At 64.9% G+C, this 110249-nt stretch carries 114 protein-coding genes (2 of these 114 running past the window's edge); 69 read left to right on the top strand and 45 right to left on the bottom strand.

Going from position 1 to position 110249, the window contains the following annotated elements; translation table 11 throughout:
- The 7 genes from ACODRW_RS08055 to ACODRW_RS08085 all read left to right on the top strand — a co-directional run.
- On the top strand, positions 1-433 hold the 3' end of the coding sequence (locus ACODRW_RS08055) for an aromatic ring-hydroxylating oxygenase subunit alpha (RefSeq protein ID WP_488905497.1). The gene continues 677 nt to the left of window position 1, outside the view; only the last 433 of its 1110 coding nucleotides appear in the window; its start codon lies beyond the left edge, outside the window; it ends in the stop codon at positions 431-433.
- 75 nt (positions 434-508) lie between these two features.
- A complete protein-coding gene (locus tag ACODRW_RS08060) occupies positions 509-1036 on the top strand; it encodes a hypothetical protein (protein WP_107801906.1) in 528 nt (175 codons plus the stop codon).
- Positions 1033-1923, top strand: a complete 891-nt coding sequence (locus tag ACODRW_RS08065; RefSeq protein ID WP_233246720.1) for a DMT family transporter — start codon at positions 1033-1035, stop codon at positions 1921-1923. Before ACODRW_RS08060 ends, ACODRW_RS08065 begins: the two co-directional genes overlap by 4 nt.
- A gap of 81 nt (positions 1924-2004) precedes the next feature.
- Positions 2005-2817 (top strand): DMT family transporter, encoded by an 813-nt coding sequence (locus tag ACODRW_RS08070; protein WP_107800092.1) that lies wholly within the window; start codon positions 2005-2007, stop codon positions 2815-2817.
- 51 nt (positions 2818-2868) lie between these two features.
- Complete coding sequence (locus tag ACODRW_RS08075) at positions 2869-3384, top strand: ClbS/DfsB family four-helix bundle protein (protein WP_488905498.1); 516 nt, start codon at positions 2869-2871, stop codon at positions 3382-3384.
- Positions 3385-3448: 64 nt separating this feature from the next.
- Positions 3449-3811 carry a SpoIIAA family protein gene (locus tag ACODRW_RS08080; RefSeq protein ID WP_048415463.1) on the top strand — a complete coding sequence of 121 codons (363 nt, stop codon included), beginning with the start codon at positions 3449-3451 and terminating at the stop codon, positions 3809-3811.
- 109 nt (positions 3812-3920) lie between these two features.
- Positions 3921-6233 (top strand): Tex family protein, encoded by a 2313-nt coding sequence (locus tag ACODRW_RS08085; protein ID WP_253313961.1) that lies wholly within the window; start codon positions 3921-3923, stop codon positions 6231-6233.
- A gap of 42 nt (positions 6234-6275) precedes the next feature.
- Here the strand turns inward: ACODRW_RS08085 and ACODRW_RS08090 are convergent, their stop codons facing one another.
- Positions 6276-6758, bottom strand: a complete 483-nt coding sequence (locus ACODRW_RS08090; protein ID WP_227104270.1) for an Lrp/AsnC family transcriptional regulator — start codon at positions 6756-6758, stop codon at positions 6276-6278.
- A 131-nt stretch (positions 6759-6889) separates the two neighbouring features.
- Here ACODRW_RS08090 and phhA point away from each other — a divergent pair, with 131 nt between their 5' ends.
- The 4 genes from phhA to ACODRW_RS08110 all read left to right on the top strand — a co-directional run bounded on the left by phhA (position 6890) and on the right by ACODRW_RS08110 (position 11877).
- On the top strand, positions 6890-7783 hold the full coding sequence (gene phhA, locus ACODRW_RS08095) for a phenylalanine 4-monooxygenase (RefSeq protein WP_488905499.1): 894 nt from the start codon (positions 6890-6892) through the stop codon (positions 7781-7783).
- 310 nt (positions 7784-8093) lie between these two features.
- Positions 8094-9086, top strand: coding sequence for an extracellular solute-binding protein (locus tag ACODRW_RS08100; protein ID WP_107800088.1), 993 nt, complete (start codon positions 8094-8096; stop codon positions 9084-9086).
- Positions 9087-9194: 108 nt separating this feature from the next.
- Entirely contained in the window at positions 9195-10805 is a 1611-nt protein-coding gene (locus ACODRW_RS08105) for an ABC transporter permease (protein WP_488905500.1), read from the top strand.
- Positions 10806-10815: 10 nt separating this feature from the next.
- Positions 10816-11877: an ABC transporter ATP-binding protein gene (locus ACODRW_RS08110; protein WP_488905501.1), complete on the top strand. Its 1062-nt coding sequence runs from the start codon at positions 10816-10818 to the stop codon at positions 11875-11877.
- 121 nt (positions 11878-11998) lie between these two features.
- Here ACODRW_RS08110 and ACODRW_RS08115 read toward each other — a convergent pair whose 3' ends face one another.
- The 10 genes from ACODRW_RS08115 to queC all read right to left on the bottom strand — a co-directional run bounded on the left by ACODRW_RS08115 (position 11999) and on the right by queC (position 19179).
- A complete protein-coding gene (locus tag ACODRW_RS08115; RefSeq protein WP_227104264.1) occupies positions 11999-12511 on the bottom strand; it encodes a hypothetical protein in 513 nt (170 codons plus the stop codon).
- Positions 12512-12536: 25 nt separating this feature from the next.
- Complete coding sequence (serB, locus tag ACODRW_RS08120; protein ID WP_235087465.1) at positions 12537-13385, bottom strand: phosphoserine phosphatase SerB; 849 nt, start codon at positions 13383-13385, stop codon at positions 12537-12539.
- Positions 13386-13445: 60 nt separating this feature from the next.
- Positions 13446-13916 carry a DoxX family membrane protein gene (locus ACODRW_RS08125; protein WP_488905502.1) on the bottom strand — a complete coding sequence of 157 codons (471 nt, stop codon included), beginning with the start codon at positions 13914-13916 and terminating at the stop codon, positions 13446-13448.
- Positions 13917-14037: 121 nt separating this feature from the next.
- On the bottom strand, positions 14038-14787 hold the full coding sequence (locus tag ACODRW_RS08130; RefSeq protein ID WP_488905503.1) for an HvfC/BufC family peptide modification chaperone: 750 nt from the start codon (positions 14785-14787) through the stop codon (positions 14038-14040).
- The gene (bufB, locus tag ACODRW_RS08135) at positions 14774-15601 is read right to left on the bottom strand and encodes an MNIO family bufferin maturase (RefSeq protein WP_488905504.1); all 828 of its coding nucleotides are present in this window, start codon (positions 15599-15601) and stop codon (positions 14774-14776) included. Before bufB ends, ACODRW_RS08130 begins: the two co-directional genes overlap by 14 nt.
- A 46-nt stretch (positions 15602-15647) precedes the next feature.
- Positions 15648-15923, bottom strand: a complete 276-nt coding sequence (locus ACODRW_RS08140; RefSeq protein WP_166452120.1) for a BufA1 family periplasmic bufferin-type metallophore — start codon at positions 15921-15923, stop codon at positions 15648-15650.
- Between the two features lie 163 nt (positions 15924-16086).
- Positions 16087-16347: a BufA1 family periplasmic bufferin-type metallophore gene (locus ACODRW_RS08145; RefSeq protein ID WP_107800082.1), complete on the bottom strand. Its 261-nt coding sequence runs from the start codon at positions 16345-16347 to the stop codon at positions 16087-16089.
- A gap of 292 nt (positions 16348-16639) precedes the next feature.
- Entirely contained in the window at positions 16640-17275 is a 636-nt protein-coding gene (gene queE, locus ACODRW_RS08150; protein ID WP_488905505.1) for a 7-carboxy-7-deazaguanine synthase, read from the bottom strand.
- Between the two features lie 184 nt (positions 17276-17459).
- The gene (locus tag ACODRW_RS08155; RefSeq protein WP_255701206.1) at positions 17460-18479 is read right to left on the bottom strand and encodes a 6-pyruvoyl trahydropterin synthase family protein; all 1020 of its coding nucleotides are present in this window, start codon (positions 18477-18479) and stop codon (positions 17460-17462) included.
- 1 nt (position 18480) lies between these two features.
- A complete protein-coding gene (queC, locus tag ACODRW_RS08160) occupies positions 18481-19179 on the bottom strand; it encodes a 7-cyano-7-deazaguanine synthase QueC (RefSeq protein WP_107800079.1) in 699 nt (232 codons plus the stop codon).
- 362 nt (positions 19180-19541) lie between these two features.
- Between queC and ACODRW_RS08165 the strand changes: the two genes are divergently transcribed.
- Positions 19542-20654, top strand: coding sequence for a M35 family metalloendopeptidase (locus tag ACODRW_RS08165; protein ID WP_488905506.1), 1113 nt, complete (start codon positions 19542-19544; stop codon positions 20652-20654).
- Positions 20655-20931: 277 nt separating this feature from the next.
- On the opposite strand, the gene dcuC is transcribed toward ACODRW_RS08165, so the two are convergent.
- The 7 genes from dcuC to ACODRW_RS08200 form a co-directional block, all read right to left on the bottom strand.
- A complete protein-coding gene (gene dcuC / locus ACODRW_RS08170) occupies positions 20932-22281 on the bottom strand; it encodes an anaerobic C4-dicarboxylate transporter DcuC (RefSeq protein WP_488905507.1) in 1350 nt (449 codons plus the stop codon).
- Between the two features lie 177 nt (positions 22282-22458).
- On the bottom strand, positions 22459-22980 hold the full coding sequence (locus ACODRW_RS08175; RefSeq protein WP_107800076.1) for a DUF5610 domain-containing protein: 522 nt from the start codon (positions 22978-22980) through the stop codon (positions 22459-22461).
- 153 nt (positions 22981-23133) lie between these two features.
- The gene (locus ACODRW_RS08180; RefSeq protein ID WP_227104251.1) at positions 23134-23772 is read right to left on the bottom strand and encodes a DUF5610 domain-containing protein; all 639 of its coding nucleotides are present in this window, start codon (positions 23770-23772) and stop codon (positions 23134-23136) included.
- A gap of 424 nt (positions 23773-24196) precedes the next feature.
- Positions 24197-25273, bottom strand: coding sequence for a glycerophosphodiester phosphodiesterase (gene glpQ / locus ACODRW_RS08185; protein ID WP_488905508.1), 1077 nt, complete (start codon positions 25271-25273; stop codon positions 24197-24199).
- Positions 25274-25543: 270 nt separating this feature from the next.
- Positions 25544-26560 carry a Gfo/Idh/MocA family oxidoreductase gene (locus ACODRW_RS08190; protein ID WP_235087481.1) on the bottom strand — a complete coding sequence of 339 codons (1017 nt, stop codon included), beginning with the start codon at positions 26558-26560 and terminating at the stop codon, positions 25544-25546.
- A gap of 161 nt (positions 26561-26721) precedes the next feature.
- Positions 26722-27720: an inositol 2-dehydrogenase gene (iolG, locus tag ACODRW_RS08195; RefSeq protein WP_253313954.1), complete on the bottom strand. Its 999-nt coding sequence runs from the start codon at positions 27718-27720 to the stop codon at positions 26722-26724.
- On the bottom strand, positions 27710-28576 hold the full coding sequence (locus tag ACODRW_RS08200) for a MurR/RpiR family transcriptional regulator (protein WP_231461297.1): 867 nt from the start codon (positions 28574-28576) through the stop codon (positions 27710-27712). The genes iolG and ACODRW_RS08200 overlap by 11 nt, the downstream gene beginning before the upstream one ends.
- A 205-nt stretch (positions 28577-28781) precedes the next feature.
- Between ACODRW_RS08200 and ACODRW_RS08205 the strand changes: the two genes are divergently transcribed.
- The 16 genes from ACODRW_RS08205 to ACODRW_RS08280 all read left to right on the top strand — a co-directional run bounded on the left by ACODRW_RS08205 (position 28782) and on the right by ACODRW_RS08280 (position 45981).
- Entirely contained in the window at positions 28782-29825 is a 1044-nt protein-coding gene (locus ACODRW_RS08205) for a sugar ABC transporter substrate-binding protein (protein WP_253313953.1), read from the top strand.
- A 63-nt stretch (positions 29826-29888) separates the two neighbouring features.
- Positions 29889-31034 carry an ABC transporter permease gene (locus ACODRW_RS08210; protein WP_082150805.1) on the top strand — a complete coding sequence of 382 codons (1146 nt, stop codon included), beginning with the start codon at positions 29889-29891 and terminating at the stop codon, positions 31032-31034.
- Positions 31031-31180 carry a hypothetical protein gene (locus tag ACODRW_RS08215; protein ID WP_488905509.1) on the top strand — a complete coding sequence of 50 codons (150 nt, stop codon included), beginning with the start codon at positions 31031-31033 and terminating at the stop codon, positions 31178-31180. Before ACODRW_RS08210 ends, ACODRW_RS08215 begins: the two co-directional genes overlap by 4 nt.
- Complete coding sequence (locus ACODRW_RS08220) at positions 31167-31961, top strand: ATP-binding cassette domain-containing protein (protein WP_231461293.1); 795 nt, start codon at positions 31167-31169, stop codon at positions 31959-31961. The genes ACODRW_RS08215 and ACODRW_RS08220 overlap by 14 nt, the downstream gene beginning before the upstream one ends.
- A gap of 14 nt (positions 31962-31975) precedes the next feature.
- Positions 31976-33934 carry a bifunctional 5-dehydro-2-deoxygluconokinase/5-dehydro-2-deoxyphosphogluconate aldolase gene (locus ACODRW_RS08225; protein WP_488905510.1) on the top strand — a complete coding sequence of 653 codons (1959 nt, stop codon included), beginning with the start codon at positions 31976-31978 and terminating at the stop codon, positions 33932-33934.
- Positions 33931-35787 carry a 3D-(3,5/4)-trihydroxycyclohexane-1,2-dione acylhydrolase (decyclizing) gene (gene iolD, locus ACODRW_RS08230; RefSeq protein ID WP_488905511.1) on the top strand — a complete coding sequence of 619 codons (1857 nt, stop codon included), beginning with the start codon at positions 33931-33933 and terminating at the stop codon, positions 35785-35787. The genes ACODRW_RS08225 and iolD overlap by 4 nt, the downstream gene beginning before the upstream one ends.
- A 14-nt stretch (positions 35788-35801) precedes the next feature.
- On the top strand, positions 35802-36722 hold the full coding sequence (gene iolE, locus ACODRW_RS08235) for a myo-inosose-2 dehydratase (protein WP_488905512.1): 921 nt from the start codon (positions 35802-35804) through the stop codon (positions 36720-36722).
- Positions 36719-37528 (top strand): 5-deoxy-glucuronate isomerase, encoded by an 810-nt coding sequence (iolB, locus tag ACODRW_RS08240; protein WP_488905513.1) that lies wholly within the window; start codon positions 36719-36721, stop codon positions 37526-37528. The genes iolE and iolB overlap by 4 nt, the downstream gene beginning before the upstream one ends.
- A gap of 87 nt (positions 37529-37615) precedes the next feature.
- Positions 37616-38911 (top strand): aminopeptidase P N-terminal domain-containing protein, encoded by a 1296-nt coding sequence (locus tag ACODRW_RS08245; RefSeq protein ID WP_488877430.1) that lies wholly within the window; start codon positions 37616-37618, stop codon positions 38909-38911.
- 40 nt (positions 38912-38951) lie between these two features.
- Positions 38952-40115, top strand: a complete 1164-nt coding sequence (locus ACODRW_RS08250; protein WP_488905514.1) for an FAD-dependent oxidoreductase — start codon at positions 38952-38954, stop codon at positions 40113-40115.
- An 11-nt stretch (positions 40116-40126) separates the two neighbouring features.
- Positions 40127-41278, top strand: a complete 1152-nt coding sequence (locus tag ACODRW_RS08255; RefSeq protein ID WP_488905515.1) for a UbiH/UbiF family hydroxylase — start codon at positions 40127-40129, stop codon at positions 41276-41278.
- 24 nt (positions 41279-41302) lie between these two features.
- Complete coding sequence (locus ACODRW_RS08260) at positions 41303-42037, top strand: thioredoxin fold domain-containing protein (RefSeq protein ID WP_107800060.1); 735 nt, start codon at positions 41303-41305, stop codon at positions 42035-42037.
- Positions 42038-42133: 96 nt separating this feature from the next.
- A complete protein-coding gene (locus ACODRW_RS08265) occupies positions 42134-42853 on the top strand; it encodes an energy transducer TonB (RefSeq protein WP_488905516.1) in 720 nt (239 codons plus the stop codon).
- A 341-nt stretch (positions 42854-43194) separates the two neighbouring features.
- Positions 43195-43455, top strand: a complete 261-nt coding sequence (locus ACODRW_RS08270; RefSeq protein ID WP_019101840.1) for an acyl-CoA-binding protein — start codon at positions 43195-43197, stop codon at positions 43453-43455.
- Between the two features lie 253 nt (positions 43456-43708).
- A complete protein-coding gene (locus ACODRW_RS08275) occupies positions 43709-44179 on the top strand; it encodes a putative pterin-binding protein (protein WP_158274250.1) in 471 nt (156 codons plus the stop codon).
- Entirely contained in the window at positions 44179-45981 is a 1803-nt protein-coding gene (locus tag ACODRW_RS08280; protein WP_227104219.1) for an ATP-binding response regulator, read from the top strand. Before ACODRW_RS08275 ends, ACODRW_RS08280 begins: the two co-directional genes overlap by 1 nt.
- 83 nt (positions 45982-46064) lie before the next feature.
- Here the strand turns inward: ACODRW_RS08280 and ACODRW_RS08285 are convergent, their stop codons facing one another.
- From ACODRW_RS08285 to ACODRW_RS08320, 8 genes are all read right to left on the bottom strand, one after another.
- Positions 46065-46928 (bottom strand): helix-turn-helix domain-containing protein, encoded by an 864-nt coding sequence (locus tag ACODRW_RS08285; protein ID WP_158274251.1) that lies wholly within the window; start codon positions 46926-46928, stop codon positions 46065-46067.
- A 474-nt stretch (positions 46929-47402) separates the two neighbouring features.
- The gene (locus tag ACODRW_RS08290; protein WP_488905517.1) at positions 47403-49493 is read right to left on the bottom strand and encodes a flagellar biosynthesis protein FlhA; all 2091 of its coding nucleotides are present in this window, start codon (positions 49491-49493) and stop codon (positions 47403-47405) included.
- On the bottom strand, positions 49490-50632 hold the full coding sequence (gene flhB, locus ACODRW_RS08295) for a flagellar type III secretion system protein FlhB (protein ID WP_107798655.1): 1143 nt from the start codon (positions 50630-50632) through the stop codon (positions 49490-49492). Before flhB ends, ACODRW_RS08290 begins: the two co-directional genes overlap by 4 nt.
- Positions 50625-51404: a flagellar biosynthetic protein FliR gene (gene fliR, locus ACODRW_RS08300; RefSeq protein WP_227104215.1), complete on the bottom strand. Its 780-nt coding sequence runs from the start codon at positions 51402-51404 to the stop codon at positions 50625-50627. The genes flhB and fliR overlap by 8 nt, the downstream gene beginning before the upstream one ends.
- 2 nt (positions 51405-51406) lie before the next feature.
- The gene (gene fliQ, locus ACODRW_RS08305) at positions 51407-51679 is read right to left on the bottom strand and encodes a flagellar biosynthesis protein FliQ (RefSeq protein ID WP_081545811.1); all 273 of its coding nucleotides are present in this window, start codon (positions 51677-51679) and stop codon (positions 51407-51409) included.
- Positions 51680-51704: 25 nt separating this feature from the next.
- Positions 51705-52469 carry a flagellar type III secretion system pore protein FliP gene (gene fliP / locus ACODRW_RS08310; RefSeq protein ID WP_233246655.1) on the bottom strand — a complete coding sequence of 255 codons (765 nt, stop codon included), beginning with the start codon at positions 52467-52469 and terminating at the stop codon, positions 51705-51707.
- Positions 52469-52831 (bottom strand): flagellar motor switch protein FliN, encoded by a 363-nt coding sequence (gene fliN, locus ACODRW_RS08315; protein ID WP_107798657.1) that lies wholly within the window; start codon positions 52829-52831, stop codon positions 52469-52471. The genes fliP and fliN overlap by 1 nt, the downstream gene beginning before the upstream one ends.
- A gap of 31 nt (positions 52832-52862) precedes the next feature.
- A complete protein-coding gene (locus tag ACODRW_RS08320) occupies positions 52863-53729 on the bottom strand; it encodes a FliM/FliN family flagellar motor switch protein (protein WP_488905518.1) in 867 nt (288 codons plus the stop codon).
- Positions 53730-54198: 469 nt separating this feature from the next.
- Between ACODRW_RS08320 and fliE the strand changes: the two genes are divergently transcribed.
- The 18 genes from fliE to ACODRW_RS08410 all read left to right on the top strand — a co-directional run bounded on the left by fliE (position 54199) and on the right by ACODRW_RS08410 (position 68427).
- A complete protein-coding gene (gene fliE, locus ACODRW_RS08325) occupies positions 54199-54540 on the top strand; it encodes a flagellar hook-basal body complex protein FliE (protein WP_107798659.1) in 342 nt (113 codons plus the stop codon).
- 12 nt (positions 54541-54552) lie between these two features.
- Complete coding sequence (gene fliF, locus ACODRW_RS08330; protein WP_107798660.1) at positions 54553-56256, top strand: flagellar basal-body MS-ring/collar protein FliF; 1704 nt, start codon at positions 54553-54555, stop codon at positions 56254-56256.
- The gene (locus ACODRW_RS08335; RefSeq protein ID WP_048415757.1) at positions 56240-57292 is read left to right on the top strand and encodes a flagellar motor switch protein FliG; all 1053 of its coding nucleotides are present in this window, start codon (positions 56240-56242) and stop codon (positions 57290-57292) included. Before fliF ends, ACODRW_RS08335 begins: the two co-directional genes overlap by 17 nt.
- Positions 57289-57996 (top strand): flagellar assembly protein FliH, encoded by a 708-nt coding sequence (gene fliH, locus ACODRW_RS08340; RefSeq protein WP_107798661.1) that lies wholly within the window; start codon positions 57289-57291, stop codon positions 57994-57996. Before ACODRW_RS08335 ends, fliH begins: the two co-directional genes overlap by 4 nt.
- Before the next feature lie 3 nt (positions 57997-57999).
- Positions 58000-59313, top strand: coding sequence for a flagellar protein export ATPase FliI (fliI, locus tag ACODRW_RS08345; RefSeq protein WP_227104207.1), 1314 nt, complete (start codon positions 58000-58002; stop codon positions 59311-59313).
- Complete coding sequence (fliJ, locus tag ACODRW_RS08350; RefSeq protein WP_043590291.1) at positions 59310-59744, top strand: flagellar export protein FliJ; 435 nt, start codon at positions 59310-59312, stop codon at positions 59742-59744. The genes fliI and fliJ overlap by 4 nt, the downstream gene beginning before the upstream one ends.
- Positions 59745-59875: 131 nt before the next feature.
- Positions 59876-61219 (top strand): flagellar filament capping protein FliD, encoded by a 1344-nt coding sequence (gene fliD, locus ACODRW_RS08355; RefSeq protein WP_227104205.1) that lies wholly within the window; start codon positions 59876-59878, stop codon positions 61217-61219.
- 85 nt (positions 61220-61304) lie between these two features.
- Positions 61305-61697 (top strand): flagellar export chaperone FliS, encoded by a 393-nt coding sequence (gene fliS / locus ACODRW_RS08360; RefSeq protein ID WP_048407819.1) that lies wholly within the window; start codon positions 61305-61307, stop codon positions 61695-61697.
- The gene (locus tag ACODRW_RS08365) at positions 61684-61971 is read left to right on the top strand and encodes an ABC transporter substrate-binding protein (RefSeq protein ID WP_235087531.1); all 288 of its coding nucleotides are present in this window, start codon (positions 61684-61686) and stop codon (positions 61969-61971) included. Before fliS ends, ACODRW_RS08365 begins: the two co-directional genes overlap by 14 nt.
- Positions 61968-62975 (top strand): flagellar hook-length control protein FliK, encoded by a 1008-nt coding sequence (locus ACODRW_RS08370; RefSeq protein WP_488905519.1) that lies wholly within the window; start codon positions 61968-61970, stop codon positions 62973-62975. The genes ACODRW_RS08365 and ACODRW_RS08370 overlap by 4 nt, the downstream gene beginning before the upstream one ends.
- 17 nt (positions 62976-62992) lie before the next feature.
- Positions 62993-63436, top strand: a complete 444-nt coding sequence (locus tag ACODRW_RS08375; protein ID WP_107799889.1) for a flagellar basal body-associated FliL family protein — start codon at positions 62993-62995, stop codon at positions 63434-63436.
- A gap of 6 nt (positions 63437-63442) precedes the next feature.
- Positions 63443-64135: an RNA polymerase sigma factor FliA gene (locus ACODRW_RS08380; RefSeq protein WP_107799888.1), complete on the top strand. Its 693-nt coding sequence runs from the start codon at positions 63443-63445 to the stop codon at positions 64133-64135.
- A 17-nt stretch (positions 64136-64152) separates the two neighbouring features.
- Positions 64153-65019, top strand: a complete 867-nt coding sequence (gene motA, locus ACODRW_RS08385; protein ID WP_107799887.1) for a flagellar motor stator protein MotA — start codon at positions 64153-64155, stop codon at positions 65017-65019.
- A 13-nt stretch (positions 65020-65032) separates the two neighbouring features.
- The gene (locus ACODRW_RS08390) at positions 65033-66016 is read left to right on the top strand and encodes a flagellar motor protein MotB (protein WP_227104202.1); all 984 of its coding nucleotides are present in this window, start codon (positions 65033-65035) and stop codon (positions 66014-66016) included.
- 223 nt (positions 66017-66239) lie between these two features.
- Entirely contained in the window at positions 66240-66932 is a 693-nt protein-coding gene (locus tag ACODRW_RS08395) for a Crp/Fnr family transcriptional regulator (RefSeq protein WP_107799885.1), read from the top strand.
- Positions 66933-67034: 102 nt separating this feature from the next.
- A complete protein-coding gene (gene flgM / locus ACODRW_RS08400; protein WP_048415766.1) occupies positions 67035-67304 on the top strand; it encodes a flagellar biosynthesis anti-sigma factor FlgM in 270 nt (89 codons plus the stop codon).
- Positions 67305-67730: a flagellar export chaperone FlgN gene (flgN, locus tag ACODRW_RS08405; RefSeq protein WP_107799884.1), complete on the top strand. Its 426-nt coding sequence runs from the start codon at positions 67305-67307 to the stop codon at positions 67728-67730.
- Positions 67711-68427 carry a glucosaminidase domain-containing protein gene (locus ACODRW_RS08410; protein ID WP_486635559.1) on the top strand — a complete coding sequence of 239 codons (717 nt, stop codon included), beginning with the start codon at positions 67711-67713 and terminating at the stop codon, positions 68425-68427. The genes flgN and ACODRW_RS08410 overlap by 20 nt, the downstream gene beginning before the upstream one ends.
- 495 nt (positions 68428-68922) lie before the next feature.
- On the opposite strand, the gene ACODRW_RS08415 is transcribed toward ACODRW_RS08410, so the two are convergent.
- The 3 genes from ACODRW_RS08415 to ACODRW_RS08425 form a co-directional block, all read right to left on the bottom strand.
- Positions 68923-69330: a VOC family protein gene (locus ACODRW_RS08415; RefSeq protein WP_488905520.1), complete on the bottom strand. Its 408-nt coding sequence runs from the start codon at positions 69328-69330 to the stop codon at positions 68923-68925.
- Positions 69331-69452: 122 nt separating this feature from the next.
- Positions 69453-70631 carry an MFS transporter gene (locus ACODRW_RS08420; RefSeq protein WP_488905521.1) on the bottom strand — a complete coding sequence of 393 codons (1179 nt, stop codon included), beginning with the start codon at positions 70629-70631 and terminating at the stop codon, positions 69453-69455.
- 15 nt (positions 70632-70646) lie between these two features.
- Complete coding sequence (locus ACODRW_RS08425) at positions 70647-71381, bottom strand: hypothetical protein (RefSeq protein WP_107799881.1); 735 nt, start codon at positions 71379-71381, stop codon at positions 70647-70649.
- Positions 71382-71822: 441 nt separating this feature from the next.
- Between ACODRW_RS08425 and ACODRW_RS08430 the strand changes: the two genes are divergently transcribed.
- The 3 genes from ACODRW_RS08430 (at position 71823) to ACODRW_RS08440 (ending at position 74373) form a co-directional block, all read left to right on the top strand.
- Positions 71823-72122 (top strand): hypothetical protein, encoded by a 300-nt coding sequence (locus ACODRW_RS08430; RefSeq protein ID WP_107799880.1) that lies wholly within the window; start codon positions 71823-71825, stop codon positions 72120-72122.
- A 188-nt stretch (positions 72123-72310) separates the two neighbouring features.
- Complete coding sequence (locus tag ACODRW_RS08435) at positions 72311-72862, top strand: GNAT family N-acetyltransferase (protein ID WP_486635558.1); 552 nt, start codon at positions 72311-72313, stop codon at positions 72860-72862.
- A gap of 185 nt (positions 72863-73047) precedes the next feature.
- Positions 73048-74373, top strand: a complete 1326-nt coding sequence (locus ACODRW_RS08440) for a methyl-accepting chemotaxis protein (RefSeq protein WP_488905522.1) — start codon at positions 73048-73050, stop codon at positions 74371-74373.
- A 223-nt stretch (positions 74374-74596) separates the two neighbouring features.
- On the opposite strand, the gene ACODRW_RS08445 is transcribed toward ACODRW_RS08440, so the two are convergent.
- The gene (locus ACODRW_RS08445) at positions 74597-76060 is read right to left on the bottom strand and encodes a hypothetical protein (protein WP_488905523.1); all 1464 of its coding nucleotides are present in this window, start codon (positions 76058-76060) and stop codon (positions 74597-74599) included.
- A gap of 295 nt (positions 76061-76355) precedes the next feature.
- Between ACODRW_RS08445 and ACODRW_RS08450 the strand changes: the two genes are divergently transcribed.
- Genes ACODRW_RS08450 through frdD form a run of 5 tightly spaced genes read left to right on the top strand, consistent with a single transcriptional unit; the run spans position 76356 to position 80991 of the window.
- Complete coding sequence (locus ACODRW_RS08450; RefSeq protein WP_488905524.1) at positions 76356-77681, top strand: anaerobic C4-dicarboxylate transporter; 1326 nt, start codon at positions 76356-76358, stop codon at positions 77679-77681.
- Between the two features lie 13 nt (positions 77682-77694).
- Positions 77695-79479 carry a fumarate reductase (quinol) flavoprotein subunit gene (frdA, locus tag ACODRW_RS08455; protein WP_488905525.1) on the top strand — a complete coding sequence of 595 codons (1785 nt, stop codon included), beginning with the start codon at positions 77695-77697 and terminating at the stop codon, positions 79477-79479.
- The gene (locus ACODRW_RS08460; RefSeq protein WP_488905526.1) at positions 79476-80237 is read left to right on the top strand and encodes a succinate dehydrogenase/fumarate reductase iron-sulfur subunit; all 762 of its coding nucleotides are present in this window, start codon (positions 79476-79478) and stop codon (positions 80235-80237) included. Before frdA ends, ACODRW_RS08460 begins: the two co-directional genes overlap by 4 nt.
- Positions 80234-80632 carry a fumarate reductase subunit C gene (locus ACODRW_RS08465; RefSeq protein ID WP_488905527.1) on the top strand — a complete coding sequence of 133 codons (399 nt, stop codon included), beginning with the start codon at positions 80234-80236 and terminating at the stop codon, positions 80630-80632. The genes ACODRW_RS08460 and ACODRW_RS08465 overlap by 4 nt, the downstream gene beginning before the upstream one ends.
- Positions 80629-80991 (top strand): fumarate reductase subunit FrdD, encoded by a 363-nt coding sequence (frdD, locus tag ACODRW_RS08470; protein WP_488905528.1) that lies wholly within the window; start codon positions 80629-80631, stop codon positions 80989-80991. The genes ACODRW_RS08465 and frdD overlap by 4 nt, the downstream gene beginning before the upstream one ends.
- Before the next feature lie 80 nt (positions 80992-81071).
- Here the strand turns inward: frdD and ACODRW_RS08475 are convergent, their stop codons facing one another.
- Together ACODRW_RS08475 and ACODRW_RS08480 are read right to left on the bottom strand one after the other, a co-directional pair.
- Positions 81072-81317 carry a hypothetical protein gene (locus ACODRW_RS08475; protein WP_081545763.1) on the bottom strand — a complete coding sequence of 82 codons (246 nt, stop codon included), beginning with the start codon at positions 81315-81317 and terminating at the stop codon, positions 81072-81074.
- Positions 81318-81448: 131 nt separating this feature from the next.
- Positions 81449-82351 (bottom strand): LysR family transcriptional regulator, encoded by a 903-nt coding sequence (locus ACODRW_RS08480; RefSeq protein WP_488905529.1) that lies wholly within the window; start codon positions 82349-82351, stop codon positions 81449-81451.
- Between the two features lie 109 nt (positions 82352-82460).
- Here ACODRW_RS08480 and ACODRW_RS08485 point away from each other — a divergent pair, with 109 nt between their 5' ends.
- Both ACODRW_RS08485 and ACODRW_RS08490 read left to right on the top strand, forming a co-directional pair.
- Positions 82461-83840 carry an MFS transporter gene (locus ACODRW_RS08485; protein WP_488905530.1) on the top strand — a complete coding sequence of 460 codons (1380 nt, stop codon included), beginning with the start codon at positions 82461-82463 and terminating at the stop codon, positions 83838-83840.
- Between the two features lie 15 nt (positions 83841-83855).
- Positions 83856-84254, top strand: a complete 399-nt coding sequence (locus ACODRW_RS08490) for a hypothetical protein (RefSeq protein ID WP_235087558.1) — start codon at positions 83856-83858, stop codon at positions 84252-84254.
- A gap of 24 nt (positions 84255-84278) precedes the next feature.
- Here the strand turns inward: ACODRW_RS08490 and ACODRW_RS08495 are convergent, their stop codons facing one another.
- A complete protein-coding gene (locus ACODRW_RS08495; protein ID WP_488905531.1) occupies positions 84279-85121 on the bottom strand; it encodes a LysR family transcriptional regulator in 843 nt (280 codons plus the stop codon).
- Between the two features lie 248 nt (positions 85122-85369).
- On the opposite strand from ACODRW_RS08495, the gene gloA reads away from it, so the two are divergent.
- Entirely contained in the window at positions 85370-85765 is a 396-nt protein-coding gene (gloA, locus tag ACODRW_RS08500) for a lactoylglutathione lyase (protein WP_488905532.1), read from the top strand.
- Between the two features lie 54 nt (positions 85766-85819).
- Here the strand turns inward: gloA and ACODRW_RS08505 are convergent, their stop codons facing one another.
- Both ACODRW_RS08505 and ACODRW_RS08510 read right to left on the bottom strand, forming a co-directional pair.
- Positions 85820-87448 (bottom strand): methyl-accepting chemotaxis protein, encoded by a 1629-nt coding sequence (locus tag ACODRW_RS08505; RefSeq protein ID WP_488905533.1) that lies wholly within the window; start codon positions 87446-87448, stop codon positions 85820-85822.
- A gap of 320 nt (positions 87449-87768) precedes the next feature.
- On the bottom strand, positions 87769-88950 hold the full coding sequence (locus tag ACODRW_RS08510) for an MFS transporter (protein ID WP_488905534.1): 1182 nt from the start codon (positions 88948-88950) through the stop codon (positions 87769-87771).
- A 206-nt stretch (positions 88951-89156) separates the two neighbouring features.
- Here ACODRW_RS08510 and ACODRW_RS08515 point away from each other — a divergent pair, with 206 nt between their 5' ends.
- From ACODRW_RS08515 to ACODRW_RS08525, 3 genes are all read left to right on the top strand, one after another.
- On the top strand, positions 89157-90530 hold the full coding sequence (locus tag ACODRW_RS08515) for an aminotransferase-like domain-containing protein (protein ID WP_488905535.1): 1374 nt from the start codon (positions 89157-89159) through the stop codon (positions 90528-90530).
- A gap of 390 nt (positions 90531-90920) precedes the next feature.
- Positions 90921-91580 (top strand): hypothetical protein, encoded by a 660-nt coding sequence (locus tag ACODRW_RS08520; protein WP_488905536.1) that lies wholly within the window; start codon positions 90921-90923, stop codon positions 91578-91580.
- Positions 91581-92209: 629 nt separating this feature from the next.
- Positions 92210-92488 (top strand): hypothetical protein, encoded by a 279-nt coding sequence (locus ACODRW_RS08525; protein ID WP_488905537.1) that lies wholly within the window; start codon positions 92210-92212, stop codon positions 92486-92488.
- Positions 92489-92759: 271 nt separating this feature from the next.
- On the opposite strand, the gene ACODRW_RS08530 is transcribed toward ACODRW_RS08525, so the two are convergent.
- The 4 genes from ACODRW_RS08530 to ACODRW_RS08545 all read right to left on the bottom strand — a co-directional run bounded on the left by ACODRW_RS08530 (position 92760) and on the right by ACODRW_RS08545 (position 95495).
- Positions 92760-93182, bottom strand: a complete 423-nt coding sequence (locus tag ACODRW_RS08530; protein WP_488905538.1) for a hypothetical protein — start codon at positions 93180-93182, stop codon at positions 92760-92762.
- 93 nt (positions 93183-93275) lie between these two features.
- Positions 93276-93707, bottom strand: a complete 432-nt coding sequence (locus ACODRW_RS08535; RefSeq protein ID WP_488905539.1) for a hypothetical protein — start codon at positions 93705-93707, stop codon at positions 93276-93278.
- A gap of 195 nt (positions 93708-93902) precedes the next feature.
- Complete coding sequence (locus ACODRW_RS08540; RefSeq protein ID WP_488905540.1) at positions 93903-94871, bottom strand: hypothetical protein; 969 nt, start codon at positions 94869-94871, stop codon at positions 93903-93905.
- Positions 94872-95096: 225 nt separating this feature from the next.
- Positions 95097-95495, bottom strand: coding sequence for a hypothetical protein (locus ACODRW_RS08545; protein ID WP_231465655.1), 399 nt, complete (start codon positions 95493-95495; stop codon positions 95097-95099).
- 461 nt (positions 95496-95956) lie between these two features.
- Between ACODRW_RS08545 and ACODRW_RS08550 the strand changes: the two genes are divergently transcribed.
- Positions 95957-96454, top strand: coding sequence for a hypothetical protein (locus ACODRW_RS08550; RefSeq protein WP_488905541.1), 498 nt, complete (start codon positions 95957-95959; stop codon positions 96452-96454).
- A 203-nt stretch (positions 96455-96657) separates the two neighbouring features.
- On the opposite strand, the gene ACODRW_RS08555 is transcribed toward ACODRW_RS08550, so the two are convergent.
- Positions 96658-96948 (bottom strand): putative quinol monooxygenase, encoded by a 291-nt coding sequence (locus tag ACODRW_RS08555; RefSeq protein ID WP_107799859.1) that lies wholly within the window; start codon positions 96946-96948, stop codon positions 96658-96660.
- Between the two features lie 384 nt (positions 96949-97332).
- Positions 97333-99117, bottom strand: coding sequence for an acyl-CoA dehydrogenase C-terminal domain-containing protein (locus ACODRW_RS08560; RefSeq protein ID WP_488905542.1), 1785 nt, complete (start codon positions 99115-99117; stop codon positions 97333-97335).
- A 196-nt stretch (positions 99118-99313) separates the two neighbouring features.
- On the opposite strand from ACODRW_RS08560, the gene ACODRW_RS08565 reads away from it, so the two are divergent.
- The 7 genes from ACODRW_RS08565 to folE all read left to right on the top strand — a co-directional run bounded on the left by ACODRW_RS08565 (position 99314) and on the right by folE (position 107037).
- Entirely contained in the window at positions 99314-99865 is a 552-nt protein-coding gene (locus ACODRW_RS08565; RefSeq protein ID WP_019100393.1) for a DUF2062 domain-containing protein, read from the top strand.
- 9 nt (positions 99866-99874) lie between these two features.
- Complete coding sequence (locus ACODRW_RS08570) at positions 99875-100432, top strand: NUDIX domain-containing protein (RefSeq protein WP_264372981.1); 558 nt, start codon at positions 99875-99877, stop codon at positions 100430-100432.
- The gene (locus ACODRW_RS08575; protein ID WP_081545720.1) at positions 100419-100736 is read left to right on the top strand and encodes a PilZ domain-containing protein; all 318 of its coding nucleotides are present in this window, start codon (positions 100419-100421) and stop codon (positions 100734-100736) included. The genes ACODRW_RS08570 and ACODRW_RS08575 overlap by 14 nt, the downstream gene beginning before the upstream one ends.
- A gap of 398 nt (positions 100737-101134) precedes the next feature.
- Positions 101135-103063 (top strand): PrkA family serine protein kinase, encoded by a 1929-nt coding sequence (locus ACODRW_RS08580; RefSeq protein ID WP_081545718.1) that lies wholly within the window; start codon positions 101135-101137, stop codon positions 103061-103063.
- A 150-nt stretch (positions 103064-103213) separates the two neighbouring features.
- On the top strand, positions 103214-104497 hold the full coding sequence (locus ACODRW_RS08585) for a YeaH/YhbH family protein (RefSeq protein ID WP_107799857.1): 1284 nt from the start codon (positions 103214-103216) through the stop codon (positions 104495-104497).
- Positions 104498-104655: 158 nt separating this feature from the next.
- Positions 104656-106170, top strand: coding sequence for a SpoVR family protein (locus ACODRW_RS08590; RefSeq protein ID WP_107799856.1), 1515 nt, complete (start codon positions 104656-104658; stop codon positions 106168-106170).
- Between the two features lie 228 nt (positions 106171-106398).
- A complete protein-coding gene (gene folE, locus ACODRW_RS08595; protein ID WP_107799855.1) occupies positions 106399-107037 on the top strand; it encodes a GTP cyclohydrolase I FolE in 639 nt (212 codons plus the stop codon).
- A 4-nt stretch (positions 107038-107041) separates the two neighbouring features.
- On the opposite strand, the gene ACODRW_RS08600 is transcribed toward folE, so the two are convergent.
- Genes ACODRW_RS08600 through ACODRW_RS08615 form a run of 4 tightly spaced genes read right to left on the bottom strand, consistent with a single transcriptional unit; the run spans position 107042 to position 109965 of the window.
- Positions 107042-107821 (bottom strand): ABC transporter ATP-binding protein, encoded by a 780-nt coding sequence (locus ACODRW_RS08600; RefSeq protein WP_488905543.1) that lies wholly within the window; start codon positions 107819-107821, stop codon positions 107042-107044.
- Positions 107814-108788, bottom strand: coding sequence for a FecCD family ABC transporter permease (locus tag ACODRW_RS08605; protein WP_107799853.1), 975 nt, complete (start codon positions 108786-108788; stop codon positions 107814-107816). Before ACODRW_RS08605 ends, ACODRW_RS08600 begins: the two co-directional genes overlap by 8 nt.
- Before the next feature lie 35 nt (positions 108789-108823).
- Positions 108824-109636: a 4-hydroxy-tetrahydrodipicolinate reductase gene (gene dapB, locus ACODRW_RS08610; protein WP_488905544.1), complete on the bottom strand. Its 813-nt coding sequence runs from the start codon at positions 109634-109636 to the stop codon at positions 108824-108826.
- Positions 109633-109965 carry an outer membrane protein assembly factor BamE gene (locus ACODRW_RS08615; protein ID WP_233246701.1) on the bottom strand — a complete coding sequence of 111 codons (333 nt, stop codon included), beginning with the start codon at positions 109963-109965 and terminating at the stop codon, positions 109633-109635. Before ACODRW_RS08615 ends, dapB begins: the two co-directional genes overlap by 4 nt.
- Before the next feature lie 144 nt (positions 109966-110109).
- Between ACODRW_RS08615 and fur the strand changes: the two genes are divergently transcribed.
- Positions 110110-110249, top strand: the 5' end (the start) of a protein-coding gene (gene fur / locus ACODRW_RS08620) for a ferric iron uptake transcriptional regulator (protein WP_019101530.1). Its footprint extends 286 nt past the window's final position; only the first 140 of its 426 coding nucleotides appear in the window; it begins with the start codon at positions 110110-110112; the stop codon falls past the right edge of the window.

The raw sequence follows: 110249 nt of genomic DNA on the forward strand, positions 1-110249 counted from the left end.
GGCCACTTCCGGTTCCCGCGCCTATGGCAAATGGCATGAGGAAGTCCGCCGGCGCTACGCCGATCAGCAGCCGGAGTTCGGCGCCATCTGGCTGACTTACTACCCCAACATCATGGTGGAGTGGTACCCGCACGTGCTGGTGGTCAGCGTGGTGATGCCGCGCGGGCCGGAGCAGTGCACGGTGTTGACCGAGTTCTACTACCCGGAGGACGTGGTGTGGTTCGAGCCGGAGTTCATCGAGGCGGAGCAGGCGGCCTACTTCGAAACCGCCAAGGAAGACGACGAAATCTGCTACCGCATGCACGAAGGCCGCTGCGCCTTGTGGCTGCGCGGCGAGAACGAGGTGGGGCCTTATCAATCTCCCACCGAGGAGGGCATGTTGCACTTCCACGAGTTCTACCGGCGCAAAATGGGCGCGGCGCTGGCTGGTTAAGCGGCGGCTTGCAGTGTCATAATGGAAAGGCGCGGACCCAGTCCGCGCCTTTCTTATTCTGGTTTGCCCGATTCCATGCTCAAAACGCTTTTCCGCTGTTTGCCCTTGTCGCTGGCGCTGCTGGCTCCGCTGGCCCAGGCCGCCGTCTATACCGACGCCGCCAGCCGGGTGCGTTTCAATGTGCCGCCGGGCTGGAAGGTCCGCCCCAGCGTGGTGGACGGTCAGCGCGTGCTGCGCGTGGTGCCGCCCAAGGCGGACCAGCGCGAGCGCGCCGCCATCGATGTGCAGGTCTTTGCGCGCAAGCCGGGGCGCGGCGACACCCTGGCCCGGCTGGCGCAGAAATACCGCCGCGAGGGCGATAACCGCGAAGCCGCCAATTTCGCCCGCGGCAACAGCCGCAGCGGCCGGCTGGTCACCGAATACCGCGACGGCCGTTTCGTCTCCAACCGCTTGTGGATCGTCCGGCATAATCTGCACGTGTTCCAGCTGGGGGACAAAAAGCGCATGGCGGAGGCGCGCTGCGCCGCCAACGCGTCGGAGTTCAAGACCTACCGCCGGCAGATGGAGGCCATCTGTCTGTCGCTGGAATTGTTGAAGCGATGACGCCGGCGCTGAGCGAGGGCGCGAGAACCCTGGGGCTGCGCTTGCGCCAGGGACGTTTGGGCTCCGGCTGGATGGTGGTGGCGGCCCTGTGCTTCGCCTTGATGAGCATGTTCGTCAAGCTGGGCGCCGACGCCTTCGGCTCCACCGAGCTGCTGTTCTGGCGCACTGCCATCGGCGCGCTGACCTTGGGCGCGGCGATGGCCTGGAAGCGCCAGTCGCCGCGGACGCCGCATTGGCGCGGCCACATCAAGCGCAGCTTCGTCGGCTATATGTCCATGGTGGCGCTGTTCTACGCGCTGACCCGGCTGCCCTTGTCCACCGCGGTGACGCTGAACTACACCTCCTCGCTGTTCTTCGCCTTATTGTGCGTGGTCAAACTGAAGGAGCGCCTGACGCCGCGCACCGGCCTGGCCTTGTTGCTGGGCTTCGTCGGCATCGTCATCCTGCTGCGGCCCACTTTCAGTTCGGCGCAGTGGCTGGCCGGCCTGATCGGACTCTTGTCCGGCGTCAGCGCCGGCTACGCGGTGTTTCAGGTGAGGGAGCTGGGCCGGATGGGCGAACCGTCCTGGAAGGTGGTGTTCTGGTTCTTCTCCGTTTCCAGCCTGTTCGGCGGCGTCTGGCTGATCCTGGGGCCGGGCTTCAGCGCGGTGACGGCGGACAATGTCTTGCCGCTGCTGGGCGTCGGCGTTTGCGGCATGCTGGGCCAGCTGGCGATGACTCGCGCCTACAAGGACGGGCGCAAATACCTGGTGGCCAGCTTTGCTTATCTGACGGTGCTGTTTTCCGTGCTGCTGGGCGTGGTGTTGTGGGGCGACCCGCTGAGCGGATGGTCGCTGGCGGCGATGGCCTTGATTGTGGGGTCCGGCCTGATGGCGGCCCTGCGTTGAAACAGAACTTGGATATTCAACAACAATGCATAAGGATAACGTGGTTTGACTAGCGGAAAGTGGCGCCTGGGTTCGGGCTGGATGGTGGTGGCGGCGGTGTTTTTCGGCCTGATGGGGGTGTTCGTCAAGCTGGGCGCCGAGTATTTCTCCTCCACCGAGCTGGTGTTCTGGCGCACGCTGATGGGCGTGGTCACCCTGGGCGCGGCGGCCTTGTGGCGGCGCGATCGCTTCGCCACCCCCTTGCTGCGCTATCACGTGCAGCGCGGCCTGATCGGCTACGTCTCGATGCTATTGTATTTCTACGCCATCGCCCATTTGCCGCTGTCCACGGCGGTCACGCTCAACTACACCTCGCCGATGTTCCTGGCGCTGTTGTCGGTGGTCCTGCTGCGCGAGCGCCTGCCCAAGCAGGCGCTGGCCGGCCTGGCGCTGGGCTTTGTCGGCGTGGTGCTGTTGCTGCGGCCCACCTTGTCCAGCGAGGCCTGGGTGGCCGGCCTGCTCGGCGTCGGCTCCGGCCTGCTGGCCGGCTGGTCCTATCTGCACGTGAGGGAACTGGGCCGCCAGGGCGAGCCGGAATGGAAGGTGGTGTTCTATTTCGCGCTGATCTCCACGCTGGGCGGCCTGCTGCTGATGTTGTTCGAAACCTGGCACCCGGTGACGCTGGAAAACGTCTGGCTGCTGCTGGGCCTGGGCGCCACCGCCACCATCGCCCAATTGGCGATGACCCGCGCGTATAAAGTGGGGCGCAAGCTCTTGGCCGCCAATCTGTCCTATCTGACCGTGGTGTTTTCCACCCTGTTGGGCGTGGGGCTGTGGGGCGACCCGCTCAGCGCCGCCGGCTTGGCGGCGATGGGTTTGATCATCGTCAGCGGCATGCTGGCCAGCCGGCGTTAAGCTGGAAGCGAAATCCGGCGCTGCGCCGGACCCGGCCTGGAGGGTGGGAGGATGGCGGTACCGGCGGACAAGGCGGCTTTGCTGGCGGCGATGAGGGACGAATACCGGCGCTTGCGCGCGGTGTTGGCGCGGGTGCCGCCGGAGCGCGCCTTCGTCCAGGAACTGGACGGCCACGCCAAGAACAGCCGGATGAGCGCGGCGGACCTGCTGGCCTATCTGCTGGGCTGGCAGGCGCTGGTGCAGAAGTGGCACCGGCTGGAGCGGGAAGGCCTGCCGATAGACTTTCCCGACGCCGGCTACCGCTGGAATCAACTGGGCCTGCTGGCGCAGAAGTTCTACCGCGATTACCAGGAGATAGGCGACTGGACGCGGCTATGCGCGATGCTGGACGACAGCCAGCGCCAGGTGGAGGCGCTGGTGGAGAGCTACTCCGACGAGGCGCTGTACGGCCGCGCCTGGTACGACAAATGGACGCGCGGGCGGATGATACAGTTCAACACCGCCTCGCCCTGCCGCAACGCCCGCGGGCGGCTCGTCGCTTGGCTCAAGACGCTGCTGGCCGCCTGAAAAAGCTTGCCGCGCCAATGCGGCCAGGCCTTAAAATGAAAGCGACACCGCAAAGGAGAAGCACATGATCTCGATACGCGAACAACACTACGGCCTGGACGTGGCGCTGTACAACGAATTCACGCTGGCGGACTTCAAGCTGCTGGAAGAGGCCTTGCTCAAGCGCCAGTCCGAGTGTGCCAAGCCCGACCTGCTGCTGGACCTGACCGAGTTGAAGGACTTCACGCTGGACATGGCGGTGGAAGAGGTCAAATTCATGCGCGCCCATGAAAACCACGTCGGCCGTGTGGCGCTGGTGGTCAGCGATGTCTGGATCAAGCTGGCCGCCCACATCGCCGGCCTGCTGTCCAATACCCGCACTCAGTATTTCGATACCGCGGAAGAGGCCCAGGCCTGGTTGGAAAGCCCGGTGGCGGCGGGCACCTGATTTGTCCGGTTGCGCTGATTTCGGGACGCCCGATGCGGCGTCCCGGTTGATTTTGTCGGCAATGGCGGTAGAGTAGCGGTTTTTGTTCAACTCGAAAGAATAAAAACCGATGTTGAAAAGCATTTCCCATCGTCTGGCGGCGGAACTCTCCGTCCGCGAGGCGCAAGTGGCCGCCACCATCGAACTGATAGACGGCGGCGCCACCGTTCCCTTCATCGCCCGTTACCGCAAGGAAGTCACCGGCGGTCTGGACGACACCCAGCTTCGCACCCTGGCCGAGCGCCTGGTGTATCTGCGCGAACTGGACGAGCGCCGCGTCAGCATCCTCGGCAGCATTTCCGAGCAAGGCAAGCTGAGCCCCGAACTGGAGGCCGCGCTCTACGCCGCCGACAACAAGACCACGCTGGAAGACCTTTACCTCCCCTACAAACCCAAGCGCCGCACCAAGGCGCAGATCGCGCGCGAAGCCGGGCTGGAGCCCTTGGCCGACGGCCTGCTGTCCGACCCTAGCCAGGACCCCAACGCCGCCGCGGCCGCCTATGTCAACGCCGAAGCCGGCGTGGCGGACGCCAAGGCGGCGCTGGACGGCGCGCGCGCCATCCTGATCGAGCGTTTCGCCGAGGACGCCGAACTCTTGGGGCGATTGCGCGAAAAACTGTGGAGCGAGGGCGAGCTGGCCGGCCAGGTGGTGGCCGGCAAGGAGCACGAGGGCGCCAAGTTCTCCGATTATTTCCAGCACCGCGAAGCCATCCGCGCCACGCCCTCGCACCGCGCGCTGGCGCTATTGCGCGGCCGCAATGAGGGCGTGCTCAGTCTGACGCTGAAGTATCAGCCGGACGAGACGCCGATCACCGAGCGCTCCGCCTACGAGCAGTTGATCGCCGCGCGCTTCGGCGTGAGCGACGCCGGCCGCCCGGCCGACAAATGGCTGCTGGACGGCGTGCGCCTGTGCTGGCGCGCCAAGATCTTCCTGTCGCTGGAACTGGAACTGGTGTCGCGGCTCAAGGACGCCGCCGACGCCGAGGCGATCAAGGTGTTCGCCGACAATCTGCACGACCTCTTGCTGGCGGCGCCGGCCGGCCGGCGCGCCACCCTGGGTCTGGACCCTGGCCTGCGCACCGGCTGCAAGGTGGCGGTGGTGGACGACACCGGCAAGCTGCTGGACACCGCCACCATCTATCCGCACGAGCCGCGCCGCGACTGGGACCGCTCGCTGGCGGTGCTGGGCGCCTTGTGCGCGCGTCACCGCGTGGATCTGATCGCCATCGGCAACGGCACCGCCAGCCGCGAAACCGACAAGCTGGCGCAGGAGCTGATCCGCGCCTATCCGCAGCTGGGCATGACCAAGATCGTGGTGTCCGAAGCCGGCGCCTCGGTGTACTCGGCCTCGGAACTGGCGGCGCGGGAATTCCCGGATCTGGACGTGTCGCTGCGCGGCGCGGTGTCCATCGCCCGCCGCTTGCAGGACCCGCTGGCGGAGCTGGTGAAGATCGATCCCAAGTCCATCGGCGTCGGCCAGTACCAGCACGACGTTAATCAGAGCCAGCTGGCGCGCGCGCTGGACGCGGTGGTGGAGGATTGCGTCAACGCCGTCGGCGTCGACGTCAACACCGCCTCGGCGCCGCTGCTGACCCGCATCTCCGGCCTCAACGCCACGCTGGCGGCCAATATCGTGTCCTACCGCGATCAGAACGGCGCCTTCCGCAACCGCAGGCAATTGCTGAAAGTGCCGCGGCTGGGCGACAAGACCTTCGAACAGGCGGCCGGCTTCCTGCGCATCCGCGACGGCGACAACCCGCTGGACGGCTCCGCCGTGCATCCGGAAGCCTATCCGGTGGTGGAGCGGATCGTGCTCAAAACCGGCCGCGAGATGAAATCGCTGCTCGGCGATTCCGGCTTCCTGAAAACGGTGAAGGCGGTGGACTACACCGACGAGCGCTTCGGTCTGCCCACGGTGATGGACATCCTGCGCGAGCTGGACAAGCCGGGCCGCGACCCGCGTCCGGAGTTCAAGACCGCCACCTTCCAGGACGGCGTCGAAGACATCAAGGACTTGCAGCCGGGCATGGTCTTGGAGGGGGTGGTCACCAATGTCGCCAACTTCGGCGCCTTCGTCGACATCGGCGTGCACCAGGACGGCCTGGTTCACATCTCGGCCTTGTCCAACAAGTTCGTCGACGACCCGCGCAAAGTGGTCAAGGCCGGCGACGTGGTCAAGGTCAAGGTGATGGAAGTGGACGCGGCGCGCAAGCGCATCGCGCTGACCATGCGGCTGGACGACGCGCCGGGCGCCGGCAACAGCCGCGGCCCGCGCAACGACGGCCCGCGTGCTCAGGACCGGCGCGGCGGCGACCGCCAGCGCGGCCAGCAGCCAGCCGGCGACACCGCGATGGCGGCGGCGTTCGCCAAGCTCAAGCGCTGAGGGGGCTGAAGTCAAAAACGGCGGGGATATTCCCGCCGTTTTTCATTCCGGCACCGAGGACAGCGGCAGCTTCATCGTCTGTTTGATCGCGTTCAAGGCGATGGTGGATTTGACGCTGCGCACCAGCGACAGCCGCATCAGCCGGTTCATCACGAAGGTGGACAGCGAGGGCAGGTCCGGCACCACGATGCGCAGCAGATAGTCCGCCTCGCCGGCGGCGGCGTAGCATTCCAGCACTTCCGGCAGCTCGTTGATGGCCTGGGCGAATTCCTGCAAGGCGCTTTCGCTGTGGCGCTCCAGGCTGACGTGGGCGAAAGCCATCACCGACAAGCCCACCTGTTCCGGCTTCAGCGCCACCTGATAGCCCTGGATCACGCCGCTTTCCTCCATGCGCTGGATGCGGCGGCCGATCTGGGACGCGGACAAAGCCACTTGCTGCGCCAGTTTCTGATGGGTGACGCGGGCGTCGTGCTGCAACGCGTCCAGGATCTGGTAATCGAAGCGGTCCAATTCAATTTTGCGCATAGTGAGCATTTCATGGCGGTTATATGCGGCAAGTGTGCAAAAAAAATCGCATACAGGCAAATTTTGCGGTCTTCCCGCATCGCTCCGGACCTAAACTAGAGTTATCCACCTAAATATCCGGACCCACCGCCATGAACGACCGAGCCGATTTCGTCGTGCCCGACATCACCACGCGCAAGAACGTCGGACTCAGCCACGACAGCGCGGACTTCACCCTGCCGCAACCGCTGGAGCGCTACACCGCCGCCGACCACGCCACCTGGGCCACGCTGTACCGCCGCCAGAGCGAGATGCTGCCGGGCCGCGCCTGCGACGAATTCCTGGAAGGCCTGGAGCGCCTGGGCGTGGACGCGGACCGGGTGCCGGACTTCGCCAAGCTGAATGAACAACTGATGGCCGCCACCGGCTGGAAAATCGTGGCGGTGCCGGGCCTGATTCCGGACGATGTGTTCTTCGAGCATCTGGCCAACCGCCGCTTCCCGGTCACCTGGTGGCTGCGCGAGCCGCATCAGCTGGACTATCTGCAAGAACCCGATGTGTTCCATGATTTGTTCGGCCATGTGCCGCTGTTGATCAATCCGGTGTTCGCCGACTACCTGGAGGCTTACGGCAAGGGCGGGATGAAGGCCAAGGCCTTGGGCGTCTTGCCGATGCTGGCGCGCTTGTACTGGTACACGGTGGAGTTCGGCCTGATCAACACGCCCAAGGGCATGCGCATCTACGGCGCGGGCATCGTGTCCAGCAAGGGCGAATCGGTGTACTGCCTGGACAGCGCCAGCCCCAACCGCGTCGGCTTCGATCTGGAACGCATCATGCGCACCCGCTACCGCATCGACACTTTCCAGAAAACCTATTTCGTCATCGACAGCTTCCAGCAGTTGTTCGACGCCACCGCGCCGGACTTCGCGCCCATCTACGCGCGGCTGGCGGCGGAACCGACGCTGGGCGCCGGCGACGTGGCCCCGGCAGACAAGGTGTTCAACATTGGCGACCGCAGCGGCTGGGGCGATTCCGAGGATGTGTGAAGCCTGGCCGTGATGGCTGGCAAGCTTGGGATAGACCCGCCGCGGCGGGTCTTTTTATTTGTTTCGATTAAAACGAAAGCAGGGGTGTTTACTAGATTGATAAGCATTCTCATTTTTGTTAGAGTCCGTTTACGATCTTGCGAGCTAGAGCGAGACAAGGCGAAAACGGCTGAGAAAGCGGAATGTACACACGGTACATGAGCATTTCGAAGCCGTTTTCAACGCCGTATCGCCGCAGCGCAGCAGATCGTAAACAGGCTCTTAGATTGAGGCTCTGATTCCTATCGCTCAACCCAACAGGGGACACACCTTGAAAACGCACCTGATGCTTGCCGCCGTCCTGGCGGGTTTCGCCGGCCACGCCATGGCGGAAGACGTAGTGGTTTACAGCGCTCGCGCCGAGCAACTGCTCAAGCCCATCATCGAGGTTTACAAGAAGGAAACCGGCGTCAACATCAAGCTGGTGTCGGACAAGGAAGGTCCGCTGATGGAGCGCCTGCGCGCCGAGGGCAGCAACAGCCCGGCCGATCTGCTGCTGACCGTGGACGCCGGCAATCTGTGGCAGGCCGCCAAGATGGGTCTGTTCAAGCCGGTGAAGTCGCCCTTGCTGGACGCCAACATTCCGTCCTATCTGCGCGATCCGGGCCATGAGTGGTACGGCCTGTCCATCCGCGCGCGCACCATTTTCTACAACACCCAGAAAGTGAAGCCGGGCCAGCTGTCCAGCTACGCCGACCTGGCCGACCCCAAGTGGAAGGGCAAGCTGTGCCTGCGCACGTCCAAGAAGGTCTACAACCAGTCGCTGGTGGCGATGATGTTGTCCGATCTGGGCCCGGTGAAGACCGAGAAAGTGGTCAAGGGCTGGGTGGATAATCTGGCCACCCGCGAATTCCCGGACGACACCAAGATGCTGGAGGCCATCGCCGCCGGCCAGTGCGAAGTGGGCATCGCCAACACCTATTACTACGGCCGCCTGATGGAAAAATCGCCCAATCTGCCGGTAGGCATCTTCTGGGCCGACCAGGCGGGCAAAGGCACCCATGTGAACGTTTCGGGCGCCGGCGTAGTCAAGTACGCCAAGAACGAAAAGGGCGCGCTGAAGTTCCTGGAATGGCTGTCCAGCGCCAAGGCGCAGAATATGTTTGCCGACGTGAACATGGAGTTCCCGGTCAACCCCAAGGTCAAGCCTGACGCGCGCGTGGCCGCCTGGGGCGACTTCAAGCACAGCTACATCAATGTCGCCAATGCCGGTTCGCGCCAGGCGGAAGCGGTGAAGCTGATGGACCGCGTCGGCTACAAATAAGCCGCGGCGGGCAGCCAGTCCGCATTTATTTACAGCCTGTCGGGCACCAAAGCCCCGGCAGGCTGTCTTTGCTTGTTTCCCTGCGTTTTTGACATGGTTTCTCCGCCGATGATCCGTTCTCTGTCGCCTTGGCGCGGCCTGGCCTTTGGCGTCAGCCTGCTGACCGTCGCGCCCTTGCTGGTGATTTTATGGTCGCTGCTGGCGCCGGATTGGGAGGTGTGGCGGCATTTGTACGATTACACGCTGCCGGAGCTGCTGCTCAACACCGTGTATCTGATAGGCGGCGTCGGCGCCGGCGTGCTGCTGCTGGGCGTGCCGCTGGCCTGGCTGACCGCGGTGCACGATTTCCCCGGCCGCCGTTTCTTCCACTGGGCGCTGATGCTGCCGCTGGCGATGCCGGCCTATGTGCTGGCGTTTTCGCAATTGGGCCTGTTCGATTTCACCGGGCCTTTGCAGACTTGGCTGCGCGAGCGTTTCGGCGATTCGTCCTGGGTGCCCAATATCCGTTCCACGCCGGGCGTGATCCTGGTGATGTCGCTGGCCTTCTACCCCTATGTCTATCTGTTGGCGCGCAACGCCTTCGCCACCATGGGCCGGCGCGCGCTGGAGGTGGGGCAGTCGCTGGGCCTGTCGCGCTGGCAGGGCTTCCGCCGCGTGGCGCTGCCGATGGCGCGGCCGTGGATCGCCGGCGGCCTGATGCTGGCGCTGATGGAAACGCTGGCGGATTTCGGCACCGTGGCCATTTTCAATTTCGACGCCTTCACCTCGGCCATCTACAAGGCCTGGTTCAGCCTGTTCTCCTTGCCGGCGGCCAAGCAACTGGCGTCCTTGCTGGTGTTGATGGTGCTGCTGCTGCTGTGGCTGGAGCAGCGTTCGCGCGGCCGCCGCGCCTATACCCAGGCCGGCAAGGCGGCGCCGCAGCCGCGCTTGCGGCTGGAAGGCGCGGCCGGCTGGCTGGCCGCCGCCGCCTGCTCGCTGGTGCTGGCGCTGGCCTTCGTCTTGCCCTTCGGCCAGCTGCTGGTCTGGGCCGGCGCCCACCTGGCCGAGGACCTGGACGCGGATTTCCTCGGCCACGTGGTCAACTCGCTGCTGCTGGCCTCGCTGGCCGCCGTTCTGGTGGCCATGATCGCCTTATTGCTCAGTTACGCGGCGCGGCGCGATCCGACGCGCTGGACCCGTTTGTGGAGCCGGCTGGCGACCCTGGGCTACGCGGTGCCGGGCACGGTGCTGGCGGTAGGGGTGTTCGTGCCGGTGGCCTGGTTCGACAATCTGTTGCTGGACTGGCTGCGCCCCTGGCTGGCGGCGGACGCCAGCGCGGTGATCAAGGGCACGTTGCTGGTGCTGATGCTGGCCTATGTGGCGCGCTTCCTGGCCGTGGGGCATTCCGCGGTGGACGCGGCCATGCACCGCATCAGCCGCAGCCAGGAGGAGGCGGCGCGCAATATGGGCTACAGCGGCTTGCGCCTGCTGGCGCACCTGCATCTGCCGCTGCTGCGCGGCGGCCTGTTCACCGCGGCGCTGATGGTGTTCGTCGACGTGATGAAGGAGATGCCGATCACGCTGATGACCCGGCCTTACGGCTGGGACACGCTGGCGGTGAGAATTTTCAATTTGACCACCGAGGGCGAATGGGAGCGCGCGGCCTTGCCGGCGGTGGCCATCGTGCTGGCCGGCCTGTTGCCGGTATGGGTGCTGTCGCGGCAGAAGGATGCGGCCTGAGATGAAGCGTATGGATAGGCAAGCTTTGCTGGAGTTCGACCTGGTCAGCCAGAAGTACGGCGAGACCCGCGTGGTCGACAATATGAGTTTCGAATTGCGGGCGGGCGAAATCGCCTGCCTGTTGGGCAGTTCCGGCTGCGGCAAAACCACGGTGCTGCGCTGCATTGCCGGTTTCGAGGGCTTGCTGGGCGGCGAGATCCGCCTCAACGGCCAGGTGATCAGCTCCATCCGCGAGCAGGTGCCGGCGCATCAACGCCGCATCGGCATGGTGTTTCAGGACTACGCCTTGTTCCCGCATCTGACCGTGGCCGGCAACGTCGGCTTCGGCCTGGACGCCTTGCCCAAGGCCCAGCGCGCGGCGCGGGTGCTGGAGGTGCTGGAGGTGGTGGGCCTGGCGGAGTGGGCGCGGCGTTACCCGCACGAGCTGTCCGGCGGCCAGCAGCAGCGGGTGGCGCTGGCGCGGGCTCTGGCGCCCAGCCCCAGCCTGCTGCTGCTGGACGAGCCCTTTTCCAATCTGGACGTGGACCTGCGCGAGCGCTTGTCGCGCGAGGTGCGCGACATCCTGAAAAGCCAGGGCGCCACCGCCATCATGGTGACCCATGATCAGCACGAGGCCTTCGCCATCGCCGACCGCGTCGGGGTGATGCAGCAGGGCCGGCTATTGCAGTGGGACACGCCGTACCGGCTGTACCACGAGCCGGCCACCCGCTACGTCGCCGACTTCATCGGCCAGGGCGTGTTCCTGGCCGGCAAGGTGACCGGGCCGCGTTGCGTGGCGTTGGAGATAGGCGAGTTCTGCGGCATCGTGCCCTTGCAGTTCGAGACCGGGGACGAGGTGGACGTGCTGGTGCGGCCCGACGATGTGCAGCACGACGACGCCAGTCCGACGCGGGCCCTGGTCTGCGCCAAGGTGTTCCGCGGCGCGGAGTTCCATTACACGCTGGCGCTGCCTTCCGGCCAGCGGGTGCTGGCCCAGGTGCCCAGCCATCACGACCACGCGGTGGGGGAGGCGATAGGCATCCGGCTGGAGCTGGATCATTTGATCGCCTTTCCGCGCGAGGGCAAGGCTTAGGCAAGGCTGATTCGCCACGGAAATACGTAGCAGAACGCAGGATCAGAGCGCAGGCCGTGTCCGCGTGTTTCAGCGTGTTTCCTTGGCGATGGGGGATTTTCCGGTGCTTGGATTCTCGGGTTCAGCGCTCGAGGATGGCCTTGCGATGGCGGCGGAACACCCATTTCTCCCACAGCAGGCGAGTGGTTTCGTCGAAGGCGCCGGCGATGTCGGCGCGAATCAGATAGTTGCCGTTTTCGCCCGGCGTCACCGTGTTGATGCGGGCGGCGAGGAAGAGCAGCAGCGCAGAATCGGGATTGGGGCATAGCGCCACCAGCACCGGCTCGCTGCCGTGGTTGGCGTGGTCGGAGATCCAGGCAATGCTGTCCAGGCCCAGCCGGCACGGCGTCAGCGGCGGGCGCTCCGGGTGGCGGGACAGCAGCGACACTTCCAGCGCCAGGTCCAGCTTGGCCTCCAGCCTGACCAGCATCGGATCGGCCTCGGGCAGGGTTTCGGTGGGCGCGGCCAGCACCCGCAGCGCCAGCCGGGTTTCGCGTTCCTGGCGCGCCGGGCAGATCCCGCCCGGCAAGGGCTGGACCGAGAACGGCAGTTCGGCGTCGAAACTGGCGCTGCCCAGTTCGGGAAATAAGCTCATCGGTCGGCTCCCGCGGCGTGGCCGTTCAGTGATACAGGTTCAGGATGCGGTCCAGGCCGCCGTGGTTGACGGCGATGTCGGCCTGGGCGCGCACCACCGGCTTGGCGTGCACGGCGATGCCGACGCCGGCTTCGGCCAGCATCTGCAAGTCGTTGGCGCCGTCGCCCATCGCCAGCACCTGCTCCGGCTTCAGTCCCAGCGCCTCGCGCTGCTGGATCAGCAAGCGCTTCTTGGCGGCGGCGTCGACGATGGGGCCGCGCACCCGGCCGGTCAAGGCGCCGTTTTCCACTTCCAACTGATTGGCGAAGGCGAAGTCCAGGCCCAGCTCCGCTTTCAGTCTGTCGGTGAAGAAGGTGAAGCCGCCGGACACCAGCATGAATTTGACGCCGTGGCGTTTGCAGGCGGCCAGCAAGGCCTCGGCGCCCGGCATCAGCCTGACTCTTTCACGATAGACCTGTTCCAGCGCGCTTTCCGGCAGCCCGCGCAGCAGCGCCACCCGCTCCGTCAGCGAGGCGGCGAAGTCCAGTTCGCCATGCATCGAGCGCTCGGTGATGGCCGCCACCTGAGGCTTGAGGCCGTTCATGTCGGCGATTTCGTCTATGCATTCGATGGTGATCAGCGTGGAGTCCATATCCGACACCAGCAGGCCGAAATCGGCGAAGCTGCGGCCGGCTTCGACATAGGCGCCGTCGTAGCCCCATTGCTCGCACAAGGCCAGCGCCGCGGTCCGTTGCGCCGGCGCCGCGCCGCGCAGGCGCGCCACGTTTGGACTGGGGTGGTCCATATGGGTGGCCTCGGCTAGGTGGGCCAGTTCATGCAGATGATGCGGGTCCAGCGCGTCGGCTTGGATCACCAGGGTGTAGGCGAGGCTCATGGCGTGGCGGGTCAATGCGTGTCGGAACGGGCATTATGCCACGCCGCGCCGGCCGCCGGTTCAGTCCCGCGCCGCATGGCACCGGCTCCAGCGCCGCAGCGGCGCGTCCAGGGACAGCAGGCCGGGGCCGAAGGCGAACACGGCGGCGATCAGCATGCCCCAGTAGTAATGGAATTCGCGGGTGGCCTCGGTCAGCCCCGGATAACTGATCACCGCCACCGCGTTGAGGATGAACAGGCCGGCGGCGGCGAAGCGCGCGCCCAGGCCCAGCGCCAGCAGCGCGGACAGGCCCAGTTCGCCGGCCGTGGCCAAGGCCGCGGCGACGGCGGGCGGCAGCAGCGGCACGTGGTATTCCTCGGTGAACAGCAGGAGGGTGGTGTCCCAGTCGTCTATCTTGGTCAGGCCGGATTTGAAGAACACATTGGCGATCCACAGCCGGAACAGCAGCAAGAGCAGCGGTTGCAGCAGATCGCCGCCGTGGATCAGCCAGCGGTAGGGTGTGTTGAGGCGGGAGCAGGTCAAGGGGTTCATGGCGGGTGTCTCCTGTGTGTTGAGTATGGTTCAGCGGCGGCGCATGGCAAACCGCGGGCGTGCGTTCCCCCTCCATGCCCGCAAGCTTGGATGAGATTCCGCACTCAGGGTTTAAGCGTGTTTACAGCGTGACGTCTTGGATCAGGCGTTGCTGGAACAGCCGCAGCAGGCCGGCCTGCAGGTCGAAGTCCGCTTCGGCGGCCAGCGCCTGTTCCACCGCGGTTTCCAGCGTCGCGCCGTCGAGGAAGGCTTGCAGCAGCGCGGCCAGGCCGGGGCCGACGATGTCGACCTGAACCCGGCCCTGGAGGCGGTAGACCAGCGTCGCCTCCGGCTGCCGGTGCAGATCCACGTCCAGCGCCACCGGCTGGCGTTGGTGGGCCAGCCAGATCGACGCGGCCGGCCAGGGGCTGAGCAGGGTGGCGACGTCGGGCAGCGGCCGCAGCCTGAGTTCGCCCCAGCGTTGCTGCGGGAAGGCGGCCAGCGCGGCGCTGTCGGCCGGCGCGGCGTCGGCGGCGTAGTAGGCGCGGTGGACCCGCCATTCCAGCCGCGCGACGTCCGCCAGATAGGGTAGTTCGCGCGCGTGTTCGAAGCCGGCGACGAAGTCGCCGAAACCGGCGCCGTACAGGTGCAGATTGCCGCTGAGCGACGGGTGGCCGCCGATGAAGACGCGGGCCAGGCCGGTGAAGAAGTCCTCGCCCACCAGTTGGCGGCAGACCGGGTAGATGAAGGCCAGGGTGTCGATCAGCCCCACCCGGTAATTGTTGCGGTAGACCGCGAGGCCGGCCGGGTTCAGCGCCAGCGCCGCTTCCGCCGCGCGGGCCGGATCGGCGATCTGTTCCAGCAGTTCCGCCTGCCAATCAAACCCGTTCATACGCGGCCTCCAGGATGGCCTGGGCCTTGGCGGCCTCGCCGCGCAAGGTGGCCAGCGGCGGAATCTCCAGGTCCCATTCGATCAAGGTGGGCCGCGGGCCCAGCCGGGCGATGGCTTCGCGGTACAGCTGCCAGACGCCGTCGTGCACCGGCTGGCTGTGGGTGTCCACCAGCATGCCCTCGCGTTCGCTGTAGCCGGCCAGGTGGATCTCGCCTATCGCCTCCGGCGGCAGCGCGTCCAGCACCGCGTCGGTGTCCACGCCCAGATTGACGCGGTTGACGTAGAGATTGTTGATGTCCAGCAGGATGCCGCAGCCGGTGCGGCGCACCAGTTCGGCCAGGAACTCGCCCTCGTGCATCTCGTTGCCGGGGAACTCCAGATAGCTGGACAGGTTTTCCAGCAGAATGACTCGGCCCAGCGCGTCCTGGGTTTCCGCGACGTGGCCGGCGATCACCGCCAGCGATTCGCGGGTATAGGGAATGGGCAGCAGATCGTTGACGAAACGACGTTCGGAATGGTTGAAGGACAGGTGTTCCGACACCGCGGCCGGCTGTACGGCGTCCACCAGCCGCTTGAGCGAGGCCAGATGGGCCGGGTCCGGGCACGCGGCCGAGCCCAGGCCCAGGCCGACGCCGTGCAGCGATAGCGGCCAACAGGCGGCCACCTCATGCAGCATGCTCCAGGGCATGCCGCCGTCGAAGAAGTTCTCGCTGTGTACTTCCACCCAGCCCAGGTCCGGGCGGCTGTCCAGCGCTTCGCGGTAATGTGGGGCGCGCAGGCCGATGCCGCAGACCGCGGGAAGCTTGGTTTCCATCATCATTCACCTCGGGTCGCCCGTCCGGGCGGGCCCGGCGGCGCGATTAGGATTGCTTCGGCGGCGGCGTGGTGCGGCCGCCCAGGCCCTCGCATGTGCCCTTGGGCACGTTGTGCCACTCGTTGGGATCGTTGTCCACCTTGGCTTCGCCGGCGCAGTAGTGGGCGCCGTCGGCGGACGCGCAGTCGTTCTTGCCGGCCGGGGTGACGCCGTAGCATTTTTCCTTGGGCTGAGGCGCGTCTTCGGCCTGAGCCGAGGCGGCGACGCCCAGCGCGATGACGGCGCCGACGGCGGAAGCGAGCAGTTTGCGAGCGGTGTTCATGTCAGTCTCCTGTGAGGTGGGTGCGGGCCGGTTTGTGAGCGGACTCCAAGACCGGCGTTTGGCAAACCTCGCTGAGACTACATGGATTTGAAATTCGTTCTTTCAGATTTCGTTCAGATTCCGGCCGGCGCGCGACAAGGGCCGCGCTCCGGCCGGGTCCGGCTTACTTCTTGGGAGCGGTGCTGCCGCCCATTTTCTCGCAGCTGCCCTTGGCCACGTATTTCCAGTCGCCCGGGTCCTTGTCCGTCTTGGCCTGGCCGGCGCAGGAGTGGGCGCCGGTGGCGGACGCGCAGTCGTTCTTGCCTGCCTGGGCGATGCCGTAGCACTTTTCCTTGTCGGCGGCGGCCGCCGGAGCGGATGCCAGCGCGCCGATGGCGACGACGGCGCCGAGAGCGGATGCGATCAGGGTTTTGCTGGTACTCATGGTGGTTCTCCTGTTTAACGGCCTGTGGCCGAAACTTGATGGTGCGGATTATAAACGAGCCCGCGTTTCCCGCCCTTGCTTTCACCGGGTCGGACATGGATTGAGTCGGGGGCCTTGCCGGCTTCTTACACTGTAGATGCGATTTTTTGATTCACCGCGCCGCCTGGCCGCCCTTCTTGCCGGTAAGTCGGCGTCAAGGCGGTTCCATTACGGCGGAACGCGATTTTTTTGCGGGGGGAGCGAGGGGGCGAGGGAGGCGGATAAGGATTGGGCCCCGAAGGGCCCGGCAAGTTCAGCGGATATTGGTAACTTTATGTGTCTGCACCGACAGCCGCCAGTGCGGATGGGCCATGCAGTAGGCGATGGCGGCGCGGGTGTTGGCGGCGAGGTTCGGGCCGTCCATCGGTTGCAGATAGAAGGTGTCGAAGTCCAGCTGTTCGACGCTTTCCGGCGTCTGCGTCGCCTGCGGATAGACCAGCTTCAGTTCGTCGCCGCTTTGCAGCAGCAGTTCCGCGCCGGCCTTGGGGCTGACGCAGATCCAGTCCAGCCCCGGCGGCGCGGCCACGGTGCCGTTGGTTTCCACCGCCACCTCGAAGCCGAGCCGGTGCAGTTCGGCGATCAACTCGGCGTCCAGTTGCAGCAAGGGCTCGCCGCCGGTGCACACCACATAGGGCGCGCCGCCGGCGCCGGCCGGCCATTCCGCGGCGATGCGCTCGGCCAGCGCCGCCGCGCTCTTGAATTTGCCGCCGTCCGGGCCGACGCCGACGAAGTCGGTGTCGCAGAATTGGCAGACCGCCTTGGCGCGGTCCTCCTCGCGGCCGGACCATAGATTGCAGCCGGAGAAGCGGCAGAACACCGCGGCGCGGCCGGCCTGCCGGCCTTCGCCTTGCAGCGTGTAGAAGATTTCCTTGACCGTGTAAGTCGTCACAGCGCGTTCTCTAAATGTAATGAAGGGACAGGCTTAGAACGTGTTTACGATCTTGCGAGCTAAGGCGAGACAAGGCGAAAACGAGCGAAAAAGCGGAATGTACTCGTGGTACATGAGCACTGAGCTTGGTTTCAACGCCCATTTCATCCATCCCGCCGACGCGCAGCAGATCGTAAACAGGTTCTTACAGCAGCGGCCAGCGCATATCGTCGCGGAACATCAGCGACACGCCGCGCAGCTCCTGCTCCATCAGGTCGATGCGCGCCAGTTCCGGCACCAGCGGCGACAGATGGGCGTGCACCCACTCCGCCACCGAGGCGCTGTCGCCGCCGCGCACGCCGCTGAGCCGGTCCAGCGGATTGTGGTCCAGCTGGCGGTAGATGGGCTTGAAGCGGTCCTTGACGTCGCCGAAGTCCAGCAGCCAGCCCATGGCCTGGTCCAGCTCGCCGCTGAGCATCAGCCGGACCAGATAGCTGTGGCCGGTGTAGGCGCCCTGGTCGTTGAAGGGCCGGGCACTTTCAAAGCGCTGTTCCTTCCAGATGCGGAAGCGCCGGCCGTCGTACTGGCTGCCGGCGCTATGGGTTTCGCGCACCTCTACCCAGGCCAGGCCCGGCAGCGTGTCGGCCAGCCGCTGATGCAGCCATTGCGCCAGCACCTCGCTGGTGGGGTTGTCCAGGCCGGCGATGTCGTTGAGGTAGCGGTGATTGAGTTCCTGGAACAAGGGCCGCCAGGCGGCCTCCAGCCGCGGATGGCCGCTGAGCCTGGCGTCGGCGGCGAGACGCACGCCGAAACCGTGGCCGTGCAGACGGCCGCATTTATGGCCAGCCGGCACATGGGGCAGTTGATGGGCGGCCTCGAACTGAACCTGTATCCAGTTGAGGGCGAGGTCGCCGTCCAGCGTCACGCCGCGCTGCGGCGAGCTTTGCAGGCTCAGCGCCGCCGGGCAGGGCAGGGCGGCGGCGAGGTGGGCGGCCAGCGCCAGATCGTCGCATTGGCTCAGTTGGCGGTTCAGATCGGCGTAGTCCAGCGGCGCGACGGCGGCGTCCAGCGCCGCCTGCAGCCGCTCGTGGGCCGGGTATTGGGCGTCGGCGCGGGCGATGACGCGAAAGCTGTGGCCATGCGGACGCGCGGTGAGGTCGGACGCGCCGCTCACCTGCCGGGCGGCTTCGAAGCGGGCGCCGGCGATCAGGCTGGAGGTGTGCATCTCAGTCCTCCTGGCGGGTTTGGCAGCGGACGATCAGCGGGTCGGGCACGCCGGCTTCGGCGAAACCCTTGGCGCGCAACTCGCAAGACGCGCAATGGCCGCAGGGCGGCACCTGTCCGTTATAACAGGTGTGGCTCCAGGATAATGCGTCCATCGCGCCGACTTGTTGCGCCAAAGCCACGGTTTCCGCCTTGGACAGATACATCAGCGGCGCGTGCAGCTCCACTCGGCTGTCCATGCCCAGCCGCAAGGCCACTTCCAGCGCCTTGAGGGTGTTTTCGCGGCAATCGGGATAGCCGGAATAGTCGGTCTGGGCGACGCCGGCGACCAGGTGGCGCGCGCCGCGGGTATAGGCCAGCGCGGCGGCGAAGGTCAGGAAGATCAGGTTGCGGCCGGGCACGAAGGTGTTGGGCAGCGCGTCGTCGTCGCGGGCGCCGTCTTCCGGCGCGATGTCGGCGTCGGTCAGCGCGTTGCCGCCGATGGCGGCGAAGGTGTCGATGGGCAGCACGGTCTGGCGCACGCCGGCGAGCGCGGCGATCTTGCGCGCGCAGTCCAGCTCCACGCGGTGGCGCTGGCCGTAGTCGAAGGTGACGGCTTCGACATTGTCGCGGCCGAAGGTCTGCAAGGCCCAATACAGGCAGGTGGTGGAGTCCTGGCCGCCGGAAAGGACGACCAGAGCCTTTTCAGGTGTCTGATTCATTGTGTTCGCCATTCGATAAACAGTCGAAGGTTGAGATGCGGAGCCGGGCGCGGCGCGGGCCTGCCGGCATGTCGCCTGCCTGGATCGGTCTCACCAAGCAGGGCAACCCGCTACTTTAACCTAGAACAGGCTGTTTTATGAAGCGTGCCAAAAATCAGACAGCCGCCGATTTCGTGTCGGCAAGGCCGCTTTTCTTGATTGAAATCATGTCTTCGTCATGTAATTAATGACTTTCGCATTCGAAATATGTTTGCGATCCATTTTAATAAACACGTGATGACAAAGGGGTTGGAAGGGCTGGCAACGCGCTGTCGGGCCACAAGCGCGGCAGAGGGGCCGGTGTTTCCGCCAGGAGAAGATCAATGAAAAAAGTGTTGCCGATTGCCTTGTTCGTGATGGCTTTGGGGGGCGGCTTCGCCCAGGCGCATGATCTGCAAGTGAGCGTGGCCAAGCAGCAGGCCGCGGTGGCGGCGGATCAGGACGTCGAGGTGGTGTTGAATTACCGCAATACCGGCAAGGAAACCTTGCATATCTACAAATGGTACGTGCCGGGGCAGGATTTGCAGGAACAGATTTTCGAGGTCAGCCGCGACGGCAAGCCGGTCAGCTATCTGGGGCCGCGCTACAAGCGGGCGGTGCCCACCATCAAGGATACCGTGGCGCTGGCGCCGGGCGCTTCGCTGAGCGTCAAGGTCAAGGTGTCCGACTACTACGATATGTCGAAAAGCGGCCGTTTCGACGTGCGCTTCCAGGCGGCCAGCTCCCGCGTGCTGAACCGCGCCGCGCCGCAGCTGAACGCTAAGATCGCCTCCGGCGCGGACGCCGCCGTCGTCGCCGACGAGGTGCTGAGCTCCAATACCGCCAGCGTGTCGGTGGCCGGCCGCAGCAGCAAGCTGTTGAAACAGTCGCTGGACGCGCAACGCGAATGGTCCATCCTCAGCCGCAAGGCGGCCGCTTCCAGCGTCACTTACGCGGCCAATTGCTCGGTGACCCAGCAAAGCCAGACCAACGGCGGCGTCAGCGCGGCCATCAATATGGCCAACGATTCGGTCAGCTATCTGTCCGGTTCTCCGTCCGGCACCCCGCGCTACACCACGTGGTTCGGCAAGTACGCGCTGGCCAACTGGAACACCGCCAAGTCCCATTACGTCAGCATCAAGGACGCGCTGGACACCAAGCCGATCAGCATCGATTGCGGTTGCACCCAGGCCGGCACTTACGCCTACGTTTATCCTGCGCAGCCGTACAAGATCTATCTGTGCGGCGCCTTCTGGAACGCGCCGACCAGCGGCACCGACTCCAAGGGCGGCACCCTGGTGCATGAGCTGTCCCACTTCACCGTGGTGGCGGGCACCGACGACCACGTTTATGGCCAGGCGGGCGCCAAGAACCTGGCGAAGACCAATCCGACCCAGGCCTTGAACAACGCCGACAACCACGAATACTTCGCCGAGAACACCCCGGCCCAGCAATAAGCTTTCTCTTGCGCCATGAGAAGCGGCCGCCTGAGGGCGGCCGTTTTCTCTTCGGCGGGAACCGGGTTTGGCGGCGCTTCAAATACCTTATTGCTGAAGCGCAGCAGATCGGAAACGGGTTCTCAGAGCCTGTTCAAAGTCTCGCGAGCTAGGGCGAGACAAGGCGAAAACGGCTAAGGAAGCGGAATGTACATACGGTACATGAGCATTTCGAAGCTGTTTTCAACGCGCTTCTTACATCCATCCTGCCGACGCGCAGCAGACATTGAACGGGTTCTCAGGCCGGCACCAGCGCCAGCGTGCCCAATACCACAATCACCAGGCCGACGATCACCGGCACCGAGGTGCGCTTGACGATCTCGAACGGCGACACCTGGCCCATGCCGGCGCAGGCCACCACCACGCCGGACACCGGCGACACGGTGCGGCCCAGATTGGACGCCTGCAGCATGGGGATGGCGAGGAAGGCCGGGTTGATGCCGGCTTCGGCCGCCAGTTTGGGGATCAGTTCCACGAAGGCGTAGAAGGGCGCGTTGCCGGAGCCGGTGGTCAGCGCCGCCAGCGTGGTGATCGCCACCAGCACCAGCATCAAGACCATGGCGCCGGAGCCGAAGGACTGCGCCAGGCCGATCAACTGATTGATGAAGCCCAGCGCGGACAGGCCGTGGGCGAACACGCCGGCGGCCACGATCAGCATCACCACGCTGCTGAAGGCGTCGCCCATGCCCTTGTAAGCCACTTCCAGGCCGGCGAACACCGGCGCGGCGCGGCGATGGCGCAGGAATTCCACCAGCGCGGCCAGGGCGATGCACAGGATCAGCACAGTGACGATGTGCAGCTCCGGCGCCAGCTTGCCGTTGAACACCAGCACGCCGGCGATGGGCGTGAACGGCAGCAGGCAGTACAGCGCCGGCGCGTCGGTGACGATCTCGTGCACGTCCTGGCGCGTCAGCGGCAGGTTTTCCTTGCGGTCCAGATAGCGTTGCCAGAAGAAGTGGGCGCAGCCTATGCCGGCGATGGCCAGCAGCGAGATGGGCAGCGTGGTCTTGAAGGCGAAATCGATCAAGGGCATGCCCGAGGCCTGGGCGGCGATCACCACGTCGCCGGAGGTGGGCGACAAGATCAGCGCCGCCGGCGACGCGCAGATGGCCGCCGCTGCGCCGCGGCTGATGCCCATGTTCACCATCAGCGGGAACAAGGTGGCCATCAGCAGCACGCCCAGGCCGGTGGCGGACGACACCGCCAGCGACAGCAGGCAGGCGACGAAGTAGGCCGCCACCATCAGCACGTACGGCGACTTGATGCGGCTGAGCGGCTTGGAGGCCAGCTTGACCACCATGTCGTTGGCGCTGATATGGGTCATATAGCCGGCGAAGCCGCACAGCGCCATCACCATCAGGCCCAGGTCCGCGGCGCGGCTGCTGAGCAGGGATTTGACGAACTCGGCGATGTCCGTGGCGGCGTGGCCGGTGGCGGCCACGTTTTTGGGCAGCACCGGCATGCCTTGCAAGGCGGTGGCGATCAACAGCGCCAGACCGCCCAGCATCAGCACGCCGGTGGCGGAGTAGCCTTTGAAGATAGCCCGGCCCACCAGCAGCGTGACTATCGTGCCTATCAGTAATTCCATATCCAGCTCAATGTAAATAACAAAATTATAATTTACTAAAAAATACGAATGAGCATATTTCTAGATGAATCAAAATTGATATGGGGCAAGAACGCGGCGCTCGGCCGCGCTTAGGGAGGGCAGGGAGAGAGGGACAGGCGCCTGAAGCGCGTTCCGCGCTAGAGCCGGAATCGTTGCCTAGACCGGCGGCTGGCCGAAGTTGATCAGCGCCACCGTCACTTGCTCCTTGGCCGAGACCAGATCGTGGTAGGCGAGGTGCAGCATATTCATGTTTTCCAGCACCTGATGGGTTTCATTGAAGCCGCAGTCCAGGCTCTGCCGCGCGACGGCCAGGAAGATGAACAGCTGCTGCATCGGCGATTGCTTGGGGTGTTGCTGCCGGTAGAGGGCGTACAGCTGGTAGAAGTCGCGGACGATCCGTTCCGCCGCGTAGCCGGGATTGTGTTCCAGGCCCAGGCCGCTCAGCAGGTCCTTGCCCATCAGCGGCAGATCCAGCGCGCAGCTGAGCGGGTCCATCACCGCGTGGTGAAATAAATCCAGGAATTGCTTGTCGGCGGAAAAGCGGCTGTCGGCGCCGGGCTTGGCCGCGGCGGCCGCGGGCTCGCGCTGGCGGCCGTGTTTGCCGCCATGCTCCTGTTGCGAGAGCTGATGTCCGGCGGCGCGGCCGGCATGGGTCAGGGTAATGGGCAGGATGGGCATGACGGTCTCCTTGCGAGCATGCCGCCGGTCTGGCTGGCGGCGTTCGGTCGGAAACGCGGTGCGGATCTGTTTCGCTTCCCCGGCCATGACCTATTTTCGGCATGGTCGGGGAAAACTTTATTTTTAATTTAACGCTGCATTCAGTTTTAACCGTCAGCTTGTTGCCGCGGCGGCGTCGCTCTGGGTCTTGGGCTTCATGCTGGCGACGAAGTCGTCAAAGCCCTTGTTGACCAGATCGCGGGTTTTCTTGATCTCGTCGGCGATATTGCCGTTGAACACCTTGAGGCCGTTGAGGACGTCCACGGCCTCGGCATAGCCTTTCTCGAAGCCGCCGCGCACGATGTCGACGAAGTTCTTGGCCTGCTCTTCCTGGCTCAGTTCCGGATGTTGCTTGGCGTAGGTGCTGAAGAAGCTGAGCGCGCCGGACAGGATGCGCTGGGACGTGCCTTCCGGCGAATTGTCCTCGCTCATCTTCTGTTGCAGGATGTTGGGCGTTTGCTGCGCGCCCTGGGCGCTTTGGCCGTCGGACGCGGCCTGGGCGTCGCCGCCGCCGTTCAGCTGATCGGCCAGGATCTGGTTGATGCTGTCGATGGCGGTGCGGTAGAGCAGGGACAGCGATTTGCCGTCGGCGTTGGTGGAAACGTCCAGATTGGCCACCAGCCGCGCGTTCAATTGATTGCGCGCGGTGACGGTGCTGCTGACGTTCTGGCCGCTGCTGCTGGTCTGGCTCTGCTGGACGCTGGCGCTGAGCTGACTGCCGACGGACGGGTTGTTCACGGAATTGACGGACATAGTGCGCTCCTAAGCGGAAAGGGCGGTTGTGATCGACGGCCGGAAGCGGCGCGACGCCTTCATGCCCAAGGCGCTGTTGGTGTTGGTCGACCTGGTCTGAATCTGCTGTGTTGTTGGGGGCTTGCGCAGCGGGCGCAAGGACACCGAGGGCTGCCTTACCTCAGTATGGCCATATTTTCGGCCGGGCCCGCGGAAACTTGAGGCTTATTTCTGTGAGCGTGCGCATGCGGCAGGCAGAGCCCAGGCTGGCTTTGGGCCGGCCCGGCTCTGGCGTTGACAGCCGGCGGCTGCCGGCTTCGGAACGCGGGCTTAGGGCCGCTAACAAAAGCTCGCAGAGAACCTGAGCCAAGGCGCGCCGACGCAGGCAGTACAAGTCGTACGACAAGGAGGCGCAACGCAGGATCAGGGGTTTTGTTAGCGGCTCTTAGCGGTGCTGTTTCTGACGGCGCAGGAAGTCGACCGCCAGGTCCGGGAAGTCGCTGAAGGCGCCGTCCACCTGGGCGCGGTTGTACACCGCGTCCAGCAGCTGGTCCATATTCTTGGCGTAGGCCGGCAGCGCGTCCTTGCGCAGGGTGTAGGGGTGGATCACCAGGCCGTTGGCGTGCGCGGCGCGGCCCATGCCGGTGAGCTTGATCTTGCCCGGGGCGGAGGCCTTGTCTATCAGCATCGGGTATTGCGGGCCGATGCCGTCGGCGTACTTGGCGATTTCCTTCATGCCTTCCGGACGGAACATCCAGTCGTAGTTGTAGTTCACCCACTGACCGGCGGCGTTCTGTTCGAAAGTTTCCTGCCAGTCGGTGTAAGCGATCAGCTGCACCAGCTTGAGGTCCATGCCGGCCTTGGGCATCAGCTCGGTCTTGATGCGTTTCAGTTCGTTGAAGTCGAAGCACTGCAGGTAGACCTTGTCGTTCCTGCCGGTGTAGCCGTAGCGCTTGAGCACTTCCAGCGCCTTCACCGTGATGTCCTTGCCTTCCTGGCGATGGAACCACGGCGCCTTGATCTCCGGATAGATGCCGATATTGCGGCCGGTGGAGTGGTTCAGGCCCTGGATGAACTCGATTTCCTCTTCAAAAGTGTGGATGCGGAAATCGGACTTGCCCATGGGGAAGCGGCCGGGATAGCTCTGACGCTTGACGCCCTTGTCGATGTCGAAGCCTTCGGTGAAGCGCAGCGATTTGATTTCGGCCAGGGTGAAGTCGATCGCGTAATAGCGTCCGTCCTTGCGCGCGCGCTCGGGAAAGCGTTCGGCCACGTCGGTGACGCGGTCCAGGTAATGGTCGTGCAGCACGACCAGCCTGTCGTCCTTGGTCATCACCAGGTCCTGCTCCAGATAGTCCGCGCCCTGGGCGTAGGCCAGCGCCTTGGACGGCAGCGTGTGTTCCGGCAGGTAGCCGCTGGCGCCGCGGTGGGCGATGACGATCTTGTCCGCGGCCTGGGCGGACGCGGCCAGACCGATGGCCAGCGCGACGGCGGCGAGCAGGGGTTTGTAAGCGAATGACATGGCTTCTCCTTATATTAGGGTGGTTCGCAATGGGCGTTGGCGCGACGCCATGATCGGATGCGCGGATGTCGGCGTGATGAAACCCGGCCAGTCCATCGGCATCGTCATGGTTTTGTTTTGGTGAAAAGGAGTAGGACGATAGGGTATCGCCGCGCCGGCGGCAAGCCCCCCGGCGCGGTAGTTTTGAAGGTGATCACGCCTGTGCGGTGACCGCGAGGCAAGCGGTTTTCAACGCCGTATCGCCGACGCGCAGCAGATCGTAAACAGGTTCTACAACTCCACCGCCTGCCGGGTCCTCAAGGCCTCCGCGATGGCCAGGCCGATGCGGGTGGCTTCGCGGGCGTCGGCCAGGCTCAAGGCCAGCGGCAGGTCCAGGCGCGCGGCGTCGACGAAGTGCTGCAGCTCCAGCGTGAAGGCTTCGGCGAAGCGCTGATAGAAATCCGTCACGCATTCATTGCGCACGCCGTGGCGGTCGCTGATCTCCACGCGGTTGGCGCGCGGGTTGGCGCCCACGCTCAGCCGGCCCTGGGTGGCGAAGATCTCGGTCAGCGTTTCATGGCCGTGGGCCTGAGTGCGCGAGGCGTAGAAGCAGGCCAGCTTGCCGTCCTCGAACTCGCACATCGCCACGCCGTTGTCCACGTCGCCGTATTGCGCCAGCGCGCCGTGCACCGCGTTGACGCCGCTGGCCCATACCCGCAACGGACGCGGCGCGCCCAGCAGCCAGCGCGCCAGGTCGATGTCGTGGATGCTGCAATCCATGAAGATGCCGCCGCTGGCGGGGGCGAATTGCACGAAGAAGCCGCTGTCGTCGTTGAGATCGCAGGTTTGCGAGCGCACCAGATAGGGCCGGCCCACCAGGCCCTGCGCCAGCTTGGCGGCGGCGTCCTGGTAGCTGGGGTCGAAGCGGCGCACGAAACCCACCATGGCCTTGAGTTCCGGGCGGCGGGCGGCGGCGCGCTCCACTCGCAGGCAGTCCTCCAGATTCAGCGCCAGCGGCTTTTCGCAGAACACGTGTTTGCCCGCGTCCAGGCAGGCGATGATCTGCTCGGCGTGCAGCGCGGTGGGTGTGGCTAGCAGCACCGCGTCCAGCCCCGGTTCGGCCAGCAGGCCCTCCAGCGCGGCGTGGCCGGCGGCGTCGGGCAGTTCCCGGCGCGCCCAGTCCAGTTCTTCCGGCAGCGGCGAGCAGACGGCGATCACGCGCGCGCCGACGATGCGCTCGCGCAGATTGAGCGCGTGGCGGCGGCCCAGCCGGCCCAGGCCGGCGACGCCGAGGTTTAATGTAGACATGACAAGCCTCCCTGTTGAGTTGGAACCTGTTCACGATCTGCTGCGCTGCGGCGATACCGCGTTGAAAACCGCTTCGAAATGCTGATGTACCATTTGTACATTCCGCTTTCTCAGCCGCAACGCCTTGTCTCGCTCTTGCTCGCGAGATTGTGAACAGGCTCTTAGACCGGATCCAATTCGACGACCTGACCCGAGCGCCAGGAGCGGGTGGCGGCGTCGGCCAGTTCCAGCGCGCGCACGCCGTCCTCCACCGTGGTGCGCGGCGCGGCGCCGTCGCGGATCACCTCCAGGAAGTGGGCCATCTCGGCGGCGTAGGCCTGGCGGTAGCGCTCCAGGAAGAAGGGCTCCGGCAAGTCGGCGGCCACGGCGCGCTCGCCGTAGGCGATCACCTCGGTGGGCCGGTGGTTGCCGGCCTGCAGCATGCCGCGGCTGCCCAGCACTTCGAAGCGCTGGTCATAGCCGTAGGCGGCGCGGCGGCTGGTGTTGATCTGGCACAGCCGGCCCTGGCGGGTGCGCAGCGTCACCGCCGCGCTGTCGGCGTCGCCGGCGGCGGCGATGGCCGGGTCGCTCAGCGCGCTGGCGCTGGCGTGCACGCTGAGGACTTCGTCGTCCAGGATCCAGCGGCAGATGTCGAAGTCGTGGATCAGCATGTCCTTGAAGATGCCGCCGGAGCGGCGGATATAGTCCAGCGGCGGCGCGCCGGGGTCTCGGCTGGTGACGATCAGCATTTCCGGCGCGCCGATCTCGCCGGCGGCCAGCCTGGCCTTGAGCGCGGCGAAGGTGGGGTCGTAGCGGCGCTGGAAGCCGATCAGGCAGGGCACGCCGGCCGCGGCCACCGCCTGGGCGCACTGGCGCGCGCGCTCCAGCTCCAGGTCCACCGGTTTTTCGCAGAAGATGGCCTTGCCGCGCGCGGCGGCGGCCAGGATCAGCTCGGCGTGGGTGTCGGTGCTGGCGGCGATGATGACGGCGCGCACCGCGGGATCGTCCAGCGCTTGTTCCGCGGCGCAGGCCTCGGCGCCGTGGGCGGCGGCCAGCTCCCGCGCCGCCGGCGCGTGACTGTCCACCACGTATTTGAGCCGCATGCCCGGCAGGCGGGCTAGGTTGGCGGCGTGGATCTTGCCGATGCGGCCGGCTCCGAACAGCGCTGCGTCAATCATCATATCCTCCAGTCTCCTTGGTTTCTTCTATGTTCAGCTCCAGCCGGCAGGCCAGCGCGATGAACAGCGCCTGGCACAGGCAGATGGTGCTGGTCAGCGAACGGAAGGAGAAGGCCGAGCCTTCCCTGACCGTCAATACCGCGTCGGCCCCGCGCGCCAGCGGGCTGAGCTGGCTGTCGGTGATCACCAACTGCTTGGCCTTGTGCTGCGCCGCCACCCGCGCGCAATAGCGGCTTTCCTTGCCATAGGGCTGGAAGCTGATGGCGATCAGCACGTCTTGTTCGCCAATGCTGCGGATTTGCTGCGGAAACATGCCGCCCAGGCCGGACAGCAGATGCACTTTCTTGGCGGTGTGCTGCAAGGCGTAGGCGATGTAGGAGGCGATGGGAAACATGCGCCGCACCCCGGTCACGTAGATGTTGTCGGCGTTCAGCAGCAGTTCCACCGCCGCCTCCAGCTGCGCCTCGTCCAGCGCGGCGTCCAGTTCCTGCAGACCTTGCTGGCAGGCGGCGATGAAGTCCCGGGTCATGCCGGCGGCGGAGCGCTGCTCGTCGCGGCTGGCGATCAGGCTCTGAATGCGCTGGCGGTAATTGGGCTGCGGCGCGCCCTGTGGCGTAAATGCGTCACGGAACACGGCCTGCATATCGGAAAAGCCGGCGAAGCCGAAGCGCTGGGCGAAGCGGACGATGGCCGAAGGCTGCACCTCGCAAGCCTGGGCGATGTCGGTAATGCGTTGCAGCATCAGCGTGCCCCGGTGCTGCTCCACGTAGCCGGCAATCACTTTCAGCTGCTTGCTCAGCGTGTCGTATTCGGCGGCGATGCGCTGCATCAATTCCTCGGCGGGGACGGTGTTGGCCATGGGCGGGCTTTCCTAAGGTTTTGACCAGTATACGTTTTGTCCTTGTGTTCGAAAATAATTTTCTATTGAAAAACACATTTGGAAAATTATTTGCAGAATAGAGCGAAAGCTCTTAAGGTGATTTCACGCCCGACGCCAGACAGTGGCCGCGGCCGACACCATAGCGGGCCCCACGATGGGCCGGCGGAGAAGAAGGAGGAGAGAGATGCAGCAGCGATCCTGGAAGTGTAAGTGGAGGCGGGCACTGCCCGCGGCGGCGCTGGCGCTCTGCGCGCTGGCCCAGCCGGCCTTGGCGGCCGACGCCCGTTTCGTGCTGGTCAGCCACGCGCCGGATTCCGACGCCTGGTGGAACACCATCAAGAACGCCATCAAGCAGGCCGGCGAGGATTTCAACGTACAGGTGGATTACCGCAATCCACCCAATGGCGACCTGGCCGATATGGCGCGCTTGATCGAGCAGGCGGCGGCGCGCAATTACGACGGCGTGATCGCCAGCATCGCCGATTACGATGTGCTGAAGCGGCCGCTGGGCCAGGTGGTGGCCAAGAAGATTCCGCTGGTCACCATCAATTCCGGCACCGTCAAGCAAAGCGAAAGCCTGGGCGCCTTGCTGCACGTCGGCCAGCCGGAGTACGACGCCGGCTTCGATTCCGGCAAGCAGGCCAAGGCCGCCGGGATCAAGAGCTTCCTCTGCGTCAACCACTACGCCACCAACCCGGCCTCCTTCGAGCGCTGCAAGGGCTTCGCCGACGCCATCGGCGCCGATGTGCGCAAATCCACGCTGGACGCCGGCGACGACCCCACCGGCATCGAAAGCAAGGTCAGCGCCTATCTGCGCAACAATCCCGGCACCCAGGCGCTGCTGACGCTGGGGCCGACCTCGGCCAGCCCGGCGATCAAGGCGGTGAAGAAGATGGGCCTGGCCGGCAAGCTCTACTTCGCCACCTTCGACCTGTCCGAGGACATTTCCAAGGCGATCAAGGACGGCACCATCAAGTTCGCCATCGACCAGCAACCCTATCTGCAGGGCTATATCCCGGTGGCGGCGCTGGCCATCATGAAACGCGACAAGACCGCGGACCCGGTCAAGGTGGAAGCGGCGCTCAAGGCCAATCCCAAATTCCAGGCCCGGCTGAGGGAGTACGGGCTGGCCCCCCTCTACAAGGGCCGTCACATCAACTCCGGCCCCGGCTTCGTCACCAAGGACAATATCGCCAAGGTGGAGAAGTACGCCGGGCAGTTCCGCTGACCGCCGTTTCCCGATGGATCTGACGCCCGGCGCCGCGACGGCTGCGGGGCGAGGAGCATAGCTATGAGCATGAGCAAGGCCAGCCCGGGCAAGGCCGCGGGCATCCGCATGGCGCCGCCCGGCGATGATGAAAGAGTGCGGCGGCTGTCGCTGTTCGACCGGCTGATGGGCCGGCCGGAATTCGCCGCCGTCGCCGGCGCGGCGCTGGTGTTCGCGGTGTTCGGCGTCGGCGCCGGCGGTTCCGGCATGTTCGCGGTGGACGGCATCGTCAACTGGTCGCAGGTGGCGGCCTATCTCGGCATCATCGCCATCGGCGCCTGCCTGCTGATGATAGCCGGCGAGTTCGATCTGAGCCTGGGCTCGATGATAGGCTTCGCCGGCATGATGGTGGCGATTCCGCCGCTGTACTTCGGCTGGCCGTTCTGGCTGGCCGTCCTGTTCGCCTTCGCCGGTTCGCTGGCGGTGGGCTGGCTCAACGGCTATCTGGTGCTCAAGACCCGGCTGCCGTCCTTCATCGTCACCCTGGCTTTTCTCTTCATCCTGCGCGGCCTGACGCTGGCGCTGTCCATTCTGTTCGCTAACCGCACCATCGTCAGCGGCGTCGGCGATCTGGCGGCGGCGGACCCGCTGGCGCAATGGCTGTTCGTCGGCCATGTCGGCGCCGGCCTGTTCCACTGGCTGGCCGGCATCGGCGCCATCGCCTCCCTGCCGGACGGCGGCGCGGCGGCGGCCGGCGTGCCCAAGGTGCTGCTGTGGTGGCTGGCGCTGGCGGCGATCGCGGCCTTCGTGCTGGCGCGCACCCGGATCGGCAACTGGATCTTCGCCGCCGGCGGCGACGCCAACGCCGCCAAGAACGTGGGGGTGCCGGTCAAGCAGGTGAAGATAGGCCTGTTCATGTTCACCGCCTTCTGCGCCTGCCTGTTCGCGGTGCTGCAAGTGTGCGACGTGGGTTCCGCCGCCGCGGACCGCGGCCTGCAAAAGGAGTTCGAGGCCATCATCGCCGCGGTGATAGGCGGCTGTCTGCTCACCGGCGGCTACGGCTCGGTGGTGGGCGCCTGCTTCGGCGCGCTGATCTTCGGCGTGGTGCAGATCGGCATCACCTACACCAATATCAATTCCGACTGGTTCCGCGTTTTCCTCGGCCTGATGCTGCTGATGGCGGTGTTGTTCAATCACTATGTCAGACGCCGCGTGACGGAGGCCAAATGATGGTCACGACCGGCAAAATCCCTGCGGCCGCGTTGCGCCTCCTTGCCGTACTCAATGTACTGTCCGCGTCGGCGCGCCTTGCCGCAGCCGCTGCGCTGAACAATCCTGGCCGCGGGCCGCAAGGAGTCGAAGATGAAACCGTGTGACGACTACATCCTGGAGCTGGATCAGGTCAGCAAGACCTTCGGTTCGGTGATCGCCTTGCAGAAGGTGGATCTGCAGCTGCGCCGCGGCGAGGTGCATTGCCTGCTGGGCGACAACGGCGCCGGCAAGTCCACGCTGATCAAGACCCTGGCCGGGGTGCACCGGCCCAGCGGCGGCGAATACCGGGTGGACGGACAGCCGGTGCGCTTCGACTCGCCGCGCCAGGCGCTGGACCAGGGCATCGCCACCGTTTACCAGGATCTGGCCCTGGTGCCGCTGATGTCGGTGGCGCGCAATTTCTTCCTGGGCCGCGAGCCGATGAAGAAATGGCTGGGTCTGCTGCCGGTGCTGGATCTGGAACTGGCCGGCGAAGTGGCGCGCGACAAGCTGGCGGAAATGGGCATCCACATTCGCGACCCGCATCAGGCGATAGGCACCCTGTCCGGCGGCGAGAAGCAATGCCTGGCCATCGCTCGCGCCATTTACTTCGGCGCGCGGGTGCTGATCCTGGACGAGCCCACCGCCGCGCTGGGCGTCAAGCAGAGCGTCAATGTGCTCAAGCTGATTTCCAAGGCGCGCGACAAGGGCATCTCGGTGATCTTCATCACCCACAACGTCAACCACGCTTACCCGATAGGCGACCGCTTCACCCTGCTCAACCGCGGCCGCTCGCTCGGCACTTACGCCAAGGACGCGGTCAGCAAGGAGGAGGTGCTGGACATGATGGCCGGCGGCGCGGAAATGCAGAAACTGATGGCCGAGCTGGACGGCGTCCATATCTGAAAGGTAGATCTAGCATGCAAAACACCACCCGTTTCGCCAGCGGCCGCGACCGCGACCTGGTCTGCCTGGGCCGGCTGGCGGTGGACCTGTACGCGCAGCAGCTGGGCGCGCCGCTGGAAGACGCGGCCAGCTTCGCCAAATACCTGGGCGGCTCCTCCGCCAACATCGCTTTCGGCGCGGCCCGGCTGGGTTTGAAATCGGCGATGCTGTCCCGCGTCGGCGACGAGCAGATGGGGCGTTTCCTGCTCAAGACCCTGAGCGCCGAAGGCTGCGACGTCAGCCAGGTGAGGGTGGACCCGGAGCGGCTGACCGCCCTGACCCTGCTGGGCATCAAGGACCGCGACACCTTCCCTCTGCTGTTCTACCGCGAAAACTGCGCCGACATGGCGCTCGGCGTCGAGGACATCGACGAGGACTTCATCGCCGGCAGCCAGGCCTTGCTGATCACCGGCACCCATCTGTCGCGGCCCGGGGTGGAGGCGGCCAGCCGCCGCGCGCTGCAATACGCGCGCCGCCACGACGCGCGCACGGTGCTGGACATCGATTACCGGCCGGTGCTGTGGGGCCTGGCCGGCCGCGGCGACGGCGAAACCCGCTACATCGCCAGCGAGGAGGTCAGCGCTCATTTGCAGAAGCTGCTCTCCGAGTTCGACCTCATCGTCGGCACCGAGGAGGAGTTCCTGATCGCCGGCGGCGCGGCCGAGCTGATGCCGGCCTTGGCCCGGGTGCGCGCACTGAGCCGGGCGGTGCTGGTGGTCAAGCTGGGCCCCTTGGGCTGCGCGGTGATTCCCGACGCGGTGCCGGCGCGCATCGAGGACGCCTTCAGCGTGGCCGGCGCGCCAGTGGAGGTGATGAATGTGCTGGGCGCCGGCGACGCCTTCCTGGCCGGCTTCCTGTCCGCCTGGCTGCGCGGCGGCGACTACGCCGAATGCTGCCGCCGCGCCAACGCCTGCGGCGCGCTGGTGGTGTCGCGCCACGGCTGCGCGCCGGCGATGCCGACCCCGGCCGAGCTGGAGCGCTTTCTCGCCGCGCCGATGCGGCGGCCGGGCGAGGACGCGGCCTTGAGCCGGCTGCATCGGGTCAGCGCGGCGCGGCCGCGCTGGGACGAATTGTGCGTGTTCGCCTTCGACCACCGCAGCCAGTTCTTCGAACTGGCGCGCGCGGCGGGCGCGGACGAGGCGCGGCTGCCGCGTTTGAAGCAACTGCTGGTGCAAGCGGTGGCCGACGTCGAGCAGCGGCTGAATCTGCACGGGCGGGTGGGGGTGTTGATCGACGAGCGCTACGGCGCCGACGCGCTGTCCGCCGCCACCGGCCGCGGCTGGTGGGTGGGCCGGCCGGTGGAGCTGCCCGGCTCCAATCCGCTGGTGTTCGAGCAAGGCCGCGCGATGGCCGGCGCCTTGAACGCCTGGCCGCGCGAGCAGGTGATCAAATGCCTGGTCCAGTACCACCCGGACGATGAGCTGGACAACCGGCTGGAGCAGGAGGCGCAGGTCCGCGCGCTCTACGACGCCGCCCAGGCCAGCGGCCACGAATTGCTGCTGGAAATCATCCCGTCCAAGGATTTGCCGCGCGCCGACGACACCGTCTACCGCGCGCTCAAGCGCCTGTACAACCTGGGCATCCACCCGGACTGGTGGAAGCTGGAGCCGCCCGCCGCCGCGCAATGGCCGGCGCTGGACGCGCTGATCGCCGAGCGCGATCCCTATTGCCGTGGCGTGGTGCTGCTGGGACTGAACGCGCCCTTGGACGTGCTGCGCCAGGGCTTCGCCGCCGCGCGCGCCAGCCGCAGCTGCCGCGGCTTCATGGTGGGGCGCAGCCTGTTCCAGCGGCCGGCCGAACGCTGGCTGGCCGGCGAGATCGACGACGCCGGCCTGGTGGCCGAGGCCGGCGCGCGTTTTGCCGAGCTGGTGGCGGTGTGGCGCGAGGAACGCGGAGCGGCCGGCCGCGCGCTCAGCCAGGAGGGCGCGCGATGAGCACGATTCGTTTAACCATGGCCCAGGCGTTGGTGCGCTATCTGGCCGCGCAGCGAGTGGAACTGGACGGCGAGGAGCTGCCGCTGTTCGCCGGGGTGTGGGCCATCTTCGGCCACGGCAATGTCGCCGGCCTGGGCGAGGCGCTGCAGCAGGCCGGCGACAGCCTGCCCACCTGGCGCGCCCACAATGAGCAGGGCATGGCCCACGCCGCCATCGCCTACGCCAAAGCCCATTTCCGCCGCCGGATGATGGCGGTGAGCAGCTCCATCGGCCCCGGCGCCACCAATCTGGTCACCGCCGCGGCGCTGGCCCACGTCAACCGGCTGCCCTTGCTGCTCTTGCCCGGCGACGTGTTCGTGTCGCGAGCGCCGGACCCGGTGCTGCAGCAACTGGAAGCGCCGCAGGACGGCACGCTGTCGGTCAACGACTGCCTGCGGCCGGTGTCGCGCTATTTCGACCGCATCGTCCACCCGGCGCAGCTGCTCACGGCGCTGCCGCGCGCGCTGGCGGTGCTGACCGATCCGGCTCAATGCGGGCCGGCCACGCTGGCGCTGCCGCAGGACGTGCAGACCATGGCCTGGGATTATCCGGCCGACTGGTTCCGGCCGCGGCTGTGGCGCATCGCCGCGCCGCCGCCGGAACCGGACGCGCTGGAGCGGGCGGCGCGGGCGCTGGCCGCCGCGCGGCGGCCGCTGATCGTGGCCGGCGGCGGCGTGCTCTACAGCGCCGGCGGCGCGGCGGCCTTGCGCGCCTTCGCCGAGCGCCACGGCGCGCCGGTGGCCGAGACCCAGGCCGGCAAGAGCGCCTTGTCCTGGGACCACCCGCTGCAATTGGGCGCGATCGGCGTCACCGGCTCGCCGGCCGCCAACCGGCTGGCGGAACGGGCCGACCTGGTGCTGGCGCTGGGCAGCCGCTTGCAGGACTTCAGCACCGGCTCCGGGCAGCTGTTCCGCCAGGCGCGGCTGCTCAGCGTCAACGTCAACGCGCTGGACGGGATCAAGGCCGACGCCGTGGCCCTGAGCGGCGACGCCGCGCTATGCCTGGACGCGCTGTCGGCGCGGCTGGACGGCTGGAGCGCCGACGCCGGCTGGAGCGCCGAGGCGCGCGCGCTGGCCGATGACTGGCGCGCGGAGACGGAGCGCGTCACCGGTCAGCGCCAGCCGCACGGCCTGCCTTACGACGGGGAGGTGATAGGCGCGGTGCAGCGCCACCCCGGCTCCGCGCGCGACGACATCGTGGTCTGCGCCGCCGGCACCCTGCCGGCCGAGCTGCACAAGCTGTGGCGCGCCGCGACGCCGGGCGGCTACCACCTGGAATACGGCTATTCCTGCATGGGCTATGAAATCGCCGGCGGCCTGGGCGTGAAGATGGCGCGGCCGGAGCGCGAAGTCATCGTGATGGTGGGCGACGGCAGCTATCTGATGATGAACAGCGAGCTGGCCACCTCGGTGATGCTGGACCAGAAACTGATCGTGGTGCTGCTGGACAACCGCGGCTACGGCTGCATCAACCGGCTGCAGCAGGCCTGCGGCGGCGCGCCGTTCAACAATCTGCTGGACGACTGCCGCCAGGGCCGCCACGGCGCGCCGCGGGTGGATTTCGCCGCCCATGCCCGCGCGCTGGGCGCCGAGGCCGAGCACGTGGCCGACATCGCCGGCCTGGAGGCTGCGCTGGTCCGCGCCCGCGCCGCGGAACGCAGTTATCTGATCGCGATCGACACCGATCCGGCGCGCACCACCGAGGCCGGCGGCTGCTGGTGGGAAGTGGCGGTGCCGGAGGTGTCGGAACGGGCCGAGGTCCGCGCCGCGCGCCAGGCTTACGAAGACCGGCTGCGCCGGCGTCAATACGAATAGCGGGGAACAGCGCAATGCATGCATTCGACGTGAAAATCGGCATCAATCCGATTTCCTGGAGCAATGACGACCTGCCGTCGCTGGGCGGCGAAATCTCGCTGGAACAGGCGCTGGCCGAAGGCGCGGCCATCGGCTACCGCGGTTTTGAGCTGGGCAATAAATTCCCGCGCCAGCCGGAAGCGCTGGCGGCGGCGCTGGCGCCGCACGGCCTGCAATGCGTGTCCGGCTGGCATTCCGGCCGTCTGGCCGAGCGCGGTGTGGATGAGGAAATCGCCGCCGTGGAGCCGCATCTGCGCTTGTTGGCCGCCAGCGGCTGCCGGGTGATGGTCTACGGTGAAGTGGCGCAGGCGATACAGGGCCAGCCGCGCCCCCTGAGCCAGCGTCCGCGCTTTGGTTCGGAGCGGCAATGGCGCGATTACGGCGAGCGGCTGAACGCCTTCGGCCGCCACCTGCAAAGCCACGGCCTGACGCTGGCCTACCATCACCATATGGGCGCCTACGTCGAAACCCCGGACGATGTGGACGCGCTGATGACGGTCACCGGCCCGGAAGTGGGCCTGCTGTTCGACAGCGGCCACATCGCCTTCGCCGGCGGCGAACCGCTGGCGGTGCTGCGCCGCCATATCGGCCGCGTGGTCCACGTCCATTGCAAGGACATCCGCCCGCAGGTGGCGCGGCTGGCGCGCAACCGCGGCTGGAGCTTTCTGGAGTCGGTGCTCAACGGTGTGTTCACCGTGCCCGGCGACGGCGTCATCGATTTCGAAGCCCTGCTGCGCATGCTGGCCGAGCACGGCTATCGCGGCTGGCTGGTGGTGGAGGCGGAGCAGGACCCGGTGGTGGCGCCCAGCTACCGCTACGCCGATCTGGGCTTCCGCACCCTGGCCGGGCTGGTGGCCGCCATCCGCGCCGGCGCGCCGGAAAGGAGCTGCGCATGAATCAGCCTGATTTGCGCGTCAAGGCGACGGCCGGCCGCGTCGCCGCCGACATCACCCCGGCCTCCGCCGGCTGGCGCCATGTCGGTTTCCGCGCCTTGCGCCTGGCCGACGGCGAGGCCGAGGACTGGCTGCAAGCGGAACGGGAATGCTGCGTGGTGGTGCTGGCCGGCGTCGTCGACCTCATCGCCGGCGAACAGCGCTGGCCGGGCGTGGGCGGCCGCGCCGATGTGTTCGACGGGCAAGCGCCGTGGGCGGCTTATATTCCCGCCGGCTGTGCATTGCGCATCGTCGCCCGCAGCGCGGCCGAAGTGGCTTTGTGTTCGGCGCCGGGCCGGCCGCTGATCCGGCCGCCGCGGCTGATCCGGCCGCAAGACATGGCGCAGAGCGTGCGCGGGCAGGGGAGCAACACCCGCTACGTCACCGACATCCTGCCGCAGCAGGCGGAGGCGGACGGCCTGCTGGTGGTGGAAGTGCGCACCCCGTCCGGCCATTCGTCCAGCTATCCGCCGCACAAGCACGACCGCGACGCGCTGCCGGCGGAAAGCCAGCTGGAGGAAACCTATTACCACCGGGTGAGCCCGGCGCAGGGCTTCGTGTTCCAGCGCGTCTACACCGACGAGCGCGATCTGGACCAATCCCACGCGGTGGAGGACGGCGACGTGATGCTGGTGCCGCGCGGCTATCATCCGGTGTGCGTGCCGCACGGTTATGAATCCTACTACCTCAACGTGATGGCCGGGCCGCGCCGCGAATGGCGCTTCCACAACGACCCGGCGCATGAGTGGATGCTGTCCGCCGCGACCTGAGGCGCGGCGGCGGGGCTTGGGTTGGCGCGGGCGGCGGTGTAAACTGCCGCTTTTACGACCGCGTCGGTCCCTTGCCTGGATTCCGCCATGCCCACGCCTCATGCCGCACGCCGCGCCCGCCTGCTGTCCGCCCTGGGCGACGCCGTCGCGGTGCTGCCCACCGCGCCGGAAGCGGTGCGCAACGCCGATAATTTCTATCCCTATCGCCCGGACAGCCATTTCCTGTACCTGACCGGCTTCGCCGAGCCGGAAGCGGTGTTGGTGCTGGACGGGCGCAGCGGCAAGTCCATCCTGTTCTGTCGCGACAAGAATCCGGACATGGAAATCTGGGAAGGCTTCCGCCACGGGCCGCAGGCGGCGGCCGAGGCTTTCGGCTTCGACGAGGCTTATCCCGTCGCCGAGCTGGACGCGCGGATGCTGGAACTGCTGTCCGGTTGCGGCCGGCTGTGCTGGAGCCTGGGCCGCGACGCCAAATTCGACGTGCGCGTCAACGGCTGGCTGGACAGCCTGCGTCAGCGCGCCTACCACGGCGCGCCGGCGCCCAGCTGCTACGGCGACGTGCACGCGCTGCTGGACGAGATGCGCCTGATCAAGGACGACAGCGAGATCGCGCTGCTGCGCCGCGCCGGCGAGATTTCCGCCGCCGGTCATGTGCAGGCGATGCGCGCCACCCGGCCTGGCCTGCATGAATACCAGATCGAGGCGGAAATCCTGCACGCCTTCGTCAGCCGCGGCGCGCGCCAGCCTTCCTACGAAAGCATCGTCGCCGGCGGCGCCCATGCCTGCACCCTGCATTACTGCGCCAACAACGGCTTGCTGCGCGACGGCGAAATGCTGTTGATCGACGCCGGCTGCGAGCTGGAAGGCTACGCCGGCGACATCACCCGCAGTTTCCCGATCAACGGCCGCTTCAGCGGCCCGCAGCGCGACGTCTACGAAGTGGTGCTGGCGGCGCAGGCGGCGGCCATCGCCGCCTTGGGGCCCAATGTTCCCTGGAACGCGTCCGGCGACGCCGCGCTGGCGGTGCTGGTCCAGGGCATGCTGGACCTGGGGCTGCTGCAAGGCAGCGTGGACGGGGTGATCGAATCCGGCGCTTACCGCCAGTTTTACATGCACGGCATCGGCCATCTGATCGGCCTGGACGTGCACGACGTGGGCGCGCGCAAGCGCAACGGCCTGTGGCGCGCTTACCAGCCCGGCATGTGCGTGACGGTGGAGCCGGGCTTGTACATCCGCCCGGCGGACGGAGTGCCGGCCGCGCTGCATCATATCGGCGTGCGCATCGAGGACGATGTGTTGATCACCGAGCAGGGCTGCGAGGTCTATACCGGCGGCGTGCCCAAGCGCATCGACGAGATCGAGGCGCTGATGAATCAGGATTGAATTCCGGAGCCTGTGTCCCGAGGAAACAGGAGGAAACAGAATGCAGCAACAGACAAATGAACATGCGGATGTGGTGATCATAGGCGGCGGCCCGGTGGGGGCGCTGGCCGCCTTGCGGCTGGCGCGCGCCGGCCGCGAGGTGACCTTGGTGGAAGCCCGCGGCCGCGACGAGGCGGTGCGCGACGCGCGCGCGCTGGCGCTGTCCTGGCACAGCCGCGAACTGCTGCGCGAAGCCGGCGCCTGGCCGGAGGATTTGCCGGCATCCGTGATCGACAGCGTGCACGTGTCGCAGCAAGGCGCTTGCGGCCGCACCCTGTTGCAGGGCGAGGACGTGGGCCTGCCGCACCTGGGCGCGGTGGTGGATTATCCGGCGCTGGTGGCGGCGCTGGGCGGCGCGCTGGAGCGCGCCGGCGTGCGCGTGCTGTGGCGGCACCGGGTGCGGGCGGTCAAAAGCCTCAGCCATTACGCGGTGGCGACGGTGGAGTCGGACGCCGGCGAGAGCGTGTTGACCTGCCGGCTGGCGGTGATGGCCGAGGGCGGCGCGTTGGCGGAAAGCCTGCCCGGCGTCAAGCGCCTGAGCCACGATTACCGCCAGTGCGCGGTGTTGGCCGAGGTGCGCACCGAATTGCCGTCCAAGGGCGTGGCCTATGAGCGCTTCGCCCATGACGGGCCGCTGGCCCTGCTGCCGCACGGCGACGCTTATATGTTGGTGTGGACCCGCAGCGCCGAGGACGCCGCCCGCTTGCAGGCGGCCGACGACGCCGAGGTGGCCGCCGCCTTGCAGCAGGCCTTCGGCGAGCGCCAGGGCCGCATCCTGGACGTGGGGCCGCGCGCGGCGTTTCCGCTGGCGCTGAAGCAGCTCAACCGCGTGGTCAGCGGCCGGGTGGCGATGATAGGCAACGCCGCGCAAACCATGCACCCGGTGGCGGCGCAGGGCCTGAACCTGGGCCTGCGCGACGCCGCCGGCCTTAGCGCGGCGCTGGCCGGCGTGGCCGATCCCGGCGATGCCGCCGCGCTGGCGGCCTACGCGGCGGCGCGGCGGGTGGACAGCCACGCGGTGGTGGGCTTCACCCACGGTTTGATCAAATTGTTCGACGGCCACCATCCGGTGGTCAGCGCCATGCGCAGCGTCGGCCTCAGCGCGCTGGACGCGCTGCCGCCGCTGCGGCGCAAGTTCGCCAGCCATTTGGTGTTCGGCGTCTGATGGGAGCGGATGTGAAAGCATTGCAGTACGACGTGATCGTGGTCGGCGGCGGTCTGGTGGGCGCCAGCCTGGCGCTGGCGCTGGACCGCGCGGGCAAGCGGGTGGCCTTGCTCGAAGGGCGGCCGCCCGAGCTTCAGGACCTGGACCAGGGCTGGGACGCGCGCATCTACGCGGTGAGCCCGGCCAATCGCCGTTTCCTGGAGAGCCTGGACGCCTGGCCCGGCGCCGAGCGCCTGGGCGCGATTGAGGCGATGGATGTGCGCGGCGACGCCGGCGGCCGCATCGAGTTCGCCGCCAGCGACGCCGGCGAGCCGGCGCTGGCCTGGATCGCCGAGAACCGCTGGCTGCTGGCCGCGCTGTGGCGGCGGCTGGCGGCGTCTAGCGTCGATTGCCTGAGCGGAGTCTTGCCGCGGGCGCTGAGCGCTGACGCGCTGGGCGCGGAGCTGACGCTGGAAGACGGCCGCCGCTTGAGCGCCGCCTTGCTGGCCGGCGCCGACGGCGCCAACTCCTGGGTGCGCGAGCAGGCCGGCTTGAACGCCAGCGTCAAACCCTACGGCCAGAGCGGGGTGGTGGCCAATTTCGACTGCGAACGCCCGCACGGCGGCGTGGCGCGGCAATGGTTCACCGGCGACAGCATCCTGGCCTGGCTGCCCATGGCCGGGAACCGAATTTCCATGGTGTGGTCAACTTCTGATCCCTCGCGCTTGCTGGAGCTGCCGCCGGAGCAACTGGCGGCGACGGTGGCGGCGGCCGGAGGACGGGAGCTGGGCGAGTTGACCTGCCTCACCCCCGCGGCGGCGTTTCCGCTGCGCTTGATCCAGCCGGAGCGGGTGGCGGCGGAGCGCGTGGTCCTGGTGGGCGACGCGGCCCACACCGTGCATCCCCTGGCCGGCCAGGGGGTGAACCTGGGCATCCAGGACGCGGCGCAATTGGCCGCGCTGTTGGCCGGCGAACGCGACGCCGGAGACTGGATGCTGCTGCGCCGTTACGAGCGCCGGCGGCGCGAAGCGGTGAAAACCATGCAATTGGGCTGCGACGGCTTGTTCCAGCTGTTTCACGCCCAAGGGCCGGGCCTGTCCTGGCTGCGCAACACCGGCTTGAACCTGACCAATTGCCTGAAGCCTTTGAAGCGGCAATTCGCTCGGCAGGCGATTGGTTACTGAACCTCCTTTCAAGGATAAAGATTGATGAAGAAGAACCTGAAGTCCCTGGCGCTGGGCGCCTCCCTGATGATGGCGCTGGCCGCTTGCTCGCAAGCCGCCGGCAGCGGCAACGCCGGCGACGTGAAGAAGGCGTTTGAAGGCCGTTTCCCCGGCAAGCCGGTCAAGGCGGTGAGCGCCACCCCGGTGAAGGGGATTTTCGAGGTGGTGGTGGACAATAAGCAGGTGGTGTACACCAACGCCGACGCCAGCTATCTGTTTGTCGGCGATCTGATCGACGCGGTGAAGAAGGAAAGCCTGACCGAGAAGAAAATGGCCGAGCTGAACAAGGTGGACTTCAAGTCGCTGCCGTTTGAATACGCGCTGAAGGAAGTGCGCGGCAAGGGCGAACGCAAGCTGGCGGTGTTCTCCGATCCGGACTGCCCGTTCTGCAAGAAGCTGGAGCGCGAAGGCCTGAAGAATCTGGACAACGTGACCATCTACACCTTCCTCTACCCGCTGTCCCAGTTGCACCCGGACGCGATGCGCAAGTCCAAGCAGATCTGGTGCTCGCCCGACAAAGTGGCGGCCTGGTCCGGCTTCATGCGCGACGGCAAGCCGCTGACCGGTCCGGACAATTGCGACACTCCGCTGGAGAAGATTCAGCAGCTGGGCGAGAAGCTGGGCATCACCGGCACGCCGGGCCTGATCTTCGCCAACGGCCAGCTGGTGCCGGGCGCGATCGATGGCGACGATATCGAGAAGCTGCTCAACGCCAAGTGAGCGCATGAAGGCAGGCGCCGCTAAGCGGAATTCCACGGCCTGCCCCTGCGTCCGCGCGACGCCGGGGCAGGCCGTTGTCGCGCCAGGCGGACGGCGATGACGGCGCGGCCGGGCCGGCGCTTGTCCGACGGCGACCGCCTGTTGCTGGGCCTGTCGCTGTCGCTGGCCTTGCACGGGCTGGCCTTGTTCGCGCCGTGGCCGGCCGGCGGCGCGCAGGGCGCGGTTTCCGGTCTGAGCGTGCGTCTGTCCGCCGCGCCGCCCGCTGCCAGCGCGGCGCGGGACGCCGTCCGGCCCGCGGCTTCCGGCCTTGCCGCGGAGCCGGCCGCCCTGCCGCCGGCCATGACCGGGCCCGGGGCGTCGCAGGCCTTGGCGGAGGCGTCGGCGCCGAGGCAGGAGACGCTGCCGGCGGCCGCGTCCGTCCCCGCGCCGGAAGCCTCCGCGCCGGCGGCAAACGGCGAGCAAGCCGCCGCCGCCGATGAGGGGCTGCCGCAGCGGCTGGGCCTGGACCTTTATTATCCGGCCGGACAGCTGGAGCGCCTGGCGGAGCCGCTGGAGCCCATCGTGCCGCCGATACTGGCCGATATGCCTGGGGATCCGCCGGTGTTCGAGCTGCGCGTCTATATCAATGAGCAGGGCGGGGTGGACGCGGCGCAATGGGCGGGCGCGGCGCCGGCGGACGGCGACGCGCAGCTGGAGCCGTTCCGGCGCGCGCGCTTCTTGCCTGCGCGCAAAGACGGCATTGCGGTGAAGAGCTATAAACGAATTCTGCTGGAGACGGCGCCGTTGACGGAAACGGCGGCGCCGGGCCGGCCTTAGAACGTGTTTACGATCTGCCGCGCGTCGTGGGGCGTTGCGCGGTGAGCGCCCCTTCGAAAGGCTGATGCGCCGCGTGCGCACTCCGCTTTCTCAGACGTTTTCGCCTTGTCTCGCCTTAGCTCGCGAGATCGCGAACACGTTCTCAAGCCTGTTCAAGGCTCTCCCGGGCCAGGGCGGCCTTGGAGCGAGCCGGTGGAACAAAATTGAGGCCGGACGCCGGGCCGGCGGCTGACCAAGGGCGCGGGTTCGTGGTAAATTCCGCTCTCCGGCGCTGCTTGCCGGAGGCTAACATCTCCAATCAGGGGCGTACGAACGTCCCGGTCTTCAACAAAGGAATTCCCATGTCTGATCTGCAGACTCTGTTCACCCAGGCTCAGGCCGATGTCAAGACCCTGTCCGAGCGTCCGGACAACCAGACCCTGTTGCAGCTGTACGCGCTGTTCAAGCAGGCGACCGAAGGCGACGCCGCCGGCGAGCGCCCGGGCATGATGGACTTCATCAACCGCGCCAAATTCGACGCCTGGGAAAAGCTGAAAGGCAAGGGCAGCGACGAGGCCAAGCAGGAATACGTGGACGTGGTGAAGCGTCTGCTGGAAGAGTAAGCCGGCCGCCAGAACGGGCCGCCCGCGGGCGGCGCCGTTTGCGGCGGCGAAGCGGCACAGGTCCCGCGTGCCGATTTTTTTTAGAAGTTGTTCGCCATCCCGCGGGGCAAGCCCGCGAAACGGGCGCCGCGGCCGAAGCGGCCCGCGGATCGCGAACGGGTTCTCAACTGCCGCCGGCTGTTGCCCAGCAGCGCGCGGCGGTACGGTTTTTCAATCAAGTGAAGCGTTGGCCAAGATGAAGAGAGTCTTTTGCTTGCTGGTTTTCGCCCTGCTGGCGCAAGCGTGCCGGGCCGGCGACGATCCGGTTTTGCTGGTGGTGTCGGGCAAGATCAGCCATTTCACCGATTCGGCGCGCGGCGTGTACGAGTTCCGCGAGAGCGCGCTGATGGCCTTGCCGCAAACTTCGCTGGTCACCGCCACCAGCTGGACGCCCAAGGCCACCTTCAGCGGGCCGCTGGTGCGGGACATTCTGAATAAAGTGGGCGCCTACGGCCACCAGGCCCAGTTCGTGGCGCTCAACGACTATACCTATTCCATTCCGGTCAGCGAGCTGGTCAAGTATCGCGCCATCCTGGCGCGCCGCTTCAATCAGCAGCCGATGAACGTGGCCCGCTACGGGCCCTTGTGGTTGATGTATCCGCTGGAGCAGATGCCGGATTCGGCCAAGGGGCCGGCGCTGGACGCCAAGCTGATCTGGCAGATAGACGGTTTGGTGGTGAACTGATGGACCAGGACAATCAAGCGTCGTCCGACGCCGCGCCGGGCTGGCTCAGCCGCCTGCGGCGGCTGATTTCCGGCTGGGGCGGCTGGCCGGAGGGCCGGCGCATGCTGTGGGTGGGCTTGCTGGTGCTGATCACCGCCGCCGGCGGCATGTATTACAGCATCAGCCAGCTGGGCAAGGTCAATTCCGTGGCCAATAGCAGCGAGGATTTGTATTGGTCGGTGGCGCAGTTCCAGCTGGAAATGGAGCGCGCCAAGTCCGCGCTGGTGGGTTTCCAGGCCGGCCGCATCAAGCAAGACGAGTTGTTGCGGCGGCTGGAAGTGGCCAATAGCCGTTTCCACGTGTTTGCCGAACCGGCGCCGGTGCGGGTGCAGATGTTGCTGCGCCAGGTGAAGGGCTTCGACACCCTGGTGGCGGATTACCAGCAATTGTTCAACGACCCCGCCTTCAGCCACCCGGCGCTGGACTCGGCGCCGGCGCTGCTGGAGCGCATCGATCTGCTGCGGCCGCAACTGATGGCCTTCGCCGTGGAGGCGAGGGTGGCCGAGGTCAAGAGCCGCACCGAGCGGCTGGAGGACCTGGACCGCCAGCGCAGCAATGTGCTGTATCTGCAATCGGTGTTGTGGGGCGTGATCTGCGCGGTCATCCTGCTGTTGTCGCGCTACAGCTCGGTCAAGCGTTTGGCCAGCGCCAAACAGGCCTTGCTGGAGAAGGAACAGTCCGCGCATCAGGCCACGGTGGCGATGGAGCTGGACCGCACCACCTTCCTGGCCACGCTGAGCCACGAGATCCGCTCGCCCTTGCAGTCCATGCAGGTGTGCATCGAGCTGCTGGAGCCGGTGGCGGACGGCCAGAAGACCGCGCGCACCGCCTTGCAGCGTTTGAAAACCAGCGTGTCGCATTTGTCGGCCCAGGTGCACGACATCATGGACATCAGCGCCATCCGCAATATGAAGCTGCGGATGAATCCGCAGCCCATGCCCTTGGCCGAGGTGCTGCAAGCCACCATGGACGTGATGCGGCCGCTGGCCGACGCCAAGGGCCTGGCGCTGAACTACCAGGCCGGGCCGCTGCCGGCCAAGGTGGTGCTGGACGAGGTCAGGCTGCGCCAGGTGGTGGGCAATCTGGTGTCCAACGCCATCCGCTACACCGACAGCGGCGCGGTGACGGTCAGCGTGTCCTGCCTGCGCGCCACCGGCCACCATGAACTGGTGCTGCAGGTGCGCGACACCGGCGTGGGCATTCCGCTGGAGTATCAGCAGCGCATTTTCCAGCCCTTCATCCAGGGCAAGCACCGCCGCGCCGGCAGCTGCGGCCTGGGTCTGTCCATCGTCAAGGAGTTGGTCAATCTGTTCGGCGGCTGCATCGAGCTGGACAGCGCCGAGGGCAAGGGCGCCTGCTTCACCGTGCGCCTGCCGGTGCAGGCGCTGGAGTCGGCCGGTCCGCAGTCGGTGCTGATCGTGGACGACGACGCCGACATCCGCGACACCCTGGCCGAGCTGCTGCAGCGCGACGGCTACCAAGTGGCCACCGCGGAGACGGCGGCGCTGGCCGAGCAGGCGCTGGAGCGGGCCGATTTCGACACCGTGCTGCTGGACATGCATCTGGGCGCGGACAGCGGCTATCAGGTGGCGGAACGGGCCTGGAGCGGCCGGCGCGCCGAACAGACCGCCGTCGTCGGCATGAGCGCTTACCCGGAGGCGTTTCAGGATCCGCGCGCCCAGCGTTTCGCCGGCATCCTGGCCAAACCCTTCGACGCCGGCCAGCTGCGGCAGATGCTGGACGTGGTGGCCCGACGCGGCTGAACGCGGCGGCGCATGGCCGGACAGAAAAAAGCCCTGGAGATCCAGGGCTTTTTCATGTCGCTCGGCGGCTGGAGCGGGTCTGCTCAGACTTCCAGATCGTGGGCCGCGGTCACCACATTGGTGATCTGCAGCGCCAGGATGGAGCCCGGCGTGGGCTTGCCGATGTAGTAAACGCCCTGGATGCGCAGCGCCTGCTGCAAGGCGGATTCGTATTCCTCGGCGTGGCCGGTTAGCACGATGATGGGCACGGTGGCCGAGCGCTGGCGTATGGTTTCTATCACTTTCATGCAATCGTCGTCGCCCAGCACCCAGTCCAGCACGAAGGCGTCGAACTCCTCGTGCGGCAGCGCGGCCAGCAGCTCGGACGGGGACTCGTAGGGCAGGGCGAACAGGCCCTGGCGCACCAGCACCGCCGCCAGGATGTCGGCGTCCATATCGTCCAACACCGCCACCAGCAGCCGTTTGTTATTGGCGCGCTTGGGCGGCTGCACCGCCAGATAGGTGACTTCGTGGCCGTTGATGCAGCGGTCGTGGCTGCCCGGATACACGTGCCAGCTGTCACCCTGGCGGCGCGCCAGCAAGAGCGGCGAGATGGAGTCGTCCTGGACCACGTCGCCCAGCTGTATCCAGCAATGGGCTTCCTCGGTGTGGTCGGTCAGGTGGAGGATGGCCGGGATCAGGTCGGCGTCCGGCACCCGCACCGGCCGGCGGTTGTCTTGCGACACCAGCAGCTCGGAGGTGGGCAGGCCCAGGTATTGCGCCAGCTTCTCCAATTGACCCAACTGCCACTGGCTGCTGCCGTTGAGCTTGCGGTAGGTTTGCGACGCGCTCAGGCCCAGCACTTCCTCGATCAGGCTGACCTGTTGCGACTCCGCCAGGCCGCGCTGTTCCAGATGCGTGCGGATATTGGCGTTGATGATTTCAGTGGTTGGCTTGTTCTGTGTCATTTGCATGTCTTTGGAGTAGGGCGACTATCGGGTCGTTCTGATCCGCAGCTTGCCGCCGGCGCGGGCGGAGGGCTGCTGTCTTTCTTCATTATCGGCGGCGGCGAGCGGAGGGCGGATGGCCTTCCGGGCAGGGGCGGGCACGTCGACGCTGGGGTTTCTACTTAGCCGATATTAGTCAGCTTTTGCAAAATTTGCGAAAAATTTTCGCTGAAAATGCAAAAAAGGTTTTCATTTTAAAATTGGGCATACAGATTGAAACCTGTTCCTTGGTACAGATTCGAGCTGTGTTATGCCTGTGGCCTAGTAAGACTTGGCCGGTGAAGGGCGGCTAGGTGTCTGATTTTATTGGGTGGATGGCGGCTTGGGCGGAGGCGGACGGCTTGGGGAAGAGGGTGTTGTAATTTCGCATATCATGCGAAGAGCGTGCGGGCGCGGCGACGCGCGCCCGCGGCGGGCTTGATCGTGGGCGGGCGCTCAGCCCAGGGTGCCGGTCAGGCTGACTTCGCGGGTTTCCGGCACTTCGTTGTAGGACAGCACGTGCAGGCCCGGCGCGAACAAGCGCGCGTAGCGCGCCAGCAGCGGGCGGATCTGCGGCATCACCAGCAGGATGGGCGCGTGGCCCAGCTGTTTCATCTGGTCGCGCACCACCGGCATATTGGCCTGTAGCTGCTGCAGCACGTTGGGGTCGATGGGGAAGCTGTCCAGCTGCGGCTTGCCGGTTTGCTGCGCCTGGCTCAGCGCGCCCAGCAGCAGGTTTTCCAGATCGGCGGACAGATTGAAGGCCTTCATCTCGCCGCGCGGCCCCAGGATGGATTGCACGATCTGGCGTTTCAGCGCGCAGCGCACCTCGGCCGCCAGCATGATGGGGTCCTTGCTGCTTTCGCTGGCGTCCAGCAGGGCGTTGGCGATGGGGCCGATGTCTTTCAGCGACACATTGTCGGTCAGCAGCTGACGGTAGGCCTTGAGCTGCAAGGGCGCCGGCAGCGCCTGGTTCAGCGCGGAGGCGAGCTTGGGCGCCAGCGCCGACAGCCGCTCGTTGATGGCGGCCACGTCGTCGTGGCGGAACAGCTCGGACAAGTGCTCGCGCATCACCTTGTTCAGATGGGTGGCCACCACGCTGGCGCAGTCCACCACCTGATAGCCCAGGCCCAAGGCCTTGCTCTTGTCGTCGGGCAGGATCCAGGTCACCGGCATCGCGTAGGCCGGGTCCACGCCGGGCATGCCGTCCACTTCGCCGTACAGCTCCGGCGAGGGGATGGCCATCAGGCGGTCGGCGTAGACCTCGCCCTCGGCCACGGTGTTGCCGCTGAGCAGGATGGCGTATTGAGAGGGCTTGAGGCGCAGGTCGTCGCGCAGGTTCACAGGCGGCATCAGCACGCCCATGCCCTCGCTCAGGCTCTGGCGCACGCCGCGCACGCGCTTGGCCAGCGGCGCGCCCTGGCTCTTGTCCAGCAGCGACACCAGCTTGTAGCCCAGATTGACGCCCAGCGTGTCCACATAGGGCAGGGCGCCCCATTCCAGTTCGATGTCGGCGTCGCCGGCCAGCGCGCTTTTCGCCAGCGCCGGGTCCGGCTGGTTCGGCAGCACTTGCTGGCGGCGGTGCATCCGCCAGGCGACGAAGCCCAGCAGCAGCGCGAAGCCCAGGAAGGTGGGCCAGGGCATGCCGGGGATGGCGGCCAGCACCAGCATCATGCCGGCGGCGCTCATCAGCACGGTGGGGGAGGCCAGCATCTGCTTGCCCACCTGCTCCTGCATGTCGCCGTCGTCGCTGATGCGGGTGACGATGATGGCGGCGGCCGAGGACAGCAGCAGGGCCGGGATCTGCGCCACCAGACCGTCGCCTATGGTCATCAGCGCGTACTGGCGGAAGGCGTCGCCGGCGGACAGGCCGTGCATCAGCGCGCCGATGGCCACGCCGCCGAAGAGATTGATGATCAGGATCAGGATGCCGGCGATGGCGTCGCCGCGCACGAACTTGGACGCGCCGTCCATCGCGCCGTAGAAATCGGCCTCGGTGGCGATGTCGCGGCGGCGCTGCTGCGCCTGCTCCTGATTGATCAGGCCGGCGTTGAGGTCGGCGTCGATGGCCATCTGCTTGCCGGGCAGCGCGTCCAGGGTGAAGCGGGCGGACACTTCCGAGATCCGTTCCGCGCCCTTGGTCACCACCATGAAGTTGATGATCATCAGGATGACGAAGACCACCATGCCGACGACGAAGTTGCCGCCTATCACCACCTGGCCGAAGGCCTCGATCACCCGGCCGGCGGCGTGGGTGCCCTCATGGCCGTGCAGCAGCACCACCCGGGTGGACGCCACGTTCAGCGACAGCCTGAGCAGGGTGGTGGCCAGGATGATGGTGGGGAAGGCGGAGAAGTCCAGCGGCCGCTTGGCGGAGACGCTGACCAGGATGACGATGATGGCCAGCACGATGTTGAAGGTGAACAGCATGTCCAGCGCCATCGGCGGCAAGGGCAGCATCACCATGGCCAGTATGGCCAGCAAAAACAGCGGGGCGGCGATCTTGTGGCGGCCGATGTCGGCCAGCAGTCGAGTGAAAGCGTTCATGATGCGGTTCTGGGATCGGCCATGTCGCGCGGGATCGGCAAATCGTCCGGCAGCCGCGGCTGGCTACGGCGCGATCCGTTGCGGAAGGCCTTGAGTTGCATGACATAGGTCAGGACTTGCGCCACCGCTCGGTACAGCGGCGCGGGAATCTGTTGGTTGACCTGGGTGGTGTGGTAGACGGCGCGCGCCAGCGGCGGCAGCGGCACGATGTCCACCTGATGCTCTTGAGCCACCTGGCGGATGTAGAGCGCCATCTCGTCCAGGCCCTTGGCGATGATGAAGGGTGCCTCGGCGCGCTCCTCATCGTATTTCAGCGCCACCGCGTAGTGCTCGGGGTTGACGATGACCACGTCGGCGGTGGGCACCGCCTTGCGCACGCCGCGCTGGGCCATCTGCATCTGGATCTGGCGGATGCGCTGCTTGATCTCCGGCCGGCCCTCGGTGCTCTTGTACTCTTCCTTGATTTCCTGCTTGCTCATTTTCTGCTGCTTCATGAACAGCAGGATTTGCAGCGGCAGGTCGATCAGCGCGAACAGCATGAACACCGCGGTCAGGGTCAGCAGCGCGTTGATCAACAGCTCGGCGCTGCCGGCGAGAGCGGTGGCGAAGGGCGCGCCTTGCAAGGCGAAGAAGTCTTCCAGCGCGCTCTGGCTCAGCCGGTACAGCACCCAGCCCAGCAACAGCGCCTTGGCGATGGATTTACCGATCTCGCTGGCGTGCCGTGCCGAGGCGATGCGGCCGAAGTGGGCCAGCGGATTGAAGCGCTCCAGCTTGGGCTGCAGATGGTTGAGGCTGAACACCCAGCCGCCGGGATAGAGCGAAACCACGATCATGCACAGCGGAATCACCGCCAGCGGCAGCACCATCTTGACCAGCAGCAGCAAGGTGCCGGCGAACAGCTTGGACCAGCTGTTGTCCAGCGCGCCGCTGCCGGAGAGCGGGGCGAAGGCCAGCGCGAACAATTCCCGGAATTCGTCCAGCCACTGCGGCATCAGCCAGAAAGCCAGTTTCAGCGCCAACAACAGGCCCAGCGCGGCGGCCAGATCGCGCGAGCGCGGCACCTGGCCTTGCTTGCGCGCCTGCCGCAGCTTGTGCGGCGTGGCCTTTTCGGTTTTGTCGCCGCCGCGCCCCTCAGCCATGGCCGGCCCTCAGCATGCCGTCCAGCAGGCGCAGCATCTGTTCGTTCAGGTTCAGGTATTGCTGGGGGATGAAGCGCGCCACCAGGCCCAGCGTGCCCAGGCCGAACAGAGTAATCAGCGGGAAGCCCAGCGAGAACAGGTTCAGCGACGGTGCCACCCGGTTGATCATGCCCACGCCGGCCTGCACCACGAAGGTGGCGAACACCGCCGGCAGCGCCAGCAGCATGGCGGCGGACAAGACCCAGGCCACGCCGCCGGCCAGCATGGACAGCGAGGCGGCCGGCACGCCGCCGCCCACCGGCCAGGCCTGGAAGCTGGCGTAAACCACCTGGATCAGCAGCAAATGGCCGTCCAGCGAGAAGAAGATCATGGCGCCCAGCAGGTAGAGCAGGCTGGACACCACGTCGGAAGAATTGCCGTTGCCGGGGTCGTTCATCACCGCCATGGACAGCGCCATCTGCGAGGACACCAGGAAGCCGAGCACGGCCAGCACCGCCAGCACCAGCTGAAAGGCGAGGCCGAAGACGAGGCCGATCACCGCCTGCTCGATGCTGGCGGCGACGCCGGCCAGAGAGAACAGGTCCAGCTTGGGCAGCGGCAGGGTGGCCGGCAGCGTGGCGGCGGACAGCGCCAGCGCCAGGCCGATGCGCACCCGCACCGGCACCATGCCCTCGCCGATGAAGGGCGCCACGCTGAAGGCGGCCATCAGCCGGCAGAACGGCCACCAGAAGGCCGGGATCAGGTCCAGCAGCTGGGCGTAGAGGCCGGTCACGGCTATCCGACCAGACTGGCGGCGCGCTGGAACATCGCCACGCAGAAATCCATCAGGAAGCCGGTGATCCAGTGGCCGGCGATGGCGATGGTGAGCAAGGTCACCAGCAACCGCGGCAGGAAGGACAGCGTCTGCTCGTTGATCTGGGTGGCGGCCTGGATCAGGCTGACGATGACGCCGACGATCAGGCTGGGCAGGATCAGCAACACCACCAGGGTGACGACGACGCGCAGGCTGTCGTTGACGATGTCGACGGCGATGTCGGGAGTCAGCATGGGAAGTCCATTCTCAAGAGCGCGGTCAATAAGCCTGTATCGAGGTGACCAGGGTGTTCACCGTCAGCGACCAGCCGTCCACCAGCACGAACAGCAGCAGCTTGAGCGGCAGCGAAATCACCAGCGGCGACAGCATCATCATGCCCATCGCCATCAGCACGCTGGACACCACCAGGTCTATCACCAGAAAGGGGATGAACAGCATGCAGCCGATCTGGAACGCGGTCTTCAACTCCGACAGCACGAAGGCGGCCAGCTTGACCGCGAAGGCGTGGTCCTGCGGATTGCTGATCTTTTCCTCGCCGGACAGCCTGGCGATCTGCGCCAGCGCGGTCTTGCTGGTTTGCGCCAGCATGAAGCGGCTGATCGGCTTCTGCGCGATCTCCAGCGCCTGCTGCATGGTGATCTTGTCCTGATCGAAGGGCTGCAAGGCATGGTTCCACACCTCCAGGCCCACCGGCCGCATCACCAGCAGGGTCAGGATCAAGGACACGCCGGTGACGATGCGGTTGGGCAGGCCCTGCTGCAGGCCCAGCGCCTGGCGCAGCAGGGACAGCACGATGATGAAGCGGGTGAAGCTGGTCATCATCAGCACCAGCACGGGCAAGAGCCCGAGCAAGGTCATCAGGATCAGGATCTGAGTCTTGATGGTGAAATCCACCGGCGTGCCGCCGGCGTTGGCCGACAGCAGCTTTAGCGGCTCGGCCTGACAGGCGGCGGCCAGCGCCCAAAGCCCCGCGGCGATGAGGCCGGGTCGCAGCAGGGGGCGCAGCTTCTTCAAGAGTCCCATCAGGCCAGGCTGTCCAGTTCCAGATCGTTCAGCTCCACCACCCGCAGGCCGTAGTTCTCGCCGGCCACCACCACTTCGCCGCGGCCAATCACCGTGCCGTTGACCTTGATGTCCAGCGGTTCGCCGGCCAGCTTGTCCAGCTCCACCACCGAGCCGTTTTCGATATTGACCAGATCGGCCAGCGAGATGTCGGCGCCGCCCACTTCCAGCGTCAGCCGGACCGGGATCTTGCGTAGGAACTGGGTCATGTCGCGTTGCGGCCGGCGCGCCGCGGCGTCGTCCGCCGGCTTGGCGTCCGCGTCGTTCTGACCGTCCAGGCCGTCCAGCACGCCGCCCAGGTCGAAATCGTCGTTCAAGTCCATGCTAATCCTTGCTTGTTCTGTGTGTGTAGAGTCATTCGCTGGCGACAAAGCCGGTCAGGCACAGCTTGCCGTGCTGCTCGGCCACTTCGGCGTCGAACAGCCGCGAAGCGCCGACCAGCACTTCGCTCCTGGCCTGCAGCGTCACCGGCAGCACGCTGCCGGGGCGCAGGTCCATGATGTCGCCCAGCGCCATTTCGCGGTCCAGCAGCCGCGCTTGCAGCCGCACCCGCAGCCGCTCGCGGAAGGTGTCCGCCGGCGCGGCCTGGGCGTCGGCGCTGTCGCGGCGGCCGGACAGGTTTTTCAGCAGCCGTTCGAAGCAGGCGGCGTCCAGTTGCAGGCGCAGCGCGCCGACGGCGTGCTCGCCGTCGCCGATGTCCAGGCGTATCTCCCAGACCCCGGTGCCGGGCGGCACGAAGGGCAGCGGCGCGCAGTCGGCCGGGCCGGGCGGCAGGCCGCCGGCTTGGCGGTCCAGGCGCAAAACGCATTGCAGCAGCCGCGGCAGCAGCCGTTCCGCCAGGCTGCGCGCCAGCCGGCGTTCGGTTTCGGTTTCCGCCGGCGCGGCGGCGTCGGCGTCCGGCTGCGCCGTCGGCGCGCCGAAGCGGTAATCCAGCAAGCGCAGCAGCAGCGGCCGTTCGATATGGCTGCCCAGCTGGCAGCCGTCCAGCGCGTGCCACAGCCAGCGGCGCTCGTCGGCGGCCGGTTGCGCCTGTTCCAGCGCGCGGATGTGGAAACGCGCGTGGTAGCGGCGGTTCAATTCTTGCTGCAGGAAATCCGCCAGCTCTTCTTGCAGGGCTTTGCCGAAGACGGGCAGCAGATGGAACGGCCGTCCCAGCGTGCGCAGGTCGAGAGCCGGCAATTGGGCGCCGTCATGCTGCGAAATGATTCTGGCTCTTGGCATCTCGATTCTCGGTGAAGGCGTGGGCTTGGCGCCGCCGGCGCGCCCGGCCGGCGCGCGCGGGCGACGGCAGGGGCGCGGCGCTTAAACCGCGGCGTCCTGGTGTTCATCAAGGCCGGCCCGCCCTCTGCGGCGCTGGAGGCGAACTGTACTAGAAGGTACTAAATTCGCGGCTCGCGGACGGAGGCAAACGGCAGGCTAAACCTTATGGAGTGTGCATCTTACTGGCTGCCGCCGTTGGGTAAAGGGGGAAAATTCACGTCAGAGTTTGTGAAAATTCACGGCTGTTGGTTTAAGCATAAAGTTTAAAATCGCCGCTCGTATCCTGGCGTCAGGATGATGGCATGGTTACAAGTCCTCATCTCGGGGCTGCCGCTTCGATACGCTCGCCGCCGCGCGGCGGGCCGCAGACGTGAAACCGGCCTTGATTGGCCACTCAATAATAACGGGCACCGCCCGACAAGGATTTCCGATGGCGACCAACCTGGGTTTGATGATTCATGCCGACCGCAAGCAAATGCTCGGCGAAATGGCCGGGATGGCGCGCGGCGCGCCGATTGCGCCGCCGCAACACAGCGAAGAGCCGGCCTCCGCCGCCAGCTTCTCCGACGCCATGGGCGCCGCCGTCCGCGATGTGGACGCGCAGAACCGCGCCGCCTCCGAAAAAATGGCCGATGTGGACAGCGGCAAGAGCGACGACCTGGTCGGCGCCATGCTGATGAGCCAGGAAGCCAGCCTGTCGTTCTCCATGCTGATGCAAGTGCGCAATAAGGTGGTGGGCGCCGTGGACGACTTGATCAAGATGCAGCTGTAAGCCGCGAGGACCATGCCCGTGTTGAATCGTTTCCGCAGCGGCGTCGCGGCCGTGCAAACCCGTCTGGGCGGCCGTTGGCCCGTTTCCGGACCCTCTCTGCGCCTGGCGCTGCCCATCGTCGCGCTGGCCATCGGCCTCACCGTGATGATCAGCCTGTGGCTGTGGCGCGACGACGCCAGCTACAAGCCGGTGTTCGGCGCCCAGGAAAAAGTGGTGGCCGCCGACATGATGGCGGTGCTGGACGCCGAGAAAATCCCCTATCGCATCCATCCGCAAACCGGCCAGGTGCTGGTGCCGGACAGCCAGCTGGGCCGCGTGCGCATGCAGCTGGCGGCCAAGGGCGTGGTGGCGCAGCTGCCGTCCGGCCTGGAGCTGCTGGACAAGAACGACCCGCTGGGCGTCAGCCAGTTCGTCCAGGACGTGCGCTTCCGCCGCGGCCTGGAGGGCGAGCTGGTGCAAAGCATTCTGGCGCTGGAGCCGGTGTCCGCCGCGCGCGTGCATCTGTCGCTGCCGCGCGCCACGTCTTTTGTCGGCGCCGTCAACGACAAGGGCTCCGCCTCGGTGGTGGTCACCCTCAAGCCCGGCCAGCAACTGAGCAACGAGCAAGTGGCCGCGGTGATCAAGCTGGTGGCCGGCAGCGTGTCCACGCTGTCGCCGTCCCAGGTCACCCTGGTGGACCAGGCCGGCAATCTGCTGTCCTCGCGCGTGGATCTGAGCGACGACGGGGTGCTGGGCGGCAATGAGAGCGACGCCGCGCGCCGCTTCCGCGAGGAAGCGCTGCAAAACGTCCGCGATCTGCTGACCCCGGTGCTGGGCAAGGACAATTTCAAGGTCAGCGTCACCGCCGACGTGGACAACGACCGCGTCGAGGAAACCCGCGAGAAATACGGCGAGGCGCCCAAGGTCACCAACGAGGCCTCGCGCGAGGAAACCTCCACCGAGAAAATGGCGCTGGGCGTGCCCGGCTCGCTGAGCAACCGCCCGGTCAACACCGACGCCTCCGGCCCGGCCTCGGAAAAAGCCGGCAACAGCAAGAACGCCGTCACCCGCCAATACGCCTACGACCGCAGCGTCACCCAGATCAAGAAGGCGCGCGGCACGCTGCGCCGCCTCAGCGTGGCCGTGGTGCTGAACCAGGCCGCCGCGCCGGCCAAGGGCGGCTGGAAGCCGGCCGAACTGGCCAATGTCGACAAGGTGCTGCGCAACGGCCTGGGCATACACGCCGAGCGCGGCGACACCCTGGCTGTGTCCACGCTCAACTTCTCCGCGCTGTCCGAGCCGGAACCGATCTGGATGCAGCAGGACACCTGGTTCGAAGCCGCGCGCTGGGCCGTTTACGCCTTCGGCCTGCTGCTGGCCTACCTGCTGCTGGCGCGTCCGCTGCTGAAGATGCTGCGTCAGCTGACCGACCGCCAGCTGCGCGAATACCAGCAGCCGGAAGCGCTGGAACTGAAACCCGATCCGCTGATGGACGGCGCCGACCTGCGCGCCGCGCGCCAGGCGCAGCTGTCCTCCGCGCCGCAGCCGGCGGCCTTGGCCGCGGCCGGCGCCGGCGCCAGCCCGGTGGTGCCGCTGCTGGAAAACTACGATCTGCCGCCGGCCGGCTCCAGCGTCGACGTCTTGGTCGACCATCTGAAAGGCCTGGCCGCCAAAGAGCCGGAACGCGTCGCCGAAGTCGTCAAACAATGGGTGCAGAAAAATGGACGAAACCAATAACGCCGTAGCGCCGGCCCTGCCGCCGGCCGCCGCCGCGCCCGCCGCCGAAGCGATGAACACCATCGAGCAGGCCGCCGTGCTCTTGCTGTGCATGGGCGAGGAGCCCGCCGCCGCCGTGCTGCGCTGCCTGAGCCGCGAAGAACTGCTGCAAGTGACCCAGGCGATGTCCGGCATGAGCGGCATCAAGGTGGACGCGGTCAAGACCACGATTCAGAAATTCTTCGACGAATACCGCGAGCAGAGCGGGGTGCACGGCGCCAGCCGCGCCTTCCTCAAGCGCTCGCTGGATCTGGCGCTGGGCAGCGACATCGCCAACAGCGTGCTGGACACCATCTACGGCGACGCCATCCGTCCCAAGATGGCGCGGCTGCAATGGGTGTCGCCGCAATGGCTGGCGGACCGCATCGCCGGCGAACACGTGCGCATGCAGGCGGTGTTCCTCGCCTTCCTGCCGCCGGCCTTGGCCGGCCAGGTGGTGGACGCGCTGCCGGCGGACAGCCGCGACAGCGTGCTGGTCAACGTGGCCCGGCTCAAGGACGTGGACCGCGAACTCCTGGAAGAGCTGGAAGAACTGGTCAACCGCTGTCTGGAAAGCCTGCACACCCAGAGCACCGCGGTGGAAGGCATGCAGCAGACCGCCGACATCCTCAACCGCCTGCCGGGCGACCGCCAGCGCATGATGGAACTGCTGCGCGCCCACGATCCGGACATCGTCGAGGAAATCGAAACCCGCATGTACGACTTCTTCATCCTGTCGCGTCAGACCGAGGCCGTGCTGATGCGCATCAGCGAAGACATTCCGCTGGAGCAATGGGCGATCGCGCTCAAGGGCGCGGAGCCGGCGGTGCGCGAGGCCATCGTCCAGACCATGCCGCGCCGTCAGGCGCAAAACTTCGACGCCATGATGCGCCGCTCCGGCCCGGTGCCGCTGAGCCGCGTGGAAGAAGTGCGCGCCGACATCATGGCTCAGGTCAAACAGCTGGCCCAGGCCGGCGAAATCGACCTGCAGCTGTTCCCAGAGGAAGTGGTCGAGTGAAGGCCTGGCGCCCCTTCCGCTTCCCGCCGCTGATCCACAGCGCGCTGGACCTGCCGCTGAACGCGCAGGACTCCGCCCAGATCCAGGCCTCCGCCGCCGACGGCTTCCGTCAGGGCATGGACGCCGGTTACAACGAAGGCCTGGCCAGCGGGGAAGCCGCCGGCCGCGAGGCCGGCTACGCCGCGGGCCTGGAGCAGGGCCGCCAGGAAGGGCAGGCGGCCGCGCGCCGCGAAGCCCTGGCCGAGCTGGCCGACCTGGGCCGGCCGCTGGAGGCCGCGCTGGCCGAACTGCGCCGCGTCAGCGAGGAATACCAGGCGGCGATGCGCGACGAGGTGGTGGAACTGGTGGCCAAGGTGGCGCGCCAGGTCATCCGCTGCGAATTGGCGCTCAAGCCGGTGCAGATCCTGGACCTGGTGGACGAAACCCTGGCCGCCTTGCCGCCGGGCCAATACCAGCAGGACGAGGTGGAAATCCTGCTCAACGCCGAGGAATGTCAGCGTATTCGAGAGCTGGCGCCGGAGCGCGCCGCGCGCTGGCGCCTGGTGGCCGACGCGCAGCTGCCGCACGGCGAATGCCGGATCCGCACGCCGGAGTCCGAGGCCGACGCCGGCTGCCAGCAGCGGCTGGAGGCCTGCATCGCCACCGTGCGCGAACAACTGCAACACGACGCCGACGAGCCGGCGGCGGCCGAGGCGGAGGCTTAAGCCATGCTGCGCCAGGCGTTGGGACGGCTGGAACTGCCCGAGGTGCCGGTGGCCACCGTCAGCGGCCGTCTGGTGGGCGCGTCCGGCCTGCTGCTGGAAAGCGTGGGCTGTCCGCTGGAAACCGGCCAGCGCTGCGTGATCGAAACCACCGGCGGCGGCTGGCTGCAAGCCCAGGTGGTGGGCTTCAAGCGCGAAGTCTCCTACCTGATGCCGTTCAAGAAGCCGGTGGGCCTGACCACCGGCGCGCGGGTGCTGCCCGCCGCCGACGGCGGCGGCCTGATGATAGGCCCGTCCTGGCTGGGCCGCATCGTCAACGGCCTGGGCGAGCCGCTGGACGGCCTGGGCCGTCTTGGCGGCGAACAGCCGCTGGCCGCCCACCCGCCGCAAGTCAATCCCTTGAAAAAACAGCCGGTGTCCGCGCCGCTGGACGTGGGCGTGCGCGCGATCAACAGTCTGCTCACCATAGGCCGCGGCCAGCGCGTCGGCCTGTTCGCCGGTTCCGGCGTCGGCAAAAGCGTGTTGCTGGGCATGATCACCCGCCACACCGAGGCCGACGTGGTGGTGGTGGGCCTGATCGGCGAGCGCGGCCGCGAAGTGCGGGAGTTCGTCGAGCACTCGCTGGGCGAAGCCGGCCTGGCCAAGGCGGTGCTGGTGGTGGCGCCGGCCGACGAATCGCCGCTGATGCGGCTGAAGGCCACCGAACTGACTCACACCATCGCCGCCCATTTCCGCGACCAGGGCCGCAATGTGCTGCTGCTGGTGGATTCGCTGACCCGCTACGCGATGGCTCAGCGCGAAGTGGCGCTGGCACTGGGCGAACCGCCGGCCACCCGCGGTTATCCGCCGTCGGTGTTCGGCCTCTTGCCCTCGCTGGCGGAGAGCGCGGGCAACGGCGAGGGCGGCGCCGGCAGCATGAGCGCCATCTACACCGTGCTGGCCGAAGGCGATGATCAGCAAGACCCGGTGGTGGACACCGCGCGCGCCATCCTGGACGGCCACATCGTGCTGTCGCGGGAACTGGCCGAGCGCGGCCATTATCCGGCCATCGACATCGGCCGCTCGGTCAGCCGCTGCATGAGCCAGCTGACCGCGGCGGAACACGCAGAGGCGGCGCGCGGCGCGCGCGGCGCCTGGTCCCGTTACCAGGAAGTGCGCAGCCTGATCCCGCTGGGCGGCTATGTCGCCGGCGCCGACGCGGACACCGACCGCGCGGTGCGGCTGATGCCCAGGCTGGAAGCCTTTTTGCGCCAGGGCGCGGCCGAGGCCGCGAGCTATGAAGACAGTCGCAACGGTTTGATGGAGATGATCGCGACATGAACCAGCCCGAAGACGTGCGCCGCCTGGGCCTGATGGTCCAATTGCGGCAGCAGGACGTGGACCGCTTGCAAAGCGAGGTGGAAGGCAAGCGCCAGCTGCAGGAACGCTACCGCCGCAACATCCTGCGCATGGGCGAGCTCTGCGGCCAGAGCGGCGCCAGCGCCGACGCCGGCCACCCGGCTTTGGCGCGCAACTGCGCCGACTACAAGGGCGCGCTGCTGGGCCTGATGGCCTCGCAGCAGCAGGATCTGCAATTGGCCGAGGCGGACGCCGCGGTCAGCCAGCGCGCGCTGCTGCAAGCCAGCCTGCGCCGCGAAGTGATGGTCCAGGTGCGCGACCAGGCGGCGGAAAGCCTGCTGCGCCTGCGGCTGAAGAAAGAACAGAAGCAAACCGACGAACTGGCCGGGCAAGCCTGGCTGCGCGGAGCGTGATTATTCACGGCGGCTCAAGAAAAGCCGGCCGGCGGTCGCAAGGGATAGTCATTAGCGTCGATCTCAATACCGGCGATCTCATCTCGGCGCGCCGACCGCGCTCCGGCCCGCGTACAGCGAAAGGATTCTAAATGGCTATCGATTTCAGCAAGACCCCGCCCTCGGCGCTGGCCCAGAACGCCGCCAGCCTGTATCTGCAAGACGCCCAGAACCAGCTGGACAATCAGAGCAAGGCGGCGCAGGCGCGCGGCGACGCGCTGAACAAGCTGCAAAAGGCCTTGCAAGACTACCGCAGCGCGCTGAGCGGCATCACCACCAAGAAGAGCCTGGTGGCGATGAGCGCCAGCATCAGCCAGGAAGGCTTCGGCAGCGTCAGCGCCAAGGGCAACGCTCAGCCGGGCAACTACTCGCTGTTCATCGAACAAGTGGCCACCGCCCATCAGCTGTCCTTCGGCAGCCTGTCCGGCGCCAAGGCCCAGGCCGGCGACAAGATCACCATCCGCCAGGGCAGCGACAGCTTTGAAGTGGACCTCAGCAGCGCGGACCGCGACGGCGATGGCAATCTGTCTCCGTCGGAGCTGGCTTTGGCCATCAACCGCGCCAGCGGCAACAGCGGCAAGGTCAACGCCATGGTGTTGAACAACGGCGGCGCCAGCCAGCTGGTGATGTCCTCCGGCAAGACCGGCGAGAGCGGCGTCGTCACGCTGGACCTGAGCCAGGTCAGCGACGCCGGCCTGAAGAGCGGCCTCGCCAGCCCCAAGGAGCTGACCAAGGGGCAGGACGCCATCGTCTGGCTGGGCAATAAAGACACCGGCGTGCAGATGAAGCAGGCGTCCAACACCTTTGACAGCATTGACGGGGTCAACCTGACCATCAGCAAGGCGATGAAAACCGGCGACACCCCGCTGCAATTGTCGGTGTCGCGCAACGAGGCCGACACCGTCGGCAATGTGCAAGGCTTCGTCGACAGCTACAACAAGCTGGCCAGCGCCATCTCCGATCTGTCCGCTCCGGGCAAGGAAGGCAAGACCGGCGGCCCCTTCGCCAGCGACTCCGGCATCCGCAGCCTGAAAGACGGCATCAACGGCCTGCTGCGTCAGGAATACGACGGCATCACCTTGAACCAGCTGGGCATCAAGGCCAACCGCGACGGCACCCTGAGCCTGGACAGCAAGAAGCTGAACGACACCCTGAAGGACAAGCCGGACGCGCTGGACCGTTTCGTCAATGGCGACAACAAGAACGGCGTGGTCAAGCAAAGCAGCGACTACCTGGACAAATGGCTGAACGGCAGCAGTGGCCTGCTCAAGCTGCGCAAGGATTCCGAATCCCGCATCCAGAAAGATCTGGATAGCCGCCAGCTGCGGCTGAAGACCCAGTACGACCAGAGCTATAAGCGCTACCTGACGCAGTTCACCCAGCTGCAGAAGATGCAGGAAGACATGCAGAAGACTCTGGGCATGCTGTCCTTCTGAATCCAGCCCGGGTTTGCTTGGCCGCACAGAATTCGGCGGGAGGGACCCCCTCCCGCCTATTGAATTAGAACAGGAGCACGACAACGTGGAATACGACGCCTACCGCAGCTATCACGCGGTCAATCTGGAAGCGCAGACCCACGCCGCCTCGCCGGTGCAATTGGTGCTGGTGCTGTTCGACGGCCTGCTGGAAGAAATGGCGCGCGCGCGCGGCCATCTGGAAAACCAGCGCTACGAGCAAAAGGGCGAGAGCATCAGCAAGTGCATCAACATCCTCAACGGCCTGTCCAGCGCGCTGGACTTCGATTCCGGCGGCGAGGTGGTCACCAATCTGGCGCGGCTTTACGACTACTGCGCCTACCGGCTCTACCACGCCAGCGTCAATCTGGACGTGGCGGCGCTGGACGAGGCGGAACAGCTGCTGATCAAGCTCAAGGGCGGCTGGATAGGCGTGCGGGACCAGCATGAAGCCGCCTGATCCGGCCGCGCTGGAAGCCGCCATCCGCCGCGCCTGCGCCGAGCGCGACTGGGAGCGCCTGGCCGCGCTGGACCAACTCTTGGCCGAGCTGCTGCGCACCCAGCCTCAGGCGCTGGACGCCGCCGCGCGCGCCGCTCTGCGCGCCGCCTACCGCGACGCGCTGGAAGTCTGCCGCGCCGACTCCGCGGAACTACAAGACAAAATCGCCGCGCTGAGCCATCAGCGCGACGCGCAAATCGCCTACGCCGAAGTCAGCGACTGGAATCAAGCATGAACGTATCCTTGCCCCCCAATCTTCTCGCCGGCGGCGCGTCAACGCCCGCCGACGCCGCGCCGGCCGATCCCCTGCTGGACCCGAACGCGGCGGCGCCGGCGTCCGGCGGCGACTTCGCCAGCGCCTTGCTGGCCAGCCTGATGGACGGGCAGAACCCCGCGCCGGCGGCGGACGCAGACGCAGACGCCGAGGCCCCCGCGGGCGACGAGGCCAAGGCCGGAACGCCGGCGGCGCAGCCGCTCGCCCTGGCCGCGCCGCCGTTGCCGGCGACGCCGGCCATGCCGCAGCCGCTGGCTCCGACGCCGCAGGCCGGAGCGCCGGCGCAAGCCGGCGTGGACGCGGCCGCGCTTGTCGTCAGCGCCGCGACGCCGCGCCGGAGCGCCGAGGCGGCGCTGCCGGCGGACGCGCTGTCCGCCGCGCTCAACACCCTGGCGCCGTTGCCGGCCAAGCCGGCCGCGGCCGGCGAGGCTCAGGCCGGCCGCGAAACGCCGGCGCCGGCGCAAGCCGCCGCGCCCTTATTGGCCGCCATCGCGCCGCAGCCGCAGGACAAGGCCGGCGCGCCGCTGCCGGAATGGGCGCCGATCAAGCTGCCCGCGGAACAAGCGGCCAAATGGGGCGACAAGCTCAGCGCCGCGCTGGGCGAGCGCCTGCAAGTGCAAAGCAGCCACGGCATGGACCGCGCGCTGATCCGGCTGGACCCGCCCTCGCTGGGCTCGCTGGAAATCTCCATCCGCCACGAAGCCGGCGCGCTGCAAGTGCAGTTGACCGCCTCGCACGGCGAAGTGGTGCGCCAGTTGCAAGCCATCGGCGACGCGCTGCGCCAGGACCTGTCCAACCGCCAATACACCCAGGTGGCGGTGGAGGTGCGCGAAGGCGCGCCGGGGCAGGGCGGCCAGCAGCGTCAGGAACGCCAGGGGCAACAGCAGCCGCAACGCGCGCCGGGACGGGCGCTGGCGGAAGCGGGGCAGGGTGATGGACAAGGCTTCTGGCTGGGCCAGGGCTGAGCAGCGGAAGCACAAGAATGAATCGAAACATCGTAGTGATTTTGATCGTGGCCATCGTGACGGCGCTGGCCGCAGGCGGCGGCGCCTGGTGGTGGCTGAGTTCGCGCGCGCCGCAGGCCGCGGAAGCGCCCAAGCCGGCGGCGGCGCTGGACGCGCGCTTCGTCAGCATGGACAAGGTGATCGTGATGCTGCGCGGCGGGGAATCCGCCACCCGCTTCATGGCGGTGGACCTGGTGTTCCGCAGCAATGAAAAGCAGGAGGCCGAGGTCAAGTCCCAGCTGCCCTTCCTGAAGAGCATCGCCGTGCGCGCGCTGTCGGAGCTGCCGGCGGACAAGGCGCTGACGATGAGCATAGACGACTACCAGCGTTTGCTGGCCAAGGCCTATGCCGGCGGTTTTCTGCGCGAGCGACGCGACGCGCCGTTCAGCGAGGTGATGGTCAGCAAATTGATCATCGAGTAAGCCGCCATGTACGCCAGTTACGCCGAAGCCCCGGCCAGCGCCGGCGGCGAAGCCGAGGCGCTGCGTCAGTATGCTCATCTGGTCAAGCGGGTGGCACGCCAGCTCTCGTCTCAGGCCGGCGGCGTGTTCGACCGCGAAGACATGGAGCAGGTGGGGCTGATGGCCTTGCTGGAAAGCCTGCGTCGCTACGGCGAGCCGGACGACAAGTTCGCCGGCTTCGCCATTTTGCGCATTCGCGGCGCCATCCTGGACGAATTGCGCCGGCTGGACTGGCGGCCGCGCTCGGTGCGCCAGGAAGCCCACCGCGTGCGCGACGGCCTGCGCCTGCTCAGCCGCAAGCTGGGGCGCGAACCCAGCGAAGCCGAGGCGATGCAGCTGCTGGGCCTCAGCGCCGAGGCCTATCAGGAGGCGCTGCTGGCCGACAACGCGGAAGCGCTGTCCAGCTTCGACGAACTGATGGCCCAGGGCCTGGAGCCGGCGGCGGAAGACAATCCGGAACAGCGGCTGGCGCTGAAAAGCGCCTTGACCGTGGCCTTGCAGGCGCTGAACCCGCGCGAACAGCAAGTGATCCAGCTGTATTACGAATTTGAACTGAGTCTCAAGGAGATCGCGGCGGTGCTGGCGCTGACCGAAGCGCGCGTCTGCCAGATCAACAAGAGCGCTCTCAAAAAAATGCAGGCCTGCCTACAAGCGGCCTGAGCCCGAGGAAAGAAAACATGCAGCAATTATTCGGCATTCTGATCGTGCTGGTTTGTGTCTTTGGCGGCTTCATGCTGCATGGCGGCATCCTGTCCGTGATCTGGCAGCCGGTGGAGCTGCTGATCATCTGCGGCGCCGCCGTCGGCGCCATCGTGCTGGGCAACCCGCAGCACGTGCTGACGGAAATGGGCGGCCAGATCAAGCGCGTCGGCATGCGCAAGAAGTACGACGCGGAATTTCAGCGCCAGCTGCTGCTGCTGATGTACGAACTGCTGATCACCGCCAGCCAGGGCCTGAAGGCGCTGGACGAACACGTGGAGGCCCCGCGTCAGAGCGCCTTGTTCAACCGCTACCCGCTGGTGCTGGAAGAACCCAAGCTGCTGGCCTTCATCGTCGATAACTTCCGCCTGATGGCCATGGGCAAGATCAGCGCCCATGAACTGGAGGGCGTGCTGGACCAGGAGTTGGACGCCATTCACGAAGAATTGAACCAGCCGTCCAAATCGCTGCACAAGATCGCCGAGGCGATGCCGGGCTTCGGCATTCTGGCCGCGGTGCTGGGCATCGTGATGGCGATGAACAGCGTCAGCCAGGGCGCCACCGCCGGCGAGATCAGCGAGAAAGTGGCCGCCGCCATGGTGGGCACCTTCATCGGCATCTTCTTCTGCTACGGCGTGCTGGACCCGCTGTCCAATATGATGCACCAGCTGGTCAAGCAGGAGCTGTCCAACTACGAATCAGTGAAAGTGGTGTTGACCACCCATGTGTCCGGCAAGCCGCCGCTGCTGGCCATCGACGCCGGCCGCCGCCTGGTGCAGCTGAACACCAAGCCCAGCTTCTCCCAGCTGGAAACCTGGATCAACGCGCTGGAAGGCGTGAACTGAGCGGATGGCCGGCATGGCGAATAAACCCAATCGCGAGCATGAAGCCGCGGTGATCAAGAAGGTGTCGCGCCGTCAGGATTCCGAAGGGCACGGCGGCGCGTGGAAAGTGGCGTTCGCCGACTTCGTGCTGGCGCTGATGTGCTTGTTCCTGGTGCTATGGGTGCTGGCCGCGCGCGACCAGGAAAACCTGCAGCAATTGCTGACCGCCGGCGGCGGCAGCCCGCTGAAGGCCGGCGGCTCGCGCAGCATCGAGCATACCGGCACCCCGCCGGGCAGCCTGATCCCGCGCGATCCGATTCCGGGTCAGCCCACCACCACCACCAAGGCCGACTCCCTGCTGCAGGAGAGCAACAAGGTGGCCAAGAAAACCTTCGACGGACAGGGCCAGCGCAGCCTGGACAGCGTGGCGGATCTGGAAAAGCTGGCCGGCCTGCTGGCCAAGATGAGCCGCGACGCCGGCCTGGCCAGCAATCTGCAGACCGTGGTCACGCCTTACGGCTTGCGGGTGATGCTGCACGACACCGACAACCAGGGCATGTTCGAGCGCGGCAGCGCCATCGTCGAGCCGCGCTTCAAGCGGCTATTGCACGATATGGGCGAGATGTTCGGCCATATCGACAATCAATTGCTGATTGTCGGACACACGGACGCCGCGCAATACCGGACCGCCGGCTTCGGTTCGTTTTCGAACTGGGGCCTGTCCAGCAACCGCGCGATGGCGGCGCGGCTGCATCTGCTGGAAGGCGGCATGAACGCCGCCGGCATTTTGCAAGTGGTGGGCATGGCGGACCGGGCGCCGCTGGACGCCGAGCACCCGCTGGCCGCCTACAACCGCCGCATCGAGCTCTTGGTGATGACCAGCAAGCAGGCGCAGGCGGTGGTGGCCATGTTCGGACCGCCGGGACAGAGCGGCAATCGCGAGACCAGTGTTGTAAGTTCGCCACTACAGAAATCCGATCTGGATAGCGCGCTGCAAGATGGCCTAACTCCCCGCTGAACTTTTATTTTTTTGGGTTCAAAACAAAAGCCTGATTCGTTTCAGGCTTTTTTTATGTGTGTTTTTTCACACTTTTGTTAACCGCTAATATTATAATCCGCACCTGATTAATAAAAATCCGAGCGAAAGACTCGGATGATGTTGACAAAAAAAGACGCCAAAAGGCGGCAAACATCTGCGGGAAAGTCGATTCAATCGCAAGACTATCGGGGACGACGTGGTCATGAATGAAAACCACAATATCAAAGCCTTGTTAAGAGGCACACATCTGTTCGGACATCTGGACAACGACAAACTGGACAAAGCGCTGGAACTGGCCGAAAGCCGCCGCCTGAACAAGGGCGAGGTGCTGTACAACGAGGGCGATAGCGCCAACGAGGTCTATCTGCTGGCCAGCGGTTGCATGCAAGTCTTTGTTTCGGATGGACTCAGCAAGAAATACATTCTGCAAATCTGCGCTTCCGGGGAGCTGATCGGCATGGTCGGCTTCATCGACAGCGGCGAGCGCAGCTCCAATTGCGCGGCGGACGAGGACAGCCACCTGCTGGTGTTCAGCCGCGACAGCCTGATGCAGTTGTTCGATACCGAAGACGGCCTGCCGCACAGCCCGGAGGCCCGCACCCGCATCATGTGCCATCTGGTGCAAGTGGTGCGCCGCATGTCCACCAAGGCCAAGAACCTGGCGCTGATGGACGTGTACGGCCGCGTGCGCATCCTGATCAATCAAATGCTGGAAGAGCAGGACGGCGAGGAAATGGTGCTGAAAAAGCAGCTGACCCAGCAGGAAATCGCCGACCAGATCGGCTCCTCCCGCGAGATGGTGGCGCGCATCCTGAAGGAGCTGGTGTTCGGCCGCTATATCCGTCTGGAAAACCGGCGCATTGTCGTTCTGAAAATGTTACCGGTAAATTTTTAAGTTTTTTTTCAGACTGTCGCCTTGAAAGGGTAAGGGCGGGCCGCAGGGCCCGCTCCGAGCGGCCGCGCCGCTCGCACAGCCTAACCAGACGGATTCCAAACTATGCAAATCAATTCGACCTCGTCGCAACGCCGCGAACTGGCGGTCGGCGGCCAGAGCGCCGCCGCGGAAACGCCGGCCCGCGCGCCCGCCGCCGTCGCCGCGCCCGCCGCGAGCCAGGACATGGCGCCGGCGGTGGCGGAACTGCGCGCGCTGCCGGACATCGACATGAAGCGGGTGGAAGAAGTGCGCGCCGCCTTGGCGCGCGGCGAAGTGCGCTTCGACGCCGCCCGCCTGGCCGATCTGGTGGAGCAATACCACCGGAGCCGCTGAATGAATCGCGAGCAAGCCTTCAAACAACTGCTGGCCACCGTGCAGCAGGATCTGCAAGGCTACGGCCGCTTGGAGCAACTGCTGGAACAGCAGTTCGCCGCCGCGCTGGCGCATCAGGCTGACGAGCTGCGGCAGCTGGGGGCCGACATCGTCGCCCAATGCGATGCCTTGCAGGCCAGCCGCGACCAGCGCCTGCAACTGGCCGGCCAATTGCTGGGCCGCGGCCGCGCCGCCTCGATGGACGCGGTGCTCAAGCTTTTGCCCGCCGCCGCGGAACAAGCCTGCCGCCAGCGCTGGAACGCGCTGGTGGAGCAGATCCGTTTGTGCCAGACCCTGAACCTGCGCAACGGCCAGCTGCTGCAACAGCAGCAAGACCTGATGAACCGCGTGCTGAATGGAGACAGCGATGTTTACTGTGCGCAATGACATCGGCGCCGGGCCGGACTTCGGCGCCGACGCCATCGCCTTGCCGTTGATCGGCCAGGGCGGCGGGGACGGCGAGCGTTTCGCCGACCAATGGAGCGGTCAGCTGCGCAGCGAAGTGCGCGACTTCATCGAAAACGGCTCGGAGAGCTGGCCCAGCCTGTCGCCGGAAGGCGCTTGGGCGCGTCAGCGCGTCCAGGACGCCACCCTGGGCGGCAGCATGCCCTACGGCGCGGACCAGCAGGCCTTTCTCGACAGCATCGCGCCCTACGCGCAACAGGCCGCCGCCAAACTGGGCGTGGCGCCGGAATTGGTGGCCGCTCACGCGGCGCTGGAGTCCGGCTGGGGCCAGCGTCCGCTGACCCGCGCCGACGGCGGCAGCAACCACAATCTGTTCGGCATCAAGGCCGGCAAGGGCTGGCAGGGCGAAGTCAGCCGCGCCTTGACCACCGAGCATGTGGACGGCCGCGACGTGAAGCGGACGGAAAGCTTCCGCGCCTACTCCGGCCTGCAAGACGCCTTCGCCGATTACGCGCAGCTGCTGGCCGGCAATCCGCGTTATCGCGGCGCGCTGGGCGTGGGCGGCAACGCCCAGGCCTTCGCTCAGGCGCTGGCGCAGGGCGGCTACGCCACCGATCCGGGCTATGCGGACAAGCTGCAAAAGGTGGCGGCGGGCATTCAGGCTCGCAGACAGCCTTGAACGCGGACTCACGCGACACAAGCCCTGAAGGCGCTGTCCGCTTCAGGGGTTTTTTATATCCGCCGCGCGCGGCCGCCGGCGCGGCGAATAAGCGTCATTGACGATATTTAATACCAATTCAATGCCAGTTTGAATTTCGGCATTTACTCCAAACGGTTGTTTGAATTAACGCGATTAGGGCGGGCGGATTAAACCCCCTATTATCGAAGCGGTTTAGACTAGAGTATTTATGTCTAAATAAAAAAATCAAAACCAGTAATATTTAAAACCGCCAGACCCAGTTTGCCGGAGCAGCCTGTGAACCGGTGCTTAGCGCCGAAAGACGCCGCTCACGGCGGGCGCGGCGACGCCGGATTCAACAGCGGTTTGGGGTCTTGGAGCCCAGGCCTTGCGGCCGCGGAGGCGGCTCAGGGGGCCGAAGCGGCGCTCGCCGCGCCGTCAGGAAGCGCGGCAGGCATATGGTATCGCCGCAGCGCAGCAGATCGTAAACAGCTTCTAAGGTGAGGGCGGGCCTTTCAGCTCCACGACATTGCCCTCCGGGTCCTGCAAGTACAAGGAGGGGCCGTCGCCCTCGGCGCCGTAGCGCTGGGCGGTTTCCCCGGCGCTAAGGCCGTGGCTTGCGAGGTGGGCGCGTATCGCCTCCTCGTCGAAAGGCTCGACGCGGAAACAGAAGTGATCCAGATTGCGGCCTTCCGCGGCCGGCGCGCGGCCGCCGGCCCGGCCCAGCGGCCCGTCCACCGGCACCAGGTCCAGCAGCGAATGCCCGGCGCGCAACTGCAACAGCCCCAAGTCCTCGCGCCGGCGCTCCACCGTGCAGCCCAGCACCTCGCGGTAAAAGCGCTCCATCTTGGCCAGGTCGCTGACCCGCAGCACGATATGGTCGATCTCCCGAATGACAATCATGACGTTTCCTTAGTTGCATGGCATTTTGTTTTGTATTTGTCATGATGCGTCCGGCTCGCGGATTTGCAAGCGGATGCCGGAATTGTATTTCTTAATGCCAACGATAGCCTTCGAACAGCTTCTTAGGCCTGTTTGGCGTCCACCGGCCGCAAGCCCGGCCCGAAGGGCAGCAGCAAGAGCGCGCCGGCCAGGGTCAACAGCCCGGCCGCGGCGCAGAACCAGGCCACCGGCCTTGGCTCGCTGCTCAGGCCCAGCAATAGGGCGGCGGAAAAAATGCCCAGGTTCAACAAGCTGGCGTGATAGGAATTGAGGGTGCCGCGATAGCGTTCGGACAGGGTGCTCAAGCGGGCGTGGTGCAAGGGCCCGGCGCAGCCGTAGCCGAAGGCCCACAGACAGCCGGCCAGCGCCAGTTGCCACAGCGCGCTCAGGGGCAGCAGGAAGGCCAGGATGCCCAGCGCCGCCGCCAGCGCCGCGGCCGGCAGGGCGGCCTCGCCCAGCCGCCGTTGCAACGGCGGACCGCAGAGATTGCCCGCGATGACCACCAGGCCCAAGCCGCCGGCCAGCAGGCCGCCGCCGGTGGAACTGAGCGCCAGCTTGCGCGCGGCCACCTCGGCCACCACCGCGCCGAAGCCGGCGACCCAACCCAGCCACAGATAGCTGACGCATAGCCGGCGCCGCGCGCCGGGCGTGCGCCAGGCGCCGGCCAGGGTGGCCAGGAAGCCGCCGCCCGCCGTCAGGCGGCCGCCGTCGGCGCGGAACCAGCGCCGCACCGCGGCCCAGGCCAACAGGCCGGCCGCCGCCAGCGCGTAATAACTGGCCTGCCAGCCGGCGGTGTCCGCCAGCCGTCCGGCCAGCGCCGGCGTCAGCACGAAGGCCAGCATCAGCCCGATGAAGACCTGGCCCAGTCTTTGGCCCAGCTGGGCGCGCGGGGCCAGGTCCGCCACCAGCGCCAGCGCATTGGGCTGGATCACCGCCGCGCACAGCCCGCTCAGCGCGGACAGCGCGACGGCCGCGTTCAGGCCGGGGGCGGAGGGCAGCAGCGCGCAGCACAGGGCGAAGCCGAGCAGGCCCAGTTGCAAGGGCGGCCTGCGGCCAAAGCGGTCGGACAGCGGGCCGGCCAGCAGCGCGAACACGCCGTAGCACAGGCCGTAAGCGGCGGGCAGATAGGCGATGGCGCTGGAGGGCACGCCGAAATGGCGGCCCATCATGGCCATCATCGGGCCGGCCGCTACTTCGGCCGATCCGATGATGAACATGCAGCAGAACAGGGCGGCCAGCTGGCGGCGGCTTATGCCGCCCATGCGCGGCCGGAAGAATCAGAAGAAATGGATCTCAAGCCGGATATCCTCGATATGTTGCCAATCTATGCCGTCCCGGCGGTAGGCGTCCGGATCGTAGACGCCGTCATCGTAAGCGTCGTCGGGGTCTATGGACAAGCCGGCGCAGATGTAGCGGCGCAGATAGTCGTGATCGCTGGGCACGATGGCGGCCTTGCCGCCGCGCGACACGTCGAGGATGTAGTTGATGTCGCCCACCTGATAGCGCTGAATCAGCGCCGCCGCCTGGCCGAAGCCGATGTCGGCCAGCAGATCGGCGGCAAAGCGGTTGGCGCCCACCTCGAAGGACACCCGGTCCTTGCGTTTCTGCTCCGTCATCGGCGGCGGCTGATCCAGGCCGCTGCCCTGGCCGGCGGTTTCGTAATAGTGCAGCGCCGTCTGCACCCCGCGCAGGTCGTAAATATAGTCATAACGCTCGATGTTCTTGCGCCTGGCCGCGCAGATGAAAAAATAATGCCCCAGGCTGTGCAGAATCATGAAGGCGCGGGAAGCCGGCGACACCCCGCGCGCAAAGCGGATGTCGCGTCCCTTGATGATGGTCTTGATATTGAAGGGATGCGCGTCGGTTTCGGAATACTCCAATTGATACAGCTGTCGCAGCTTGGCTTGCAGCTGCTGCAGGTCCCGGGCGGACATCATGGCCAGCACTTTTTCGATCTGAGCGTCGATGTCTTCGACAACCGGGCTGTCCAATACGGCTTGGTCTAGGCTCATGGCGAGACTCCTTCCAAGTTAGGGTCAATCAAAGAGCGAGCCGGACCGCCGCTCGGCCCGTGGGCGCGGCGGCTTGTTGATATGGAGCGGGCATGAAGGCGGATGGCCGCCGCGGCGGCCGTCTTGAAACAGGCGACGGAATGCTTCTGCGGCGGCGGAGCGCTTGTCCTTCCGTATTATGGCCAAGCCCGGCGGAGAAGGCGCCGGCCTAAAGACTAGCTTTCACGCCAGGAGAGCGAGGCAAGGCGAAGACAGCTGAGAACGCGGAATGTACAAGGGTATATGAGCGTTTCGAAGGGGTTTTCAACGCCGTATCGCTGACGCGCAGTAGGCTTTAGAACGGGTTCTAAGTGTTTTCCGGTTTTGCCGGCCCTTGGCCGCGGCGCTATATCGCTAAATAGCAGGCGGCCTGCCCGCCGGTTCAACGGGAAAGGATGGAAGATGAAGGTTTCTGAATTCTTGCAGGATGGTTTCGGCAGCTTTTCCGCCACGCGGCTGGCTTTCCTGCTGTGGGCGCTGGGCGTGCTGCTGGTCTGGGCCTACACCTCGATCCAGAAAGGCTCGCCGTCCTTGCCGATAGACAATTCGGTGATCGTGGTGCTGGGCATTCTGATGACCGGCAAAGTGACGCAAAGCTTCAGCCCCGGCGATAGCCCGCAAATCCAGGCCGCCAACGCGCAGGCCCAGGCCCCCCAGCCTGCGCCCGCCGCGCCGGCCGGCAGCCCGGCCTTGACCGCCTGATCCGCTTCTTCAGCCGTTTGCGCCTTGTCCCGCTCTTGTTCGCGAGACCTTGAGCGGGCCTAGATAGGCTTTCTATTGGCGAGCTATCTTCTAGAATGGAGTGCGGTCTCCCGCTGTACACAATAAAGCGCGGCCGGGTCCACTCGCTTGCAAGCGCGGGGGCCGGCCGCCTCATTCTGGTGCTCGTGATGAATGTGATAACCCCGCCGTCTATCGATCTGCAGGGTTTCAGCCTGCGTCCCATGGAAATGCTGGATATTCCGGACTGGTACGACTATCTGCGCCTGCCCGAGGTGGCGCAGCATCTGCGCTGGGAGCTGCAATCGGCGGCGGATCTGGCGCCGCTGGTGCAGGCCTATCGCTCCGACGAGCCGGGCGCGCCGTTGCGGCTGGCCATTGTGGACGACGAATCGGGGAGTCTGGCCGGTTCGGTTGGTTTCGACGCCGTCTGGCCGGAGGATCGCAAGGCGGAGATCGATTTCGACCTGGCGCCGGCCTATTGGGGGCGCGGGCTGGGCTTGGCCGCCTGCAAGGCGGTCACAGCCTGGGCCTTTGTCGGTTGCGGCTTGTACCGGGTACAGGCGGTGGCGCGCGACGGCAACCGGCGCGCCGAGCAATTGCTGCGCGGCAGCGGTTTTCAATACGAGGGTTTGCTGCGCGGCTATCGCCAGGTGCGCGGCGAGCCGGGCAATTTCAAGATGTTCTCGCGGCTGGTCACCGATCCGGACGCTGAAGCTTGAGCGGCGCGCGAGCGCCCTGGTCACGCCGCCGCAAGGCGGCTTGTTTTTGCGCGGCCCGGTATTTTGGCCACCGGGGGGCGGTAGGTGTTTTTACGGTTTGACATTGGCATGGCCGGCTTTGTAAATAAAGAGTGGAAGAGGAGCGCTGACGGCAAGGACGATGACTCGAGCGGAAAGGTTGCTGCATGTTCAATATGGCGTTGAAACGCAAATTGCGGGATACGGTGGCGGAGCTGCATAAACAGCAGGGCGTGTTGCAGGCGATAGACCGCTCGATGGCGGTGATCGAGTTTTCGCCGGACGGCGTGGTGCGTTCCGCCAACGCCAATTTCGAAGAAGTGATGGGCTACCGCGCCAGCGAGGTGATAGGCCAGCATCACCGGCTGTTTTGTCCGGCCGACTACGTGAGCAGCGCCGAGTACGCCACCTTCTGGAGCCGGCTGAAGCAGGGGCATTTCGTCAGCGACCGCTTCAAGCGAGTGACCAAGGACGGCGAGATCGTGTGGCTGGAGGCCAGTTACAATCCGGTGCGCGACGAAGCCGGCCAGGTGACGGCGGTGGTCAAGTTCGCGCTGGACGTGACCAAGTCGGTGCAAACCGAGCTGGAGGCCCGCAACACCATGAAGGCGGTCAGCCGCTCCATGGCGGTGATCGAATTCTCCATCGACGGCATTGTGCTGCGCGCCAACGGCAACTTCTTGAGCACGGTGGGCTACACCGAGCAGGAAATCATCGGCCAGCATCACCGGATCTTCTGTTCTCCCGATTATGTGCACAGCCCGGCCTACGCCGAGTTGTGGCAGCGGCTGAACCAGGGCACCTTCATCGCCGGCAAGTTCGAGCGCCGCGACAAGCAGGGCCGGCCCATCTGGCTGGAGGCCAGCTACAACCCCATCGTCAACGACGAGGGCGAGGTCTACAAAGTGATCAAGTTCGCGCTGGACATCACCGAGGAAGAAGAAGCGGCGCAGCACGACCTGCATCTGGTGAAGGAGGCGCACCGCTTGTCCGCCGCGTCCGACGCGGCCTCGTCGGACGGCCTGGCGGTGATCAAGGACACCATAGGCGAGATGAGCCTGATCGCGGACAGCGCCGAGCGTTCGGTCAAGATCATCGAGGACCTGGACTCCAAAACCATGCGCATCACCTCCATCGTCAACACCATTCACGAGATCGCCGATCAGACCAATCTCTTGGCGCTGAACGCGGCGATCGAGGCGGCGCGGGCCGGCGAACAGGGCCGCGGCTTCGCGGTGGTGGCGGACGAGGTGCGCAAGCTGGCCGAGCGCACCAACGCCTCCACCAAGGAAGTGGCCGGCATGATAGACGACATCCGCAACGGCACCTCGTCCGCCAGCGAGAGCATCCATGAGATGCAGGTCAAGGCGCGAATGGGCGAGGAGCACGCCGGCGTGGCCAGCACCTCCATCGACCAGATCCGCAGCAGCACCGCCCAGCTGAGCGAGGTGGTTAGCCATTTTTCGGCGGTGCAGGCGCAGAAAACGCCTTAAGAACCTATTCAATGTCTGCTGCGCGTCGTCGATGCGGCGTTGAAAACGGCTTCGAAGCGCTCATGTACTACGTGTACATTCCGCTTTCTCAGCTGTTTTCGCCTTGCCTCGTCTTAGCTCGCGAGACTTTGAACAGCTTCTAAAAACCTGCTCGAAACCGCGCGCCGTATCCTGCGCCCATCCCCCGTCCGGAGGATGGGCGTTCGTCTTCAGGCCATGCCGCTTAATCCGCGCCGTCCGCGATGGACCACAGGAAGTCGGTTTGCAGGTTGCCCTTGAACATGGGCGCATTGCGCGGGATGTAGAAATTGGTGGCGTAGCCTATCGGCTTGACCGTGCTGTCCATCTTCACCGAGGCGCCGGAGTGGCAGGTCATGCAATTGCTCTGTATGCCCAGGGTGCCCCTGAAGGTGGTCTTGGTCTTGGGGTTGTAAATGCCCACGTTCACCGGCGGCGGGGGCTGGAAGACGCTGCTGCCGAAGCTGGCCTCCAAGTAGGGGTTGTACACCGTGACCGGCGAGCCGACGCTCTTGCCGCCGTTCACCGGCTGGTTGGGCGCCACCATCTGGTAGCCGATGGACATCGCGTAATGCGCCGCCGGCCAGGGCAGTTGCGCCGGACGCGCCTGGGCCACGGCGACGGAGCTGGGCAGCGGCGGCTTGGCCGGGGCCGGCGTCCAGAAGAAGGTTTGCCAGGTCCATTCCGTCATCTCGCGCGAGGTGACGTGCATCGCCATCAGGATCAGGGTGTCGCCGGGCTCCACCGGCTGTTTCAACTGGTTTTGCGCCAGGCTGGAAAACAGGGCGGCGTTGGCGGCGGTGATCGGGATGCGGATGAAGTCGCCCAGGCCGAAGGTATTGGCGGCGCTGGGGCTGCTACAGGAAGCATCCGCGCTCTGAGCCGCGGAGCGGCCCGGGTTCTTGGCGTCGATGTAGACGCAGCCGGGCCAGGCCTCCTCCGGAAAGCCGCCGCTTTGCATCGCCGGCGTCGGCTTGGGCGTGCCGGGCCAGGCCGGCATCACATACAAGGAGGTGCCCGGAATCATATTGGCCTTGTTGACCAGCTTGTATACCGGCTTGATGGTGACGGCGGTGCTTGGGAAGGCCGGAATCGACGCGTTGCCGGCCTGGTAGAGCTTGTTCAGCGCCGCCTTGGAAAACAGCTGGTTCTTGCTGGCGAAGGCGGCGGCGCTCGGATCGTAGCCCACCATTTCAAACGAGGAGGTGTCGCGCACGCCGCGGGCGGATTGGTCCTGGCTTTGGCTCAGCGCCGCCAGCCGCGCCTGCAGCTTTTCCATGAAGCCGGGAATGCGCATGAACTGGCGCGGCACGCGCAGCCGCATCTGGCGCGGAGCCGCCGCCAAGGCCGACGTCGTGTTGGCGGCCGCGTCCGCGGGCAGGGCGGCCACCTCGTTCGGCGTCAGCCAGGTCAGATAGACCGGCGCGTTGGCGAGCCCGTATTCGGTCTGGCCGCTGGGCATGGTCAGCGCGGCCCACATGCCCCAGCCGTGGCGGTGGATATTGCGGGCATGGGCGGCGCTGGGCTGATTGATCCACTGCATCAGCGTGGATTCCGGTTCCGGGAACTGGTAGCCGGGGATGCCGGGATTGGGCAGCGGCACCGGCTGCGCGGCGGCGTAGCCTGTCAGCAGCAGGCCGGCGAGCAGGGACAATTCATGGCGTTTCATCACGAGATCTCCAAACGGGGTCTTCAACTGGGCGGGAAGGCCGCGGGCCTCTGCCCTGGTGTTGGCGGCAATTGGGCATGCGCAAGCCGCATGCTGCCCAGTTATAGCCATACGGAATATCATGGTTAGCCGTTATTAAGGTCAGTGGAGCAGGCTGGAGGGCTTGAAAAAAGCCGGTTTTCAATGCCAATGGTCTGTTTTGAAATCGTTGTGATCCGGACTTGATCAAGGTCTATTAGCCGATGCTGTTAATCCCCTATAACAGCGAAAAACAATGGCTAATAGGGACAAGATCATGTGGGTTTTCTGGATACAATTCGCGCTGCTGCTGACGGCGATACTGATGGGCATACGCCGCGGCGGCGTGGCCCTGGGCATGATAGGCGGGCTGGGCGTGGCGGTGCTGTGCTTCGTGTTCCGCGTGGCGCCGGCGGAGCCGCCCATCACCGTGATGCTGATCATTCTGGCGGTGGTCACCGCCTCGGCCACGCTGCAAGTGGCCGGCGGCCTGGACTTCCTGGTGCAGCAGGCGGAGCGGCTGATGCGCCGCCATCCGCAGCAAATCACCTTCCTGGCGCCGCTGTCCACCTTCCTGCTCACCATGTGCGTGGGTACTGGTCACGCGGTGTATTCGCTGCTGCCGGTGATCGCCGACGTCTCGCTGAAAACCCGCATCCGCCCGGAACGGCCGATGGCCATGGCCAGCGTGGCCTCGCAAATGGGCATCACCGCCAGCCCGGCGGCGGCGGCGGTGACCTCGCTGCTGGCGATGACCGCCCACAGCGGCCAGCCGCTGACCCTGTGGCAAATCCTGATGGTGACCGCGCCGTCCGGCCTGCTGGGCGTGCTGGCCGCCGCCTGCTGGAGCCTGCGCCGCGGCGTGGAACTGGACCGCGATCCGGAATTCCTGGCCCGGATGCAAGACCCGGACTTCCGCGCCTCGGTGGAAAAATCCGTCACCACCCTGGACAAGACCCTGCCGGCGGCGGCGCGGCAATCGGTGGCGCTGTTCTTCTCCGGCATCTTGGTCATCGTGCTGCTGGCCTTGTTTCCGCAATGGCTGCCGGTCAGCCAGGGCAAGCCGGTGCCGATGACCACGGTGGTGCAGTTCGTGATGCTGGCCTTCGGCACCTTCATCCTGTTCCGTTCCAATGCCAAGGCCGCGGTGATCGCCCGTTCCGAGGTGTTCACCGCCGGCATGATCGCCGTGGTGTCCATCTTCGGCATCGCCTGGATGAGCGACACCTTCGTCAAGGCCAACGAGCCGCTGCTGGTGGCCAATATCAAGGCCATGGTGGCCTACGCGCCGTGGACCTTCGCGCTGGCGATGTTCGCCGTGTCCGCCTTCGTCAAGAGCCAGGCCGCCACGCTCACCATCATGGTGCCCTTCGGCCTGGCGCTGGGCCTGAGCCCGCATCAGCTGCTGGCCATCATGCCCTCCTGCTACGCCTATTTCTTCTTCGCCTTTTATCCCAGCGACCTGGCGGCCATCAATATGGACCGCAGCGGCACCACCCGCATCGGCAAATACCTGCTCAACCACAGCTTCATGATGCCGGGGCTGATAGGGGTGGGGGTGTCCACGCTGGCGGCGTACGGATTGACGCATTTGTACTTCTAAGTGAGGAAAGCTTGTGGAAACTTACCAAGCAGACATCGTGATCGTGGGAGCGGGGGGCGCGGGCTTGCGCGCCGCCATCGCCGCCGCCCAGGCGGACCCGGCCTTGCGCATCGCGCTGGTGTCCAAGGTCTACCCGATGCGCAGCCACACCGTGGCGGCCGAGGGCGGCTCCGCCGGGGTCAAGCAGGCGCACGACAGCTTCGACGCCCATTTCAACGACACCGTGTCCGGCGGCGACTGGCTGTGCGAGCAGGACGTGGTGGAATATTTCGTTAGCCAGTGCCCGGAGGAAATGGTGCAGCTGGAACACTGGGGCTGCCCGTGGAGCCGCAAGGAGGACGGCAGCGTCAATGTGCGCGCCTTTGGCGGCATGAAGATTGAACGCACCTGGTTCGCCGCCGACAAGACCGGCTTCCACATGCTGCACACCCTGTTCCAGACCTCGATCCGCTTCCCGTCCATCCGTCGTTTCGACGAATACTTCTGCGCCGACCTGATCGTGGAAGATGGCGAGGCGCGCGGCGTGCTGGCGATAGATATCGCCAGCGGCGACAGCCTGCTGATCGAGGCCGGCGCGGTGGTGATGGCCACCGGCGGCGCCGGCCGGGTGTTCCGCGAAAACACCAACGGCGGCATCGTCACCGGCGACGGCATGGCGCTGGCCTACCGCCACGGTGTGCCGCTGCGCGATATGGAATTCGTGCAATACCACCCCACCTGCATGCCCGGCACCGGCCTGTTGTTCACCGAGGCCTGCCGCGGCGAAGGCGGCCTGCTGGTCAACAAGGACGGCTACCGCTATCTGCAGGACTACGGCCTGGGGCCGGCCGAGGACAAGCCGCGCAATAAATTCATGGAACTGGGCCCGCGCGACCGCCTGAGCCAGGCCTTCTGGTACGAGCAGCAGCAGGGCCGCACCGTGGAAGGCCCGTGGGGCTCCGCGGTGTATCTGGACCTGCGCCACCTGGGGCACGCCAAGCTGCGCGAACGGCTGCCGCAAATCTGCGAGCTGGCCGAGGAATTCCTGGGCATAGACCCGGCCAAGGCGCCGATTCCGGTGCGGCCGGCGGTGCACTACACCATGGGCGGCATCCTGGTCGACGGCCGCTGCGCCGCGCCCATGCCCGGCCTGTTCGCCGCCGGCGAATGCTCCAGCGTCGGCATCCACGGCGCCAACCGCCTGGGCTCCAACTCGCTGGCGGAACTGTCGGTGTTCGGCAAAGTGGCCGGCGAAGAAGCCGCCCGCTGCGCGCGATCGCGCCGTCCGGCGCGGCGCGAGGCGCTGCAACAGCAGGCCGAGGCCGCCGAGGCGCGCCTGCACGCGCTGCGCGCGCGCGAAGGCGGCGAACGCATCGCCGAACTGCGCCGCGAAATGGCGGAAACCATGGAAGCCGGCTGTGGCATCTACCGCTTGGAAGCCTCGATGCAAGCCACCTGCGACAAGCTGGCGGAACTGAAGCAGCGCTTCCGCAATGTGCACGTGGAAGACAAATCCAGCGTCTGGAACAGCGACTGGCTGCTGGCCATCGAGCTGGGCTACCAGCTGGACGTGGCCGAGGCGATGGCACATTCCGCGCTGCAACGCCGCGAATCGCGCGGCGCCCACCAGCGGCTGGACGGCTGCGAGCAGCGCGACGACGCCAACTTCCTCAAGCACAGCCTCGCCGTCTACCGGGGCGCGGACGCGCCGCGCATCGACTACGGCGCTGTGAAGATCACCAAATCGCAGCCGGCGGTGCGCGCCTATGGCGCCGCCGGCCTGGCGGCGGAAGCCGCGGCCAAGGAGGGCAAGGCATGAGCGAACAGACTATGACGGAACAGACCAAGACCATAGCGGTGATGCGCTACCGGCCGGAGCAGGACAGCGAGCCGTGGCTGCAACACTTTGAAGTGCCTTACCGCGACGACATGTCGGTGTTGCAGGCGCTGCAATACATCCGCGACTACCTGGACGGCGGCCTGGCTTTCCGCTGGTCCTGTCGCCAGGCGATTTGCGGCAGCTGCGGCATGATGGTGGACGGCGTGCCCAAGCTGGCCTGCAAGACCTTTCTGCGCGACTACCCCGGCGTGGTGCGCATCGAGGCGCTGAACCACTTCCCGATAGAACGCGATCTGGTGGTGGTGCTGGACGACTTCATCGCCAAGCTGGAAAGCATCCAGCCCTATATCGTGCCCAAGGAAGACAAGCCGCTGTCAGACGGCGAGTACCTGCAAACCCCGGCGCAGATGGACTGGTACGCCCAGTTCAGCAGCTGCATCAACTGCCTGCTGTGCTATGCCGCCTGCCCGCAGTACGGGCTGGACGACAAGTTTCTGGGGCCCGGCGCCATCGCGCTGCTGCACCGCTACAACATGGACACGCGCGACAGCGCGGCCGAAGAGCGGATGGAGCTGCTGGCCGCGCAGGAAGGCGTGTTCAACTGCACCGCGGTGGGCTATTGCTCCGAGGTCTGCCCCAAGATGGTGGACCCGGCCAATGCGGTCAACCTCAACAAGACGGCGGTGGCCAGGGATTACTTCCTGCGCTTCGCCCGGCCCAAGGGGACGTGCAAATGAGCAAGCGCAAACCGTATGTCCGGCCAATGGAGGGCTGGTGGCGCAAGAATCCTTACTTCATCGAGTACATGGTGCATGAAGGCACGGCGCTGTTCGTCGCCGGCTACGCGCTGACCCTGCTGTGCGGGCTGTGGCGGCTGAGCCAGGGGGAGGCGGCCTGGAACGGCTACATCTCCGCGCTGCAAAGCGCGCCGGCCTTGCTGCTGCACGCGGCGGCGCTGGCGATGATCGCCTACCACAGTTACACCTGGTTCAAGATCATGCCGCGCACATTGCCGCCGCTGACGCTGGCCGGGCGGCGAGTGTCCGCCTTGGCCATCACCGCCGGCGGCCTGGCCGCCGCCGCGGTGTGCAGCGCGGCGCTCTTGATGCTGGTATGGGGGATGACGGCATGAAACCGGGACTGAAACGCTCTCACGCGCCCATTTTCTGGGGCTTGTTCGGCGCCGGCGGCATGCTGGCCGCCCTGTTCGGGCCGATGCTGGTGTTCATCACCGGCATCGCCGCGCCGTTGGGCTGGCTGCCGGACGGCGCCGCCGATTACGCCACGCTGCAGGCGCTGGCGCAAAGCCTGATCGGCAAGGCGCTCCTGTTCGGCCTGATCGCCCTGCTGCTGTGGCACGCGGCGCACCGCATCTACCACAGCCTGCACGATGTCGGCATCCGCGGCGGGCCGCTGGCCAAGGCCTGCACCTATGGGGTGGCGGCGCTGGGCACGCTGGCGGCGGGGCTGTTGCTGGCGGTGGGGTTCTGAACGGCTTGTGGCCGGGAGTGAAACGATAGGCTAGGACGGCGCTTTGCGGCGCCGTCCTTTCTTTGCCCGTAGCAGGCGGATCAGCGCCCCATGCTCACCACCCACAAAAGGGGCAGCAGCAGAAACAATAGGGTGAAGCCGAACTGGGCTCCGGCCGTGTGCCGGCGCAGCTTCCAGAACACCAAGCAAGTCAGCGCCAGCCAGAATGCGATGGCGAACAGCGCCATATTGAGCATGTTTTCGCCCATGCTGCCCACGTCGGCCAGACAGCATTCGGACAAGAGCAAGAGGGCGGGCAGGAGCGAGGCGGCGCGGAGGTAGGACATTCGAGTGGATTCTTGGGGGTGAGGCGCACATTTTGCATCAAGGCCGCGGCTTTGCCCACCGTTCAGCGCAGGCCTGCGTGGACGCGGCGTCCGCGCCGCTGGCAATGACCGGGACAATCGCGGGCGGCCCGCTAGCCCGCCGCCTCGCGCTCGCGCAAAAAATCGATGAAGGCCCGCACCTTGGCCGGCACATGGCGGGTGCGCGGGTAGAGCGCGTGGATGCCTTGCTGCGGGAAGCCGTGATCGGGCAGCAGCCGGCAAAGCCGGCCGGCTTGCAGATCGGCCTTAACCAGCCAGTCCGGCAGCAGGGCCACGCCTAGGCCGGCCAGCGCGTAGGCGCGCAGAATGGACGCGCTGTCCGAACTCAGCCGCGGCTGGCCATGCTGGCGCCAGGCTTCTTGGCCGCCGTCCGGCGTGTCCACCAGCCAGGGCTGGGCGTGCTTGAGCCGGCTGTGTCCCAGCCAGGGCAGCCGGCTCAGCGCGGCCAGGTCGCGGACGTCTCCGTCCGGCCGCTGCGCCAGCAGGGCCGGCGCCGCCACCGGGAAAATATCGAACTGGGCCAGCGGCACCGCGTGCAGATCGGTTTCCGGCAGGCGGCCCAGGCGGATGGCGACGTCGAAGCGTTCGGCGATCAGATCGGCGTGCAGCGAGGAGGTGGACAACTGCAGTTGCAGCGCCGGGTGGCGCAGGGCGAAGCGCTCGATCGCCGGCGCTATCCTGGCCAGGCCGTATTCCAGCGTGGCGGTGACGCGCAGCGCGCCGCTGAGCTCGCCGTGTTCGGCGCGGGCGTCGTCTATCGCCAGCCGCGCCTGCTCCAGCATGTCGGCGCAGCGCTGGTAAAAACGCGCGCCGGCGTCCGTCAGCGCCAGACTGCGGGTATTGCGGATCAACAGCGCGACGCCGATTTCCTGCTCCAGGCGCTTGATGTTGAAGCTGACCACCGCGCGGGTCTGCCCCAGCGCGGCGGCGGCGGCGGTGAAGGAGCCGGCGTCCGCCACGGCCTTGAAGGTTTCAAAACGATCCAGACTGACCACGGCACCGCCTGTTATTGTCAAAAATATTTTGACAGTTTAGCCGGCGGCGGCCGCTATTTCCAGCGCCTCCCCCTGTCTATACTCGGCCGCTTTACCGTGGAGAGCGCCGATGTCGCTTCGTTCGAAACTGACCCTGGTGTACCTGCTCGGCTTTGCGCTGGACCTGATCAATATGTTCATCGCCAGCGTCGCCTATCCGGACATCGGCCACGGCCTGGGCGCGTCGCTGGCGCAGCTGGCCTGGGTGGGCAACGCCTATATGCTGGGCCTGACCTTGGTGATCCCGCTCAGCGCGTGGCTGGCCGGCGCTTACGGCGAGCGGCGGGTGCTGCTGGGATCGCTGGCGCTGTTTCTCGCCGGGGCCGCGCTGGCGGGTGCGGCCCCGTCCATCGAAGCCTTGATAGGCTGGCGCGCGCTGCAGGGCCTGGGCGGCGGCCTGCTGATCCCGGTGGGCCAGGCCATGGTTTACCGGCATTATCCGCCGGCGCTCCGCGCCCGGCTCACCGCCCTGATCATGGGCGTGGCGCTGATCGTGCCGGCGCTGTCGCCGGCGCTGGGCGGGCTGATCGTGGACGCCTTGTCCTGGCGTTGGGTCTTGCTGGCCAGCGTGCCGCTGGCCCTGCTGACGTTGTGGCTGGCGGCGCGCTGGCTGCCGGAAGACCGGACCCCGGCGCGGCGCGGCGCGCTGGACCTGTCCGGCCTGGCTTTGCTGGCCGTCGGCATGGCCTCGTTGCTGCTGGGCTTGACCTGGCTGGGCGAAAGCGGCCATCTGGCGTGGGGGCTCGCCGCGTTGTTATTGGCCGCCGCCGCGCTGGCCGGCTACGCGCGGGCGGCCGCCGGCAAGGCCGAGCCGGCGCTGAAGCTGACGCTGTTGCGCGGGCGCCTGCTACGCACCGCCATGTTGGTGTATCTGTTCGTCCCCGGCGTGTTCATGGGCGTCAGCCTGGCGGCCATGCTCTATCTGCAAGAGGTGCTCAAGCTGAGCGCCGCCGCCGCCGGCGGCCTGATGCTGCCCTGGGCGCTGGCCTCCGCGCTGGCGATCAGCCTGACCCGCGGCCGCTTCAACCATGGCGGCCCCAAGCCCCTGCTGCTGCTGGGCATGCTGTTCCAGAGCGCCGGCATCGTTGCGCTGGCCCTGGGCGCCAGCGCGCCGGGGCCGCTGATCGCCGCTTACGCCCTGATGGGCTTCGGCGGCAGCCTGTGCAGCAGCGCGGTGCAGAGCGCGGCCTTCCTGGATATCGCCGAGGCCGAGCTGCGGCAGGCCAGCGCGCTGTGGAACATCAACCGCCAGTTCAGTTTCGGCCTGGGCGTGGCCGTGATCAGCCTGTTGCTGAACGCGCTGACTCATTACAGCGGCGCGCCGGCGGCCACCGCCCAGGTCTACCAAGCCTGTTTCTTCATCGCCGCCGGCCTGACCCTGGCGCCGGCGGTTTTCGTGCTGCGCATCCACACCCCGACGGTGCTGGCCCTGCTGCGGCCCAGCCACTAACAGAGAGAAAGTCCGATGACCAAGCCCAATCCCTATTTCGACGAAGTGATCTCCGCGCATATCGCCATCCGGCAATGGTTCGCCGGCCCGGCGGACGCCGCCGCGCTGGAGGCCCTGATGGCGCGCTTCTCGCCGCGCTTCACCATGGTGGCGCCCAGCGGCGCGCAGCTGGATCTGGACGGGCTGCGGCAGCTGTTCGCCCGGACCGGCGGCGGCAAGCCGGGTTTGGAGATCGCCGTGGATCAACTGGCCTTGCTGGATGAACACGCCGGCGGCGCGACGGTGGCTTATCGCGAAGCGCAATACCTGGGCGGCCGGCCGAGCAGCCTGCGGCTGGCCACCGTGGTGTTTGAGCGCGACGCGGCCGGCGCGCCGCGCTGGCGGCATTTGCAGGAAACCTTCTGCCTTGAGTGAGTTCGCGCAGCGCGGCGCCGGCCTTCAGTCCGCGGCGACGGACTGTACGAAACCGTCAACCAATGCGGAGTCCTGCTGCTTGCGCCAGATGAAGTGGATGTCGCTGATCGCCAAATCCGGCAGCGCGAAGCCGCGGTAGCCGTCTTGCGGCCGGCACAGGCTTTCCGGCACGCAAGAAAAGCCCGCGCCGGCGGCGACGCAGGCAAAGATGGCCGGATAGGATTCGATCTCCAGCACCGCGCGCGGCCGCACGCCGGAGGCTTGCAGCCATTGATCCACCAGCCGGCGGTAATGGCAGGCCGCACCGAAGGTGTACAGCTCCAGCCCGGCCAAGGCCTCCGCCGTCGCCGCGGTGGTGTCCGGCGGCGCGATCAGCGTCAGCTTCTCCCGGAAAGCCAGCCGGCTGGTCAGCAGCGGATGCTCCACCGGTCCGTCGCTGAGAATTAGGTCCAGCTCACCGTCCTGCAGCTGGCGCTCCAGTTCCAGCGAATGGCCGGCGCGCAGATGCAGCTCCATCTCGGCGTGCTGGCGGCGGTAGCGGGCGATGCGGGCGGGCAGATGGGTGGCCAGAGCGCTGTCTAGCGCGCCCACTCTCAGCAGGCCGCGCGCGGGCGCGCCGTCGAACAGGCCGCGCACCTCCCCGGCCTGTTGCAGCAGGCCGCGGGCGTGGCGGTAGAGCAGATGGCCTTCCGGCGTGGTCAGCAGGCGACGGTTTTCGCGGCTGAACAGCTTGACGCCCAGTTCCGCCTCCAATTCCTGCAAGCGGGCGGTGAGATTGGACGGCACCCGGTGCAATTGCTCGGCGGCGGCGGCGATGCTGCCTTGCTCCACCACCGCGCAGAAGAAATTCAGTTGCGAGAGTTTCATGTTTCGCTTTTTGTGATTGATCCGTACATTATAAGTCGCTTTTTATGGATTATGAGCGCGGCTAAGATGACCGCGATCTAAGAAGCTGTTCAAAGTCTGCTGCGCTTCAGCGATACGGCGTTGAAACCCGCTTTGGAATGCTCATCTACCACCGGCACATTCCGCTTTCTCAGCCGCTTTCGCCTTGTCTCGTTCTGGCTCGCGAGACATTGAACAGGCTCTTCATCTCAACCATCAGGAAAAAGCGCATGAGAATTCTGCACACCATGTTGCGCGTGGCCGATCTGGACGCCGCGCTGGCCTTCTACACCCGGGCGCTGGGCATGCGCCTGCTGCGCCGCAACGACTTCCCGGACGGCCGCTTCACCCTGGCCTTTGTCGGCTATCGAGACGAAACCGAGGCCGCCGCCATCGAGCTCACCTATAACTGGGATCAGGGCGATTACCAGCTGGGCAACGGCTATGGCCATGTGGCGATAGAAGTGGACGACGCCGCCGCCGTCTGCGAGCAGGCGCGCGCGCTGGACTACACCGTGGCGCGCGAAGCGGGGCCGATGAAGCACGGCCGCACCGTGATCGCCTTTTTGCAGGACCCGGACGGCTACAAGGTGGAATTGATCCAGAAGGGCACTCAGTACGACTGAGCGCGGAGAAGGGCGGGCCCGTGCTTGCCGGACCCGCCTGGTTTGAACCCGTTTTTAGAGCCGGAAACGCGCGGTCACGCCCTGCAGGTTCTGCGCCAGCGCATTGAGCTGGCTGGAGGTGGTGGCCAGTTCTTCCACCGTGGCGCTGTTTTCCTCCGCCATCTGCGACACCCGTTCCATGCTCTGCGCCAGGTTCAGGCTGGCGGTGCGCTGCTCGCTCAGCGCGCTGGTGATGTTGCCGATGGATTGCACGATGGAGTGGGTGCTGCCCTCGATCTCCTGCATGGAGTCGGTGGCCTGGCCGGCGCCGTCGGACACCGTGCCCACGCTGGTCAGGCTCTGCTCCATGCTGCCCACCACCCGGTTGGCGCTGCCCTGGATGGAACCGATCATCTGAGTGATTTCCTGAGCGGAACTGGCGGTGCGTTCCGCCAGCTTGCGCACCTCGTCCGCCACCACGGCGAAGCCGCGGCCCATCTCGCCGGCGCGCGCCGCCTCAATCGCCGCGTTCAAGGCCAGCAGGTTGGTCTGGTCCGCCACGTCGCGGATCACCGTGACGATATTGCCTATCTTCTGCACTTCCTGAGTCAGGCCCTTCATCTGGTCCGAAGTGGCCGCCACCGAAGACGACACCGATTCGATATTGCCCACCGACGCCTTCACCGCATGGCCGCCGCGGCTGGCCAGATCGCCGGCCATCGCCGCTTGGCGGGAAGCCTCGTTGGAGTTGTCCGCCACGTGGTTGATGCTGACCGTCAGCTCCTCAATGGTGGCGGCGGCCTCCGAGGTGGCCTCGGACTGGCGCTGAGCGCCGTGGGCCACCTGTTCGGACATGCTGGCCAGCTCATGGGCGGAGTCCGACACCTCGTTGGCGTTTTTCTGGATGCTGGCCACCACATCGCGCAGGCCCTGGCGCATCTCCTGAATATCCTTGGCCATGGCGATGGCCTCGTCGCGCGCCTCCGGAATCGGCTCATCGTGGCCGGACAAATCGCCCTGCTTGATATTGCGCACCAGCTGCGCGGATTTCTTCAGCGGCACCGTCACCAGATTGGCGATGAACATCGCAATCGCCACCGCGGCGATCAGGGCGATCACCGCCACGGTGATCAACACCGTCACCGCCTCGCTCTGCGCGGCCTTGCTGCCCTCGATAGACTTTTGCATCAAGTCTTCCTGAAAGTCAGACATCTCTTTCAGCGCCTTTAAAAACGCATTGTTGGCCGGCGCAAAAGTCTTCATCAGAAAGGTTTTGGCTTCCTCGTTCTTGTTGGCGCGCGCCAAGGCGTACAAGGGCTCGAACTGACCGCCCAGATTGGCGCTGGCCGTCTTGAGCTTGTCGAACAGCTCCTTCCCTTTGGGCGTGGACAACAGCTTTTCCATCTGATCCATATTGACGGCGTTGGCGGCGCGGAACTCCTCCACCTTCTTGATATGGGTCTCGGTCTCCTCCGGCGTCTGCACGATGATGGCGTTGCGGATGGAGCGGCCCACGTCCAGCGTGGTGACGCTGATCTTGTTGGCCAACACGATCTTGGGATAACGGTCCTCGGTCACATCGCGGATCTTGTCCCCAATGGTGTTCAACTTCATCATCGCCACCGCCACGATGATGGCGATCAGAATGATCAGCAGGCCAAAGCCGGCCAACAGTTTTTGCTTGACGGTCAACTGGTGCAGCATGGAGCGCTCCCCCGGACAGATATTGTGCCTATAGTGCCGCGACGCGCCCTGCCAGAGCCGCGGCCTCTTGATGAAACATAGTTGCCGGATTGGGCTAGATCAAACCGTCTGCGAGTGCTTGCTCATGGAAGGCCGGGCGAGGGAGCCGGAGACTTTGGCCGCAGGCGGCATGGCAAAGTCTCTCGGATGCATGGGATGGGTACACATATCGAGTAGACCCGCTCGCAATTCACCAATATGCGGCTGGGTTTCGGAGTAATGAAAGAGCGGGAGCTTGTTGGCCGCCTATGCCGCGAACCGAGCATGGCGGCTCGGCCGAGTTAATCGCGCCGGCCGGCCGCCGCCATGGCGGGGAGCGCGGCGTTTGCCGCCGCATTCCGCCCAACCGCCCGGGCAACCAGGGCCGCGCCGGCGGCCAGCGCCAGGCCGAACAGCAGCAGGGCGGCGGGCGCGCCCAGGCAGTCCAGCAGCAGGCCGGTGAAGATCACCGGCAGGCTGAAGCCGATATAAGCCAGCAGGAAGAAACCGGCGCTGGCGCGCGGTTTTTCCGCGCCGGCCAGCGCGTTCACCGCGGACAAACCGCCCAGATAAGTGAAGCCGTAGCAGGAGCTGCTCGCGCCCAGCGCGCCCAAGAGCACCGCCGCGAGCGAACCCTGGGTCGCGCCCCAGGCCAGCAGCGCGTAGCTGGGCGGCAGCACCAGCAAGCCCAGACGCACCGCGCGTCCCGGTGGCATCGCGCGGGCCAGTGGCTGGAACAACAGGCCGCAGCTGATCACGGTGAAAGTGGAAAACCCGGACCAGCGCGCCAGCCCGTGCGCGGCCAGTACCGAGGGCAGCAGCGCGATCACCAGCCCCACCGCCGCCCAGGCCAGCAGGATGGCGCAGCCGAAGGGCAGGCTGCCGGCGGGGAAATAGGGCGGGCGCAGCATCGCCGTATGGCGGCCGCGCGGGGCCGGGTCCGGCAAGCCGGCCACCGCCAGCAGCGCCGCGCCGGCCAGCACCAGATGCAGCCAAAAGCTGGCCGGGGTCAGCGTGTTCTGCCACAGCAGGCACACGCTGGTCAGCGCCGCGCCCAGGCCAAAGCCCAGCGAGGTGCTGGCCGTCACCCACAAAGTGGCGCGGCGGCCATCCGGCTCCGCCATCAATTCCCCCATATAAGCGACGCCGGCGGCGGAAGCCAGCGCGGTGCCGCAGCCCAGCAGAAAGCGCGCCACGGCCAAGGCCTCCAGCCGCGGCCACAAGGCCATGACGGCGGTGGCCAGCATCGCCAGCGCCAGCGCCGCCAGGATCAAGGGCTTGCGTCCCAGCCGGTCCGGCAGGCCGCCCAGCGCCAGCAGTACCGGCAACACTCCCAGCACATAGGCGGAAAACGCGGTGGCGGTGGCCGCCGCGCCCTGGCCGGCCAACTGCGCGTAAGCGGTGTACAGCGGCGCTTGCAGATTCACCGCGCAAGTGATCAGGCACAGGCCGAAGGCCAGCCGGGCAGGGTGGCGCGTGTTCATGCCGCCTCCGGGAATAAAAGAGACACGGTGGGACAAACAGTGTGGACGGACAGTGGGACGGTCATAAGGTGAGGCCTGGCTAGGATAAAGGGTGCGGCGGGCCGCGCGACACGCCACTATCCGGCCGCTCCATGACGGCAACAAGTGACAGCGGCGGCCATTTGCGCTTAACTGTTTGCTCATTATCAGCAAACAGTGAGCCCGCCATGCGGCTAGAACTCGACCGCGCCAGCCGGCAGCCGCTGGCGCAGCAAATCGCCGATCAACTGCGCGCCTGGATACGGCGCAGCCGCGTCCGCCCCGGCACCCGGCTGCCCTCCATCCGCCAACTGGCCAAGGAGCAGCAGCTCAGCCAGTCCTGCGTGATCGACGCCTACGACCGGCTGGTGGCGCTGGGCCTGCTGGAATCGCGCCACGGCGCCGGCTTCTTCGTGGCCGCGCCGCCGGGCCGCGAAGAAAGCGAATGGCGGGAAACCATGGAACCGGCCTGGGGCCAGTTCAGCGACAGCGGCGAGCAGTTGAAGCTGGGCTGCGGCTGGGTGCCGGACAGCTGGCGCGACCAGGAAGAACTGGGCTACGCCATCCGCCACATCACCCGCTGCCAGCCGGCGGACCTGTTCGACTACAGCACCCCGCTGGGCCTGCCGGCCTTGCGCCGGCAACTGCAACAGCGGCTGCGCCAGATCGACATCCATGTGGAGCAGGAGCAAATCCTCACCACCAACGGCGGCAGCCACGCGCTGGACCTGCTGGCGCGCGCACTGCTCAAGCCCGGCGACACCGTGCTGGTGGAAAGCCCCGGCTACTACAATCTGTTCAACCTGCTGAAATTCCACGGCATAGAAATGCTGGCGGTGCCGCGCGCCGGCAACGGGCCGGACCTGGCGGCGCTGGAAGCCATCCTGGCCCGGCAGCGGCCCAAATGCCTGTTCATCAACAGCCTGTTCCATAACCCCACCGGCACCTGCCTGACGCCGGCGGTGGCGCACCGCCTGCTGCAACTGGCCGAGGCCCATGACTTTCTGATTGTGGAAGACGACATCTACGCGGATTTCCAGAACCACCCCGGCGTGCGCCTGGCGGCGCTGGATTCGCTGCGGCGGGTGATCTACGTGTCCAGCTTCTCCAAAACCCTCAGCTGCTCGCTGCGCGTCGGCTATGTGCTGGCCCAGCCGGAGCTGGTCCGCCAACTGGCCAATATCAAGATGTACACCGGCATCGGCACCCAGCGCTTTGCGGAATGCGTGGTGGCCCAGCTCTTGTCCAGCGGCGCTTACCGCAAGCTGACGCAAAGGCTGCGGCTGCGGCTGAACCGGCAAATGGCCGCCACGCTGCAAACGCTGGAGGCCAACGGCTGGCAAGTGTTCGCCGAGCCGCAGGGCGGCATGTTCGTCTGGGTGCGCACCGGCCGCCACAGCTTCGAGGACATGCAGGCGGAAGCCGCCAAGCGCGGAATCCTGCTGTCGCCGGGCAGCGGCTTCATGCCCGGCGGCGAGGACAATGACTGGCTGCGGATCAATGTCGCTTATGCCGGCGATGCGCGGGCGTTGGGGTTTTTTGAGGGGCTGGGAAGTTTATAGCCTGAATAATGATTTGGAAGGTGGGTTTCGCTTCTTGGCCAAACCAGACCTTGAGCCTGTGACCTGAATTAGGCGGCAATGTGCCGCTTACTAGCCATTCAGCTGCTATTACTGATTGATTGGACTCTAAAGTGATGTGCGACTCAATACAGGTGGACGTCGTGGCCATGTTCAACCTGGCAATCGACAGCAAGCTGCTAGGCTGTGATCAGGTCAGCTGACATCGAAATGTTTTACAAACCGAAAGGGCGTCACAGTTTCAATGACGGGTTGTCCCTGGTAGAGTTTGAGAAGTAATATTTCCAGAGGCTCGGGAGTGTCTAGAGAACCCGGGGTGATTCATATGACTCGAAGACGGCCACTTTGCGTGGTGAGTGATGGATTAGAACAATGAATAACACGACAGACATTCGGCAGTTAATCCGCGACCTCAATTTTGAGACTGTCTGCGATCATTACAACCGTCGTGTGGAAACAAGCTCCAAGCTTAGGAGCTTACTTGCTGCGAACATGGTTGAAAACTATGTTGGTCTGGCTCTGGGTATTGATGATCTGTACGGCAACTACAGTGCGTGGGACCACAAACTTGGCCCGAGAATCCTAGAAGCAAGATCCGATGTGGCAGTTTTTAAGCTGGCGGTTAAACTGAGCAAAATCCAGAGTGAGAAGGAGATGCTGGATTGCATTTATGCGGAGAATATCCCCTATCTGAAGGTCAGTGTGGGATCCGAGATTGCAACATTGCTGCAGCCCAGTGTGCACTGGGTGGCCAACTCCCGCTCTATCTGGGCGTATTTACTCATGAAGCATGCTTCCATTGATGCTGCAAATGAAGAGCTGCATCTCTATCAGACTGGAGGGTATGAATCCAAGATGCAGTACAAGATATGGTGTGACATTCACCAGAAAATGCATATAAACCTGCAAAAACTTGGTGATTGGGGCAACGAAGAGGCTGTGGTGCAGTCGCACGCAACTAGCGAGGAGAAATACTTTTTCATTTGGGCCGATACTATTGCTAATGCCTTATATGAGGAGCACGCGACGTAATTCCATCCGTGCTGTTGTCTCGCTTGAGGTCGTGGGTGACATCGCTTACCTGCTAGCTCAGTGCGCTTAGGCGAAACCTCTGGTCTTCGTCCGGTTCATTTTCAAGCATCTGGTCCACTTCTGGTCACATATTGCGGGCTCTGTGCTACTTTATTTTTGAAAAGTAATTTAATTCAACAAGATGGTTTGTTCCTGAGAGCTATGTTCATGGGGCCCATAATCCTTTGGCCGCGGGTTCGAGCCCGCAGGGCCCACCAAACATCAACGGCCTGCAGAGAAATCTGCAGGCCGTTTTGTCTTGTTGACCTTTCCCCTAGCCGGTATCCCAGTCATTAGTTAGCATGAAGGCTCAAAGGAGACAACATGCGCAAGTCCCGTTTCACCGAAGAGCAGGTATGTGGCCCAGAGTAGTCGCCCAGTGCAGGTGGTGCGGCAGACCGCTTTGGCAGAGAAGCAGCCTTCTCAACATCTGGCGCGCAGATAGCGTCGCAAGATGTATGGTCAGGCGTCAGCAAGCCCACGCTGCAGGAGTGGGAGCAAGGCCGGCGTATGCCCACCGGCGCGGCGCAGACCTTGCTGCGGGTGGCGGTGCAGCACCCGGAAGCGTTGCGGGAGCTGAAATAAGCTTAATGATCAAACGACCTCTTTTTATGACATTCCTCGCCATTCTGGCTGGCTGCTCTGATCCAATGGTGGAGGCTATCGCAAGCCGTGACACCTTCGTTTACGCGGCTGTAAACGATGCAAGAGACAAGCCGGCCTTCATGATTCAAGCCGGTACATCCTGCCTGGTTGGTAAGACCTTATTCGGCAAAGTTGATGCATACACAGAGGTGGTGTGTGGTGAAAAAAAGGGATGGGTGTTGGAGTCAGAAAATATGAGGTCCTCAAAGGCAGTTGGTAGCTAGGCTGACAATGTCTTCTTGCTTTGCTTTGAGAAAGCACTTCGAATAGGGGACGTTGCTACCTTCTTAGCCTAAGCGGGCAATTATGCTGCTGACCGCGATCGGCCAGTTCCTGTCGTTCATGGGCGCAGCAAAGAGGAAAGATGAATGTCCGCCCTAATTCAGCTTGCTGACATTTAAGTTTGACGAGAGGGGCCGCCGTAGCGGAGAAGGGAACCCACAAGTGTAGTTTGTGGATGGCCTCTGTCGGCGGAATAGTTAGGTGTTTGATCTATCACTCTTCTACCCATATCTCAATAACAATTTCAGAGTGCGTTCCGCGAGAGGTAGATGGGCTCTTCAAAGGGTCTCGGACGAGTACAATCTTTACGCGCTTTCCAACGATATACTTTTTGACACCTTTCTTTGTGTCAGCCGCGGTATCGTACGTGTAGTGATCACCATTATCTAGGTGCGCATTAAATACTGGTGATTCGTTATGCATCCCCACGCGGCCTAGCAAGGTTATGACTCCCTCTAGTTCTGTTTTCTGAAGTCTGCCGGTCCCAATGCTTTGCCACCATTCATCAGATCCAAAAAGGCCAAAGGTTCCTTTAAGGCCAAACGGGCGTGAAAGATCGAGAGTGAGTGCTTGAGCAGTCGCAACCTGTCGGGAGTCTGAGGCAAGTTCATTCTTTAGTGAGTAGACGAGTTGCATGTGCCTGATAATACTTAGTGTAGAGTTAATTGGCGCTGTGAGTCTTTATCGCACAGAGTCCAGCGACCGAAGGGAGTGGGATTGAACGTCGGGTTATATATTGGTTTTTTCTTTGAAGACGATAACCTGATGTGCTTCAAGATTGTCACTTTCACCCAGGAGATGTTTCCTGACTTTATGAATGATTGACCGTAGGTCATCCGAGCCTGGTTCGTGGGCTAGGGTGTCTGACAGGTCACGAGCTAACTGTGGGGGTAGCCAAAGAAAGGCTTGGAACGACAGTTGATTTAGGCGGTGGTAGTCAAGTTCTTTAGTGTCTTTTATCCACTCTGCCATTAGATCAGCTACCAACTCAGCCCTGCGGCGTACTTCAAGATCATTTTCAAGCTTTGATAACTTTTTGTCATATTCGTGCTGGATTGAAAACTCGATACGTTTCTCGATCCAAGTTTTTGCAAGGAACGCTAGAGTGCCAATTAAAGTTGTGGTTGTAATTGCACCTGAGATAAATGAGCCGAAGTCCATGGTGATCCTAAAATATAAAACAGTATTTATACGGGTATGCAGGCCCGTATATCAATTGATATTGCTGACACCGATTGTTGAACACAAACGTCATGCCTTCCGATTTCAAGTCGGAATGTTATAATTTTTCTTTAGGAAAATGTAGGCTTGCGCTGATTGGCTGTCATGAGCTGATGGGGGGTTTAAATATGATTTTCACTTTTTCTCACTTGTAATCTTCCTATTGAAGCGCTTAAGTAAGTGTTTGTCGTTAGCCCATGAGTGAGCACGACGAATCTCTACATTGTCAAAGCTTTTGGCTCTGACAAATCCATTGCCGTAAATGCCAAAGCTTTTGCCAATCTGTTGTTCTTCAAGTTCGCGTAGTAGGATTCTGACTTTCTCTAAATGCTCTAGATATTTAGTTGATACTTCTACCATATCTCGGGTGTTGATTGGAGAAATTATATATCGATGAACAACCCGATTTCTGAGATTGTATAATTGGCTAAGCTCATTATGTAGGGTTTGATTTATTAAGCCCAATTCTAACGCGTGATTGAAAACTGATCGCTCCAGAATTCCTTTTTCATTTTCATCTTGAAAGAGATATTTTATCTCAATATCGTTGCTGCAGGATTGTAATTGCTTTTTGATGACAATGCCTAGTCTAAGGAATGCGTCAATTTGATTGGCGCAAACTATAATCAATTCAATGTATGAGTTTGAATTAATTGCAGAGTAAAGTAAGTCATAGGAGGCCACTAATGAAGCAAGGAAACGATCGTACTTATCAAGGTTTGCAGCAATGGTTCTTTCTTGCAATGGAACAATAACTATTGAATCGAGGACCGAATGGGTGATTTTCAATTGATCCAAAATTCTACTGTCGTTACGTAAATTTATATTGTATATATACTTTGCTGTTAGTGCTTGGTCATCTCTTGCACAGATAAAAATATGAGTTTCATTTTTTTCTGAACAATCTATTGAATGTCTCCATTTTTTTGAGCTTAGTTCTTCTTGAGTTATTTTTTTAAATTCGAGAGGGGCGTCCGATAATGGGTGGCAACTTAATTGAAAGCGCCCGATAGGATTTTCATATGGTTCGAAAATATATGGTGGCTTTTCCTTGGTGTTTTTGATGGCAATGTTCAAATATTGCCACTCAATCGGGATTTGCATGAGCAATATTCCTTGTGGCTCAGTCCAGTGCTTCATTGAATTCTCTCAAAGGTGCCCATGATGGAGTGCATTGCAAATGCCTCTTTGTTGGTATGGCGTCGTTCATCCGCTTCCCAACAGGTTGTTCACATAGAGTGAGATGCATGTGAAGATAGGTTGTTGTAAATGTTTAAACTACACAATACGTCCCATCTGTTAGATGGTTTTTTGAATTATTCTCAATTTTTATTCAAATCTTCTTTGTTTAAGTATTTTGTTGATCTCGTTAACGGCATTTCGCTCCTCGATTTGAAATGCATTCGGTTCGAGTGTGGCTTTGAGCGATTGGTATCCGAGAAAAAGGGTGGCTCCACTCATAATAATTGTGGCCAAGTCTGTTTTCCCATTTAGAGTTGCCCATGTTGCAGTACTAATGGCCAAAATTAAAGTTAGTGCATAAAATGGCCTAAGTCGCTTTACCTTTCTTGCTTGTTCGAGTTGGATGTTCTCTTGTCGGAATGGCCGTTCTCGAAGCAGCTCATCTATAGAACATTGAATCAAGAGCTTATGTGCATTGTGGGAGTTGTCAGTGACATTGAAATTGCCCTGAACATTGATTTCTCCTGCATTGTTGAAGTCGCGCAACTTCTATCTCCAAAATAAATGTGCTTTCCTAGCGGTGATGTATCGACCTAACTATCTACTTTAGGTCATATTATGGATTTTTAAGTTGTTTGTCATTGTTTGCGGTCTCGATTGAGAAGCTGACACCCTTCTCATGCTCATCTGTTGCATAGATAGGGATACAAAATGTAGAAGCCACGTTGCTATGTCCAAGGCTTGACCCTCGCCTTCTACTCAGCAACAATCCCCGCGTGCCGCTCTATCCCGGCACTGGGCGTGAGAACCCATCTTCGTTTTATCGACTGCGGGCGAAATGCGGCTATCCGCGCATTTCGCGCGTCCTGTTGCGTCTGTATGGCGGACCGGATGGGGTAACCTCTGGTTGGCCAGCTCGCAGTCGCTGGTTTCTCACGCTCTGTTCGGTCTGCCTTCCCCCGTGAGAAGGGGATGGTGGTACTTCCACAGACTGCAGGAGAAATATCATGTCAAAGAAGTTATCCCCGATCCCTGTTTCCCTGTTCGACCTCGCTGACTTCCCCAACCCCCGCCGTTCCCGCTACCGTTTCCCCTCCAGCGAAGCCAAAGACCTCCGTCTGCCCTTTGTCCGCCGCGTGCCGGGCCGCACTTATCCGCATTATTGGCAGCCGGCGGAGCCCCAGGATTATTTCGAGGCTTGCGCGATTGGCCGCCAGTACGCGGCGCACATGGCTCAGTTGTTGAAGAACAACCGCCAGCACGCGGCGCGCGGGCTGTTGTTCCGCATTGCCAGTGATATGGATTTTGCCGACAGGAGTTACCGCATCGGCCTGTGCAAGGGCTTCTTCAATTATCTGGAGATGTTGTTGAACCTGGCGGTGGAGCGGGTGGATCTGGCGCAGCATGTGGAGGCGGTGCAGCAGCTTTATCTGTGCCTGGAGCAGTTGGCGGAGACGCAGCAGCAACAGCGGCGCAAGAAGCGCGGTCGGGGCCGTCAGCGCTGAGCGCGTTGGTCATGAAAAAACGGCCCTTCGGGGCCGTTTGGTTTTGCGCTGTGTGTAATAGAGCCTGTTCAAAATCTCGCGCGCAAGAGCGAGACAAGGCGGAAACCGCTGAGACAGCGGAATGTACAAGTGGCACATGAGCATTTTGAGCTTGTACTCACCGTGCAAGACTTCACGACGCGCAGCAGATCGTAAGCAGGTCCTTAGCGGGCGAGTTCGGAGTAATGGTGCTCATCATACTGTCCGTCCAGATAGTCGTTGACGCGGTCGTTGAAGGCGATCCAGTGCGGCGTTTTCTGGTGTTCGGCCAGGCGCTCTTTGCTGTCCCACAGTTCGATCAGCGCGTAGCGCAGCGGCTCGCCGGCTTGCTGCCAAAGCTGGTAGTAGTTGCAGCCGGTTTCCTTATTGGATTCCCGTACCATGGTGTTGAGCAGGGTGAGGAAGTCTTGTTGGCTTTCGGCTTTGACGTTGAAGAATACGTTCAGGGTAATCATGAGAGGGCCTCTGGTATTGGGTGAATGAATGCGAATGTTCCGCTGCCGTCGGCGCGGAGTATCCATGGCGGCCATTTTACGAAGCCCTGTTGTTCGTTAAAAGTGAAATATAATTAGCTTTGTATTCGTTTTTTATGAATTACTATCGTGATGGCTCGAGGCTCGGCCTGGTGAGGGGCGGGCGGCGGCAAAAGAAAAACGGCCCCAAGGGGCCGTTTCCGTTTCACTATCGTAAGTGGCTTAGAGCCTGTTCAACGTCTCGCGAGCAAGGGCGAGACAAGGCGAAAACGAGCGAAAAAGCGGAATGTACTCGTGGTACATGAGCATTTTGAGCTGGTTTTCAACGCCGTATCGCTGAAGCGCAGCAGACATTGAACAGGTTCTTCAGAACGCGAAGTGCTCGTCCTGCAACTCCATCAACGGCTTGGCGCCGGCCTTGAGCTTGGCCAGCAGGCTGTGTACTTCCGGGAACAGCTTGCTCATATAGAAGCGGCCGGTCAGGATCTTGGCTTGGTAGAAGCCGTCTTCGCCGCCGCCCAGCTTGGAGTGAGCCACTTCCGCCATCCGCGCCCACAGCCAGGCGTAGCTGAGGTGGCCGATCAGGCGCAGGTAGTCGGTGGCGGCCGCGCCAGCTTCGTCGCGGTTCTGCATGCCGGCCATGCCGATGCCCATGGTCACTTCGCCCACGTCTTTCAACAGCTTGGACAGCGGGGCCACGTAGTCGGCCAGCTTGTCGTTGCCTTCATTGGCCTGGCAGAACTTGTGGATTTGCTTGGTGAACTTGCGCAGCTTCTGGCCCTGGTCCATCAGCACTTTGCGGCCCAGCAGGTCGATGGCCTGGATGCCGTTGGTGCCTTCGTAGATTTGGGAGATGCGGCAGTCGCGTACCAGTTGTTCCATGCCCCATTCGCGGATGTAGCCGTGGCCGCCGAACACTTGCATGCCCAGGTTGGCGGCTTCGTAGCCGTTGTCGGTCATGAAGGCCTTGGCCACCGGGGTGAGCAGGGCCACGAGGTCGGCGGCGTCCTGGCGGGCGTCGGCGTCCGGGTGTTTGTCTTCAATGTCCAGTTGCAGCGCCAGCAAGCTGGTCAGCGCGCGGCCGGCCTCGGTGTAGGCTTTCTGGGTCAGCAGCATGCGGCGCACGTCCGGGTGGACGATGATGGGGTCCGCCGGCTTGTCCGGGCATTTGTCGCCGGAGAGCGAGCGCATTTGCAGGCGTTCGCGCGCATAGGCCAGCGCGCCCTGGAAGGAGGCTTCGCCTATGCCCAGGCCTTGCATGCCGCAGCCCAGGCGGGCGGCGTTCATCATGGTGAACATGCAGGACAGGCCCTTGTTGACTTCGCCAATCAAATAGCCTTTGGCGCCGTCCAGGTTGATTACCGCGGTGGCGTTGGCCTTGATGCCCATCTTGTGTTCCAGGCTGCCGCAGGCCACGGGGTTGCGGCTGCCGTCGTCATGGAATTTGGGCACGATGAACAGGGAGATGCCTTTCACGTCCTTGGGCGAGTCCGGCAGGCGGGCCAGCACCAGGTGGATGATGTTGTCGGACATATCATGTTCACCGGCGGAGATGAAAATCTTGGTGCCGGTAATGCTGTAGCTGCCGTCGCCGTTCGGTTCGGCGCGGGTTTTGAGCAGGCCCAGGTCGGTGCCGCAGTGCGGTTCGGTCAGGCACATGGTGCCGGTCCAGCTGCCGTCCACCAGTTTGGGCAGGTAGGCCGCTTTTTGCGCTTCGGTTCCGTGGGCATGAATGGCAGAATACGCGCCGTGGGACAGGCCGGGGTACATGGACCAGGCCACGTTGCTGGAGCACTGCATTTCCATGATGGGGAAGCCCAGCGCCTTGGGCATGCCCTGGCCGCCGTAGGCCGGGTCGCAGTCCAGCGCCGGGAAGCCCAGTTCACGGTATTGCTGGTAGGCTTCCTTGAAGCCGGGTGGGGTGGTGACGGATTTGGTGGTGCTGTCGTAGTGACAGCCTTCTTCGTCGCCCTGGCGGTTCAGCGGCGCCAGTTCGCTTTCACAGAACTGGGCGGCAGCTTCCAGATAGGAGCGGAAGATGTCCTGGGTGGCTTCTTCGTAGCCGGGCAGGGTGGGGATGATGTCCTGTACCTTGATCAGCTCGTGGAGCACGAAATCGAAATCCCGCAGCGGGGCTTGGTATGCAGGCATGGGTCTCTCCTGTTGGTTTGCGCGGCCTGGACGATCCGGCCCAGGTCTGTCGTGTTTGGGTTCGCCCTGCGCTTGGGCGAATAATTCAAACGCTTGTTTAAATTATCGACGTGGCTTTGACAAGCTTTTCGCGTTTTACCCGTCGCCGAGTGTGGTTTAACGGCAACGCGCGCGCACAAGGATCAAAACATTCCAGATGACTTGGTTTAGACGCAAGGTACGCAAATGGGTTGCCTACCGGCACCATTGGTTTCAGAAGCCGGGCCTGCGCCGGCTGGCGCCCTATCTGGACCGGCCGGCGTATTGGTCGCTGAACCGCCGCAAGGTGGCGATGGGGGTGGGGGTGGGGTTGTTCGCCGGCCTGATGCCCGGCCCCACGCAAAAGGTGACGGCGGTGGCGCTGGCTTTGCTGATGCGGGTGAATCTGCCGGTGGCGGTGTTGTTCACGCTGTACACTAACCCTTTGACCGTATTGCCGCTGTACTTTCTGGCTTATGCTTATGGCAAGCTTTTACTGGGCAATCCGGCTGCGGGTACAATGACGCCGCCGCCCAATTGGGACCGGATGAGCTTGCCGGATTGGTGGCACGCCTGCCTGAATTGGCTGGCGGAGCTGGGCTGGCCCTTGCTGGTGGGATTGCCGGCGCTGGGCCTGACCTTTGCCGTGATCGGCTACGCGTTGACGCGGCTGCTGTGGCGCTGGGCGGTGATCAGCGCCTGGAAAAGCAGGCATTGCAGAACACTTTAAGGGGTGATTGTGGATCTGGTTGAAAAGCAGTTGTCGTCGGAGCTGGTGTATCAGGGCGGTTTTCTCAAGGTTCATAAAGACGAGGTGGCGCTGCCGGACGGCGCGGCGTCCACGCGCGAATACATTCTGCACCCCGGCGCGGTGGCGGTGCTGGCGCTGACGCCGGACGGCAAGCTGGTGCTGGAGCGCCAGTACCGTTATCCGACCGGCCGCGAGTTCGTGGAGATTCCCGCCGGCAAGATAGACCCGGACGAGGACCCGGCGGCCACCGCAAGGCGGGAGCTGTTGGAGGAAACCGGCTACGCGGCGGAGCGCTGGACGTATCTGGGCACCGCTTATCCCTGCATTGGCTATTCCAACGAGCGCATCAGTTATTACCTGGCGGAAGGGCTGAGCCAGCAGGGCAGCCGGCTGGACGAGGGCGAATTCCTGGAGGTGCTGACGGTGCCGGTGGCCCAGGCGATGGAGATGACGCTGAGCGGGGCGATCTGCGACAGCAAGTCCATCGTGGGCCTGCACTGGCTGGCGGCGCACCAGGCCGGGAGGATGCCGGGTGTCGCCGTTTGATCCTTACCGGGATCGACGGCGCGGGCGCCGCATCAGCATGGGCTGCAAGGCCCGCATCCGTTCTTTGATCAGCGGCGAAACCCATTACGGCGAGTGCGTGGATCTGTCGGTGGACGGCATGGCCTTGCGCTCGTCCTTTGTGCCGCAGTTCGGCGAGCGTCTGTCCGTGATCGTGCTGGCCCCGGGCGTGGGCGGCATGCCGGGCAAGCCCTTGGAGGCGGTGGTGGAGGTGAAGCGCTGCAATGAGGTGCAGCGCGGCCGCATCTATGAAATCGGCGTGCGCATTGTGCAGCGCAAAGGCTGAGCGCCGCAGTCCGCGCGGGTGCGGCGCATTCTTTATATTCCCTTCTCCTTTTTCGCCGCGCTGCGCGGCGTGAATGTTTCAATCGCCGCGTTGGAAACGTTTGATTCTCAAAGCGTTTTTTTAGGGCCGATTTCCGTTTACTCCCGCTTACACGCCGCTCGTCTTCCGTTACAAAAAAAAGCTGGCGGAATTCACCATCCATTTCAAATACTTGTATTGAATCTGGCTCACGATCTCATATTTTGTGTGCAGGCGCGGTTTTGCCCTGCCAGGCTGTGCGTTATGCTATACCCAGAAAAAGAAAGCCGGAAACAATGTGAATACTCTAATTCAGCAAGGGGAGCAGCGGATGCCGCGTGCATATCGTTTGCGCCTCTGCTACCTGCCAGGAGAGAGCCATGCACCCGGATATCTTCAGTCACTACGCTGCTCGTTACGACAAGACTCGTGAGGAGGAGTACACCATCCAGGAGTACCTGGAGCTCTGCAAGAAAGACCCCGGCGCTTACGCCACCGCCGCAGAGCGCATGCTGGCCGCCATAGGCGAGCCGGAGCTGGTGGACACTCGGCACGATTCGCGTCTGTCCCGCATCTTTTCCAACAAAGTCATCAAGGTCTATCCCGCGTTCCGTGATTTTTACGGCACCGAGGAGGTGATCGAACAGGTGGTGTCCTACTTCCGCCACGCCGCGCAAGGCCTGGAAGAGAAGAAGCAGATCCTCTATTTGCTGGGCCCGGTGGGCGGCGGCAAATCGTCCATCGCCGAGAAGCTGAAAGAGCTGATGGAGCTGGTGCCGTTCTATTGCCTGAAAGGCAGCCCGGTCAACGAGTCTCCGCTGGCGCTGTTCAACTACGACGAGGACGGGGCGCTGCTGGAAGAGGAATACGGTATCCCGCGCCGTTATCTGAAGAGCATCCCCAGCCCGTGGGCGGTGAAGCGGCTGCATGAGTTCAACGGCGACATCGGCCAGTTCCGCGTGGTCAAACGCTATCCGTCCGTACTCAAGCAGATCGCGGTGGCCAAGACCGAGCCGGGCGACGAGAACAATCAGGATATTTCGTCGCTGGTGGGCAAGGTGGATATCCGCAAGCTGGAGAAATACGCGCAGGACGACCCGGACGCTTACAGCTACTCCGGCGGCTTGTGCCTGGCCAACCAGGGCTTGCTGGAATTCGTGGAGATGTTCAAGGCGCCGATCAAGGTCTTGCACCCGTTGCTGACGGCCACCCAGGAAGGCAACTTCAAGGGCACCGAGGGCTTTGGCGCGATTCCGTTTGAAGGCGTGATCCTGGCCCACTCCAACGAATCCGAGTGGAAGCAGTTCCGCAACAACAAGAACAACGAGGCTTTCCTGGATCGGATCTACATCGTCAAGGTGCCGTATTGCCTGCGCGTGTCCGACGAGATCAAGATCTACGACAAGCTGATCCGCAACTCTTCGCTGGGCCGCGCGCCGTGCGCGCCGGGCACGCTGAAGATGATGTCGCAGTTCGCGGTGTTGTCGCGGCTGAAAGAGCCGGAAAACTCCAGCCTGTTCAGCAAGATGCAGGTGTACGACGGGGACAATCTGAAGGATACGGATCCCAAGGCCAAATCCATCCAGGAATACCGCGATTACGCGGGGGTGGACGAGGGCATGAGCGGCTTGTCCACGCGCTTCGCCTACAAGATTCTGTCCAAGGTGTTCAACTTCGATCACAGCGAAGTGGCGGCCAACCCGGTGCACTTGCTGTACGTGATCGAGCAGCAGGTTGAGCGCGAGCAGTTCCCGGCGGAAATCGAGCAGAAGTATCTGACCTTCCTGAAGGAGTACCTGGCGCCCAAGTACGTGGAGTTCATCGGCAAGGAGATTCAAACCGCTTATCTGGAAAGCTACTCCGAATACGGCCAGAACATCTTCGACCGCTACGTCAGCTTCGCGGACTTCTGGATTCAGGATCAGGAGTACCGCGATCAGGACACCGGCGAGATCTTCGACCGAACCTCCTTGAACGCGGAGCTGGAGAAGATAGAGAAGCCGGCCGGGATTTCCAACCCCAAAGACTTCCGCAACGAGATCGTCAACTTCGTGTTGCGGGCGCGGGCCAACAACGGCGGCAAGAATCCCACCTGGACCAGCTACGAGAAGCTGCGCACGGTCATAGAGAAGAAGATGTTCTCCAACACCGAGGAGCTGCTGCCGGTGATCTCCTTCAACGCCAAGGCCAGCGCCGAGGATGCGAAGAAGCACGAGGACTTCGTCAACCGCATGGTGGAAAAAGGCTACACCGCCAAGCAAGTGCGTCTGTTGTGCGAATGGTATCTGCGAGTGCGCAAGTCCTCGTAAGCCGTCGCTGATCCGGCGCCGCCTGGGGCGGCGCCGGAAATCGCCCGCGCGGCCGCTGTCGCCGCCGGGCGGTGAAGAATATAACAACAGCAAGCCAGGCGATGGCCGCCCGCGGGCGGCCGCCGCCGGCACAGGCAAAGCGAGGTGCTTATGTCCCACATCATCGATCGGCGCCTCAACGGCAAGAACAAGTCCGCGGTCAACCGCGAACGGTTTCTGCGCCGTTTCAAGGCCCAAATCAAGGAGGCCGTCGCCAAGGCGGTCAAGGGGCGCAGCATTACCGATATCGAGAGCGGGGAGAAGGTCTCGATTCCGGTAAAGGATATTTCCGAACCCGTGTTTCATCATGGCAAGGGCGGCATGACGGAAAACGTGCACCCGGGCAATGAGGAGTTCGTCAAGGGCGACCGCCTGCCGCGGCCGCAGGGCGGCGGGGGCGGAGGCGGCAGCAAGGCCAGCCAGGACGGCGAGGGCGAGGACGATTTCGTGTTCCAGCTGTCGCGCGAAGAGTTCATGAACGTGTTCTTCGACGACCTGGCCCTGCCCAATCTGATCAAGACCCAGCTGATGGGCATTGAGGAGATGAAGACGGTGCGCGCCGGTTACACCAACGACGGCACGCCGGCCAACATCAATATCGTGCGTTCGCTGCGCGGCGCGCTGGCGCGGCGGGTGGCGATGGCCGCGCCCACCATGGCCACGTTGGGCGACGCGGAGGAGGAGCTCGACACCCTGATGGAGGATGACGAGGACAACACCTCGGAAATCCGCGAAAAACGGCAAAGCATTCACCGGCTGCGCGAACGCATCGCCAGCATTCCGTGGATAGACCCGTTCGACCTGCGCTACAACAACCGGGTCAAGCAGCCCAAGCCCACCAGTCAGGCGGTGATGTTCTGCATCATGGACGTGTCCGGCTCCATGGACGAGCAGAAAAAGGACATGGCCAAGCGCTTCTTCATCCTGCTTTACCTGTTCCTGCAGCGCAATTACGAGAAGATCGAGGTGGTGTTCATCCGCCATCACACCAGTGCGGTGGAGGTGAGCGAGGAGGATTTCTTCCACTCGCGCGAATCCGGCGGCACCGTGGTGTCCTCGGCGCTCAATCTGATGGCGGAGATCGTCAAGAAACGCTACGCCGGCAGCGAATGGAATATCTACGCCGCCCAGGCGTCCGACGGCGACAACTGGGACAGCGATTCCGCCAACTGCGGCCGCATCATGGAGGAGGACCTGCTGCCTTACTGCCAGTACTTCGCCTACATCGAGATCACCGAAGGAGAGCCGCAAAACCTCTGGTACGAATACTTGAAGGTGCAGGAACGCAACCGCCAGTTCGCCATGCAGAAAATTCGTTCGGCTTCCGACATCTACCCGGTCTTCCGGGAACTGTTCAAGCGCCAGCCGGCCAATGGCCGCGCCGCCACCGCCTGAGAACGTGTTTATGATCTCGCGAGACAAGGCGGAAACGAGCGAAAAAGCGGAATGTACACGTGGTACATGAGCATTTTGAGCTCGGTTTCGACGCCGTATCGCCGACGCGCAGCAGATCGTAAACAGGTTCTGAGCGGTCTTGCCAAGGGGGGAGCAACATGACACCGATTTCTACCGGGTCCGAATGGACCTTCGACCTGGTCGACGAGTACGACCGGCAGATACGCACCATCGCGGTGGATGAATTCAAGCTGGATGTCTATCCCAACCAGCTGGAAGTCATCACCGCCGAGCAGATGATGGACGCCTACGCCTCGGTGGGCATGCCGGTCAACTACCATCACTGGAGCTACGGCAAGCATTTCGTCGCCACCGAAAAGAGCTATAAGCGCGGCCAGATGGGGCTGGCCTATGAGATTGTGATCAACTCCAACCCCTGCATCGCCTATCTGATGGAGGAAAACTCCATGACGATGCAGGCGCTGGTGATCGCCCACGCCGCTTACGGCCACAACAGCTTTTTCAAGGGCAACTACCTGTTCCGCGCCTGGACCGACGCCTCGGCCATCATCGACTATCTGGTGTTCGCCAAGAGCTATATCACCAAGTGCGAGGAGCGCTACGGCATAGACGCGGTGGAGGACTTGCTGGACAGCTGCCACGCGCTGATGAATTACGGCGTGGACCGCTACAAGCGGCCGCAGAAGCTGTCGCTGGCCAAGGAGCAGGCGCGCCAGGAAGAGCGCGAGCAATACCTGCAAACCCAGGTCAACGACCTGTGGCGCACCATTCCCAAGCGCGACAAGGACGGCAGCGACAAGGCGCCGCCGCGTTTTCCGCCGGAGCCGCAGGAAAACCTGCTGTATTTCATCGAGAAATCCGCGCCGCTGCTGGAGCCTTGGCAGCGCGAGGTGGTGCGCATCGTGCGCAAGGTGGCGCAGTATTTCTACCCGCAGCGGCAGACCCAGGTGATGAACGAGGGCTGGGCCACGTTCTGGCACTACACCATCCTCAATCGCCTGTACGACAAGGGCATGGTCACCGACGGTTTCATGATGGAGTTTTTGCAGAGCCACACCAATGTGGTGTACCAGCCGCCGGTGACGGCGCGTTGGTACAACGGCATCAACCCGTACGCGCTGGGTTTCTCCATGTATCAGGACATCAAGCGCATTTGCGAAGCCCCCACCGACGAGGACCGCGCCTGGTTCCCGGACCTGGCCGGCACGCCGTGGCGGGAGTCCCTGGAGTTCGCGATGAAGAACTTCAAGGACGAGAGCTTTATCTCGCAGTATCTGTCGCCCAAGCTGATTCGCGATTTCCGCCTGTTCTCCATCCGCGACGACGACCACGACGACAAGCTGGAGGTGTCCGCCATCCACGACGACATGGGCTACCGCGATATCCGCGGCAAGCTGGCCGAGCAGTACAATCTGGGTTCGCGCGAGCCCAATATCCAGGTGTGGTCGGTCAATGTGCGCGGCGACCGCAGCCTGGTGCTGCGCCACACCATGCACAACAGGCGGCCGCTGGACGACAACAGCGCCAACGAGGTGCTCAAGCACGTGTGCCGGCTGTGGGGCTTCGACGTGAGGCTGGAAAGCGTGGACGGCAATGGCGACGTCAAGCAGAGCTACGAGATGAAATCCAACCTGGATGGCGCGCGCGTGTAGCGGCGGCGGCCTGTGATATAGTCGAAAACCCGGGGCCGGCGGTCGTCGCCCCCGGGTTTTTCATGCCGCCGGCGGATGCAACTTTCCCTCCGGGCCGCTCTCGAATTCCTATTTCGATTGCGCGTCGCCGCCGCAAAGCCTGTTTCGCTTCACGCGAGGCGGCCCCGGCCGCGCTCTGACTCGCCGGCGCGCGGCGGACTTTGAACCAGCGCTCACAAGGGAGACGATATGGACCACCAGCATTGCGATCATCCAGCGCCGGAGCGCGCGCCCAAGGTGGGCGTGGAACGCTTGCGGCCCTTCGACAAGGAGGCGTTTGAGCGCGCGGTGACCGATTTGCTGACCGCCTGCGGCTTTCAGCCGCAAGGCGATCCGCACCTGGGCAGGACCGCGGAACGTGTCGGCGCGTTTTGGCGCGACCGCTTGCTGGACGGCTACGCCGCCGATCCGAGCGAGGTGCTGGGCTGCGGTTTTGAAGACGATTCCCGCGAGATGGTCATCATCAGCAATATCTCCATCCACAGCCTGTGTCCGCACCATCTGGTGCCCTTCGAAGGCATCGCCCACGTCGCCTACATTCCGGGCGGACGGCTGCACGGCTTCGGCCGCATCGCGCGGCTGATCGACGTGATCTCGCACCGCTTGAATTACCAGGAATGGATTTGCCAGGAAGTGGCGGACGCGCTGGTGCGGCACGGCATGGCCAAGGGCGCGGCCTGTGTGATCCAGGCCAAGCAGATGTGTTTGCAACTGGGGGAAAACCGGCGCGGCGCGGAGGCGGTGATCACCCAGGGCTTCGCCGGAGAAGTGGGCGAGGCGGACCGCGCGCGTTTTCTCAGCGAGTGCAAGCAGGCCTCGCACCGCTGAGCGTTTACTCTTGGTGCGGGTGGGGCAAGGGCACGAAAGCCCGCAAGGCGTGCTCCCGGCTGCTCAGCTCCGCCAGCCGCACGCCGTAAACCGCCTCCAGCGTTTCCCGCCGCATGATTTCGGGCGTGGGTCCGAAGCCGGCGGCGCGTCCTTCGTTCAGCAGCAGCACATTGTCGGCGTGGCGCAGCGCCAGGTTCAGATCGTGCACCACGGCCAGCGCGCCGATGTTCAGCTCGCGGCAGATGCGGGCCACCTGCGCCAGCAGCGCGTCGGCCATGGCGAAGTCCAGCGCGGCGGTGGGTTCGTCCAGCAATAGATAGCGTTCCGCGTCCGTCGAGGCCAGCAACTGGCACAGCGCGCGCGCCAGGTGGACGCGTTGCTGTTCGCCGCCGGACAGCGTGCGCGCCTGGCGTCGCGCCAGCTCCGCGGTGCAGGTGAGTTCCATCGCCTGGCGGCAGGCCGCGCCGGCGTCGCCCAGCAGATAGGCGCCGGACTGGATCAGCTCCATCGTGCTCCAGCCGGCCGGCGTCAGCGGATTTTGCTCCACCACCGCGCGCTGGCGCGCCAGTTGCGCGGCGGATTGGCCGCGCAGCGGCCGCCCGGCCATCCACGCCTCGCCGGCGCTGGGCGGGTGCAGGCCGGCCAGCATGCCCAGCAAGCTGCTTTTGCCGGCCCCGTTGGGGCCTAGCACGATATTGAGTTCGCCCGGCGCCACGCGCAGGGACACCGCCTCCACCAAGAGGCGGCCCTGGCGGGAAAGGCTGAGGGCGCGCGCTTCAAGCATGGGCGTCCTTTTCCGCGCTTTGCCGCAGCAGCCACAGGAAGAAGGGCGCGCCTATCAGGCTGGTGATCACGCCCACCGGCAGTTCGCTGGGCGCCAGCAGGCTGCGCGCCAGCCAGTCCGAGGCGATGGCCAGCAGCGCGCCCAGCATGGGCGCGATCCACAGCAGCCGGCGCGCGTTGCCGCCCACCAGTTGGCGCGCCAGGTGCGGGCCCATCAGGCCGATGAAACCGATCATGCCGCAGGCGGACACCACCAGGCCGGCGGCCAGGGCCGCCAGGATCACCACCTGCCATTCGCGGCGACGCACTTCAAAGCCCAGGTGAAAGGCGGCGGTTTCGCCCAATTGCAGCGCGTTGAGAAAGCGCCACTGCCGGTGCAGCGCCAGCCAGACCAGCGGCGCGGCCGCGCACAGCAAGACGGTTTGCGGCCAGTCCACGCTGGCGAAGCTGCCCATCAGCCAGAAAATCACCACGCGCAAGGAGCCGTCGGGCAGGGTGGTGATCAGCAGGGTCAGCAGGCTGCCCAGCAAGGAGCTGATGGCGAGACCGCTGAGGATCAGCCGGCTGCCGCCTTGTTGGGTCTGGCCCAGCAGGCGTATCAGCAATAAGGAGAACAGGCCGCCGGCGAAGGCGGACGCGGACACCGCGTAAAGGCCGGCGCCCAGGCTCAGCGCGGCGGCGGCGGCCAGCGCCGCGCCGCTGTTGATGCCGATCAGGCCGGGTTCGGCCAGCGGGTTGCGGAAACGCGCCTGCACCGCCGCGCCGGCGCTGGCCAGCAAGGCGCCGGCGCTGGCGCTGGCCAGCAGGCGCGGCAGCCGCAGCTGCCACAGCAATTGCCATTCCAGTTCCGGCAAGGGCTGGCCGGCCAGCAAACGGGACGCGTCCATGCCGCTGCCGTGCAGCAGCGAGGCGAGAGAGAGGAGAATCAGGCCGGCCGCGAGGGCCAGGGTCAGCGGGAAGAGGCGCATGGAAAGGGGGGCGGGGAGGGGCTCCCCGCCGGCGCTTAGCGCAGGCCCAGCACGTCCTGCATATCGAACAGGCCGCGCGGTTTGCCGGCCAGCCAGCGCGCGGCGCGCACCGCGCCGTTGGCGAAGGTGGCGCGGCTGGAGGCCTTGTGGCTGATTTCCACGCGTTCGCCGATGGCGGCGAACAAGGCGGTGTGGTCGCCGACCACGTCGCCGCCGCGCACGGTGGCGAAGCCTATGGTGTGCGGATCGCGCTCGCCGGTCACGCCTTCGCGGCCGTAAACCGCGCATTCTTTCAAGTCGCGGCCCAGCGCGTCGGCGATGACTTCGCCCATGCGCAGCGCGGTGCCGGACGGCGCGTCCACTTTATGACGGTGGTGGGCTTCGATGATTTCGATGTCGTAGCCGTCGTCCAGCACTCGCGCCGCCATGTCCAGCAGCTTGAAGGTGAGGTTGACGCCAACGCTGAAATTGGAGGCGAACACGATGCCGATCCGGTCGCCGGCGGCGCGGATCGCCGCCTTGCCGGCCTCGTCGAAGCCGGTGGTGCCGATGATCATCTGCACGCCGCGCTCGGCGCAGGCGGCCAGGTGTTCCAGCGTGCCTTCCGGGCGGGTGAAGTCGATGACGGCGTCGGCGCCTTCCAGCGCCTGGAGGAAGTCGCCGCCTATCTTGACGCCGGTGTGCTTGCCGATGAACAGGCCGGCGTCCTGGCCGATGAATTCCGAGCCGGGGCGGTCCACCGCGGCGTGCAGAGCCACGCCGGGCGCGGCCAGCGCCGCTTCAATCAGGGTCTTGCCCATGCGGCCGCCGGCGCCGACGACCACCAGTTTCAGCGGGGCGGCGCTCATGGCTTGGCTTCCTGGGCCGGCGCGGAGGCGGTCAGCGGCGGGCGTTCGGCCGGCTGCGCCTGGCCTTCCACGCGCTCCAGCACGTCGCCGTTGAAGTGGACGGTCAACAGGCGGTTGCTGTTTTTATCCAGCTTGCCCTGCTTGATGTCGCTATAGGTGTAATCCCAGCGATTGGCGTGAAACGCGTCGGCCAGTAGCGGAGAACCCAACAGGAAACGCACTTGCGAGCGCGTCATGCCCGGTTTAAGTTTGGCGACGGCATCCTCTGTGACATAATTGCCCTGCTGGATTTCCATCTTGTGCGGGCTGAGCCAGTTCAGAGGGTTCATTGAGCTGCAGCCGGAGAGGGCAAGGACGGCGACAAAAATCAGGGCGCGCATGATACTCCGTGACCTAAAAGTTATGAGGCGGTAATTAGGCAAAGCCGTGAAAAGGCTTTATCATGATCTGAAATCGACCCACTTTATATCACGATGAGCAAAGCCAGTCACCTTAAAGATATCGGCCTCAAGGCCACCGGCCCGCGTTTGAAAATCCTCGATCTGTTCGAGGAGGAGCACGCCGGCCACATGTCGGCGGAAGATGTCTACCGCAAGCTGCTCGCGGAAAATAT

The organism is Chromobacterium sp. FG89, from assembly GCF_057808735.1.

Coding starts and splice junctions, on each gene's coding strand:
- ACODRW_RS08060 (WP_107801906.1), top strand. CDS start 509: ATGCTCAAAACGCTTTTCCGCTGTTTGCCCTTGTCGCTGGCGCTGCTG.
- ACODRW_RS08065 (WP_233246720.1), top strand. CDS start 1,033: ATGACGCCGGCGCTGAGCGAGGGCGCGAGAACCCTGGGGCTGCGCTTG.
- ACODRW_RS08070 (WP_107800092.1), top strand. CDS start 2,005: ATGGTGGTGGCGGCGGTGTTTTTCGGCCTGATGGGGGTGTTCGTCAAG.
- ACODRW_RS08075 (WP_488905498.1), top strand. CDS start 2,869: ATGGCGGTACCGGCGGACAAGGCGGCTTTGCTGGCGGCGATGAGGGAC.
- ACODRW_RS08080 (WP_048415463.1), top strand. CDS start 3,449: ATGATCTCGATACGCGAACAACACTACGGCCTGGACGTGGCGCTGTAC.
- ACODRW_RS08085 (WP_253313961.1), top strand. CDS start 3,921: ATGTTGAAAAGCATTTCCCATCGTCTGGCGGCGGAACTCTCCGTCCGC.
- ACODRW_RS08090 (WP_227104270.1), bottom strand. CDS start 6,758: ATGCGCAAAATTGAATTGGACCGCTTCGATTACCAGATCCTGGACGCG.
- phhA (WP_488905499.1), top strand. CDS start 6,890: ATGAACGACCGAGCCGATTTCGTCGTGCCCGACATCACCACGCGCAAG.
- ACODRW_RS08105 (WP_488905500.1), top strand. CDS start 9,195: ATGATCCGTTCTCTGTCGCCTTGGCGCGGCCTGGCCTTTGGCGTCAGC.
- ACODRW_RS08110 (WP_488905501.1), top strand. CDS start 10,816: ATGGATAGGCAAGCTTTGCTGGAGTTCGACCTGGTCAGCCAGAAGTAC.
- ACODRW_RS08115 (WP_227104264.1), bottom strand. CDS start 12,511: ATGAGCTTATTTCCCGAACTGGGCAGCGCCAGTTTCGACGCCGAACTG.
- serB (WP_235087465.1), bottom strand. CDS start 13,385: ATGAGCCTCGCCTACACCCTGGTGATCCAAGCCGACGCGCTGGACCCG.
- ACODRW_RS08125 (WP_488905502.1), bottom strand. CDS start 13,916: ATGAACCCCTTGACCTGCTCCCGCCTCAACACACCCTACCGCTGGCTG.
- ACODRW_RS08130 (WP_488905503.1), bottom strand. CDS start 14,787: ATGAACGGGTTTGATTGGCAGGCGGAACTGCTGGAACAGATCGCCGAT.
- bufB (WP_488905504.1), bottom strand. CDS start 15,601: ATGGAAACCAAGCTTCCCGCGGTCTGCGGCATCGGCCTGCGCGCCCCA.
- ACODRW_RS08140 (WP_166452120.1), bottom strand. CDS start 15,923: ATGAACACCGCTCGCAAACTGCTCGCTTCCGCCGTCGGCGCCGTCATC.
- ACODRW_RS08145 (WP_107800082.1), bottom strand. CDS start 16,347: ATGAGTACCAGCAAAACCCTGATCGCATCCGCTCTCGGCGCCGTCGTC.
- ACODRW_RS08155 (WP_255701206.1), bottom strand. CDS start 18,479: ATGCACACCTCCAGCCTGATCGCCGGCGCCCGCTTCGAAGCCGCCCGG.
- queC (WP_107800079.1), bottom strand. CDS start 19,179: ATGAATCAGACACCTGAAAAGGCTCTGGTCGTCCTTTCCGGCGGCCAG.
- ACODRW_RS08165 (WP_488905506.1), top strand. CDS start 19,542: ATGAAAAAAGTGTTGCCGATTGCCTTGTTCGTGATGGCTTTGGGGGGC.
- dcuC (WP_488905507.1), bottom strand. CDS start 22,281: ATGGAATTACTGATAGGCACGATAGTCACGCTGCTGGTGGGCCGGGCT.
- ACODRW_RS08175 (WP_107800076.1), bottom strand. CDS start 22,980: ATGCCCATCCTGCCCATTACCCTGACCCATGCCGGCCGCGCCGCCGGA.
- ACODRW_RS08180 (WP_227104251.1), bottom strand. CDS start 23,772: ATGTCCGTCAATTCCGTGAACAACCCGTCCGTCGGCAGTCAGCTCAGC.
- glpQ (WP_488905508.1), bottom strand. CDS start 25,273: ATGTCATTCGCTTACAAACCCCTGCTCGCCGCCGTCGCGCTGGCCATC.
- ACODRW_RS08190 (WP_235087481.1), bottom strand. CDS start 26,560: ATGTCTACATTAAACCTCGGCGTCGCCGGCCTGGGCCGGCTGGGCCGC.
- iolG (WP_253313954.1), bottom strand. CDS start 27,720: ATGATGATTGACGCAGCGCTGTTCGGAGCCGGCCGCATCGGCAAGATC.
- ACODRW_RS08200 (WP_231461297.1), bottom strand. CDS start 28,576: ATGGCCAACACCGTCCCCGCCGAGGAATTGATGCAGCGCATCGCCGCC.
- ACODRW_RS08205 (WP_253313953.1), top strand. CDS start 28,782: ATGCAGCAGCGATCCTGGAAGTGTAAGTGGAGGCGGGCACTGCCCGCG.
- ACODRW_RS08210 (WP_082150805.1), top strand. CDS start 29,889: ATGAGCATGAGCAAGGCCAGCCCGGGCAAGGCCGCGGGCATCCGCATG.
- ACODRW_RS08215 (WP_488905509.1), top strand. CDS start 31,031: ATGATGGTCACGACCGGCAAAATCCCTGCGGCCGCGTTGCGCCTCCTT.
- ACODRW_RS08220 (WP_231461293.1), top strand. CDS start 31,167: ATGAAACCGTGTGACGACTACATCCTGGAGCTGGATCAGGTCAGCAAG.
- ACODRW_RS08225 (WP_488905510.1), top strand. CDS start 31,976: ATGCAAAACACCACCCGTTTCGCCAGCGGCCGCGACCGCGACCTGGTC.
- iolD (WP_488905511.1), top strand. CDS start 33,931: ATGAGCACGATTCGTTTAACCATGGCCCAGGCGTTGGTGCGCTATCTG.
- iolE (WP_488905512.1), top strand. CDS start 35,802: ATGCATGCATTCGACGTGAAAATCGGCATCAATCCGATTTCCTGGAGC.
- iolB (WP_488905513.1), top strand. CDS start 36,719: ATGAATCAGCCTGATTTGCGCGTCAAGGCGACGGCCGGCCGCGTCGCC.
- ACODRW_RS08245 (WP_488877430.1), top strand. CDS start 37,616: ATGCCCACGCCTCATGCCGCACGCCGCGCCCGCCTGCTGTCCGCCCTG.
- ACODRW_RS08250 (WP_488905514.1), top strand. CDS start 38,952: ATGCAGCAACAGACAAATGAACATGCGGATGTGGTGATCATAGGCGGC.
- ACODRW_RS08260 (WP_107800060.1), top strand. CDS start 41,303: ATGAAGAAGAACCTGAAGTCCCTGGCGCTGGGCGCCTCCCTGATGATG.
- ACODRW_RS08265 (WP_488905516.1), top strand. CDS start 42,134: ATGACGGCGCGGCCGGGCCGGCGCTTGTCCGACGGCGACCGCCTGTTG.
- ACODRW_RS08270 (WP_019101840.1), top strand. CDS start 43,195: ATGTCTGATCTGCAGACTCTGTTCACCCAGGCTCAGGCCGATGTCAAG.
- ACODRW_RS08280 (WP_227104219.1), top strand. CDS start 44,179: ATGGACCAGGACAATCAAGCGTCGTCCGACGCCGCGCCGGGCTGGCTC.
- ACODRW_RS08285 (WP_158274251.1), bottom strand. CDS start 46,928: ATGACACAGAACAAGCCAACCACTGAAATCATCAACGCCAATATCCGC.
- ACODRW_RS08290 (WP_488905517.1), bottom strand. CDS start 49,493: ATGAACGCTTTCACTCGACTGCTGGCCGACATCGGCCGCCACAAGATC.
- flhB (WP_107798655.1), bottom strand. CDS start 50,632: ATGGCTGAGGGGCGCGGCGGCGACAAAACCGAAAAGGCCACGCCGCAC.
- fliQ (WP_081545811.1), bottom strand. CDS start 51,679: ATGCTGACTCCCGACATCGCCGTCGACATCGTCAACGACAGCCTGCGC.
- fliP (WP_233246655.1), bottom strand. CDS start 52,469: ATGGGACTCTTGAAGAAGCTGCGCCCCCTGCTGCGACCCGGCCTCATC.
- fliN (WP_107798657.1), bottom strand. CDS start 52,831: ATGGACTTGAACGACGATTTCGACCTGGGCGGCGTGCTGGACGGCCTG.
- ACODRW_RS08320 (WP_488905518.1), bottom strand. CDS start 53,729: ATGCCAAGAGCCAGAATCATTTCGCAGCATGACGGCGCCCAATTGCCG.
- fliE (WP_107798659.1), top strand. CDS start 54,199: ATGGCGACCAACCTGGGTTTGATGATTCATGCCGACCGCAAGCAAATG.
- fliF (WP_107798660.1), top strand. CDS start 54,553: ATGCCCGTGTTGAATCGTTTCCGCAGCGGCGTCGCGGCCGTGCAAACC.
- ACODRW_RS08335 (WP_048415757.1), top strand. CDS start 56,240: ATGGACGAAACCAATAACGCCGTAGCGCCGGCCCTGCCGCCGGCCGCC.
- fliI (WP_227104207.1), top strand. CDS start 58,000: ATGCTGCGCCAGGCGTTGGGACGGCTGGAACTGCCCGAGGTGCCGGTG.
- fliJ (WP_043590291.1), top strand. CDS start 59,310: ATGAACCAGCCCGAAGACGTGCGCCGCCTGGGCCTGATGGTCCAATTG.
- fliD (WP_227104205.1), top strand. CDS start 59,876: ATGGCTATCGATTTCAGCAAGACCCCGCCCTCGGCGCTGGCCCAGAAC.
- ACODRW_RS08365 (WP_235087531.1), top strand. CDS start 61,684: ATGAAGCCGCCTGATCCGGCCGCGCTGGAAGCCGCCATCCGCCGCGCC.
- ACODRW_RS08370 (WP_488905519.1), top strand. CDS start 61,968: ATGAACGTATCCTTGCCCCCCAATCTTCTCGCCGGCGGCGCGTCAACG.
- ACODRW_RS08375 (WP_107799889.1), top strand. CDS start 62,993: ATGAATCGAAACATCGTAGTGATTTTGATCGTGGCCATCGTGACGGCG.
- ACODRW_RS08380 (WP_107799888.1), top strand. CDS start 63,443: ATGTACGCCAGTTACGCCGAAGCCCCGGCCAGCGCCGGCGGCGAAGCC.
- motA (WP_107799887.1), top strand. CDS start 64,153: ATGCAGCAATTATTCGGCATTCTGATCGTGCTGGTTTGTGTCTTTGGC.
- ACODRW_RS08390 (WP_227104202.1), top strand. CDS start 65,033: ATGGCGAATAAACCCAATCGCGAGCATGAAGCCGCGGTGATCAAGAAG.
- ACODRW_RS08395 (WP_107799885.1), top strand. CDS start 66,240: ATGAATGAAAACCACAATATCAAAGCCTTGTTAAGAGGCACACATCTG.
- flgM (WP_048415766.1), top strand. CDS start 67,035: ATGCAAATCAATTCGACCTCGTCGCAACGCCGCGAACTGGCGGTCGGC.
- flgN (WP_107799884.1), top strand. CDS start 67,305: ATGAATCGCGAGCAAGCCTTCAAACAACTGCTGGCCACCGTGCAGCAG.
- ACODRW_RS08410 (WP_486635559.1), top strand. CDS start 67,711: ATGTTTACTGTGCGCAATGACATCGGCGCCGGGCCGGACTTCGGCGCC.
- ACODRW_RS08415 (WP_488905520.1), bottom strand. CDS start 69,330: ATGATTGTCATTCGGGAGATCGACCATATCGTGCTGCGGGTCAGCGAC.
- ACODRW_RS08420 (WP_488905521.1), bottom strand. CDS start 70,631: ATGGGCGGCATAAGCCGCCGCCAGCTGGCCGCCCTGTTCTGCTGCATG.
- ACODRW_RS08425 (WP_107799881.1), bottom strand. CDS start 71,381: ATGAGCCTAGACCAAGCCGTATTGGACAGCCCGGTTGTCGAAGACATC.
- ACODRW_RS08430 (WP_107799880.1), top strand. CDS start 71,823: ATGAAGGTTTCTGAATTCTTGCAGGATGGTTTCGGCAGCTTTTCCGCC.
- ACODRW_RS08435 (WP_486635558.1), top strand. CDS start 72,311: ATGAATGTGATAACCCCGCCGTCTATCGATCTGCAGGGTTTCAGCCTG.
- ACODRW_RS08440 (WP_488905522.1), top strand. CDS start 73,048: ATGTTCAATATGGCGTTGAAACGCAAATTGCGGGATACGGTGGCGGAG.
- ACODRW_RS08445 (WP_488905523.1), bottom strand. CDS start 76,060: ATGAAACGCCATGAATTGTCCCTGCTCGCCGGCCTGCTGCTGACAGGC.
- ACODRW_RS08450 (WP_488905524.1), top strand. CDS start 76,356: ATGTGGGTTTTCTGGATACAATTCGCGCTGCTGCTGACGGCGATACTG.
- ACODRW_RS08460 (WP_488905526.1), top strand. CDS start 79,476: ATGAGCGAACAGACTATGACGGAACAGACCAAGACCATAGCGGTGATG.
- ACODRW_RS08465 (WP_488905527.1), top strand. CDS start 80,234: ATGAGCAAGCGCAAACCGTATGTCCGGCCAATGGAGGGCTGGTGGCGC.
- frdD (WP_488905528.1), top strand. CDS start 80,629: ATGAAACCGGGACTGAAACGCTCTCACGCGCCCATTTTCTGGGGCTTG.
- ACODRW_RS08475 (WP_081545763.1), bottom strand. CDS start 81,317: ATGTCCTACCTCCGCGCCGCCTCGCTCCTGCCCGCCCTCTTGCTCTTG.
- ACODRW_RS08485 (WP_488905530.1), top strand. CDS start 82,461: ATGTCGCTTCGTTCGAAACTGACCCTGGTGTACCTGCTCGGCTTTGCG.
- ACODRW_RS08490 (WP_235087558.1), top strand. CDS start 83,856: ATGACCAAGCCCAATCCCTATTTCGACGAAGTGATCTCCGCGCATATC.
- ACODRW_RS08495 (WP_488905531.1), bottom strand. CDS start 85,121: ATGAAACTCTCGCAACTGAATTTCTTCTGCGCGGTGGTGGAGCAAGGC.
- gloA (WP_488905532.1), top strand. CDS start 85,370: ATGAGAATTCTGCACACCATGTTGCGCGTGGCCGATCTGGACGCCGCG.
- ACODRW_RS08505 (WP_488905533.1), bottom strand. CDS start 87,448: ATGCTGCACCAGTTGACCGTCAAGCAAAAACTGTTGGCCGGCTTTGGC.
- ACODRW_RS08510 (WP_488905534.1), bottom strand. CDS start 88,950: ATGAACACGCGCCACCCTGCCCGGCTGGCCTTCGGCCTGTGCCTGATC.
- ACODRW_RS08515 (WP_488905535.1), top strand. CDS start 89,157: ATGCGGCTAGAACTCGACCGCGCCAGCCGGCAGCCGCTGGCGCAGCAA.
- ACODRW_RS08520 (WP_488905536.1), top strand. CDS start 90,921: ATGAATAACACGACAGACATTCGGCAGTTAATCCGCGACCTCAATTTT.
- ACODRW_RS08525 (WP_488905537.1), top strand. CDS start 92,210: ATGATCAAACGACCTCTTTTTATGACATTCCTCGCCATTCTGGCTGGC.
- ACODRW_RS08530 (WP_488905538.1), bottom strand. CDS start 93,182: ATGCAACTCGTCTACTCACTAAAGAATGAACTTGCCTCAGACTCCCGA.
- ACODRW_RS08535 (WP_488905539.1), bottom strand. CDS start 93,707: ATGGACTTCGGCTCATTTATCTCAGGTGCAATTACAACCACAACTTTA.
- ACODRW_RS08540 (WP_488905540.1), bottom strand. CDS start 94,871: ATGCAAATCCCGATTGAGTGGCAATATTTGAACATTGCCATCAAAAAC.
- ACODRW_RS08550 (WP_488905541.1), top strand. CDS start 95,957: ATGTCAAAGAAGTTATCCCCGATCCCTGTTTCCCTGTTCGACCTCGCT.
- ACODRW_RS08555 (WP_107799859.1), bottom strand. CDS start 96,948: ATGATTACCCTGAACGTATTCTTCAACGTCAAAGCCGAAAGCCAACAA.
- ACODRW_RS08560 (WP_488905542.1), bottom strand. CDS start 99,117: ATGCCTGCATACCAAGCCCCGCTGCGGGATTTCGATTTCGTGCTCCAC.
- ACODRW_RS08565 (WP_019100393.1), top strand. CDS start 99,314: ATGACTTGGTTTAGACGCAAGGTACGCAAATGGGTTGCCTACCGGCAC.
- ACODRW_RS08580 (WP_081545718.1), top strand. CDS start 101,135: ATGCACCCGGATATCTTCAGTCACTACGCTGCTCGTTACGACAAGACT.
- ACODRW_RS08585 (WP_107799857.1), top strand. CDS start 103,214: ATGTCCCACATCATCGATCGGCGCCTCAACGGCAAGAACAAGTCCGCG.
- ACODRW_RS08590 (WP_107799856.1), top strand. CDS start 104,656: ATGACACCGATTTCTACCGGGTCCGAATGGACCTTCGACCTGGTCGAC.
- folE (WP_107799855.1), top strand. CDS start 106,399: ATGGACCACCAGCATTGCGATCATCCAGCGCCGGAGCGCGCGCCCAAG.
- ACODRW_RS08600 (WP_488905543.1), bottom strand. CDS start 107,821: ATGCTTGAAGCGCGCGCCCTCAGCCTTTCCCGCCAGGGCCGCCTCTTG.
- ACODRW_RS08605 (WP_107799853.1), bottom strand. CDS start 108,788: ATGCGCCTCTTCCCGCTGACCCTGGCCCTCGCGGCCGGCCTGATTCTC.
- dapB (WP_488905544.1), bottom strand. CDS start 109,636: ATGAGCGCCGCCCCGCTGAAACTGGTGGTCGTCGGCGCCGGCGGCCGC.
- ACODRW_RS08615 (WP_233246701.1), bottom strand. CDS start 109,965: ATGAACCCTCTGAACTGGCTCAGCCCGCACAAGATGGAAATCCAGCAG.